This window comes from Parabacteroides sp. AF17-3 (genome assembly GCF_003635445.1).
In the GTDB taxonomy this organism is placed as follows: Bacteria; Bacteroidota; Bacteroidia; order Bacteroidales; family Tannerellaceae; genus Parabacteroides; species Parabacteroides goldsteinii.
This window is the reverse complement of sequence record NZ_QTMM01000023.1, coordinates 1-115,343: the sequence shown is the minus strand read 5'-3', so window position 1 is coordinate 115,343 and position 115,343 is coordinate 1. Positions and strand designations below refer to the sequence as shown.

The following is a 115,343-nucleotide window of genomic DNA, read 5'->3' as shown; positions in this document are numbered from 1 at the left end:
TGTCGGTGCACGGTTCAGCAACACAGGGTGACCTTTCATTACATATTCCAGGATATCCCAAACAACCGGTTCCTTACGGTCCACAATCTTCTTGGCAGACTTAACCGTTTTAACGATACCGCGTTCGATCAATTTACGGATAACGAAAGGTTTATAAAGTTCGGCAGCCATATTCTTCGGCAGACCGCACTCATGCATTTTTAATTCAGGACCTACAACGATAACCGAACGGGCAGAGTAGTCAACACGTTTACCCAACAAGTTCTGACGGAAACGACCTTGTTTACCTTTCAAACTGTCGGACAATGACTTCAACGGACGGTTAGCATCTGTCTTAACGGCACTCGATTTACGAGAGTTGTCGAACAGAGAGTCCACAGCTTCCTGAAGCATACGTTTTTCATTACGTAAGATTACTTCCGGAGCCTTAATATCGATTAATCGTTTCAGACGGTTATTACGGATAATAACACGACGATACAAATCATTCAAGTCGGATGTAGCGAAACGTCCGCCATCCAACGGAACCAACGGACGCAATTCCGGCGGAATAACAGGAACGACCTTTACGATCATCCATTCCGGTTTGTTACGGCCTCTGGATGCACGGAAAGATTCAACAACCTGCAAACGTTTCAACGCTTCGTTCTTACGTTGCTGTGAACCGTCCGTACTTGCACGGTGACGCAGTTCGTAAGATAGAGAATCCAAATCCAGACGAGCCAGCAAATCATAAACGGCTTCAGCACCGATCTTTGCAATGAACTTGTTAGGATCCGTATCTTCCAGCATTTGGTTTTCCTTTGGCAGGTTATCCAGAATCTGCAAGTATTCTTCTTCCGAAAGCAGGTCTAATTCAGCAACAGTGTCTACACAACCCGGCTGAATAACCACATAACGTTCATAATAAATGATAGAATCCAGTTTCTTGGTAGGCAAGCCTAACAGATACCCGATTTTGTTGGGTAGAGAACGGAAATACCAGATATGAGCGACAGGAACAACCAGATGGATATGTCCCATACGTTCGCGACGCACTTTCTTCTCTGTAACTTCTACCCCGCAACGATCGCAGACAATACCTTTATAACGGATACGCTTGTATTTTCCGCAATGACACTCATAGTCCTTGATCGGACCGAAGATACGTTCGCAGAAAAGACCGTCGCGCTCAGGTTTGTACGTACGATAGTTAATCGTTTCCGGTTTCAGAACTTCACCACTAGAGTTTTCAAGAATCTCTTCAGGAGAAGCCAGACCGATGGTTATTTTTGAAAAGTTACTCTTTATCTTGTTTTCTTTTCTAAAGGCCATATTGTTTATTTATAAAGAGTTATCAATAGATAAAGTAGATGAGCCGAAACCCACCTACTTATATTGTTGTTGAATTAATCCAGAGTAAAGCTTAAACCTAAACCTCTCAGCTCATGGAGCAATACATTCAGAGATTCCGGAATACCCGGTTGTGGCATCGGATCACCCTTCACAATTGCTTCGTAAGCTTTAGAACGTCCTACAACGTCGTCAGACTTAATTGTAAGAATTTCCTGAAGAACATGTGCGGCACCGAAGGCTTCCAGTGCCCAAACTTCCATTTCTCCGAAACGCTGACCACCAAACTGAGCTTTACCACCCAGAGGCTGTTGAGTAATCAAAGAGTACGGACCGATTGAACGGGCGTGCATCTTATCATCAACCATGTGACCCAGTTTCAGGAAGTACGTAACACCTACGGTTGCCGGCTGGTCGAAACGCTCACCGGTTCCACCATCGTACAGGTAAGATTTACCATACCGAGGAATACCAGCTTTGTCAGTCATCTCGTTCAGGTCATCCAGTGATGCACCGTCGAAAATCGGAGTAGCAAACTTCACTCCCATCGTTCTACCGGCCCAACCTAATACTGCTTCAAAAATCTGTCCCAGGTTCATACGGGAAGGCACACCCAGCGGGTTCAAGCAGATATCAACCGAAGTTCCGTCTTCCAGGAACGGCATATCTTCCTGACGAACGATCTTGGAAACAATACCTTTGTTACCGTGGCGACCGGCCATCTTATCACCTACCTGAATCTTACGTTTCTTAGCAATGTAAACCTTTGCCATCTGAACGATACCTGTCGGCAGTTCATCACCGATAGTAAGGTCGAATTTCTTACGTCTCAGTTCGGCATCCAGTTCTTTATATTTCTTCAGATAGTTCAGGATCACCTGCTTGATAAGTTCGTTCTTATCAGCATCGGCAGTCCATTTACTAACCTGAACAGCATTGTAATCCAGATCTTCCAAAGCCTTGCGACCAAACTTAGCGCCCTTCGCAATCACTTCAGTATTCATGTAGTCTTTAACACCCTGAGAAACTTTATTGTTAGTAAGCGTCAATAACTTTTCTACCAGTAAGTTCTTCAGGTCGGCCATCTTCATTTCGTATTCTTCATCCAACTTCGGAAGAATAGCCTTATCTGTCAATCTAGACTTACGTTTCTTAACAGCTTTAGAGAATAAAGCCGTATCGATAACAACACCACGAAGAGACGGAGTCGCTTTCAAAGAAGCATCTTTCACATCACCAGCCTTATCACCGAAGATTGCACGCAGCAATTTTTCTTCAGGAGAAGGATCCGATTCGCCCTTCGGAGTAATCTTACCGATCAGAATGTCACCCGGTTCGATACGGGCACCCACACGAACAATACCTCTTTCATCCAAATCTTTGGTAGCCTCTTCACTAACATTAGGGATATCGGATGTAAGCTCTTCCATACCACGTTTAGTTTCGCGCACTTCTAGGATATATTCATCCACGTGAACAGAAGTAAAGAAGTCCTCACGAACCATACGTTCGTTCAGTACGATAGCATCCTCATAGTTGTAACCTTTCCAAGGCATGTAAGCCACTTTCACGTTACGTCCCAAAGCAAGTTCACCCAGTTGAGTCGAATAACCCTCAGTCAGGATATCACCAGCCTCTACACGTTGGCCACGGTGACAAATCGGACGAAGGTCTACAGTCGTACTCTGGTTAGTCTTACGCCACTTCGGAATAACATAGGTCTTAACCGCATCTTCGAAGCTTACGAAATCTTCGTCTTCAGTACGGTCATATTTAATCTTGATACAAGTTGCATCAACAAAAACAACTTCACCGGCACGTTCTGCCATAATCTGAGTACGGGAGTCGCGAGCAACCTGTGCTTCGATACCTGTACCAACGATCGGAGCATCCGTACGCAACAAAGGAACTGCCTGGCGCATCATGTTAGATCCCATCAATGCACGGTTAGCATCATCATGTTCCAGGAACGGAATCAAAGAAGCTGCGATAGAAGCAATCTGCTGCGGAGCAACGTCCATCAAATCTACTTCTGAAGGCGGCACAACAGGGAAGTCTGCTTCAAAACGAGCTTTAACCCTTTCTAGAATAAACTTACCGTTTTCATCCAACGGAGCATTACCCTGTGCAATGGTCATTTCTTCTTCCTCTTCCGCTGTATAATATTGCAAAGAATCTTCTGAAAAATCTACCTTACCATCCACAACTTTACGATATGGGGTAGATATAAATCCCAGGTCATTGATTTTTGCATACACACAAAGAGAAGAGATCAAACCAATGTTCGGTCCTTCCGGTGTTTCAATCGGACAAAGACGGCCATAGTGTGTATAGTGAACGTCACGAACCTCGAATCCGGCACGCTCTCTTGACAAACCACCCGGTCCAAGGGCAGACAGACGACGTTTGTGAGTAATTTCAGCCAACGGGTTTGTCTGGTCCATAAACTGCGACAAAGCATTCGTTCCGAAGAAGGAGTTAACCACAGAAGAGATAGTCTTCGCGTTAATCAAATCGATCGGAGTAAATACTTCATTGTCGCGAACGTTCATACGCTCACGTACAGTACGTGACATACGAGCCAGACCGATACCGAACTGGTTGTATAACTGTTCACCTACAGTACGAACACGACGGTTACTTAAATGGTCGATATCATCCACGATCGCTTTTGAGTTAATCAATTCGATCAGATACTTGATGATCTCGATTATATCTTCTTTTGTCAAAACCTTAACATCATCACTGGTAGTAAGGTTCAACTTTTTATTAATCCTATAACGGCCTACTTCACCTAAATCATAACGTTTTTCAGAGAAGAACAGGTTCTGTATAACTTCACGGGCACTTGCTTCGTCTGCAGGTTCTGCATTACGCAACTGACGGTAAATATATAATACAGCCTCTTTTTCAGAGTTACTGGGGTCTTTCTGAAGCGTATTATAGATGATTGCATAATCTGAAAGATTCTGGTCTTCACGATGTAACAATACATTTTGTGTACCAGATTCCAGAATTGCTTCAATACTGTCGCTATCCAACACCGATTCACGGTCGATGATAACGTCATTACGTTCAATAGAAACAACTTCGCCAGTATCTTCATCTACGAAATCTTCCACCCAGGTTTTCAATACACGGGCAGCCAGCTTACGACCGATCAGTTTCTTCAGGTTTGCTTTTGAAACTTTTACTTCTTCAGCCAGGTTAAAGATTTCAAGAATATCTTTATCGCTTTCAAAACCAATAGCTCTTAAAAGGGTAGTTACAGGTAATTTCTTTTTACGGTCGATATATGCATACATCACATTGTTAATGTCTGTTGCAAATTCGATCCATGAGCCTTTAAACGGAATGATACGTGCTGAATACAATTTCGTTCCGTTGGCATGTGTACTCTGACCAAAGAATACGCCCGGAGAACGATGTAACTGTGAAACAACAACACGCTCAGCACCATTTATCACAAAAGTACCGCGATCAGTCATATAAGGGATCGGGCCCAGATATACATCCTGGATAACCGTATCGAAATCCTCATGATCCGGGTCTGTACAATACAGTTTTAACTTTGCTTTTAAAGGCACACTATAGGTTAATCCGCGGGCAATACATTCATCTATGCAGTAACGGGGCGGATCGATATAGTAATCTAAGAACTCCAACACAAAGTTGTTTCTGGTATCTGCAATAGGGAAATTCTCTGCAAACACCTTATACAAACCCTCCTTCTTTCTCTTCTCAGGAGGTGTGTCAAGTTGAAGAAAGTCTTGGAATGACTTCAATTGAACTTCGAGAAAGTCCGGATACGGAAACTGATTCTTAATCGAAGCAAAATTAACTCTTTGGTTTTCAGCTGTTGAAGACATCTAGTAAGGAATTTATTGAACTTATTGAAATTATAGACACAAAAAGGTTAAGAATCTCCTTTGAGGGAGACTCTTAACCAAATCACCTGGAAACCAGGTTATAAATACTATTTAAGCTCAACTTCAGCTCCAGCTTCTTCCAACTGTTTCTTTAATCCTTCAGCGTCAGCTTTAGCGATTCCTTCTTTGATTGCGCTAGGTGCACCGTCAACTAAATCTTTAGCTTCTTTCAAACCAAGACCAGTTAATTCTTTTACTGCCTTAACAACAGCCAATTTATTAGCACCAGCTGCTTTCAAAATTACATCGAAAGAAGTCTTTTCTTCTTCTGCAGCAGCAGCGCCACCAGCTGCAGGACCAGCAACAGCAACAGCTGCAGCAGCAGGTTCAATACCATATTCTTCTTTAAGGATTGTAGCCAGTTCGCTAACTTCTTTTACGGTCAGGTTTACTAATTGTTCTGCAAAAGCTTTCAAATCTGCCATTTTTGTATGATTTAAATGATTGTTTACTGTAAAATATTAAATAATTATCTTTCTTCCAAAGTCTTCAACAGACCATGGATAGTTTGTCCTGATGACTGAAGAGCAGAGATAACGTTCTTCGCCGGAGATTGCAACAATGCAATAACGTCGCCGATAAGTTCGTTTTTGCTCTTGATATTTACAAGGGCTTCCAGGTTTTCAGCACCGACATAGAAACTTTCCTGTACATAGGCAGCTTTCAATTCCGGTTTAGCCACTTCGCCTTTCTTGGCACCTTTAGTAAATTCTTTTATCAGACGAGCAGGAGCGTTAGCTGTCTGTGAAAACATAACAGCTGTATTGCCTTTCAAAGCAACCTGCAGCGGTGAGAAATCACCACCTACATTTTCCAGTGCTTTTTTAAGCAAGTTGTTCTTAACAACAACCAACTTGATTTCCTGTTTGAAACATTCTCTTCTCAATTTGCTTGTTTTCTCAGCATCCAATGCTTCGATATCAGTCAAATAGAAATTAGGATATTCCTTTACAGTTTCTGTAAGCTGGCTTATAACTATGCCTTTATCTTCCTTTTTCATTGTCCAACAATTTTAAATTAGTTTTCTTCAACTGATTTCGGGTCAATCTTAATACCCGCGCTCATTGTACTAGAAAGATAAATGCTCTTTATATATGTACCTTTAGCTGCAGACGGTTTCAACTTCAAAAGAGTTGAAATAAATTCCTTAGCGTTATCACGAATCTGATCGGCATTGAAAGATACCTTTCCGATTGATGTATGAACGATACCAGATTTGTCTACTTTAAAGTCGATCTTACCTTGCTTAACTTCCTTCACTGCGTTGCCGATTTCATTGGTAACCGTACCGCTCTTAGGGTTAGGCATCAAACCACGAGGGCCTAATACACGACCTAAAGCACCGATCTTACCCATGATAGAAGGCATAGTGATGATAACGTCAATATCAGTCCAACCACCTTTAATTTTGTCTATATACTCATCCAAGCCAACATAGTCAGCTCCAGCAGCAGTTGCTTCAGCTTCCTTGTCTGGTGTACATAATGCGAGAACCCTAACTTGTTTTCCTGTTCCGTGAGGCAATGAAACCACGCCTCTAACCATTTGATTGGCCTTACGGGGGTCAACTCCTAAACGAACATCCACATCTACAGATGCATCAAACTTAGAAGTAGTAATTTCTTTTACTAATGCTGATGCTTCTTTTAATGTATATGCTTTCCCAGCTTCAATCTTGCCCAAAGCCAACTTTTGATTTTTTGTCAGTTTACTCATTTCAATTGAAGTTTATTAATTATTACCCGGGAATGTCCCTTTAACAGTTATACCCATACTTCTAGCTGTTCCGGCAACCATTTTCATGGCAGCTTCAACAGTAAAACAGTTCAAGTCGACCAGTTTGTCTTCTGCAATAGTTTTTACCTGATCCCAAGAGATTTCTGCAATCTTCTTACGGTTCGGCTCAGCAGAACCACTCTTCTGTTTAGATGCTTCCAATAACTGGATAGCAACAGGAGGGGTTTTAACGACAAAGTCGAAAGACTTATCAGCATAGTAAGTAATTACCACAGGTAATATCTTACCAGCCTTGTCTTGGGTTCTGGCATTAAATTGCTTGCAAAACTCCATAATATTAATACCCTTAGAACCTAAGGCAGGTCCTACTGGGGGAGAAGGGTTTGCTGCTCCTCCTTTAATCTGCAATTTGATTTGTCCAGCAACTTCTTTAGCCATTTTTCTAAAATTTAGATATATAACATCAATAACAGAAAGAAAATACTTCTCGTAACAAAAGTATTACTCCTTCTCAACTTGCATATAACCCAACTCAAGCGGGGTTTTACGTCCGAAGACCTTCACCATCACTTTAAGTTTCTTTTTCTCGGCGTTGACTTCTTCGATTACACCAGTAAAACCGCTGAACGGTCCGAAGGTGATCTTAACACTCTCGCCAACATAAAATTGGACATCCAGTTCTTCCTGTTGATCCTGCAATTCGTCAACCGTACCTAAAATACGATTCACTTCAGAAGGACGCAACGGAACCGGGTTATCAGACCCGCCCAAAAATCCGATTACATTAGGAATGCTTCTTAATCGATGAGCGACTTCTCCGACTAATGCAGCTTCTACCAATACATAACCCGGCAAGTAAGCTCTTTCTTTCATCACTTTCTTACCATTACGCACCGTAAAAGTCTTCTCCGTAGGTATCAGAACCTGGTTGACATATTCACCCAGATCTGTGTTCTTCAACTCAGCCTCGAGATACTCTCTGACTTTATTCTCCTTACCACTGATGGCACGCAGAACATAAAATTTCTTTTGGATATCAGACATATCTAAAACTGATTAAAAGATTTTCTCGTAGAAGAAACGCATTACGCTTTCGAAGCCTAAGTCCACAACAAAGATTACTGCTGCAATTATAAGGGAAGCAAACATAACAACCACAGCACTATTGGAAAGCTCTGTTCTAGTAGGCCAAGAAACTTTATAAACAAGTTCGTTATAAGATTCCTTAATATAAGTAATTATCTTTTTCATCGAATCTATAGATTTTTAGCACGGAAGGAGAGGCTCGAACTCCCGACACCTGGTTTTGGAGACCAGTGCTCTACCAACTGAGCTACTTCCGTAAAATAGCCAGTCCTGTTACAGACTGGCTACATGATTTATGTATGAATTAGTTTTCTAATTCTGTAATCTGACCAGCACCTACTGTACGTCCACCTTCGCGGATTGCGAAACGAAGACCTACGTTACAAGCTACCGGGTAGATCAGTTCAACGTCGATTGTTACGTTATCACCAGGCATAACCATTTCAGTTCCTTCCGGAAGAGTAATTTCACCTGTTACGTCCAATGTACGGATATAGAACTGAGGACGATATTTGTTGTGGAACGGAGTGTGACGACCACCTTCTTCTTTTTTCAGGATATAAACCTCAGCTTTGAAGCGAGAGTGTTCTTTAACCTTACCCGGATGGCAGATAACCATACCACGTTTGATTTCGTTCTTGTCGATACCACGAAGCAACAAACCTACGTTGTCACCAGCTTCACCCTGATCCAACAGCTTACGGAACATTTCAACACCAGTTACAACTGATTTCTTTCCGTCAGCACCCAGACCGATGATCTGAATTTCTTCACCAACTTTTACGATACCTGCTTCAATACGACCTGTTGCTACAGTACCACGACCAGTGATAGAGAACACGTCTTCAACCGGCATCAAGAAAGGTTTATCAACATCGCGCGGAGGCAGAGGAATCCATGTATCAACAGCTTCCATCAACTCCATAACTTTGTCTTCCCATTTCGGGTCGCCATTCAATGCACCCAGAGCAGAACCACGGATGATCGGAGTGTTGTCACCATCGAAATCATAGAAAGAAAGAAGTTCTCTCATTTCCATTTCAACCAATTCCAACATTTCTTCGTCGTCAACCATGTCACATTTGTTCATGAAAACAACCAGCTTCGGTACGTTTACCTGACGAGCCAACAGGATGTGTTCACGAGTCTGAGGCATAGGACCATCAGTTGCAGCAACTACGATGATAGCACCGTCCATCTGAGCAGCACCAGTTACCATGTTCTTTACGTAGTCGGCGTGACCCGGACAGTCTACGTGAGCATAGTGACGGTTTGCAGTCGAATACTCTACGTGAGAAGTGTTAATTGTAATACCTCTTTCTTTTTCTTCAGGAGCGTTGTCGATAGAATCGAATGAACGCAGTTCTGAAAGACCTTTCTTTGCCAATACTGTTGTGATAGCAGCTGTCAAAGTTGTTTTACCGTGGTCAACGTGACCAATCGTACCAATGTTCACATGTGGTTTCGATCTGTCAAATTTCTCTTTTGCCATAACTTAATTGTTCTTTATTTGATTAATGATCATGTTCTAAATATCATCTTGAGCCGGTGCCGAGACTTGAACTCGGGACCTCTTCCTTACCAAGGAAGTGCTCTACCGCTGAGCTACACAGGCGAAATAAAAAGAGCGGAAGACGGGGCTCAAACCCGCGACCCTCAGCTTGGAAGGCTAATGCTCTATCAACTGAGCTACTTCCGCAATTTTAAATCTTTCACGAACCAATTCTCGCTTAGAATTGTTCCTTAGTAGTGGGCAGTGATGGATTCGAACCACCGAAGTCGAAAGACAGCTGAGTTACAGTCAGCCCCATTTGGCCACTCTGGTAACTGCCCATTTCAAATTTCAATTCTTTTGAGCCTCTTGTCGGATTCGAACCAACGACCCCGAGATTACAAATCACGTGCTCTGGCCAACTGAGCTAAAGAGGCAAACCTTCTTTCTAAAAGAAGCCGTTTCGTCGGGTAGGCGAAACGGCTGCAAATTTAGATATTATTTCTTACATACCAAATTTATCTACCGTTTTTTTTATTTGGCTCTGATTTTTTCCTTGAATTTAACTAATTGCTTTTCCAAAGCTTCAACACATTCGTCAATTGACTCTTCAAAAGTGTCGTTTACCTTCTCCGCAAAGCAATCGCCATTCTTTATTTTTAAACGTACAGCAGCCTCTTTATTCTTAGCAGCTTCAGGCTTCACGACCTTTAATGTTACTTCTGCCAATATTATGCCGTCGAAGTATTGCTCCAACTTACTAACTTTCTTCTGAATAAACGCTTCTAACTGCGCTGTAGCGTCAAAATGGATTGCTTGAATTCTAATGTCCATAATTAACCTCCTTCTTTTTTAGCTCTTGGATGAGCATGATACACTTTTTTTAATTCCTCAAAGGTTGTATGTGTGTAAACGCTGGTTGAAGCCAAACTACTGTGTCCGAGCAACTCTTTCACAGCGTTCAACTCTGCTCCATTATTCAACATACTTGTTGCAAACGAATGTCTCAATACATGAGGGCTACGTTTCGCCAATGTTGGGATCTCCGACAGTTTCTTCTTTACTATAGTATATACGATACCTGCCGACAACTGCTCCCCGTTTTTTCTTACAAAAAACCATCCGCTCTCCGAACCAACTTCACGATTTCGAACTTCAGTGTATGCTTGTATCAAGTTCTTTAACCCTTCTGCAAATGGAATCAACCGCTGCTTGTTACGCTTACCTGTCACACGTATCTGCATCGCTCCGAAATCCACATCGGAATCTTGTATTCCGATCAATTCCGAACGGCGGATACCTGTATCATACAGCATTTCAAGTATCAGACGATCCCTTACACCTTCAAAATCCTCATCAAATCCATCTCCATCCAACAACAACTCCATTTCCTTATCTCTTACAAAATAAGGTAACGGCTTTTTTGTCTTCGGTCCGGTTATTAACCTTAATGGATTCACAGAGATGCTTCCCTGCTTCATAAGGAATTTAAAAAAAGACTTCAAAGAACTTAATTTCCGATTGACCGACACCGGAGAAATCTTCTCGTCCATTAAAGAAACGATCCAACTTCTGACTAAATCCGCATCGACATCTCCCGGAACAAATACGCTTTCCTTATTCAATTTCACATATTCTTCGAACTGACGCAAATCTTTCGAATAAGCCTCTATCGTATAATTGGAGTAATTCCTTTCATACCGAAGATAATCTAAAAATGAATCTATCAACATATCTGCGTTGCATCAACTATTATGCAACGAAAATAGGAATAAGAATTCAATAAAACAAGCCTGACAGGATATTTTATTCTTCTACCTGCTGCAATTGCTGAACGTAAACCGCACGCATGTTTTGTTTTCTCTTTTCAACAGAGGGTTTTATAAAAGCCTGACGACTTCTCAGTTCTTTTACCACACCTGTCTTTTCGAACTTTCTTTTAAATTTCTTAAGCGCTTTTTCAATGTTTTCGCCTTCTTTCAATGGAACTACGATCATAATTTAATTTATTATATTGTTTTTAATTACATCCTCAAAATGGGCAGCAAAATTACTGATTCTTTCGTTATTAGCAAAACTTTCCGGAATTTATTTTACGAAGCCTCCACAAAATAAGCTAAAACCCGATCCGTTATAAAACTCTTTGTAGCAGCAAGACACATCATCTCTCCATAACCGCCTCCAGATCCTTTTCGCTTGTGCAGACCGGCCCCTTCATAAATTCGGGTACATTATAAGACTTATATTGAAAAAAATAAGAATCACTCCTTTTTTGTGGTAATAAAAAAGGCTTTCCTGCATGTCCGGAAGAATCTATATGAGCCAGATACAAGCAAGTAAAAAGCCCTGTCATCCGACGGCTACTAAAAACGATCCAATGACCTTCCGACGACCAGGAATGATAACTTTCCGTTTCTTCCGAATTTAAGATCGATGTATCTACTTCTCTTTGGTTATGCAAATCAAACATACATAAGTCCGCATCCCGATGCCAGATAGAAAAATTACCATAAGCATGTCGCGTGTATAGCATAAAACGCCCGGAGGGTGATATTTTAGGGAAAGAGATACTGGCATTTAGTGTATCGACTCGTATCACCGTATCAATTTTACTTCCCAAAGTCCCTTTCTCCAAATCCACATCCAGGCTACATAAATGATATCGTACGTAATTAAATGAATCCGGTAACGATATTGCAGGAGCAGAGCAAAAGTATAACTTTTTTCCATCGGAAGAGAAACAGGGAAAAGTCTCATAAGCATCAGCCGACGATAATAGAGAACTGGTTAAAAGTATATTCTTTTGTACATCCAGGATCACAATATCCGAGTGCAGATCCATCACCTCAATGCGATTCCTGTGCTGTGAATGTACTGCCTGTACCGTCTTGTTTACAGAAAAAGCTATATATTTACCTGATGAATGCCAAGATGGATAAACTAAAGTTTTTATTTTTTCGGAATAATCCGTATTCAATTTACTAACAACTCCATCTTTAACTAAAATAGTTCCTGCCGGTTTAGGGCGCTGATGGAATATATACTCTTCCGGGTTTCCTTGATTGGTCGCATGACAATTCACACAAATTTCTTTTACTCTTGAATTTTCAAAAATGGCATCCTCTTCATAATTAGCCAAACAACGTTGATAAATCCCCATATTCCCCCACACCTCATATCCTGGCTCAATCAGGCGATATGAAAGATAAGGATCTATCGGATCCGAGGATATATATATCTTAAAAGAATCAACGCAGTTCCACAAATGGTCAGTCTTTTTCTGAATATAAACATTCATTACACTATCAGATGTCACTAACTCTCTCCATTCGAGTGAAGAAAAACGCACCTCTTTACCCCGGCGATTTAACTGTTTGGTTCGTGTACATAATAATACCTGAACATTCTCATTCACTTCCGGCAGATTTACATAAAAAGATAACGGTGCAATATCAACCGGAATTGTAACATTTCTGTAATCAGGAAATATAAGTTCTCTCGTTGCATAACTAGGTCTCTCTTCTTCACAACAAGACAAAAACAAAATTACATACCAGCAAAACAATAAATATTTAATCATAAACGAACAGGATTAAAATCGTAATAATACCAATAACTACTTGTATAACAACGAATATCCCTATTCTCCATATTCATAGATATATCCAAGTGATTCGTCTTACAAAAGGATTGATAAGCCAGAAAACGCTCTTTCAACGAATCCGGTATAAAGAAATAATCAAGTATTTGAGGGTTGCTTTGTGCTCCCAGAAAAATTGCCTCCTGATAAATAACCGGGACATTTTTCTCATTTTTATAGAAATAGTAAAATGCTTTCAAAAACTCATTCAGGTTCTTATCCAACAAATATGAGCATAGAACAAAATCTGCCAACTTCTTATTATGCACATTATCATAAGCCAACAGGTCTATGTCTTGGAGATATACAAAATTATCGGCCTGAGATTCGACTCGTCTCAAACAAAGAGTGTCCACCTCCCAATTCCGATAAACCCATGTTTTGTGTAAATAGGAAAGATATTTATCTACAACTGCATACTCTCCCATCTCCCAATTACATGTTGCCAGCATTTTTAGAGTCTGTGGATATCCGACTGATCGTGCACAAACATTACATTCAAAAGCATACTTCCGAGCCGATGCTATATCTCCATAGTAATAACATATCTTTTGTAGTGTCATAGAAACAAATGGCGTCATATTCCAATCGACAAACAGCCCTTTACTCCCCTGCTGTGTATACATAAGCAAAGAGTCTGCCAAAACGCCCTGTTCTGCCAAAGCCAAGTTTTGATAATTAAGACATAATAAATCCGTAGGTTTCTGTTTCTTACAATTATGTAATATCTTTTCCCATTTTTTGTGATCTGCATAATACGCATATTTTTTTACCGGCAAAGACTTTCTATCATCATATCCTGACAATAAAAAAGCACCACAGAGTAAAAATATAACGACCTGAGTACCCATCCTCCAATATCTATTCTTTATCGCAACAAAGACAAAGCCAAATAATGGACTCAACAATGGACTGAAAGCCAATAAAAACCACGGAGCATAAATCACCCATCCGGCTCCCCCTTTCAATACATATATCCCATCAGCAAAACATATGATCTCCGAATAATACAGATATCCGGCATAATTCAAATAAAACACCAGTAATATTGTGAATAGCGCAGGAATAAGAAGCAGACCGATTTTTAGCCTGTACACCTTTATTTCCTGGATCAATAAAGAAACAGCAAAGGCGACAAAAACCGATCCGGCTATCAGATATAGCAAGCAGATCATCAAACATCCGGTCAGGATACGTACGGACTCTTTTTGAATACGCTTATAAACCAACAGAAAAACCACACAAAACAAATAAGCAACGACTCCTGCATAAAGAAAATTAAAATCAAGAATATCAATCAGTAGAAATAATAAAATGAAACCCTCCAATAAAAAACAGTTTTTATTGAAAGAGACGTATTGCTTTATTAACCCGGCTATACATACTAATAATAATGCTGAAACAAACTCACCTACCAGCGGATAATAAAAAAACTGTACCAGAAACTCACCCAAATACACTGATAAGCCTCCAGGATGAGAAACCGTTTCAAACAGATAGTCCTCCGAAAACATAAACAACTGAAACTGCTCGATATAGAAAAAATGATAACTATATCCAATCTGCAACAATAAAAATAATAGAATGAACAGGCTTATATAAAACAATTTACTCATCATTCTGCATTTTTCAATAAATTACCCGAATACCGATACAACTGTCCGCTCTCATCCACGCCCTCAATTACCACATGATATGAAGCCGGGAGATCCGAAGCATAAAATTCCACACTTCCTTCTCCCTGAGAGTCTATTTCCAAAGTAGGATTCCAATAAAGAGTACTGCGTATATCCATTTTTTCCGATTTTTTTTCATCAGGTGTCTCATATACCGGATGATAGAATTGATCCGGTTTCACATACCCTTGCGAATGGAATAAAGCTACCCCCTTCCTCTTGCGATTCATTGCTTCCGGTTTCAATGTAATCACTACAGCAGGAGTCGACTTACTTATAGAACCGTATTTACATCGTTTCTGATCCCTAAACACATCAAAGCTCCTCATATCATCCGGATAAATTGTTTCCAATATATAATTATCATCCCAACAGCACATCCCATCAATCACTACAAGCGGATCACTTACATCTGCGCCTCCCATAGCTTGTCTGAATAAATCTTTTGCAGTCCTGGACACCGACTTTCCAAGCATATCTTCTGTCATGGAATAATCAGCCCACACACGTTCAGCCTTTTCTTTGGCTGTCTGAGTCCGTTTTCCTTCAATCACGACATCTTCCAGATTGATTACACGCATACCACCGGCGTCCATTGCAGAGGATAGATAATGTGGATTAAAAACAAACAATGAATCAGGGAATAAATTTTTGTCTTCTACAACAGGAACGGTTTCTTCGTCCATCTTTATATCGACAACTGCCAGACCTTTTTTACTTCGGGCTTGTACGACAAAAGTCGTTGAGTCACAATAATCAATCCCATCCAACAAAAAACAACCTTTTTCATCCGACTCCAACGTCCTGACTAGATTATTTGCAGGATCGACTGCGACTATTGCCGCATCTTTTGCCTCTTTACCGAAAAAATTCAAAATCCTTCCACTTATATATTGCCCCTTCTCCACAAAATAATCAGGCATTAACGATTGCTCTGCAAAAGGAGTAATATCAAACCGACTCCAGCCATGTGTCAACATCAATAAATCCAACCCTCTTATAGTTGTTCTGGACTTCTCTTTAAAATACCATCCGGGATTCTCCACAAATCCCTTCAAATCCGACACAAGTAACAGATCAGAGTAAATATTGCTTGACAGTGAATCCACAGAAACCGAATTATTATCCGTAATGCTTAATGAAAAAGAGCCTTTTGCCGGCAATCCCGATTCATTATCCAACCTGATATTTATTTTTATTTTTTCCCGACGCTCATATGTATCTTTATCAGTTTGTAAAGTCCAATAGCTTTCCTTCTTTGGATAATTAAATATCAGTCGTTCACTCAATTTATTACCAGCCTGATCCATCAACAGAAAATGAGAAATACCATCCGGAAAATAAGAAGAACTAATAACACCCGTATGATTCTCTTTACTTATCGGCAATAAAAAACGAAGTAATCCTCGCGTATGACCAATCAAATATAGGGAATCCGATTGTTGACTATCCGGCAGTGATGAAAATATCTGATAACGTATTTTTCCGGCCGATTGATTTAATGATAATGTAATGCCTGAATCTTCAGCTTTTGGTAATTGTATCTTTTTCTCTTCACATCCGGGAGAACGGACTAATGCGTAATATGAATTATCCTTCGCCGGAAGAAAAGAAAAAGTTCCCATTCCATCATGCTCGCTCTTCACTTGTGTTAGCGTATCCCCTGACTGATTGACTATATATCCTTCCAACATTCCACTATAACCATTTGAACGCTGACATTTAAAAGCCATTTGCTGACGATATCCCGTTAATAAATGTCCTCCCTCCGGAAAAAAAGAAACACTAAAATCATTTTTCCTTATATTTTTCTTCTTTAGTTCCAAAGTATCCGTTCTATCCAAGGTATTGGCTATCGGAATATTTTTTTGAAAGAAAAAGTTTACATTAGCATTACGCATCCAATTTGTATATCCCCTCAATGTATATTCTCCTACAATCATATCCGTTGGTAATAGTAAATTACCCCAAAAGCCACCTTCATTTTTCTTTACTTTTTGCCTACAAACAATTTTATTATTCTGATTTACCAATTCCACATAAATAAAATTATCCGGCATATCCGGAGCATGGGTAGACGAGTTCACCAGATATCCTTTAAACCAAATTTGCTCTCCTGCAGCATAATAAGGTTTATCCAAATGCAAATACAACTTTTCCTGTTGAACTGTTTGAAGATTTAAAAAAAAGGAGATTATCTGTTCACTTGTTGTTTTTTCCCGAAACAAACGAAATGACATTCCATTCAATAGGACACAGACGATAGTTATAAATAGGAATTTCATAAATCAACTGATATTTTTCATCATTCTCTCACTGTGTTTTATAGTAGGTCCAAAAAACAAAACCATCGTTCCCGCCTTTTGGACCTACCGATAATCAGTATGATACTACTTCGCTAACTGTTTCATATTTTCAGTAACAACAACCCAATCACTCCATTCTGCCTCCAATCCTTCCGAAGCAGGAGTAACTAAAGTCCGATATCGATAAGAAATATGGAATCTCATTATTCCCAGTTCTTCTCCGTACCGATTCGATTCAGCCACTGTCAGGACTTCTTTATCTTCCTCACTTCCAAGCATCTCAACTTGTATATTTTCCTTATTATAAGGATAGACTGTCAATGGATAATAAGAAACACCTTTATAATTCAGCGTTTTTTCTTCGCCAATCTTTACAATAATGCTATATTTATTGATTAACTCCAGATCTGCCTTATTTCCACTGTTTTCCATACCTGCGTTAATCCTTACTTCCTGCTTACTTAAAGGATACATACGCTTATTGGCTGCAATTTTAGAAACAGGCCCATCACCGACCTGGCGAGTACCTCTCATCGACATTAATGTATTGTCCTTTTCCGATGCAAAATCATTCTCCAGAACAACCTGATAAAGCACACGGTTCTTCTTTGGATTAATTTCATAAGCTGAAACGCCTGTCAACTTCAATGGTATCATATATAAAGAGTCCGGAGAAAGTCCTTCCGGACGTATCTTGATCGGCAATAAAGCATAAGGCATTTCTCCCCCCTGCTTCATTGTTACCGAATATGACTCGATCGTGTATTTAGACGGATCCAATCTTTTTGCATATTTATCCGTATCCAAATCATAGTTCAGCAGATTATATTCACCCAACAACTCTTCATCAGGCTCCAACGTAAACGTTATATCCTGATCTATGTCCAATGTCCCTCCTGCATATAAAGTTAAATAACCAGTACTTTCTGTTTCATTTAGCGAATGAACAACCTGAAAAGCCATATTATCATCACTTAACACATAAAGCACCTTTTTATATTGTTCTTCCTTAAACATATCACTTTGGTTACAAGCGAGAAGTCCGGAAAAAAACAAACATGCGGTTATTCTATATATTACCTTGTTTATCATATCCATATATTTTAATATTATTAATTATCCCATCCCGGATTTTGATCCATTTTCGGTACTTTTCTGATCTCCTGGCGACTAATAGGCAACCAGATCATTTTTCTTTCGACTTTACGATTTCTGGCTATCGGATGATTGACCACCGTACGCTCATAATAACCGTCTTTACGTGATTCGGTGTCCATTCCGACAATAGGCTCTTTGTCAACTTCTTCATAAATACCCCAGCGACGTACGTCATAGAAACGACGATTCTCATGTAAAAACTCGATCATTCTTTCGCGTACTATTAAATCAAACATTTGATCAGGGGATGATAATTCAGCAGATGTCAAGCCCGGAAGCCCGGCACGGTAACGGATCATATTAAAATATTTAGCCATCTCATTCACATCTCTGGTAAATGTCTGACTGTTACCTTCAGCATCTGTAATGGTATGCCCTCCCGTCAGGTTGTTGAGTGCTTCCACATAAGAAAGAAGAATTTCTGCATATCGGATTATAGGGAAAGGTTTTTCCAGTGTCTCCGCATCATTTCCGGCCCAGGCATCGTCTTTGTGGATAAACTTCTTGATTACGTAACCTGTGATCGGGTAATTTCGAATATCTGAATTTGTACGGTCTTTCCCGGAGTTCCCTCCCTTAAAATAGGTGATCGTCTGATTTCTGCGTCCACTCTCGCTTGTAGAAAGACAAGGCCAGAAACATTCACTGAAACCGATAGAGGCATAAAAACGCATTTCTCTGTTCATATACATATTATATACGCCATTATTCAACTGATAACCGGAGAAGGATTGCTTCTCACTGGAAAATCCGATTTCCGAATAAGGATATTCTTCACTCGAGTTGTTGATATCACGACCGTCTACCATATAATACGCATCTACAATCTTTTGAGGAATAGCCATACCATTCCAGCCACCTAAATTATCAATAGGAAACGCATGCCGGGTATAGTTTCTTACATTACTGGAAATACGCCCCCACACAAATTCCGTATTTTTTTGAGACAACGCTTCTCCTGTAAACATATCGCTATACGACTTGAAAGGGTCGATATTTCCCGCCCCATTGGGAAAATCTCCCGAAGGAACATTTTTGGGTAACGGCATAGTTGTCGAATCTCGTTTTACCGTATATAACTCATAAACTCCCATATCAATCACCCGTTTTGCTGCCGCAGCGGCAACCGCCCATTTCTTTTCGTCATATTGCTGTGAAACATAATCAACTCCATCGACCGTACGTTTCCACGATGCAAAATGGGTTTTAGCAGCTGCACCACCGTTAAACAAGGGACTTGCCTGCTGCAAACGCAGACGCGCAATCAGCCCGTAAGCCGCTCCACGGGTAGGACGTCCGAATTGCCCCATAGAAACAGTAAGAGGTATATATTTCGCAGCCAACTCCAACTCATCACAAATATAATCTACCGACTCGTCATAGGTCGCTCTTTCCCGGTTGTAATACTCCGGTTTCTCATTCGTCTCCAGGGTTTCATCACCTATCAAAACAACCGGACCAAAATTCATCAATATATGATAATAGGCATAAGCACGCATAAAATGAGCATATCCTAATATCTCACGCTCTTCTAAGGTCGTAAGGTCTTTACACTCATCTATTCGTTGAAAAATAAGATTGGTTTTCCGTATGATCTTATACATTTGCGGCCAGACATTCATACTCATCAGGTTGTCAGGATTTATATTTCCCAACACAAATTGCGTACCCGGATACTCATCATGGTCCCACATAGTAAAAGCTTCATCCGAACCGACAACTCCCGGTGTATACGTACTACCCCAAATAGCTCCTTCATCATAAAAAAAGGCTGCCGTACCCCATAAATATTGTTGTAAATTCAACTTATTCTGAAAGATAGAATCATATCCCAACGTATCCATAAAATAATCATCAACATTCAGATAATTACACGAACTCATAGAACAATACAAAGCAATAAAAGCAACAATGATTAAATGCTTCAAATATCTTAAATATCTCATATTCCGTTATTTTTAGAAATTAACATACATCTGTATCGCATACCGGGCCGGTATCGGATATACATTCCCGTTTTTACCGGCTTGCTCCGGATCTACCGTCTTTACCTTATCCCATACACAAAGATTATAGCCGACCAATTGAAGGTCTACAGAGGAAATTCCTACATTGTTCAACCAACCTAAAGACTTCAGGTTATAGGTCAAGCTGATTTCCTGTAAACGCAAATATTTGGAATTACCTTTCCAGAAAGTCGAGACTTGTGTATTGTTCTCATTCTTTCCATAAGTCAAACGAGGAAACATGGCATCAGGATTTTCTGTAGACGGATCTCCTGAATACCAGGCCGGAGTCCATCGGTTTGCCTGGATGCCAGCCTGTACCGGAACATTACCTACTACCGCTTTATGGAACGGTATATACCCCATTTCATACACATCATAATTACCATAACCATCCGGTAAACCGGCTTTGTAATAGTCAGTGTTACCGGTACCTTTAAACAATACCGACAAGGTTAGATTTTTATATCTGAACTCACCACCAAAACCATACATCAACCGTGGATAATCAGAAAAAGATAAAGGAACCTTGTCGTCAGTCGTTATTTTTCCATCTCCATTGACATCTTTATATTTGATATCCCCTGGGCGAACCGTACCGAACTGGGCTGGACTACTTGCCACATCCTGGTCATCCTTAAACAACCCTAAAGCTATATATCCTCTCTGTATATTCAACGGATTACCGGCAATACGTTGATACTCATATTTAGGATATGCCTGTTCCCAGTCTTGAACATCATTTGTCGAATAGGTAAAGTTTCCACGAACCGTAAAAGCAAAATCTTTACCAAATGTTTGTGTATACGAAATATTACCATCAGATCCATAACTTCTCATACGTCCGACATTACCAAAAGGCATCGTTATAATACCTGCAAAATCAGGAACCTGGGTACGCTGTTGGAAAATGCCTTCCCGTTGATCATTAAAAAAGTCCACAACAAAATTCACTCGTTCATCAAACAAACGACCTTCAATACCTAAGTCCGCTTTTGTTGATTTTTCCCAGGCCAGATTATCCGCGCCGACGATAGACTCATTTACCCCCCAGGAATAACGACTTCCCCAACCGGTATTCGCAGTCGAATTGATAATAGTCAAATAAGGGAATCGTTTATCCGAAATACGGTCGTTACCTACTTGCCCGTAAGAGAATCTGAATTTCAAGAAGTTCAACCAAGGTAACGCTTTTTTCATAAAATCATAGTTTGTCGGAACCCAACCGACTGCACCGGAAGGGAAAAAACCGAATTGTTGTCCAGGACGGAAATTTTCAGAACCGGTATAACCAAAGTTAGCATCAATGAAATAAGTATCCTTAAAACCATATGTCACACGTCCGGATAACCCTTGATACCTCTTTGGTATCGCATCCATACTTGTTTTTACATTATATGTGTCTTTCTCATCACTCATATAGTAGTATAGTAGTCCGGTAAAACGATGATCGTCACCGATCATATTTTCATAATTCACATTTGCTTCAAAATGGTATTTACGCCATTGCCGCTGATAATTCATAAACTGAGCCGCTTCCGCATTAATTTTCTTTACCAACTTCAACTCCCCGTCAGTCGAACGTCCCACCGCATAATACATATCAGGTAAAACATAGCGCGTTTCATCATAGTAACTCTTATTATTTAAAGCACCCTGTATCTTTACCTTTAACCCCTTCAGAATCGGAGAAAAATCCTGAGTTAAAGCAAGCGTCACCATATTGGAATAGGTCTCGGACGTTTTCATCCCCGTATGGTTCAACATCACATAAGGAGAATACTGGCTACCCGTTCCATAAGCCGGTAACATACCGTTTGAATATTTAGTAGGAATCGTAAGGGGAGTCAGAGCGGCTTGTGCATACCACAAATAGTCGGTATTTGCCATACCCGGTTCTTTTTTAGATGTCAGAGTTCCATCGAGTCCCAAATAGACCTGAGTCGTCTTCGTCACATTAACATCCAAGTTCGTTCTATAATTATATGTATTATATCCGGAACCGGCCTTATATTTACTATTCTTATCCTGTTTATAGGCGGCGCCTTCATCAGACATACCCAAACTGATGAAATAACGGGCAATACTACCTCCCCCCTGCGCATTGATATAATAAGTTTGCTGCAAAGACGTCTTATTCAAAACCTCATTCTGCCAGTTTACGTCCGGATATAAATCCGGGTCAAGCTGGTATTTGATCAAATCCATTTCCATGGGAGAATATAAAGGCGTTGATCCTGATACTACCCGAGCTTCATTGGCCAGTTTGGCATAATCGTAAGCTCCCACGTATTCCGGCAAACGCTTCAATGTAGATACTGTCAAATTTGCGCGCGCTGTAATTCTCAAACGATCCACCGTTCCACGTTTGGTTGTCACCAATACAACCCCATTAGCACCTCTCACCCCATATACTGCGGTTGCAGAGGCATCCTTCAGTACAGAAAAACTTTCAATATCAGCCGGTTCTATATGACTCAAATCCCCTTCCAAGCCGTCAATAAGTACCAAAGCACTACTATTTGCACCGAAAGTACTCATACCGCGAACCCAGAATTCCGATATATTTTTACCGGGCTCTCCACTCGTTTGTAAAGAAATTACTCCGGCAACTCTACCTCCCAGCATATTATTGATCGACGTAGACGGTACTTGCAAATCTTTTGTATCAACAGTTGAAACAGCACTAAGCACACTGATTTTCCGTTGTTTATTACCCATAGCAGTAACAACAGCTTCCTCCAACTGAACCGAAGAAGTTACCATTTTTACAACCAAATTCTTTTCTTCCTTTGCGACTTGGTATTCAAAATTATCATATCCCAAATAAGTAAAGACAATCATATCGCCTTTACTGGCCTTTATTAAAAATTTACCGTCTATATCCGAAGCCGTACCGACACCCGGACGATCCTTCAGGTATACATTCACTCCTGATAACGGTTCATTATTAAATGACGGATCAATAATTGTTCCTTGTATCGTAAATGTTTGCTTCTGTGCGACCACAACCAGAGCACACCATAGCAACATTTGTATGATGAAGAGTCTTTTCATACCATCAATTTTAAAATTGTTTAATTTATTAGATTATTCTATAGCCAACTTACGAACACAATTATTTCTTGCATCGCCGACATAAATGGTGCCTTCTTTGTCGATAGCCACTCCTGTAGGATATTGAAACAAGGCATCTTCCGGCGAACCATCCACATACCCCTTTACACCGGCAATACCAATAACAGTACTAACCACACCATCACGTGTTATTTTTCGTATAACATGATTTCCGGCATCAGCGACATACATCACTCCGTCTTGATCAAAACAGATTTGTTTCGGATCATTAAATAAAGCATCTTCACGTTCTCCATCCTGCCATCCGGTTTCATTCTGAACACCGGCGTAGAGTTCATGCTTTTTGGTTTTGATGTTATAGCTATATATACAATGTTTAGCAGAATAACAGATATACAACATATCAGGCTCAAGAGTATCAAAACTAACAAAGCTATCAGAGCTACTTAATAATCCTTCATCCAGTTGTTCCGCAGATTTTGTTCTCGGATCAAAGCGAACAAGTTGACCATTATAGGCACGTGTATAGATTAATCCGTCGTTTACATTTGGTGCAACCGAATGCATCCAGTCAAGTGTAAAGGCAGGGGTTCCTTCTTTGGGCCTAGGTTTAATTCTTTTAGGCGCCCACTGAGTTTCAGGATCAAACTCGATCAATCCCTGAGACCCCTGATCTAAGGCTACAAAAACGGTTTTACCTTCTGCATCCGTTGCAGAAGCGTTGGGATACGGACAATTACCTGAACCTTTGACCAACGTACTGACAACATTCTTTTCCTCATTAATTTGGCGAACTGCATGTCCAAGACGTTCACTAACAAAAATATTTTTCTCTGCATCCACACATAAGAACCAGGGTTGATCAAAAGAAGCCTCTGCCAATGTTCCATCAATCATCTCACCATGTCCATCGTCACCTCCCACCGGTTTTCCGGCTATAGTAGAAACCGTAGTCTGCGTTGTATAGGAAAATGTGTTTTCAAAAGTAAGGGAGTCTTTTCCTATTGCAACAGATATTTGACACTCTGCACCGGGCTGTCTCGGAGTAATTACATAAAGCATATCACCGGCAGCACGCACAACAGCCGCTTTTTTGGTGTTATAATATACTTTTATAGCTTCCGGATCTGTTCCGAAATTAGTACCTTTAATGATCACCTTAGTTGCCATCCCTCCCGAATCGGGATAAAATGTTTCCAACTTGACCGGAGTATTCGGATCATAGGGTTGCCCGCTTCCATTTGCATTCGTCTTATCATCAGAACAAGAAAAAATGGAGATAAGCAAACAACTTAACATAAGAGATGGTACATTCTTAGTAACAAATCTCTTGGGTTTAAAATAAATTGTCATAATTGATTACTTTAGATGTTTAGGTATAACTTTCTGTTTCAGTATCATTGTACTGCAAAAACCGGGGTTCAACTTTATCCGCTCATAGACATTTTTTTAATAGGTTAACAATATATTCACATTGAAGAAACTCTATCCGGCTATTCTGTTTTTCAATTTTTTACATGGTGAATCGAGTTCTGCCAGAACTATGGTAATTATTCCTTATACATGCTGAATATCACCCAAAGCAAATAATAAGAGCTATTATATTAGAGTGTTTTTTAATAAATGCGGGTTGGTTTAATCTGAATTTCCCAAAATTGGATACAAAATATCTTTAGCAATACGCAAACATACACGCGCAACAAAATTTAACACGTACAATAACAGACAAAACGAAAACTTTTATATTTATTGATTTGTTTTTCATAAATTTAGTCCGTACATTTGCATTCGAAGGACATAGTTCTGGCAGAACTATAAACAAGAAGAATTTCAAGGCTTAATTATCAACAATACCCTCATCCGGACCACACAGAGCGGATTAAAATGCTACCATTTAAATAGGTTACTTTTATTAAATTCAATTGCAGGCTTACATGTCTTCTAATTCTAGATAAACAATCTTTTTCCTTGGATACAAGAAAAAATCAATATCTTTTTCTACTCTATTTCTATCACTTAACAAAACACCACAAAACATTGAATACAAAGCAAGTAGATAACTGCATAACGACTTTTGGAGCCCCTGAAAATGCAGCTATCCCACTTAGTGTCATACCGATTTATCCACTATGACTCAAATCCTCCATTCGCCGGATTGAAAATTCCTTTTTCCGTAATAATTGCAGTAATTAATTCGTTAGGTGTTACATCAAAAGCCGGGTTAAATATTTTTACATCTTTCGGAGCCATACGATGCATATACCACATTTCTGTTACTTCAGCAGGATCCCGCTCTTCAATAACAATGGATTTACCATCGGGACATTGCATATCAATCGTAGAAGTAGGTCCCAAAACATAAAAAGGAATGCCATAATGCCGGGCAAGTATAGCAACGCCCGAAGTCCCGATCTTATTAGCGATATCGCCATTGGCAGCGATCCTGTCACAACCGACAATGACCGCCTGTACCCAACCCTTCTGCATAACAGACGAAGCCATATTATCGCAAATAAGCGTGACATCCACCCCGGCTCTGTTCAACTCGTATGCCGTCAGGCGAGCTCCCTGGAGCAGCGGGCGGGTTTCATCGGCAAAAACTTTAAAACCATATCCTCTCTCTTCTCCCAGGTAAACCGGAGCCAATGCCGTCCCATATTCAGATACAGCCAGATGACCTGCATTGCAATGGGTCAAAATCCCCATCCCCGGACGCAACAATGACAGGCAATGTTCCCCGATACGCCGGCAGGCAACCGCATCTTCCTCACGGATAGCCAGTGATTCCTTATGTAATAGTTCAACCAAAGCCGGTACTGTTTCCGAAGCATTTTCCAATACGACCTTTTCCATCCGGTTCAAAGCTGCGACCAGATTGACAGCCGTAGGCCGCGATCCCGCCAGATATTCTTTAACCTGACGAAACGCCGTATAGAATTCATCGAATGAGCCGACCTCGATCTGCCTGCTACAAACATATATACCATAGGCCGCAGCAACACCGATCGCAGGTGCCCCGCGTACTTTCAATTTATAAATTGCATCCCAGATATCCTCAGCCGAAGTAAGTTCCAAATAACATTCTTCAGCCGGTAACCGGGTCTGGTCCAGAATCACGACTGCATTCTGGTCGTCGCTGAGACGGACGGTTTTCAGATCTGTAATATTCTTCATTGTCATTTAAAAATGAGGCATATCAAGCGAAGGAGTTTTCGTTGCCAGTAATATAACAGTAGTAAGCCCGGCAACACCAAGAGCAACAGATCCCCAGATCAATCCGGTACGTCTGCTCCGATAATCGCAGTTATAAAAAAAGTTTCCTTCTTCATTTCTCCAGGCCTGAAAGCTGGAAGGGACCACATTTCCGGCTTTTATCAACTCCGACAAATAAAAAGACGTTTCATAATAAGAATAATGACGTTCCACTCCGTTTTCTCCCCCGGTAAAAAGCGCCAGATAACTTCTGAAACGTAAAGGACTGTTTCTCTCACTGAAAGTCTTCATCTTCAAGTTTGTCCGGCCACCGTTTGCCTTTTCAAACGGCTGATCGGTCAAATCTTCACGTGATACTATATCAAATACTAATTTATCTAATGTAAGATTGGAGGATTCTATCTGAGCACAAGGAGGTATAAACTCCACTCCTTTCGGAAGCTGTATCTCTCCGGAGAAACTGCCACGCGAACGGCTACTCACCGAACCATATTGCCGGTCCCAGTTATACGAACTTCCGTACGAAGAAGACTCCGTGACCCCTTCGACAGGAATGGCATCTTTATAATAGCTGGTTGCCTTACCGTTAACAATCAAAGCCGAACGCTGCCAGTCCACAAACAGAGGTTCATCCATTTTGTTTTGAACCGTCACCAATACCGGACCATCCTCTCCATGAAAGTTATAGATGATACACACACTATCGTTATCGATCACAAAATCTTTATTGACATCATAACGACCCGACCGGTCATTAGAAGCAAGCGTCGAATAGTAATAAGAAGAACAACTACTCAGACTCAACAACATCCCGGACAAACAAACCAAAAACATCCACTTCTTCATAACCTTCCATTTTTATATTATCCTCATTTCCTACCGCTATCAATAGTGATCAGGTGTCAGCGTCGACTCTATTACAATACCGGCAGCACCAATGGCTACGGCACCTACGATAATTCCGGCATCAGCGCCTTTTACCTTATGCACATAGAAAAAGTCTCCGGCCTGCTTTTTCCCGGCATCAAAAGAAGCTGGCGGCACATTCCCCGTCTTGATCAGCTGTGCAACATAGAAACTACTTTCATAAGAAGAATAGTTTTTCCCTCCGTTCTCCGGATTAGCCGTATATAAACTCAGATAACTCCTGAAAGACAAAGGACTATCATCCTCCGTAAACTTCTTCACTTTCACATTTACCACATCTGAATTGGACTTGGCAAATTTCTGTGTCGTATATGCCCCTTTGGGTATACGGTCGAACGGAAAATTCGTAAGCCTCAAAGGAGTAGATTCCACCTTTGACCTGGGAGGAATAAAACTGACACCTTTAGGCAAAGCTATCTGACCGGCAAATGAGCCGCTAGAATAAGCGTCTGTCGAACTATATCTTCTGCTCCAACTGAAACTGTCACCATATGAAGAAGATTCGGTTTGTCCCTGTATCGGGGCATTCTCCTGGTAATAGCTGGTTGCAACGTCGTCAATGATCAATGCAGAACGTTGCCAGTCAACAAACAGAGGCTCATCCATCTTATTATATACCGTGATAGATATAGGCGCATCTTCACCATAAAAACAGTAAGATATGCACACACTGTCATTTTCTATGACAAAATCTTTATCGTCATTTTTCTCTCCGACTGCATCATTCGACTCCAATACTGAATAATAGTAAGAAGAACATGAACTCATGCAAAGCAGAGCCACTACACTCAAAACAAACAACATTCTTTTCATGATCATCCGATTAAGTAAAGTCCAACAAATATATTCTTTTTTATTTAAAATCTTCAACGTTTCCAGCTTTAAACGAATGCGACCCGCACTTTTCCGTATTAGCTTACCGAAGTTGCCTGTTTTAATGACATCCTGGTATATTTAAGACATTCCATCAATAAAAAACCCCTACTTCATATGTCTAAATTATACTTACCACAGACACAATCCTTCTTATCGTTTCAATTTTTTTCCGTTACATTTTTGTTTGTTGATAACTATCGGCAAGCTTGCGCATAATTATCGATAAGATTACCTACAATTGTCGACAAGTTTGCCCATAATTATCGGCAAACAATTTCATCGGCAAAAATTCAGACAGACATAACGATGATATTTAAACAGGATCACAATGTTCCGGTATTTTCCAGGTGAAGAAAATGGTTTTCCCGATATTTTCTTAACTTTGCGAATAGTAACGTTGACTAAACAATAATGCGATGAAAACAAACATTCCGGAACGTATTGCCGCGCTTAGAGAGGCAATGAAAGAAAAGAATATAGATGCTTACATCATCCCCAGTTCAGACCCGCATCTGAGCGAATACCCTGCCAACCGTTGGAAATCACGCGAATGGATATCCGGTTTTGACGGTTCTGCCGGAACAGTGGTCGTAACAGCCGATAAAGCCGGGTTATGGACAGACTCTCGGTATTTCCTGCAGGCCGGTATCCAACTGGAAGGTTCAGGTATCGAACTATATAAAATGGCTTTGCCGGAAACTCCGACAATCCAGGAGTTTCTGCTTCATGAACTGGAAAGCGGACAAACCGTCGGAACCGACGGACAGACATACAGCGTAGCTGAAACGGCAATACTTGAAAAGGCCCTGCGCCGGAAAGAGATCAAACTGGAAACATCCTGCGATCTGATCGATCTGGTCTGGAAAGACCGACCTGCCATCCCAGGTAATCCGCTGTTTGAAATGCCTGTCGAGTTAAGTGGAAAATCCGTCCGCGAAAAACTGGATGAATTAAATAACAGGCTTCGCAAGGAAGGAGCCGACAGCTTGATCCTCGCTGCTCTTGACGAAGTGGCCTGGACATTTAACATACGCGGAACAGACGTCGCTTACAATCCGGTGGTAATCAGTTATGCGTTTGTCTCGGAAGATGAAAGTGTGCTTTTTATCGATCCTAAAAAGATAACGGCAGAGTCTGCTGAAAACCTGAAAAAAGAGGGGGTTATACTGGCCGACTACACGATGATACAGAAATACCTGTCCCGGCTTCCGGAAAACAGCCGCGTATTCATCGACCCGGCAAAAACAAATATATCATTGTACAACGCCCTTCCCAAAGGTTGCACGATCATCGAAGGCATCACTCCCGCCAACCACCTGAAAAGTATCAAGAACGAAACAGAAATAAAAGGATTCCGCAATGCTGTGATAAAAGACGGTATTGCCCTGACCCGTTTCTACATCTGGCTGGAAAAGAAATTAGCTGCAGGAGAAAAAGTAACAGAACTCAGCGCATCAGCCATGCTGACGGCTTTACGTGCAGAACAGCCGCAATACATCATGGATAGTTTTGAGACCATCTGCGGATACGCCGCCCACGGAGCCATCGTGCATTATGCCGCCACGCCCGAGACCGATGTGGAAATAAAAGCAGACAGTATGCTTCTGATGGACTCCGGTGCCCAGTATCTGGACGGAACGACCGACATCACCCGTACAATAGCCCTGGGTGAACCGACCGAACAGATGAAAAAAGATTTTACCCGTGTGCTGAAAGGCACGATCGGGATTGCCAAATGCAAATTCCCGGCCGGAGCAAAAGGTGTTCAGTTGGATATCCTGGCCCGCAAAGCATTATGGGACGCAGGTATTAATTACCTGCACGGAACGGGACACGGAATCGGTCATTGCCTGAATGTACACGAAGGCCCGCAGAGTATCCGTATGGAAGCAAACCCCGTCCCACTGAAACCCGGCATGGTAATCAGTGATGAACCTGCCATGTACCGGACAGGCGAATATGGTATTCGGACAGAGAATATGGTTCTGGTCCGCGAAGACAGTGAAACGGAATATGGCAAATTTTACGGATTCGACACACTGACTTTATGCTACATCGACACCAAACTGATTGTTGTCCCCATGTTGTCAGTGAGAGAACACGCATGGATCAACAAATACCACCAAATGGTATACGACTTGTTAAGCCCTCATCTGAATGAAGATGAAAAAGCCTGGTTAAAAGAGAAAACAGCAGAAATCTGAAGAATTACAATTATATAAACATGGCAATAATAAAATCAGTAAGAGGTTTTACCCCGAAGATCGGTAAAGACACATTTTTAGCAGACAACGCCGCAATTATCGGCGATGTCGAAATTGGAGACGGTTGCAGCATCTGGTTCGGGACTGTCCTCCGCGGTGACGTAAACTCGATCCGCATCGGAAACGGTGTCAACATACAGGATGGTTCCGTACTGCATACATTATATGAAAAGTCAACCATAGAGATTGGCGATGACGTTTCGGTGGGACACAACGTTACCATACACGGAGCTAAGATATGCAACGGCGCCCTGATCGGAATGGGATCGGTTGTCCTCGATCATGCCGTGATCGGTGAAGGAGCGATCGTAGCTGCCGGTTCAGTCGTACTGAGCAAGACGATTGTCGAACCGGGCAGTATCTATGCCGGCGTACCGGCTAAGTTCGTAAAGAAAGTAGACCCGGAACAGGCGAAAGAGATAAATCAGAAGATTGCTAAAAACTACCACATGTATTCAAGCTGGTATAAAGAAGATTCGGAATAAATGAAAAAAACAGGTTGGGCAATACTGCTGGCTCTATGTTGTATCGGAGGCTATCTGGTATTGCCCTCCAATTATTATCTGCGTCGTGCGCTGATTCATCTGCTCCCGAAGATCGACCAGTATCCGATCTTTGAAAACCGGACCATAGAAGCAGGAGCTCCACAAGCATGGATACAGTCTGAGGACTACAACAAACTCTCCATCCCCGAAAAATACCTGCCGGTATTTGATGAACTGGGAACGGTCGCTTTTGTCATTATCAAAGACAGTTCTTTACTTTTCGAACAATACTGGGAAGATTATTCCCCTAAATCGCACAGTAACTCGTTTTCCATGGCCAAAAGCATTGTTTCGCTAGCTATAGGATGTGCTATTGACGACGGATTCATCAAAAACGTAGATCAACCGGTCAGCGATTTCTATCCGGAATTTCAGGGATACAATGGAAAAGTGCTGACCCTCCGTCATCTGCTGACAATGAGTGCCGGTGTGGATTTCGACGAAGCCTACTCCTCCCCTTTCTCGCCTACCACGAAATTGTATTACGGGGATGACCTGGAAAAGATCGCTTTAGGCATGAAAGAAACGGAAGAGCCGGGCGTTAACTTTATCTACCAGAGCGGGGTGACACAACTACTTTCCCTCATTGTAGAAAAAGCGACCGGAGAAAACATCAGTTCGTACGTTTCAAGAAAATTATGGACTCCAATGAATGCGGAAGAAGATGCGCTCTGGAGCCTGGATAAAAAAGAGGGTATCGAAAAAGCATATTGCTGTTTCAACAGTAATGCCCGCGACTTCGCCCGTTTCGGACAACTAATCTTAAACAAAGGCAGCTGGAACGGCAGGCAACTGGTTTCCGAATCCTATATAACGGAAGCGACAACACCCGACACCAGCCTGACCTTCAAAGAGTATAATGAGACAAACCACTGTTACGGTTTCCAGTTCTGGCATCTTACCTATAAAGGCATGGAAATTCCTTATATGCGGGGAATTCTCGGCCAATATGTTTTTGCCATTCCGGAACTGAATGCCGTCGTCGTACGCCTGGGGCATAAACGCAGTGATACACGTTCCGCCCAACATTATCCGGATGATATCGATACATGGTTGGGAGCAGCGGTGGAAATGATACAGGAATCAACTGAAAATCAGAATAAATCAGAATAAACATACTAAATTAAACAACAAATGAAGAAAACAGTTTTAACTGCGCCAATCGCAGCATTGTTACTCCTTTCTTGTGCAGAAGCGCCACAGGAGAAAGGGAAAGAGATCACTTACACGCCGCAGGCTGCTTACAATCCTCCGACGTATGTATGTTACAAGGCTCCGGCTCCGATCAAGATAGACGGCAAACTCTCTCCCGAAGAATGGGATGCGATTCCCTGGACTACCGACTTTGTCGATATCGAAGGAGACAAACGTCCTAAACCACTTCTGCAAACACGGGCAAAAATGACTTATGATGATAACGGTATGTACTTCGCCGTTCTGATGGAAGAACCGCATGTATGGGGCACCATCACGGAACACGATGCCGTAATCTACCAGGATAACGATTTTGAAATATTCCTCAATCCGACAAACGATACGCATAACTATCTGGAATATGAAGTAAACTCACTGGGTACGGAATGGGATCTGTATCTGAGCAAACCTTACCGGGATAATCCGCAAGTCCTGAACAACTGGGAGTTTGCCGGTATGAAATCGGCCGTTCATGTAGACGGGACTTTGAACAACCCGAAAGATACAGACAAATCATGGAGCGTGGAAGTTTTCATCCCTTGGTCTTCCATCTATCAGGTGGCAAGAGGAAAAGAAAAACCTGTACCCGGCGAACATATCCGTACGAACTTCTCACGTGTGGAATGGACAACGGATATACAGGACGGAAAATACGTAAAAGTCCCTATCAAAGGCGAAGATAAGATTCGTGAATACAACTGGGTATGGGCTCCGACAGGGGTAATCAATATTCATATGCCGGAATACTGGGGATTCGTACAGATATCCGATAAAGTGGCCGGAACCGGCGAAACACCATTCGTAACAGACCCGAATGATGAAGTTAAATGGCTTCTGCGTAACCTGTATTACCGTCAGAACGAATATGCTGCTACCTTCGGCGAATATGCACCATCTGTAGCCGCCCTCAAACCGGAAGAATTATGCCCGGCAGAACAGGCCAAACAGATCAAACTGTTCAATACGCCTTCCATGTATGAAATCACATTGCCCGGAACAGACGGTAATGTATGGCATATCCGGCAGGACGGATTGGTTTGGGCTTCCAAGAAATAATTGAACCTACTTTTCCCTTGATGGAAAAGTAGCCAAAAGATCAAGGCTTAACCGGCTTCACTGCTACGGTGAAAGACTACGCTGTCGCCTCTGAACTCGCTACGCTCAAACAGCAGATGCTCCGAACGCTTCGTCTTTCCCCTTCGCGGACGTTCACCCGCTTAGGCCTTGACAAGAACGCAAAGCGTTCTTTTAGGATTGCCAATACTGTCTGTTAATAGGTATCAGTCTGTTATAGAAGGTCGGAATCGGCAACCCTAAAAGGAAGCTCCGCTTCCTCTGAAAGGCCTCATCTGGTGAGCGTAAAGCGAAGCATCCGGAGTGAGCGCCCGGAGGCTGTGCTGTTTGAGCGAAGCGAGTTCACAGACGACAGCGAACGCAGGAGGCTGAGTCGCGAGGCAGATGTAGCCTTGATCTTTTGGTTACTTTTCTATCAAGAGAAAAGTAACATTCAAATATGATAACAAATGAAACAATACAAATACCTCCTTTTTGACCTCGACGGTACAATTACCGATTCGGAAAGCGGGATTACCCGTTGCGTTGAATATGCACTGAACCATTTTGGCATTCAGGTAAACGATTTACGCGAATTATCACCGTTCATCGGTCCTCCTTTGATGGATTCATTCAAAGACTTTTACAATTTTACCGATGAACAGGCAACCATCGCCGTTGCCAAATACAGAGAAAGGTATGCTGTCAAGGGTATTCTGGAAAATGAGTTATATCCGGGAATTAAAGAATTACTGGCACAAGTCCGACAAAACGGCAAAACCGTCATACTGGCCACATCCAAACCGGAAATATTCGCCAGACGCATTCTGGATTATTTTGAATTAAGCAGTTATTTTTCTTTCGTCGCAGGAAGTGGCCTGGATGGTTCGCTTCATACCAAAACGGATGTAATCAACTATATATTAGAGGAAAACAATATAACGAACCGAGATTCAGTCGTCATGATCGGCGACAGGAAACACGATATCATCGGTGCCAAAAACACAGGTATAGATTCTATCGGCGTTTTATACGGATTCGGAGATTACAAAGAACTATCGGAAGCCGGAGCGGATTACATAGCAGAAGATATTCCGGCACTCCGCAGATTACTTCTGTAGTTTTGCATTATTCTTCCGATTTTATTCACGTTTTCGGTGTTTTCCTCTTACTTTTGCATATGAAGGAAAGCAATTTAGGATTTGCCTTATGATGAATGTTATAGAAAAGATAAACTCTTCGTACCCCATTTCTGATGATACGATACGAATATTGAAAGAAAATGTGACTTTATGCCATTTCCCTAAAAAATATCAGTTGATAAAGGCAGATATGTTTTGCAAATCAGCCTATTTCATAGAGAAAGGAATGACCCGCTCTTTCTGGCTGGTAAACGGGGAAGAAATAACGACCTCCTTTTCTGACGAGGGGGGAATTGTATTCAGCATGGACGAATTATACTATAACAAACCCAGTGAAGAATTTGTGGAAACACTTGAAGACGTTGTTGCCTATAGAATATCACTGACCGAATTATTACGGCTGTTTGAGACAAATATTGAATTAGCCAATTGGGGAAGAGTCATTCATCAAAACGAATACAGACGATTGCACCGTTCACATAAAGAACACCTTACATTATCAGCCAAAGATAGATACGAAGAATTTAAACAGCAGTTTCCTCTGGTTTGCCAGCGGGCACAACTGGGATATATCGCTTCATATCTGGGAATAACGCTGTCGACGCTCAGCCGTCTCAGAGCTCAGAAATAATCTTTCCCCGGCAAAATTTGACGTAGGACAAATGTTAGGAAACAGAAGTTCTCTAATTTTGGGGCGTCATAGGCAACAGCTTACAATAATAATCTAAATTATAAATTTTATCATGCAAAACATTTCTTCCGCTGCATTTACAGACACTAAACCTCATTACGACCTTCTTGACGGATTAAGAGGGGTTGCGGCCCTTTTAGTCGTATGGTATCATGTGTACGAAGGCTACGCTTTTGCCGGAGGCAGCGATACCATCGGAGGTATCAACCATGGCTATCTGGCTGTGGATTTCTTTTTTATCCTATCCGGTTTCGTTATCGGCTATGCTTACGACGACCGTTGGGCAAAGAGTTTAACCCTGAAAGATTTCTTTAAACGCCGTTTAATCCGTCTGCATCCGATGGTTATCATGGGAGCGGTTCTGGGTCTTATCACTTTCCTTATTCAAGGCAGTGTAAAATGGGACGGAACACATGTGGCTATCTCCACAGTTATGTTATCTTTACTTTGCTCCCTGTTTTTCATACCCGCCATACCGGGAGCCAGTTACGATGTCAGAGGGAATGGCGAAATGTTTCCGTTGAACGGTCCCAGCTGGTCATTATTCTTCGAGTATATCGGTAATATTCTTTATGCCTTGTTTATTCGCCGATTATCCACCAAAGCATTGACTGTAGTCGTCTTTTTGATGGGTGTGGCACTGGCTGCGTTCGCTTCCCTCAATGTTTCCGGATACGGTAATATCGGAGTGGGTTGGACACTGGATGGCGTGAACTTTATCGGCGGATTGTTACGAATGCTTTTCCCTTTCTCCATGGGTATGCTCTTATCCCGTAACTTCAAACCCATAAAGATTAGAGGCGCTTTTTGGATTTGTTCAATTATATTACTGGGATTGTTCTCAGTTCCTTATCTGGAAGGAACCGACCCGATTTGCATAAACGGACTTTACGAATCGTTTTGTATCATCATCGTTTTCCCTATCCTTATTTGGTTGGGAGCATCGGGAACGACTACGGATATAAAGTCTACGAAGATTTGTAAATTTTTAGGGGATATCTCTTTCCCGCTTTATATCATACACTATCCGTTCATGTACCTGTTCTATGCCTGGTTGATCGACAAGCAGCTTTTCACTCTCGGAGAAACCTGGCAAATGGTTCTGGGTGTTCTTACCTTAAATATAGTTGTGGCTTATCTGTGCCTGAAACTATATGACGAACCGGTAAGAAAATGGTTAAGCAAAAAGTTCCTGGCTAAGAAATAAGTATTCTATACATTAATTATAATACAGACGCGGATTTACGGATAACTCTTTATACAAGAACCGTAAAGTCCGTGTCTGCAATATATTAATAACATAAACCAATCAGATACCGGCAAAGAATATCTCCGCCAAACACAGCCACACAATAAAGAATACCTAACGGATATCCTTTCAGATTACAGGACACTTTCAAAGCCTTGAACATCCATACCAATGCCCACACCAAAAATATCATACCGATCAACGACAGCCATATCCCGACCAGGAAACCGGGTTGAGCCATTAGCTCCATCGGCGGCACATTCATATCGATCTTCGCCAGGTTTTGCATCGGAGGCAGCATATTGAATAAATTCATAAAGATAAAAGGTAACTGGGCAAAAGCAACAGTCCCCAAGACATCGATCACCCTTATCCGTGAACGTGACAGAATCAATCCACCCAGATAAAACAACACAGCCGGGACTATCCAGACAACCAAATGTTCCACCGCATAACACCACCAGGCCGGATTAGGTGCCGGACCAAAATGTAACAATCCGTGATAATGCCAGCCGGAAAGATAACATATAACTGTAGAAACTACCATTCCTAATAATCCCCACCCTAACGCTTGTCCTCCGGCAATCCATTCAAACGGATTAACAAGAAAATTTAACCACTGTTTTTTCATAACTACTCTATCTTATTTAATTTATCAATCAGATCATCCAGTACATTCCTGACGGTAGGATAACTCACCCCCATACTCTTCGCCATGTCTTTCAGGCTTCCGCTTGACTTAATAAAATCAACGATAAACTGTTGTTCTTTCTCGGTCAACCGTGCCAAAAGAGGCAGTTCAAAGTTTCCGCAAACCTCCGTGTCGCATTGCCCGCAAAACAACCTCCCCACTCTCAGAGGGGAATCACAGGCAGGACACTGCAACGGCAAACGTTTTCTGACTTCTCCCATAATCACTTTTTCTCTTTAATAAACGAACTCAGCGACGAAATCAAAGTGGCATTAACCGGTAAAGAAGGATTTGCATACACCCCCATCTGTTTTTGAGGATCAGTCGTATCACAATCTTTCAGTACATGATTCATCTTTTCTATCAAAAGAAGTGTTGCAGAAGGAGCCGCTTTCTTCAACAACTCCGCATCTTCCACCAGAACCTGTATATCATTTTTCCCTTGTACGATCAACACTGGAATTTTCAACTCCTTTATTACCTGTTGGGGATTATATTTATACCATGATATCATATAGGGTTGGACCGATTGCCTGAACAAAGCCTCCATACCGAACGGTACATTCGGGACTAATTTACCCTGCTTCAACGAATCATTGATAGAAGCGACCATATTCCTGACAGATTCAGGTTGGGACGAAAGCTGTTTTTCTATTATCTCATAAGCCGGTCTTCCCGCCCCAGCCAAAGAAACAAAAGCCTTTACTTTCGGATTATTACGGCATGCCAGCATCCCGATCAACGAACCTTCACTATGGCCGATCACCGTAATACCGGTAAAACGTGAATCCTTTCCCAGATAATCGATCCAGCCTTTCACATCGTTGACATAATCCTCAAAACGTAGGTCAGACTCTTTCTTTCCTGCCGGTGCACTGGATGCTATTCCCCGTTTATCGAAACGTAAAGAAGCTATGCCCTGCTCTGCCAGATCTTCGGCCAGATACTTTAAAGAATTATTCGTCATCTGTCCGATCGCAGAATTACCATCCATATCGGTCGGTCCTGATCCGGCAATCAACAAGACTACAGGAGAAGATTTCATTCCCGGGGGAAGAAGTATTTTTCCATGAATGGCTCCGTTTTGAGTATTCAGGGTTACCGCCTCATCGGCCAGCGGCATCAACTGCCCGAAACAAACAACGGTAATAAAAGAGAAGATAATGCTGAATAATAATTTTACCTGTTTCATATTATTGCTCTTTAAATAACTTATTTGAGCAAATATACAAATAATATTGAACATTATTAAGCAACAGGTGAATTTTATTCAACAACACATGAAAATAATTCACACCAAACAGTATCCACCTACATATAGTCTATCCATTTATCGATTGTAGAACTAATAAGGTTAGAACCATTAGTTCAAAATAACAAAACCTCTTCATTATTGTATTTTTTTTAATAATCGCCCAATTCTAAAACTAAATCCTAGAAAAGCTTCTCTATCTACTGAAAACAGAATATAATTTATTGTACCTTCCAAATTAGACTCCGATACAAAACCATTATAACGACTATCTAAAGAATTCTTTCGATTGTCACCTAAAACAAAATAATAATTTTCTTTATATTGATAACAACTGACCTTTTCGCCATTACAATAGAAACAATTACCATCAAAAAAAATTAGATTTCCTTCTCTTTCTGCAACCCATTTTACCCATGAATAATTGTCCTTATCCAAATTTATTTTTACTCCTGCTGAAGGTATCACTATAGGTCCATAATTATGATTAGTCCATAATGTATTGTGAGGAAAACTAACAGGTTCATCATATTTAGTTCTTTTTACTTTGGGAGGTTGTTTCAAAAATTGTCCATTTACTTGGAGATTACCATTTACAATAGCAACCGTGTCTCCAGGAAGTCCAACTATTCGTTTTACAATTAATAACCTGGGATTACTATCCGAGTTAAAAACAGCAATATCGTATATAGAAGGTCTTTTTAATCCTACCATTCGATGATATCCCCAATCATTTTTTTCATCTACTTCTCTCAAAAAATTATTCCATGTAAAAATATTCAGTAAAGGAATATCTGCAAAACATTTAGGGAGTATTGCGCCATACGATAATTTAGACATCCATACATAATCTCCTTCGTAAATAGTATTTTCCATACTGGAAGAAGGAATAAAGCAAGGCTGACCAACAAAAACACGTATTAATATGGAAAACAGTAAAATTCCCGTCAGCATATAAAGCCTTGATTTGTATTTACTTCTCGCATTCATTTAGATTAACTTAAATTTTTATTCCAGAGACCTATTTCAGTGGAGGATAAAGTATTGGACTGTTTTCTTCTATTTTCCAAAAATTCCCGAACATCTTTTTTCAATGTATCAGAGTCATACCAAACTCTTGTTCGGGAATTTGCATAAACACCCAAACAAACTATATATACACTAAACACAAAACAGATTATAAACTTATTTTTCAATTTATAATATATTTCAACTAAATAAAATGCCATAATAAAAGACAGACCTACAGATGAAAGATAAATATATCTATCTGCAACAATAGCAAAACGTGGCATTGGTATAATATGCAAAGTCATAAAAATATTAATTACAAAAAATAGCAATCCAAAGATTAGTGACCAATGGCTTACCAATAACTTACGAAATGAAACAATAATAACAATAAAAAATATAGGATAGATATAAAGCCACATAGGCATTGTTTCACCGGGCAAAAAAGGAAATGGGTATAAATATAATAACTTTACAGGAAAAAGCCACTTGAACAAATACTCAAAAAAACTATAACAACAAAAAACAATACGCTCCCACATTGAATAATCCTTACTACCTAAAGAGAATCCACCATATGAAACATACAGTGTTATCACCCCCAATAAAATAGCCACTAAAATAAAAGGAGATTTTTCAATCCAAAGATCCGATTCCTTAAAATTTCTATTTAGTAACCAGTCTATTAAGAATAAAGATATAGGAAAAACAACTGCTTGTTCTTTCCCACCAAAGGACAATAGAAAAAATAATAAAGTAAAACAATAAAATATCAGTTTTTTCTTTTCGATATATATTGTATAGCTGTACAAACCAAGTAAATAGAACACAACATAAATCAAAATCTTAGACGCGCTAATCCAAGCAACAGATTCTACATTTAAGGGATGAACAGCGAACAACAAAGCAGTTATAAATGCAATAATATTCATCCTTTCTTTTCGTATCCGGCCACTCAAACGAAAAAAGCGAATAAACAACATATAAACAAGTAATACATTAATTATATGTACAAATAAAGAAAAAAGATGAAATACCAAAGGATTATAATTATCTGTGATTGAAAAAATCAACATATAAAAGAATTGATTCACCGGAAAATATTGGCTATGAAAAGGATTCATAAATATCGCTTTCATATTATTCCAATTAAATCCGTCTTCTGTTGTAGCACAGAACACTTGCCATTGATCGTCCCATAAAAAAATAAAATCATTATAAACAATTGGATAATAAACCAATACAGTGAGAATAATCAAAAGACAATATTGAAAAGGCGAAGTTAATAGTATATTTTTACCCGTATTAATCATTAGATTTCATTTTTGCAAATTCATTTATCACATTCAAATAATTTAATGTGCTCTGATGCATTTCTTTCCGAGGTATAAACACATGAGAAACTTTATGGTCTTTATTTAAAAGAAAAAGATAAGGAGTATTTATCTCATCAAGAGGCAAAATAGAGTCTTTTACACAATATACATTAAAAGACAAATTATTTACTTTTTTATATACATAAGCATCTCTTGCATATTGAAAATTCCCAAAGATATTAACATCAACAGCATTAAGCAAATGAGTGTTATTTTTCATAACATCCAAAATATACTTAATGCAATCTGTACAATTTGACATAGAATAGCGAAGTATCAATGTATGTGTAGATATATTCAAATCGCCTATTGGAATTTCTTGAATATTTTCTCCTGAAATAAATCCATTATCATTGATACATAGGGTTTCATTCTTATAGGATAAAATCTGATCATCCATGACCTGATCCAATAAACCATCATAATCGTCAAAACGTGATGTGTTATCTCTAAATATTGATCTTTGAATAAAATAACCTAATAAAAAAGCTATTACAATATTCAAAACACTGATACATATATAAATATTTTTTTTCATTTCAATTGATATAAAAACAGCATTGGATTATCTTCCTCTTTTACACTCAACACGAATTTCCGTTGCTCTTCATTCAACTTAGACTTGCCATTAAGTATCCATTCTTTTTGTGTATCAAACATATATGAAGAGTAAACACACGCGAAAATTCCATTAGTATTATCAAGGGGAAAATTATGTTTTGTATCTGTAGGAAGAAGTGGGTTTTTAATATAATCTATTTTCTGTATCTCACTCATTTCCTTATCAATAAGATAAATTCCAATATTTGTATTTATAAGCATATATTTTTCACCATCTGATATATCAAATAAACAATAGATATATCTCTTCTCCTGTGCTAATTCATGTAATTGATCGGGGGTTTCAATCTCATCAAATATATTTTCTGGAAGATTGTGTTGCTTAAAATCTATATTATATTTCTGACGGACAATCCCATTTTTAATTTCATATATCGAATTATCAAAACGTCGAACATAGTGAATATATGAATTTTTTGTAAAGCAATTTCCTGGTGCCATCAAATTTATACCCGGATCCGGCAATAATGGTAACTGATAAGAAACAACATTTCCTTTCTTATTTAAAACTATTACTTGTGAGTTTTCTAATTCCGGATGAAATGGATTATCTACATATATATACTCGCTATCTGAAGCTATATTCCTATATAATATGTTAAAATATTTTTCCTTCACAAATTTACCTTCATAATTAAAGAACATTATTTTTTCAGGTCGATTACAAAGCAATACGATTTGTTTTTCTTTCGTATCGACATAAAAATCGGATAGTTGGGCATATTCTCCCGGACCTTGGCCTATTTTACTTATTTGGTTTACATAGTTTCCTTCTTTATCAAAAATGACAATTTTAGATAAAGACCCGTCAAAAATGAAGTACATGTCCTCATCAACACAGATACGATCTATATACCTAAGTAAGGAATTATCATTTGTTTCCAATCTAATAGTGTCAATAAAAGTCGCATACCTTTCATCCAAATCAATCTTTTCTTTATCATTGAAAGTTATATATACTGAGTCAGAATCATTCTGCTTTATTTCAGCTTTACAGCAACTAATAATAAACAAAGAAAAGATGAGAATTGAATAATTAAAAAAAGAAGATTTAATCATTTCCTATAAAAGTATAATAAGAGGCTGTGCCTTGTTAAAAAGTACCCCCAAAAGTCAGTTTGGTCATAGTGAAAATCCACCAACTCACACTAATAATTGTACATTAAAGCGATATATGCCCCCAAGGCAAGTGAAGGATAACAAGCAAGTGACTTTTGATACAGCCTCTTTTATTATTATTTATGTATACAAGGTCGTTTTTCATGGACATTTGCCGTTGATGTAGAAGGAGTGCATGAAGTCTGTCCCCTACCTTCACACGTCACAGTTGTGACTCTAAAGATTTTAACATCATCATATACTCCATCCAGGCAATCTCGACCTTCTTCGGTATCTCGCGTTTTTTTGATTTTCGACTCAGCCTTATCCTGGTCAGAAGATGAGCCACCTCCACTAGAAGAAGAGCTACCTCCTCCTGAAGAAGATCCACCTCCACCAGAAGATGAACTACCACCTCCACTCGAACTTTGCGCCCAAATTAACTGATGCAAAGAATTTAGACCATCCAGACCATAATTATTAGCAATGTGATTAAAATTGAGGGTCATTGTTGCTAACAATGTAATTCCTCCTACCAAATAACTTGCTTTCATAGTATTACATTTAAGTATTAATATTTTGTTTTTCAAGACATCCATCAAATATAAATACTAATTTTGATAAAAACACTTATTTCTTTAATATATATTTTAAAATTAACACTCGTTGCAAAAACTATCACAATAAACAGGGATCGAACTATACAAACCGACTACTTAAGTAAACGATTATAGCAGATATTAGTGTATCAAATTCCGACACTACCAAAATATGACATTCTACAGCATTGGTAATATTATTTTCAAACAAACATTCAAAAACAACAAAATTTATCAAAGTTATCAGAAAAAGCAGATGTTATTTTTCTTTTCCCATATTTTAGCCATTCCAATTTGTATCCCTTATCTTTGCAACAGATTAAATACATAACATAAACGAACTATATCATGAAACGAAACAACCTATGGATAACCACCCTGGCCTTGGGTATCGCGTTATCCGCCTACGGACAGCAAGCCGACGGAGGTATTTCCGCGGAGATGCTGCAACAGATCAAACAATCTTACAAAGGAACACCGACTGATAAAGCAATTCATAATGCGATCAGTAATAACGACATCAACAAACTGGCTGTAAACGCTGAAAGCAAAAACAATTTCGACACTTACTTTTCTCATAAAGTAAACGGTAAAGGCATCACCAACCAGAAATCTTCCGGACGTTGCTGGTTGTTTACCGGACTGAATGTATTCCGTGCACAGGCAATCGCTAAATATGATATGGGAGATTTCCAGTTCTCACAAAACTATTCTTTCTTCTGGGACCAACTTGAAAAAGCAAACCTTTTCCTGCAAGGCATCATCGATACCCGGGAAAAACCGATGGATGACAAGATGGTGGAATGGTTATTTAAAAATCCGCTCAGCGACGGAGGACAGTTTACCGGAATATCCGATATCCTGGGAAAATACGGCGTTGTTCCCTCCGACGTAATGGTAGAAACCAACAGTAGCGAGAGTACCGGAAGAATGGCAAACCTGATCGGTCTCAAACTGAAAGAATTTGGCCTGCAACTACGCGACCAGTCAGCCAAAGGGGCTAAAGTAGCCGCACTGGAAAAGAATAAAACCGAAATGCTGGGAACTATTTACCGGATGCTGGTCCTCAACCTGGGTGAACCGCCTACGAAATTTACCTGGACACGCAAAGACGCCAAAGGCAATCCGGTTGAAACGAAAGAATACACGCCCCAGTCATTCTTCGATGAATATATCGGCAAAGACCTGACAAACAATTATGTCATGTTGATGAACGATCCAAGCCGCGAATACTATAAGTTATATGAAATCGACTTCGACCGCCACCGTTATGACGGCAAGAACTGGACATACGTTAACCTGCCGATAGAGGACATCAAGGAAATGGCTATCGCCTCTATCAAAGACAGCACCATGATGTACTTCTCTTGCGACGTGGGTAAATTCTTCGATCGTGAACGTGGTCTGCTGGACGTGAACTATTACGATTACGGCTCACTGATGGGCACCACTTTCGGTATGGATAAGAAACAACGCATCCAGACATTTGCCAGCGGTTCGTCGCATGCCATGACCTTAATGGCAGTGGACCTGGACAGCAACGGCCAACCGAAAAAATGGATGGTTGAAAACAGTTGGGGACCGGGTGCAAACAACGGACATTTGATCATGACCGACGAATGGTTCAACGAATATATGTTCCGTCTGGTAGTCGATAAGAAATATATCACCGACAAAGTAAAAGACGTCCTCAAACAAACACCGACCCGTCTTCCGGCCTGGGACCCGATGTTTGCTGACGAAAATTAATCGTCATATTGAAGAATGCAGATAAAACAAAAGCGGCAGACTGTGTCTACCGCTTTTGTTTTATCTACGCTTTATACCCATCGAATGGTGAAACGATGGATCATCTATTTCCCCCAATCCGAAGGCTTTGCTCCCATCTGCAATACCAAAGTTCCTCCCTTCATCAGGTCGGCATGCATCAGATAACATTTATCGTAAGGCTTTCCATTTAGAGTTGCCTGCTGGATATATATATTTTCAGGGCTATTATTGTGAGCTTCAATCACGAAAGTCTTTCCCTCAGCATAGTCCGGGTCCAGATTGAAGACAACCTTCTCAAACACCGGACTCGTCAGTTCATACCGCTGATCGCCCGGACAAACAGGATGTAATCCACTAGCCGCCAACACATACCAGGCAGACATCTGGCCGACATCTTCATTACCGACCAATCCCAGCACCGAATTTTTATAAGCATTCCGGCAAATATCCCGCGTCCATTTCTGTGTAAGCTCCGGAGCACCCAGGCGGTTGAACAGGAATGGCACGTGATGTACCGGCTCGTTGGCATGATTATAATATTGATTCCATAAATAGTTGGCTGGTGTTTGTTCAAACATATCCGTCAGATCGGCCAGCACCTTTTCCCGTCCGCCCATCAGTTTGATCATACCTTCCACATCATGAGGTACAAACCAGCCTTGCTGGTAGGCATTACTTTCCACACAGCCATATCCTTCGGCCAGTCTTCCCTGTTCCGGCAACGGCAAATATTCCCCTTTTTCATTACGGGGACGAAACCATCCGTAATCCGGATCGTACAGGGTCGTATAAGTTCCTGCCCTACGATCAAAAACATCCTTATCCGCCTCTTTCCCTAGCCATTCGGCCAAACGGGCCATACACCAGTCGTTGTAAGCATATTCTAATGTATGGGAAATGGAACCCGGTGTATATCCGTTCTCATTATTTCCAAACATCCGGGATGTATTCAAAGCATACTGATAAGCCTTGTCTATATCATACGAACGGATTCCTTTAGAATAAGCGTCACACAACACGGAGATAGCCGGATTTCCCAGCATACAGCCGGAATAGGCATTCAGCAACTCCCAACGTTCCAGATAGTTATTTCCGCTCTGGTCCGCAATCTCAACCAACGAATTAATCTGGTCATTGATCAGGGTCGGATTAATAATCGTCTGCAAAGGCATTTGGCTCCGGAAAACATCCCAGCCGCTAAAGATCGTCCGTTTAGAAAACTGGTCTGTTACATGTACCTGTTTATCCGCTCCCATATACTCTCCGTTTACATCACTGCAAACACGAGGATCGACCATCGTGTGATAAAGGGCTGTATAAAAGATATGCTTTTCATCCTCTGTCCCGCCAGACACGGATATTTTGGAAAGTGCGTCATTCCATAACTGCCGGCAGGATGCCAGTGTTGCATCAAAATCCCACGCATTCATTTCCGAATGCAGGTTCTCTTCCGCATTCCTCATACTGGTAAAAGAGATACCGCTTTTCATCAGAATCTGATCTCCGGTTTCCGTCTCAAAGTCAGCATAGAATCCAAGATGTTTGCCTACATAAGAAGTCACGTCCGGAATGATCCGGGCATTCCTCACTACTTCCTGATAGCGTTCGCTCTCTATATCTCCACGTTTGCGCGTCCAGTCATCCGGTATATCGGCCGACCATACGCCATGTGACCGGAACGGTCTCGAGAACTCGGCATAGAAATAGACAGTATAATCTGCTTTACCGTCGCCATTCCCCCAACCGCCGCCTTCAGGAGGACATTTCATCTCTCCGCGGATCGTATGGTCATTGATCACTTCGACGGCTTGCCAGGTGGAAGTTCCCCCCACCCTTCTCGCCAGGTCTATCTGGATACGCGATTCTTTACTTTCAGGAAATGTAAAACGCAACATTCCACTATGGGGAAGTGCCGTTGCCTCCGCTTTTATCTGATAATCCGTCAGCATCACAGCGTAATAACCGGCAGATGCTTCTTCCGAAGACTTGTCGTACCGGGACCGGTATCCCTTATCCGGATCGTCCGATGCACCCGAAAACGTATGCAGTTTTCCTACCGTGGGCATAACCAGCAGGTTTCCCAGATCGCCATACCAGCCAATCCCGCTCATTTGTGTAAAAGCAAAACCTTCGATAGAAGTATGTTCGTCACTATACCCGGAACCATTATCCCCTCCGGTAATCGTATTCGGACTGACCTGTACCATACCGAACGGTGCCGTTGCCCCGGGAAAAGTCTTCCCCAGACCATGATAAGAACCTCCGGCATCCATACTGGTGGATGCCCCGATAAAAGGGTTTACATAAGAAGAAAGGGCCTGTTGCTCCTCCGACCGGTCTTTCACTGAGCCACAGGAAATATAAATTGCACCAAGAACCAATAAACACAAACTAATCTTTTTTTTCATAATGCTATCGATTGATAAGAATAAAATTAAGAATATTAGGACTACACCTCGAACTTTTCCATTCTGCAAACCTACATATGAGACATAAACTAAGAGAGCGGAAACGACTCAAAAACTTTATTTTGAATTTGAGTCATATCAATCAGTCTCCTTTCAATGAGTTTCCAATCATATTTACCATTCAACATAACAATATCTTCTTCGAAATCTATGTCTTCAAAATAAGTAATAGCTTTGAAAGGTCTAATGAGATTTGATCCGGGAAATTTACGCTCATACAATCTCAGCATTAAATTAAAAGGAAAGCGAGTGGAAAGGAAAGCTATATCAATGAAATCTTTTAGCCGCGAACCATTATCGGCAATAGCAGAAAGTTTCATGGCTACGATATCCTCCATGCTATACAATCTTATATCAGACTCGGTGTATGGCTTTTCAAGATAGCTATAGGGATGGGTGATGCAGTCTATCTTAACACCGTCTATGGTTCCCTTCAAGGTATTTTTTTCCATGAAGTCAGTACGGAAACCATATTTATCACGAAGGAATATTTCTAGTTTCCCTGCATCAAATGATTTCGGTGTAAAAAGAACCAGATCAACACTGATTCTATGGCCTAAATATAAGGCTAAAGAAGTACCTCCAGCCAAATTAAAATCAGACATTACACTTTCACTTTCCAACATTTTTAAGAGTTCAAGAGTTGATCTCGCAACAGTTTCCGTGTGTAACATTTTAGTTCTTCTTTTTTAAGATTAAAGGCAATGCAGACAAAATTCATATCTCGGGATGACAAATTAGGAACTTCTTTTATTATTTCTCTGAATCCTTCTATACCGCCATATAATTTAAATGCAGCATAGAAATCCTTCAACCATCCCCTCTCTATGACACGTTGAACCACTACTTTTCTTGATTTCCACCAATCAAAATGAGACAAGTCATATTCCCAAAGCAAGGAAGAGGAGATTGATGCATCACCTGTGTATGTCTTATATTCATCAAATATAGTCATTTCCTGTTCTTTTTGTACCTATACAAATTTACTACATTTCGGATGAAGATACAATTATTCAAGCGTTTTTATTATTTATCCTCCTCACAACAATTATCTTTTTATTGGAATGCCCCATCGACTCCATCCCCTATTTCCCATATTCTAAGTGTTTATTACATCATCAAAGGATATAATCACAAACTAACCGGCGAAAGCAAGGATACTAATTTATTCCTCTTCACTATTAATCTGAAAAATCGTTTTTGGTATTGTCTGATAAATCGAAAAAGCATTATTTAATGTTAATCCTTTAAGATTCATTGTCTGTCATCTTATAAACTCAAAATCATTTTTCGTATCTTTAGAATCGAAAGTTCTAAATAGATTTTAAATTTATTACTATGGACAAAATGAAAAAACAATCTGAAAAAACACCATTCATATCAGTCGTGATGCCGGCTTATAATGTCGAAAAATATGTAGAAGAAGCTGTTTGCAGTATACTGGATCAAACATATTGCGACTTCGAGTTTATTATTGTAGATGACGGATCTACGGATCGTACTCGGGAAATATTACATTCATTCTCCGATCCCCGCATTTCCTTACTGTTCAATGATAAAAATGAAGGAAACTACCCAGCGAGAAATCGAGGATGTCGTTTGGCAAAAGGAAAATATATTGCCGTGATGGATGCGGATGATGTTGCGTTGCCGGAAAGATTGGAAAGGCAAGTAGAATATATGGAGAAGTATTCGGATGTGTTGGCTTGTGGGACAGCTTATCGATTAATAGGAAAAAATAAAGTGATCATACAGCCTATAGAATGGCATGAAATTCGATATATTTTACTCATGACTTATTGTATGCTACATCCAACAATGATGATACGTTCTGAATCTATGAGTAAGATTAATTTTTACAAAGAAGATTCAATTTGCGCAGAAGACTATGATTTAACTTTGCGTTTAGCTATAAATGGAAAAATAGTAAATCTACCGGATATTTTATTAAATCGAAGATTGCGAGATGATCAGCTATCTTCTCTTTATATGGAAGAACAAAATATATACGGAAGTTATATTCAAATGCGTTATCAACATGAAATGGGTATATTTTATCCTCCAAAAGATAACAATGTTTTTTTAATTCATTTAGCAGCTTACATCCGCTCCATTGTTTCATATGTTGATGGTAGTGGTTTATTCCATGGAAAAATGGGATTAATATTGTTTTTTTATTGTTATTCCAAATATTCTAAAAATCATGAATATCTAAAATTGGCAGATCAGATGTTAAGTGATATGATCAAAAAATTGAAAACAGATATACCCGTTGGTATCAGCTCTGGGTTATGTGGTTTAGGTTTATTTCTTGGTTTTTTAATTTCTGAAAAGTTTGTAGAAGGTGAATTAGACGAAATATTAGAAAATATTGATCGAATGGTTGTCTCTAAAACAAAGTTTGACACAGAAGATTGGTCTTTTGAATCAGGAATAATTGGCATTGCATATTATGTATCTTATCGGTTAAGTAGTGGTAAAAAAGATATAAAAAAGATTTTTGAAGTCTCATACAGAGAGCAATTATTAGATAAAATAACAACTTTGGAAAATCATGTCAAATGGAGTAATCCATACTCGTCGTTGTTAAACCAATGTTGTATAAATTTACAAAATACAGTTACTCAATCTATAGACTGGAATGAATTTTTTAAAATGATCATACTGCCATTACCTACTACACTTTCTTTTGGTGGATGGAACTTTGGTCTAAATAAAGGGGCTGCGGGAGTAGGTATGAGCCTAATACTCAAACTAAATATATAGAAAGTTATATATATCGGTGAAGCAGATCGACCGGGATTGTGACGCATAATTTAAAATCAAATTTATGAAGTTAGCTAGAGTGAAATTTTTGGATGCTTCAGAAAGTCAAAAATTGACGAAAGATGAACAAAAAATGATTCTGGGAGGCTATAGTGGTAATGAATGTTGTTGGTGGGAATCTGGTACAGATCGTGGTTGTTCTAATGCTGCAGGAGCTTATCATATGGGTGGACATTATCATTGGGAATGCAACACTTCTTATGCAAAAAAGAAATGTAATTGTTAAAAGAATCAGAAAGAATGTCACATTTTGTTCTACATAATATAATATGACATTCTTTTTTATAATACAAACAGACAATCATGAAATATATAACGATAACAATAATATTACTATTTACATCTTGTTCCTTTCACGAAGATAGGACTGAAAAAAAAATTATACCAATATCGAAAGCTGTTGGTTCTGGTGAAATATTGAATTTAAGCGATTATGCAAAGTCTGTGAAATATATTCCGTTGGAAACAACGGATAGCATATTAATCGGAAGACTTACAAATGCAATACCGATAGGGAATAAATATTTGATTGGCGATGCACCATTGGGGTATACGTCAAAATATTACTTATTTGATGAAGAAGGTAATTATGTTATTCCAATAGGAAGTATAGGCCATGGTCCCGGACAATATAATAGTATACGCTCTGTTGACACTGATAACAAGAATAAAACTATATTACTGGAAACAATACCCAAATGTTTTGAATACAATTGGGACGGTGTTTTAATTGATGAGAAAATAAAAATGGATTCTGCCGGATATTATCCTTTTCAGACAATGTATGCAGGTAAGAATTTATATTTGTCAACTATCTCATCTCCGGAAACTCGCGAATATAAGGCGTTTTTATATGAAAAAGAGGAAACGGGATTAAAAATAATTCGAACCTATTTGAATTATTTCCAGCGTGAAAAAACAGGGATAAGCAAAGGGAGCTGGGGAACTACAGATGGTAAGATATTCAGGGGGAAAGATCAGATTCGTTATTGGCGCGCCTGGGATGATACCATATTCACGTTCAATGCGAAGCAGGATTTAGAAGTTGCCTATGTATTTGATTATGGAAAATACAAGGCTCCAACAGAATGGATGTTCTCTTACCGAACAGATCAAGCAATGGTCTATCATATATTTCCGGAAATAATTATGGAGTCTAAAAATTATCTGTTTTTCAAATTCAGCTTTGGTAATAATGCACCGGAAAAATTTGAATACGAACAAAGATCTCTTAATCAAGGTAGCTGGCAGACAAGAAAACGTATGAATGTTACAGTATGTTCTATATTTGACAAAAATACAGGTAAACTTATATTATTGAACCAACCTGTCAAACACAAATATTTAGGTTTCCGAAACGATTTGGACGGTGGTCCCTGTTTTTGGCCGAAATATATATCGGCAGAAGACGAAATGGTTACTTGGTGGACTGCAGATGAATTTTTAGACATATATGGACAGCTATCAAATCCTTCTGCAGAATTGAAGTCCATTGCTGAGAAATTAAATTCAGACGATAATCCGGTATTGATGGTGGTGAAACTTAAATAGGGAATCATGGATAATTCATTTTTTAATGTTTGTGATAAGTTTTTACAACTTCACCGGATTTGTGTTGATCCGGCGGATTTGAGAAAACTGTTGTATTCCTCAGATTCTTATCCGTCCTTAAAATCGTTTACGGATATTTTGTCCATTTGGGGTATCAGACACCAAGCTTTAAGAATTGGATGGAATCAATTGATAGAATATGGAACACCGGTAATGCTACACTATCAGGGTGAAATCCCTCGTTTTGTCATAGCAACAGATGTAACCTCAGACGAGATCACTTATTATAAAAGAGTGATAGGAGATCTTTAAGTCCGATCCGGCTAACTAACTATTGGATGCAAAGTTTCAGGAGAGTTTCCTCAAAATTAATCGATTGTCAAAATGATATTTTATGTGCATACTGGATGAATTGTACGGGTATTGGGGAACGCTGATCTATTTTATAAGACTCTCGCGGACTTGCTTCCGCTTATTATGATCTAATTGTTATCATATTTATAACACAAAAGCATATATCATCTATTACTGCTACCAATATAACGCACTGTTTTTTATATCGCCGACATATTGATAATCACGACATGCATTAAAAAAAGGCTGTTCTGGAAATAAAAGCTGTTAAAAAACATATGATTTTCACTTTGAGAAGCACTAAACAGATGTGTTTTTCTTCGCTAAATTAAGAAATTCTTCATTACAGCAAAAATTTATCTTGTTTAAAACGAAGTTGAAGTTCGTTTTAAACAAAAGTTTTATCGTTTTAAGCGAAATAAAAAGTCGATATTTGACACCCACAGCGTTAACAAATGCAAATATAAGTCTTCTAGAATGAAGAAATAAAAAACAAACCTGTTTCTTTTAAAGCCTATTTACGATCATAATATCTTAATATATACTATTTTTATGTTATTTTGATTTTACCATTTACTTGATTGCTAGAAGCGGAGGATAACAATAGTTTAAAAAGAATGCATGATAAAAACATCCTTTATACACAAAGCTTTCAGCATTTTATTTGAATAAAAAAACAATCTTCAAAAGTCTTTTATTCTACACAAAAACAATCCTGGAAGATTGTTTCATGACTTGATCATTCCCAAACGATTTATCTTCAATGCTTTCCCTTTTCCTGTAAAACGTACATTCATTCAAAGAACAGAGAAACAATTCAAAACTTTTTTTGTTTTCTATTTGCTTTATTCAACACTTCTCCATACATTTGTTGCCGTACACACTGGTAAAGCGTTATTGGTCGGTACATTTTATTGATTACGGAAGCGTTTTAAAGATATTATCTTAGTTGGAAACTTCGACACTTTTCAATGTAGCTAGATAATAGACAACAAGAACGCTCACGTACCTTTCCTTGTTATATCTGTTCATAGGCATTGTTATATGCATATGTCTCTATGGATATACTAGATAAAAGGGCGTGAGTTGTTGTTTATATTAGCTACAGGGCAGTCGAAGGCCTCCAACTAGATATAATCAACAATCCTCACGCCTCTTTTATTTGTATAACCATCCACTTGGGGATTGATGGATATCTAGTATTAGTATTTGTATGAAAAATCATGTTCTCAGTTTTTTTCATCGGTTCGCCTTGATACTATTCTTATCAGGGATGTTTATCTGTCAGGCCTATGCGCAAAGAACTACCGTTAAAGGTATTGTAAAAGATCATTCAGGAGAAGCACTTATCGGTGTGAATGTTATGGAAAAAGGAAAGACCAATGGGACCATAACCGGTAGTGACGGAATGTTCAGTCTGAATGTATCTGGGAAAAAACCGATATTAGTATGCTCTTATATCGGTTATGTAACAGAGGAAATTCCTGTCGTCAGCCAGGAAATGCTCACAATCACGCTAAAAGAAGACACCGAAGAACTGGACGAAGTGCTGGTTATCGGTTACGGCACGGCTAAGAAAAAAGACCTGACTGGTGCTATTTCCCGTGTAAAAGCAGAAAAAATGGAAGCAGAAGCTCCACGGTCTGTCCAGGACCTGCTACGTGCCAGTGCAGCCGGTTTATCCATCAGTATGTCTACCGATGCAGCCGGTACAGCCGACCTGCAGATACGAGGGAAAAACACATTAAGCGCAGGTTCGGCTCCCCTGATCGTACTGGATGGTGTCATTTACGACGGTTCCATGCAGGATATCAATGCCATGGATGTCGAAAGCATCGATGTTCTGAAAGATGCCAGTTCAGTCGCTGTCTATGGGGCCAAAGCGGCGAATGGCGTTATTGCTATTACGACAAAAAAGGGGAATACGGGCAAGCCGGTTATCACTTTTAATGCCAATGTCGGCCTGGTACATAATTCGCGACTACCTAAGACTGTCGACGGAGCAGGCTTTCTGGCTTTCCGTCAGGAATATGCAGAAGGCTTGTTATCACAAGACGAGTTAACCGCACAACCCGGCAAATATGCCGACCCGCGAACCTTGTCATCGATGGGAATCGATCCTTTGACATGGTATAATTACGATCAGAAAAATCCGGGTTCAGCCCTGCCTGATGACAAGACACTGGTCACGACCTGGCTAACCCGTCTGAATCTACAGAACATCGAGATTGAAAATTATCTGAACGGCGTGGAAACCAATTGGGATGACATTGTTTATCAGACCGGCCTGCAACAGGATTATACCACCAGTATTTCCAACCGTACGGATAATTTCTCTTATTACTGGTCGTTAGGATATGCCGACCGTGAAGGAGTAAAAACCGGCGACCGCTACCGGAACTTCCGCTCACGACTGAATCTGGAATCAAAGGTTACTTCTTTTCTTACTGTCGGACTGAATTCCCAGTTCGCAACCCGTATCGGCGGTTATCTGGCAGCCGATGTCGACCAGCGTGAACATAATTCGCCTTACACGACTAATGAAATTGACAACCTGGATAGTCCGTACCGGATGTATCCCTCCGGCGACAACAATACAAAAAATCCGTTCTTCGACAACCTGTACCGTGACAGACGCGATATAAACCATGATTTCAATGCCAATTTGTATGCCATCCTGAAACTACCCTTCGGCCTGGAGTATCAAATGAATTTTACTCCCCGTTACCATTGGTACGAATACATGAACCATGAATCGTCCCAGCATCCCGAATGGGCCGGAGAAGGCGGCAAATCGGAACGTAAAAACGAGAAAACGTTCAACTGGCTGCTTGACCATATTGTACGCTGGAAACAGGAGTTCGGAAAGGATCACCGTGTAGAAGCGACATTCCTGTTCAATGCGGAAAAAGGACAATGGTGGCAAACGGTAGCCAAGAACCAGCAATTTACCCCGAGCGACGTACTGGGATATCATAACATCGGAGCAGGAGCCATTCCATCCGTTTCCAGTAACGATACTTATAAAACGGGGGATGCGCTGATGGGACGTATATTCTACTCTTTCAAGGATAAGTATCTGATCACAGCCTCGGTACGCCGTGACGGTTATTCCGCTTTCGGGCAAATGAATCCGCGTGCCACATTCCCTGCCGTAGCTTTAGGATGGGTCTTTACTTCCGAAAAATTTATGGAGGCATCGGGCAGCTGGCTGAATTACGGAAAACTTCGTTTCTCCTGGGGACAAAACGGGAACAGGGATATCGGTCAATATGATGCATTGGCTTCCCTCAACTCCGGACTGCATCCCTATATCGACCAGAACGGAAATGTGTATGTTACCTCCCAGATATACATCAACCGTATGCCGAACAATACATTGAAATGGGAACGTACTGCCTCTTATAATATAGGTATCGACTTCTCTGTGTGCGGTGACAGACTGAGCGGCAGCATGGAAACCTACATGGCCGAAACCAACGATCTGCTGGTTAACCGCTCCCTGCCCTCTATTTTAGGATATGACAATGTGAAGGCCAACCTGGGTACACTGACCAACCGCGGTTTTGAACTGACCTTGAATGCCAATGTGATAGAGAACAGAAACTTCTCCTGGAATTCGAGCGGAACCTTCTCTTTCAACCGGCGGAAGATCAAACATCTGTACGGAGACAAAGAAGAAATAAAGGATGCCGACGGGAATGTGATCGGTTATAAAGAAGCAGACGACCTGGCAAACAAATGGTTTATCGGGCATGATACGGATCAGATCTGGGACTATGAACGCGACGGTGTCTGGCAACTCGGAGAAGAAGAAGAGGCTGCCAAATATGGGAATAAGCCGGGTGATTTCAAATATATCGACCAGAATAACGACGGGGTAATGGATAATGATGACAAAATATTCCAGGGTTACACCACTCCACGCTTCCGCTGGTCCTGGAGAAATGAGTTCACATTCTATAAGAACTTCAATTTATCCTTTATGGTGTATTCGCACATCGGGCAATACGGAACCTTCAACCGGGCAGCCAATACGGGAGGAATGTTTGACCGCTACACCGTTGTAGATATCCCGCGCTGGACAAAAGATAATCCGACGAACGATTACGGACGCCTGGGTTCCAAGAACATCGGCAGTAATTATGTAAAGAAAACATTCGTGCGTATGGAAAACATCACACTGTCATATAATGTGCCGCAGAATTTCCTGAAAAGATTCTCCGTACAGAACATGCGTTTCTCCGTTGCCGTCCGTAATCCGTTCGTCATCACGGGATGGACTTTCGGCGATCCGGAAGGCGGTGACACGACGCTGAGAACCGTCAATTTCGGTGTAAACTTTACTTTATAAACATTGATTAACCCATAAGAATTAAGATTATGAATCAGAATAATAAAAAATACCTGGTACTGGCTTTAGCTGCCTTACCTTTACTGAATTCCTGCAATGACAGTTGGCTCGACCCGAAGCCGCTATCTTTTTATACTCCCGAAAACACCTATGTAGATGCTGCCGGTTTGTATTCGGCACTGGTTGCCTGTGAACGTAATATGCGCCACGAATTCTTTACGGACGGTGCCCCGATCCTGACGGAAATGTATACCGCAGATATTGCCGTACATGGGAAAACCGACGAAAGCGGTTCGTTGGTGGACTTCGATAACGAGATGCTTCCTGCCCGAACCAAGAATGATATGAAAGGCAAGAACGGCTGGTATTGGGCAGAGGGATTTAAAGGAATCAAATATGCCAATATCGTGATCAGCCGTCTGGATGCCGCCACTTTTAAGGATGAGGCGGAGCGGAATGCCGTACTGGGCGGGGCCTATTTCCACCGCTCCTATCGTTACTATAAACTCACCCACCAGTTCGGAGACGTTCCCTGGTTAAGTGAAGAAATTACCCGGCCGAAACTCGACTTTTACTCCTATGACCGTTGGAGTATTCTTGAGCAATGTAAAAAAGATATGGAATTCGCTTACCAATGGGTACCCGAACAAATGGACCGGGGCCGAGCCAACAAAGATGCCTGCGGTATGTTACTGATGAAAATATGCATGTCATTGGGGGACTTTGACCGAGCCATCGAAGTTGGAAAGGAAGTCGTCGCCCGGCACCCGCTGATGACACAGCGCTTCACGACCAACCAGAACAAGCCCAATACGAATTTAATGCATGACCTGCATAGTGTAGAAGCCAAAATAGACATGAGCAACACGGAGGGCATCATGTATGTGGTAGCCTACCCCGACATCGTCGAAGCCGGAAACAAACGTATTTACACGATGCGTAACGGACTCCCTTACTGGGCAAAAGGGGCAGCGATCAAGACACCTGACGGAAAATCAGGAACAGCCATCGTCCCTGCTTCCGAAGACAAAAACACGGAAATTGACAATGATGCCAACTACGGCCGTGGCATCGGAACCTGTCGTCCTACGAATTATTTCCAGTATGAGATCTGGACCGACAAGGAAAAGAATGACCTGCGCAGCCCGAACAATCATGACAGCTGGAAACGTATGGAAGACCTTCGGTATAATGAGCCGAGCCTGAAGAAGAACAACAGCCCGTGGTATGGTCAGCAGCTGGTCCGTCCGAACGACATTTCCGTGGCAGACTCCATCCGTTGCTGGTACATGTGGCCGCATTATAAACTGTTTGTCCCAGACCCAACGAAAACTCAGGATCTTCAGGGTGGCGAAACACCCTGGTATATCTATCGTTCAGCAGAAACCTATCTGATGATGGCCGAATGTTATTACTGGAAAGGCGACAATGCCAACGCCGCCTCCATGCTGAATATCGTCCGTGCACGTGCCGGAGCAGAGCCTTTGACCGGCACGATCGGTATAGCAGAAGTACTGGCTGAACGTGCCCGTGAGTTGTATTATGAAGAGAACCGCCATGTAGAACTGGTCCGTATATCCTATCTGTATGCCAAAACAGGCAAAGCATGTGAGGCTTTCGGAGGACGTATCTATACCCTGAATAATTTCTCAGGACCAGGTGGAACCGGAACAAACAACAAAGATGCAGGCGTGAATTTCTATTTTGACTGGGTGAGCAAGCACAATAACTTCTATAATAAAGGTATCGTTATCCCTTATGGCGAATATCGCCTGAGTGTACATCATGTACTGTGGCCCGTTCCGGAAAATGCGATCAAGACAAATACCGGAGGAGTTATCAATCAGAATATCGGATATCCGGGAGCAGAAAACAACATCACTCCCCTGAAAGTAGGTGAAGTAATTCCTGAAACAGAATAGACCAATGATAAGAAGCGCAATTCATTAGAAACATCAACAATGCGCTATGCCCCGGACGATCGGAAGAAAGTGGAATACACCGGATTCGGAGACTCCGGGGCTAAAAAACAAAATACCGATTGACTGGTGTCCAATTCCTTATCGGCATAAACCTAAAATCAAACACCAGATCAATCGGTATATTTTTTACAACTTTATTATTCGTAATATCTTATCTGTCGCCCCGGCATTGCCATTTACAAACTGTCCGGCACTTTCGCCCGCAGCTTCCAGCACTTCATGATAGGTCAGCAATTCATCCATCTTCTCGCAGAAGGATTGTTTATCTGATACGGAGAAACCGCCTCCCACCTTGATCAGGTCTTTTGCTTCCTTGAACTTCTGATATTTCGGACCGAATAAAACAGGGATGCCATACACTGCCGCTTCAAGCGTGTTATGAATACCCGCTCCGAAACCGCCACCAATATAAGCGATCGTTCCGTACCGGTAAATAGAAGACAATAAACCGAAACTGTCAATGATCAGGCAATCTTTACCTTCTAACGAAAACGGATCCTGCTTCACATCCGATAAACGGACAGAGGGACGTTTCAACAGTGACTCGATATACATAAGATGTTCCCGATGGATCTCATGCGGCGCAATGATTAATTTAATCTCTGGATGCTCATTGAAATAAGGGATCAGTATCTCCTCATCCTGAGGCCAGGAACTTCCGGCAATAAGAGTAAAGTGTTTCTCTTCTCCTCCTTCACAAACAAAACGTTCCACATTGGGCAATTCACGGGCCTGGTTGCGAACGTCCAATACCCGGTCGAAGCGGGTATCACCGGTAACCGTCACATTCCTGATACCAAATTCATTCAATAATTCTTTCGAGCGATCGTCCTGTACGAACAAATGTGTGAAGCAATAAAGCATCTTCCGATATGAATAACCAAACCATTGGAAAAACAGCTGGTCACGACGGAATATGGCAGAAATGATATAAACAGGGATGCCTCTGCGCTTTAGCTCATGCAGATAATTTCCCCAAAACTCATATTTTATAAATACGGCAATAGCCGGGTTTGCCAGATTCAGGAACTTTTTAACCCGAAAAGGCGTATCGAAGGGCAGATAGCAAATGACATCTGCCCCGTTATAATTCTTACGGACTTCATATCCCGAAGGGGAAAAGAAAGTAAGTAGTATTTTATACTCCGGATGTTCCGCCTTGATCTTCTCCATCATCGGACGTCCCTGTTCGAACTCGCCCAGGGAAGAAGCATGAAACCAGATATATTTTGCATTCCGGTCTATCTTCTCACGAAGAATGGAATTCGTTTTCCACTGCCCCAGACGCATGATCCGGGCCTTCTTATGGAATGGAGAAATCAACGCAATGATAAATGCGTAAAAGTGGATTGCCAGACTATACATAACTTATTTAAGCACTTCAATCGCTCTTTCGATACGGCGAATAGATTCTTCTTTTCCTAATGCTTCTGTAATATCAAATATATGAGGACCTTTTCCTTCACCGACTAATGCCAAACGGGTAGCATTCATTATATTACCCAAATGGTAGCCTTTGCTTTCGATCCAGGCTTTCACCTCTTCTTCCGTTCCTTCGATATCGAACGGTTCACGAACGCGCAGTACTTCGATCAGTTCTGCCAACTGGGCAGCAGAATCGGCCTTCCAACGTTTTTTCGTTGTCTTCTCATCGTATTCGGTCGGAGCAACAAAGAAGAATGCACAAACATCCCATAATTCCTTAATAAAAGAAACACGGTCTTTCATCATGCCGACAACCTTCTCCACATATGCCGGATCGGCTTTTATACCGTGGCTTTCAAGGATAGGCATGAACAATGCTGCGACTTCTTTATTGTCTTTTTTCTGGATATACTGGTGGTTGAACCATTTTCCCTTTTCATAGTCGAACTTGGCACCGGCCTTGCTGCAACGGGTAAGATCGAAATAGTTGATCAGTTCGTCCATACTCATGATTTCCTGATCGTTACCTGGATTCCATCCTAACAGGGCCAGGAAGTTAACAACCGCTTCCGGCAGGTAACCGCTTTCACGGTATCCTGAAGAGATATCACCGGTTTTAGGGTCATGCCATTCCAACGGGAATACAGGGAATCCCAGACGGTCACCGTCACGCTTGCTCAGTTTACCGTTTCCTTCCGGTTTCAATAACAAAGCCAGGTGGGCAAACTGCGGCATCGTATCTGCCCAACCCAGATAACGGTACAGCAATACATGAAGGGGAGCGCTCGGCAACCACTCTTCGCCACGGATCACATGAGTGACTTCCATCAAGTGGTCATCGACAATGTTTGCCAGGTGGTATGTAGGCAACTGGTCAGCCGATTTATATAATACCTTATCATCCAGGATAGAAGAGTTGATTACCACTTCACCACGGATAATATCATTCACATGAATATCTTCGTTCGGCTCGATCTTGATACGGACAACATACTGGTTTCCGGCATCGATCAACGCCTTTGTCTCTTCAGCAGAAAGTGTCAGGGAGTTACGCATCTGCAAACGGGTGGAAGCATCATACTGGAAATTGGCAATTTCCTGACGTTTGGCATCCAGTTCAGCCGGTGTATCAAATGCAATATAAGCCAGACCGTCATTCAGCAACTGGTCGACATATTGCCTGTAAATAGCTTTTCGCTCGCTCTGACGGTACGGACCGTATTCGCCACCAAAGTTCACACCTTCGTCGAATTTGATACCCAACCAGGTAAGCGCTTCAATAATATAAGCCTCCGCTCCCGGAACAAACCGTTGAGAGTCGGTATCTTCAATACGTAAGATCAAATCTCCGCCATTCTGTTTGGCAAATAAATAGTTGTATAAAGCTGTACGAACACCTCCGATATGCAGCGCCCCTGTCGGGCTGGGTGCAAAACGGACTCTAACTTTCCTTTGAGTCATAATTATTTCATTCTATAATAATGCGGCAAAAGTAGTCCTTTTTTTTCTCTTACTAAACTTTTTTATGTACATTTCGCCCTCAAATGAGAATCTTATGAAACTAAAAAACTATAGCATACACCCAGCCGTATATTTCATCGTGGCATCTTTGCTGATCGCCTACTTTTTTCCTCGCGAGGGAAAGTTCCGTTACCAGTTCTATGAAGGTAAACCCTGGAGGTACGGATTACTGACGGCTCCAAGCGATTTTCCTATCTACAAGACTGATGCAGAAGTCGATGCCGAGAAAGACAGCGTTTTGAAAAACTTCGAACCGTATTTCCGTATGGATGCGACTGTCGAGAACACGGAAGTCGACAAATTACGGGCCGCCTATACCGATGGCCTGAACCGGAAAGCGACACCTGCCTATATGCATTATATCGAAAATAGTTTGATCAGCCTATATAAAAACGGGATTATCTCATCACAGGAACAGGAAAAACTGAAAAAGGATAACTATGAGCGTGTCAATCTGTTGGAGAACAACATCGCCCACTCCCGGTATGCCAGTGACTTTTTCACCATAAAAACAGCTTATGAGTTTATCATAAACAATTGTCCGCCGCGGCTAGACAAATCGGTCCTGCAATCCTGCGATATAAATAACTATCTGAAGGAAAATATATCGTATGATGAAGCGATGTCAGAGAAAGTAAAAGACGATATGCTCCGGAGCGTATCCCTGGCGAACGGTATGGTACAGGCCGGAGAACGTATTGTAGACAGGGGGGAGATTATTGATAACCATACATATAATGTACTGCGTTCGTTGAAGATTGTGCACGAGACCAAGTCGGGCGGTGCACAACGCCAAAGCATTATTCTCGGAGGGCAGTTTGTATTGGTCTGCGGCATCATCTTCTGTTTCTGGTTATACCTGTGGTCTTTCCGGTTAAAGATATTGCACAACAGGCGGAATGCGCTTTTCCTTATTCTATGCATATTTGTCAGTTGCATATTAACGGAGTTATGCGTCACTTATGCGCTGTTCAATGTTTATATCCTGCCTTATGCGATCGTGCCTATTGTTGTCCGGACCTTCTTCGATTCGCGTACAGCCCTATTTACGCATCTGGTCATCGTGCTGATCTGTTCGCTGATGGTACCTTTCCCGCATGAGTTCCTGCTGTTACAGATCATTGCCGGAATGGTGGTTACATTCAGTCTGAGAGACCTGTCGGAACGTTCGCAACTGATTCGCTGCGCATTCCTGATCTTTATGTCCTATACGTTATGTTATATAAGCCTTGCCCTGTATCAGGAGGCGGACTTCAACAAGATCAACTGGTTGATGCTTCTATACTTCGGTATCAATTTCATCCTGCTGATGTTTACTTACATCCTGGTTTATATGCTGGAAAAAACATTCGGATATGTATCGAGCATCACGCTGGTGGAACTATCCAATATCAATACGCCTATTCTTAAAAAGTTGTCGGAAACATCTCCCGGAACATTCCAGCATTCCTTGCAGGTCTCTATCCTGGCATCGGAAGCCGCTGCAAAAATCGGAGCAAATGCCCAACTGGTCCGTACAGGAGCCATGTATCATGATATAGGAAAGATGGCCAACCCGGCTTTCTTCACCGAAAACCAAAGTAGCGTGAATCCGCACAGCCAACTAAGTTTCGACCAGAGTGCCAAAGTGATCATAAATCATGTCACCGATGGAGTCAGGATTGCAGAAAAGGCATTGTTACCCAAGGCTGTAGTCGATTTCATCCGTACACATCACGGATTAGGAAAGGCTAAATATTTCTATAATTCATTCAAAAACCAATATCCGGATAAAGAGATCGACGAAAAGGCGTTTACTTATCCGGGACCGAACCCGTTCTCGAAAGAGACTGCCGTGCTGATGATGGCAGACTCCGTTGAAGCCGCCTCCCGCAGCCTGAAAGAGCATACGGAAGAAAGCATCAGACAGTTGGTGGATAAAATTATTGACGGACAGATAGCAGACGGATTACTGAAAAGTGCCCCGCTGACGTTCCGGGATGTAGAGACGATCAAAAGCGTATTTGTCGACAAGCTGAAAACAATGTTCCACACCCGTATCAGTTATCCCGACCTGAAGAAATAGTTTCGAGCAATCCTCCACAGGCGTCTTCCAACAAATCGAGTACCAACTCAAAACCGGAGGCGCCCCCGTAATACGGGTCAGGGACATGATCATACAACTTATTACGGGAATATTCCGTCATCTGATGTATTTTGGCTACTGATTCCAGATCGGGAGCTTTCCGTTTCAGGTCATCTATATTCCGGTCGTCCATTCCGATGATCAAATCAAAATCATAAAAGTCAGTCGTACGAACCGGACGGGAAATAGAATCCAGCACATATCCCCGGCGGGAGGCATGCGCCCTCATCCGCTGGTCGGCACGTTCTCCCTCATGGTATCCCATGATACCTGCCGAATCGACTTCTATATAATTGTCAAGGCCGGCATCTTTTACCAGCTTCTTCATCACAGCCTCCGCCGACGGAGAACGGCAAATATTCCCCAGACAAACAAACAATATCTTATACTCTTTCTTCTCTCCCATAATTTTCAATTCTCAATTCTCAATTTTCAATATTCAATTATCAAGCCGGGTCCACATCATAATGCACCAGCAATTGCCTGAATGGCAAATAGCGTTGCATCTCTGAATGAACAGCCTCCAGTATTTCCCTGACAGGGGCGATGGCGGCGGCTATCTCTATTTTCAACACAATCTTCTTGATATGCAAAGTCTGCACACGTGTTACCGGAGGGGTGACAGGTCCCAGTACCCGTTCTCCGAGACGGGCATGCAGTTTCTCGGCATAGATCACCGACAGTTCCTGCAAAACCGACTCATTGCGGCTCCGGAGCACCAACACGATCAACCGGTAATAAGGAGGATACCGGAACATGCTACGCTCGCTCAACTGCAAACGAACCATTTCCTTATAAGCAAAATGCTGCACCATCCGTATCAGAGGATGTTCCGGCTGGGAAGTTTGCAAAACAACCGTACCACGTTTATCCCTTCTCCCTGCTCGTCCGCTTACCTGCACCATCAGTTGGAAAGCACGTTCGTGAGCCCGGAAATCGGGATAGTTCATCAGGTTATCGGCATTCAGGATTCCAACAACACTGACATTTCCGAAATCCAACCCTTTCGACAGCATCTGCGTTCCGATAAGGATTTGCGTCTTTCCTTTCTCGAAGTCGGAAATGATGCGTTCGTAAGCCGTACGGGTACGTGCCGTATCGAAATCCAACCGCTCGACCTTCGCCGAAGGGAACAGGGAAGCTATTTCCTCCTCCACCTTCTCTGTCCCAAAACCCATCATCTTCAACTCCGTACTCTGGCATTCCGGACAATGAGGCGGTAACTGGATGGTATATCCGCAATAATGGCAAACCAATTGGTTATGATATTTATGATAGGTCAGGCTGACATCACAGTTCACACAATGAGGCACCCAGCCACAACTCTTACATTCGATCAGCGGAGCAAACCCACGCCTGTTCTGGAACAAGATAGCCTGTTCACCGCGTGCCAGGGACGCATTTACTTTCTCGACCAATAACGGGGAGAAAAGTGTATCCTTCATGATCTTTTTCCGCTTCAGTTCCTTTATATCGGCAGTTATAATCTCCGGCATCAGGCAGTCACCGTAACGGGTAACCAACTCTACCAGTCCATACTTACCAGTCGTTGCATTGAAATAAGAATCGATCGAAGGGGTAGCAGATCCCAGCAGCGTCTTTGCCCCATGCATTCCCGCCAGCACGATTGCAGCATTGCGGGCATGGTAACGAGGGGCCGGATCTTGCTGCTTATACGTATTTTCATGTTCCTCATCCACAATGATCAGTCCCAGGTCCTTGAATGGCAGGAAGAGAGAAGAACGTACACCCAGCACTACCATCGGTTCGTTCCCATGCAGGAGTTTGTTCCATACTTCCACACGCTCGTTATCCGAGAATTTCGAATGATATACCAAGAGCTTATTACCGAACAGTTTAGCCAGCCGTTCGGTGATCTGCGTCGTAATAGCTATTTCAGGAAGCATATATAGAACCTGGCGTCCCAGCTTCAGAACCTCGTCTATCAGCCGTACATAAATTTCCGTCTTACCGCTGGAAGTAACTCCGTGAAGCAGGCAAACATCTTTAGAAGTAAAGGTATCATGTATCTCGCTATACGCTTTCTCCTGTGCCGGACTAAGCGAACTGAGAGGTTGCAAACGGCATACCGGAACCTGCAAACGCCCCACTTCTTTTTCATAGCTTTCAAGGACTCCCCGTTTCAGCAACCCGTCCAATATCGTTGATGAACAACCACTGCGTTCCAGTAATTCTTTTTTGGATACTTCCACGGTTAATGCCGGATTTAATGCGTGGCTCAGATCAAGGAAGCAAACCAGCAAAAGTTCCTGCTTCTTGGCCCGCTTAAAATCAGCAAAGGCTTCCTGCAAGCGTTCTTCGGTTGCATATTCCTGAGACAGACGGATAAATGTCTGCATCTTCGGAACAAACCCGCGTTTCATCTCTTCGCTGACCTCCACTGCCCCACGGGCCATCAGGGAAGCAACTACGGGAACGACATTGCGCAGGCCTGTTTTCTTTTCCAACTCCGAAACTGTTAACTTGAGCACTCCTTTAAAAGCATCCAGCACAGCCTGCTCATTAGGACGCAAAGGACCGTCCGCCTCAAAATCGGCATTATAGGTGACAGCCGTCTCGCTTTCCAGTTTCAGCCCGGAAGGTAAAGCCGCTTTATAGACATCTCCCAGTTTACACATATAATAAGAGGCGATCCATTTCCAAAAACGAAGTTGCGGCCTCCGCAACACAGGGCTGGCATCCAGCAGGGCGTAAATCTCTTTTGTCTCAAAGTCCGTATTCGGCCTGCGTTCATGTACTTCCATCACAATGGCAGTATAGTAACGTTTCTTGCCGAAATGAACAATGACCCGGCAACCGGGAGTTACGGCTGCCTCCAGATCCGTCGGAATACTATATGTATAGCTATTCTCCAACGGCAGGGGTAGTATGACATCTGCATATTTCATTTCCGAGGCCAAAAGTAACAAAAAAGGCCGGACTGTTAAAGCCCGGCCCCTCATATCTTCTGTCTGTTATCAGAACAAGATAGCGGCTGTCACCGACCATCCGCGGTTCTTGGCATTCAGATCATATTTTTCCGCACTGTAATTATCAGTCAGTCCCAGGCCATAGTTTATACCGACCTGCAAATGGCTGATCAGTTCCACACCTGCACCAAAATTAAGACCGGCACTAAAGTTTTTCGCTTTCACCTGTCCTACTACACTTCCGGGAATCTCCCAGAATTTATCGCCACCTACACGGAAACCGATATACGGACCGGCAGCCAGATATCCTTTAATGATAGGCAATCCGAATTTCCATTTCAAATTCACCGGGACATCGATATAATCTGTTTTCACATTCGTGGAAGTTCCTGTCTCCGATTTCACATCCATCCCTTTCTGTGAATAGAGGATAGCCGCATCCAACCCTACTCCAATCAGAGGAATCGTTGTCTCGATCATCGGACCGATCTGGAAACCAGTCACATTATCCGCTTTCAGAATATCTGAATTCAAATGAACGGACGATATATTCAAACCGCCTTTTACCCCAAACTTCAACTGGGATTTAGCGGGAACAGCAATAAATGCCATCAAAATAATCAAAACTAAACCTGTAACCTTTTTCATATTGCCTGTTTTTTATAAATACTATCTGCAAATAAACGCACTTTTCCAATAATAAACAAGAATAAACATGAAAGGGTTTACTTACATAATAAATAAAGAAAGCATAAACTCAATGTAATTTTCATTCACATCAGAGCTTATGCTTCCCTAAAAAATGATCTAATTTATTTTATCATTCACTTTCATTCCAGCCTGGATTCTGTATCAATGCAGGGTTCAAAGCGATCTCATCCGTGGGGACACAATATAAATAGTACTTATCTAACCAACCGTAACCGGAAGATACAGGATCCGGATAACGATAAATAAATCCGGCACCGGTGCGTGGCGCCGTTTCATTTTCACCGACAGTCTGATATTTAACGATATAATCTGCATTCCCGGATAAATCTGTACATGTTTCATCTATCCACATACCTTTCTGTTGACGGTTCACATACCATTTCGCACATTTCCAACGACGAACATCGTAGAAACCAAAGCCTTCACCCATCAATTCCACCATACGTTCACGACGGATTTCCCATAGTACCGGTTCTATTGATTTTCCGGAATCGTCGGTACCTCGCTTCGGATCGAAACTATCATTAATATCAGCTACTCTCATAACAGCCACTCCAACACGTTCGCGCAGCTTGTTAATCGTACGATCTGCAATTTGCTGATCAAATTCACCCAATTCATACTTACATTCTGCATAGTTCAACAAAATTTCCTCTATTTTAAAAATAGGCAAGTCTGTACTATTCAAATTTGCCGATTGGTTTCTATCCCAGTTATTATAACATTTCCAGAAATAATAACCACTGTTACAAGTCTGAAAAGCCCCATTCGTTCGGGTCGCATTGCTCAGGTGAGGAGCTTCATTCATAGGAGCATCTCCCCAGTTCTGTGTTGGCAAACGTTTCATACCACGATTCAGATCACCTCCGAAAGGCAATGTCGCAGTTGAAACAGATTGTCCGTGATTAGCACCAAAAATATCGATAAATTCACGATCTTCCGGATTATTCGTAAAGAACCAGTTTTTATCGGCAGGAATACCTTCCTCCTGATAACCTCCCAATTCCGGATGGGCCGTTGCCTCAGTTTTTGACAAGACTCTGAAAGGCGGCATTACAACGTGCCATAAACGCGGATCACGATTACGGAACACTGCATGGATATTTCTATTTTCCGGTCCGAACTGATATTGCGCAGAATTGGAAATAGTTTTCCCATCCTGACACAAATACATATCCACCGTATGCTGCGGCATCTCATAATTATGTGCAGCAATATGCTCATAATCACTAAAACGATGAGGATTGACTTCGCCAACAATACGCTTAAAGAAAATAACACCCGGTACACCTGCCAAATCGCGAGTTGTCCACAATTCTCCATAGCCCGCTCCAGGAACAGGTTCACCTTTGTCATTTTTAGCAACACCCTGATAAAGGGTCGGATAATCAGCCATCAACAATTCGGAATATTTGATACAAGCCTGTAAATACTTCTCAGCATCTCCCAAACCATGATATTTTCTCCATGTCCCTTCACGTAAACCAAAGCGGGAGAGCAGCACGCGGATACAATCACGAGTCACTGGATTATCCCCGTCTTTATCCGAACTGCCTATATTTTCCTCCGCCCATATCAATCGTTCCAGGATATTTGAAGCAACCTCATCCCTCGGAGTACGTGCCATAAAACGTTCTTCCGAACTATCTGTAATAATTTCATCGACCCAAGGCACATCTCCAAAACGACTTATCAGTTCCATATACCAATATGAATGAAAGAATAAACCTACTGATTTCCAATGACTGACTTCTTCTGTAGAAAGTACACCGTCTTCCAGATGTGAAAGCATAATATTGATACGGCGAATAAATTGAAAGTCCCAACCGTTACCGGATGCAGAAGGAGAAACACCCTGAAACGCATAACTATTATATCCGCCCTTCTGCCCCAGATAACCGGCCCAAAAATCTCCGCGATAAATAGAATTCGCTCCATATCCATTCACTGCAGTCTGGATATTTGTATTATTAAACATCTCATAACAAGGATACATAAAGTACCGATAGTTATCATAAGATAGAAATGAGTTTTCCTCTGTCAGATCCGTCTGTGGATATTTTTCCAGGAAATCATCGTTGCACGCTGTAAAGACAATCCCAATTATTGTCAATAATCCTATAATCAGTTTTTTCATTGTATTCGTAGTTTTATTAATTAGAAAGTAACATTTAAACCAAACGATATTGTACGGTAAGCCGGATAACTCCAACTCAACGTTTCAGGATCGAAACCTTTAGGCAAAGAAGAAAATGTCAATAAATTCTCCACATTCGCGAATAACTTCAACTGCTGTACCAGAATCGGAGTAAGCCATTGTTTTGGGAACATATAGGATAAAGAAATATTCTTCACACGTAAATAAGCTCCACTCTGCATATATTTATCAGAGATACGTGAGTTAGATCCTACGGAATTGGCTACTGTATAATCATAAATACGCGGCAGTTTAGCATCCGGATTTACAGGATTATAATTTCCGTTAGCGGCATCAACCGGCGACCAATAATCAGTCTGATTATAATAAACAGGTTGATAAATAGCATCTGTAGGACCTTGTGCTCCAAATGGGAAGATGGCAGAACCACCTAACCAAACATCACGTTTACCAACACCTTGCAGCATAATATTCAAGTCAAATCCGGCATAATTTACACCGATATTCGCACCTAACTGATAACGTGCACTACTATTTCCCAGAATCTTACGGTCACCCGGATCTTCTATAGTTCCGGCACCGGCAGTAATCATATTCTCCGTACCGTCTGCATCACTCAGGTTTTTATACTTGATATCCCCCGGGCGCAAACGACTAGTATATCCGTCGATACCCGTCACGCCTTCTTTCAATTTCCAGCTAACAGCATCCTGAAAATCGTCAATTGTATAAAATCCATCGGACTCATATCCCCATATCTCGCCGATATACATGCCTTCACGATAACGTTTCCCATCTTGAGCATCGTTTCTGTCATAGAACAATCCGGACGTATTCTTATATTTTGTCACTTTTGTACGGGCATCAGCAATATTAAACCCAACAGAGTAACCAACTTTACCGATCCGATCTCTCCAGGAAATAGCTAATTCCCAACCATTTGTGCGAATATCAGCTGTGTTCTGATAAGGAGCACTCGCCCCTACTATTGCCGGTAACTGTTCACCCGGAGCCAACATTCCGGTTGTATTACGCTGGTACCAATCAAACGATCCCCGCAGACGGCTGCTCAAAAATGCCCAGTCAAGACCAATATCTGTTGTCGCTACGTCCTCCCACGTAAAATTAGTACGTACCAGAGACGGAACGCCAATTATATTCACAGCGACATCGTTATCCAGCCATATATTCTTAGTTTCCAATGTCATTGACGGGGTATACAGATAAGGCTTAATATTTTGATTGCCTATTACTCCCCATGATGCACGGACCTTTAGTTCATCTAGCCAATTCTGTGTAGCTTCCATAAAAGATTCACGCCCTAACTGCCATCCTAAAGAAACCGAAGGGAAGAAACCGAAGCGGGATTCTTTCGGAAATTTGGAAGAGCCATCGTAACGCCCGTTCACTTCCACCAGATATTTATTATCATAATTGTAATTCAGACGAAAGAATGCACCCCGAATCGTATATTCCGAATATTTATCAATCAATTTTGTCAATGTTTTATCAGTCGTCCCCCCTAATGAAGGGACTTCCGGTACAGCCTGATTATAAACAATGGCTTGTACTTCTTCATAATAACTTGACTCCTGATTAAAACCTGCCATGATTTTAAAATCATGCTTTTTAAATGATTTCGAATAATTTGCATATATATTAAAGGCGTTGTAGTCAGTGAAGTAATGCCGTTTTTCGTTACTATCCTGATTGACATTCCAGCGTGGTGTTTCCTGAAGATCAATAAACATCTTTTTTGCATCATAGAAATCATACAATACATCGTTTTTATCAAAAGTATATTCAAAAACGGCTTCCAGATCTGCAATCGGCTTGAAAATAGATTTCAGGAAAATACGTGGATTAGCAGTAACTGTATTCTTGTTATTATTATATAATATACTATTCAAAGGTGTATTAAAAGGCAGGTTCTCTTTATCCGGAACTCCATAAATATCACCCGATGTTCCATTCGGGCTATAAGAAATTAAACGGGTTGTATATAAGTTACCACCTGAAGGCATAGATTTCGTTCCTTTTGAATACTTAATATCGACAACTTGTGTAAACCAGTTTGTCACATCAGCCGACATAAAAGCTCCCACGTTCAAACGTTCGTATTTATCGGCAGAAGTAACGAGCGGCCCATCCTGCGACGTATATCCTCCTGAGAAACGATAACGGACCTTATCCGTACCGCCGGAAGCCGATAAGTTATGATTCATAACAAAACTTGATTCCATAAAAGCCTTATACGGATCGTTTTCGTTCAGATAATACACATTTCCGTCATCACCTTTATACAGACCATCGTTCACGATATTGAAAACACCCGGATTAGCTTTATATTCCTGAAGATATTGTTTCCATTTGGCTACATTCTGTTTTCCAGCCCAATAAGAGTCACTGAAACCTGCTTCCAAATACATCTTAAAATAATCATCTAGAGAAGCCTGTTGCGGCAAGTTTATCGCTGTTTCAAAACCTATATTATTATTATAATTCAAACTAAACTTCTCACCTTTCTTGGGTTGCTTAGTTGTAATAATAATAACACCACCTGCGGCACGCGCTCCGTAAATAGCAGTTGAAGCAGCATCTTTCAATACAGAGATAGCGTCGATATCATTCGGATTAATCATATTTAGATCACCTTCTACGTTATCAATCAGTACCAAAGGACGAATCACTTCACCGGATCCTAAAGAAAAAGCGTCTCGGATCTGCATTTTCTTGTCCGTTCCACCAGGTTCGTGATTTCCTGAAATAAAAAGTCCCGGGACTGCTCCTTGTAAAGCCTGTGTAGTATTAGCAAGTGGACGGTCACCCAGCACTTCATTCATTTTTACCTGTGAAATAGCTCCTGTCAGATTTTCTTTTTTCTGCACACCAAAACCAACTACCACAACTTCATCCAAAGCTTGTGCATCCTCTTTCAGTTCGATATTGACAGAAGATGATGCGACCTTAATCGTTTGCTTTTCATATCCTACATAGGATACTTCAATCACTCTGGACGTTCCTTGAAATTCGAGTGTCAGTTTACCATCCATATCGGTAATACCTCCATTTGTTGTCCCTTTTTCAACAACACTGGCGCCAACAACCGGCCCGAAAGCATCGGAAACCGTTACCGTTACCCGCTTATCCTGATGTTGTTGGGATACGCCGGATATTCCAGATTTCATAGTATTTGCTTTGTAAATGATAATTCGCTTATCATTTACAACAAAATCAGCATGCTGATTTTTCAAAGCTGTTTTCAAAATAGTTTCTACTGAGTTTTTCTCTAGATCGACAACGACACGTTCATTCAAATTCAGATTTTTATCACGAATCAAAAAAGAATAATCAAACTTCTTTTCGATCAGATCAAACAAATCCTGTAATGTCGTACTTTGTTTCTGCACGGATAAATAACAGGATTCTAACTCCGTAGCAGAAATTGATCCTGTGACTATCGGTAAGCCCGTAAACATACAAACAGCCACAAAATACTTTCCACTTCTTTTCAAATTGGTTAATTTCATGAATTTCAGATTTAATAAATTACTATTCAGTCTAACAAATTATATTCTTCAGTGTATCAATCATTTATCACAGATCACAAACACATTTCCAGTCTGCTCCCATTTATATTGCTTTTCCACATCTATTTCACGCAAAACATCATATATCGTATGCTCGGAAGTAAAGCTTCCTGTAAAGGCTTCCTCACGCAAAGACTTACTTTCTATTACAATCTTTACATTATATCTTCTCTCCAAATCTTTCGCCAATATACCAAACGGTACTTTTGTAAATTTCATTTTCCCATTTACCCATTCACAAACATCATCTGCATTTACAGGTATCTTCTCCAGTTCTTCATTAACCCTATTATAGCTTAATTTCTCATTCGGTTGTAACTCAATAACTTTCTGATTCGAACCATTTAACGAAACGTCTACTCTACCTGTTCGTAATACAACATTTACCAGATTTTCATCCTCGTATGTTCTAACATTAAATGTAGTCCCCAATACTTTTACATTGAGACTCTCCGATTTTACAACAAACGGTTTCAAAGAATCCGGCGTTACTTCAAAATAAGCTTCTCCTTTCAAATAAACTTCGCGGAACTTATCTGAAAAATCTTTATTATAGGAAAGAGATGATCCGGCATTCAACCATACTACAGATCCATCGGACAGGGACACTTTAGATCGTGCCCCCAACGGAGCAGATGTTTCAAAACAAATATTCTCCTGATTTTGCTCATGTATTGATATACCCGCATAATAAGATAAGCCACCTATGGCTAACATCACAATAACAATAGCAACTATTTGTAACCAGGAATGAGCAAAAGAAATTCTTTTTGAAGAAATACGAGGTTCTTTATCCATTAATTCTCCAAAACGTTTTTGAAAGTTAGCCTCAACCCGGGAAGAGAAATAGGGTACATAAGAAATGGCCCACCAGTCTGACATTTCCGAAAAAAGCCGCCGGTTCTTTTTATCAGTCTGCAACCAATGATAAAGTTCTTTTTCTTCAAAATCTGTCAGATCACCCAAAAAATGACCCAATATAATTTTTTCTATATGTTCTGTATTCATCATATTTTCTAAATAAATTCATATCTACATAAATATATACGCAGTTTTTTATAAACCGTTTATGTAAAAGTGAATTATTTTTGAAAAATATCGAACAATAAACAAACAACTGGGTATAAATCGCCTAATAGCACTCTTAATTTTGATAATCCTTGTTTAATCTGTACACGGACTGTACTGGAAGAAATATTTTTCATTCGGGCTATTTCCTCATATGTTTTATTATAATACAGATGCTGGATAAAAATCTCCCGGCATTTCTCAGGGAGCTGATCAATAGCCTTACTGATTTGATTCGCTAACTCTTTATTTTCCAAACATGCCAAAGGAGAAGAATCCAAATAGACTAATTGTTCATAAATCTCAACTGTATAATCTTTTATATCAGAAACAGCAATTTCGTCCAAACGCTTCTTTCTGTAATAACTTAAACACTGATTTTGAACGGCACGTACCAAATAAGCTTTGATCGGATAAAATAATGACGAACGGTTATTCCATACATTCAAAAATACGTCATTTACAATTTCTTCTGCCATTTCCGGTTTATATACATATTTAACGGCTACAGCACATAAATAGACATAATAAGTTGAATACAATAATTCAAAAGCTTTTGTATCCCCATTATTTACACGTTGTATGACCTCTTTTTCTATATTCACGGACCTCTTCTTAATCGAATCAGACAACAAACATAAATATTTTATCTCTATATTTTATTTTTTGATTAACTTTTTATCCGGACAAAAGAAAGCATGGACCACCGACGGAGCTCATCCCGTCAACCGAACCATGCTTCTTTTCCTAATTATTATGGCAAAATAATTAAAAACAGACCTTAAAAGGACAGCAAACAGGAAATGGAATAAGAATAGAAAGACATCGGATGTCTTGTTTTTCTCTTCCGGCCTTTCCTCGAAGCCGTCGAAATAATATGCCTTGCAGGTCTTCTGACTTACTTCCGGAGTGAACGCCTTCCCAACTTTTCAATTAAAAAGTCAGTGGCAAAGTTTGCTCACCCGTTATGAAGCTCACAGCAGCGGGACTGTCCGGGATTCACACCCGGTTCCCTTTTAATCCTTACCCGCGGATACAGGCTCGGAACAATGCATAGCGCAAATATAGAGATATTTTTACATCTTATGGTAGCAGATCCTATAAATTTTATTTATTATGTTTACGATATTCATCTATTGCGTCTTTCGCCGGAGCTTTAATCAATTTTTGTTCACGAACTGCACGGGATTGATTGAAATAATCATCCAATAACTGAATATCAAATTCATCTATCATCCGGTCTGCTGAAATCGAATCATGTTCACTGGTGATCATCACTGCCCCTATACGTCCGGGATCAGAGATAGAAACAAGATCACCGTACTTTCTTTTCAAAGCGGTCAATTTCTCCCAGTTATTATCGAGATGTACCAATTTACGGTCAAGGTTGACTGTAGCCACAGCATAATTATAATAGTTCGTACTTGAGGCGACCATCTCTCCCAATGGGTTACGTATCTCCGACGGAGCATTCAGAAAACCATAGGCACAAACAAAATAAGCCTGACAGGAATAAGCCCATTTGCTTTGTTCCAAACCTCCGTGATACATTGATGGAAACAAAATTATGTCCGGTTTTTGCTGAGCATACCGTTCCCTCAACTCATCAAAATTAAGATCGAAACAAACAGCACAAGCAACAGTCCCGAAATCACATAGCAGGAGTTCTGCTTCATCAGAAGGCATGATCTCATTCATTTCCTGGATAGTAGGAAAATTCTTATTATATATACCGGCTACTTTTCCACGTCGGTCAAGCAGTATACATGAATTCCACCAGCTTCCGTTTTCTTCCCTTTTGGTTCCAAAAGCAATATAACAGTGATTATCTTTTGCTACCGAAGCCAGGTAATCCTTTACCTGATCTTTCCTTACTTTATAATATTCAAACTGCTCTGCCGTAGTTAATCCGGAAGGACGATCGCATGCTTCCGTTAATAATATCAGATCCGGCTTATGTAATAACACTTTTGACAACTGCCTTTGCCAGTAATCGATCATCTGATCGACCATTTGCTGATAACTCATCTGATTATTTACGGAAACCGCAACCCCTCCACCTCCGATAGTGACTATTTTCACCGGATTCTTTGCCCGGGCTGCCAACACGACTGTAAAAACAGTTATAAAAATCAGGTAAACAGAATGTTTCATCTTCTTTCAGGTTATTTATGTTCCTCAATCACTGCAGGTGTACCGTCTAAGGAAAACAGAATTTTCCAACCGGCAACGGACGCTCCCAGTCTGCCATTTTCTTTAATCAATAGTGCCTCATCGGGTGTTATTTCCGGAGAACCGGCATCATCGACAAACAACACATGCAGGAAATAATCTTTCATCTGCTTGACAGCCGGTGAAACTTCCAACCGCCAGGCACCAGTTTGTATCTGGGGTTTCGGCCAGCAATTCTTATTTAAAGGGTAATTGATGCCATTCACCCAGGCCTCTTTACCTTCTCCACCTATCAGTTCCAACCGGGCATTTTCAGGATAAAGGGTAAAACATGTCAATCGCCCTCCTCCGTTCTCTGCTACCATTCGATTCTCAACTACTTCCGGTTCATGAACCGTATGAAGCAAGAAACGTTTTTCAAAATCCTTCCTGGTACTTTCTACGCGATCGAAAACGACTATTACAGGACGGGATGTTGTATTTCTCCGCAGGTAAATAATCTCCCGCTGTGCAAGGCTGACCCTTTCCCGGTCATAGGCTTTAGTTGCATCTCCAACAGCATAAGTATATTCATCTGTCTCCCGACACAACGTGATTCCATCCAAATGAGCATGGCCGCCGGGCAGGATATCAGTCAGCTTTGTCGGTTCCTCTTCCCGGTAAGGTTGTCCCCCGTCATTGGATACCGAACGGCCATATACCTTATATTCCTGTTCCGGATCAAATACAATAATCCCGTTATGGGCAATTGTACGGGTAAAATAATTACACCAATGCGTACTTCCGTATCCGCCGTTTTCACAACCTTCATCATACATTCCGGAATCAATTGCCAGGGGTGACTTATAGTGGATCGTGAACGTATTTTCATCCCGGTGATGATGATTCGCCGAATAGAAAGGGACAGAACGGAACTGAAGCAAAGTTGTCTCTTCATCCCAACGATCCCGTGCTATAACAACTCCGGCATTTCCAAAATCCCGACTCAAAGGTAACGGTATTGTTTTATCATCCGGTGCAACCGGCCTAACGCTCTTATCAGCATACAAGATTCGGGCGAACGGATCTTTTGTCGGTTTGGCCAGCCAAGCTGCATAGGGATTTTTATAGATTCCGGCAGAAATATACAATAGCTCCTGTTCATCCTGCAAGTCGGTGTCAACCGAGTAAGCGTCCCCCGTATTCGCGAACAAACCATCTCCCTGCTGTCCGTATATCCAGAAAAGAGGTATTTCTGCCTGCCAGGGGAAATACATACATTCATTCGTAGCACTTGACATGACACTGTGCGTTCGTCCCGATAAATAAGGAGCACTGTAATTCCATCCCATATGATAGCCACCTTTCTCAGTGATCCATCCTTGTACAGGAAAATACCCCTGAACCCAGTGTTCACGTATCTCCAGTAATTTTTCTCTCAGCTCCGGTTTATCCGTAACCAAAGCCAGCAATCCGGTCAGCAAAGAAAAATTACCCCAGCGTGAATGTCCGCCAACATAATCCGCATAAGCCGAGAAATGCCAGTTCGTGTCCAAATGATCCAGTATTGCCTTTTCAATAGCCAGTTTCTCCCGGACAGTCAGAAAATGGTACAACCAATCATAGGCTACAGCCAGCGACATTAATCGTCCGCGGTATTCATCGTCATTTCCGACAGGACCGTCGTCCACCATCACCTGTACCCATTCTTTTACCCATCGGATATAGTTTTCATCTTCCGTCACCACAGCTACAAACGCCATATTACGCCCGATATCCCAATGTTTGAGATACCTTCCCCTACCCAACACCTCCGGAGAGAATTGTAAGGTCTGTTCTTTAAGATAAGACAATAATTCACTCCACTCCTGCCTGAACTCACCACGAACACGTTCACGGATAACCGGTAAATCCGTATCACGAAAATATAACCTGGGATGTCCCGGGTAAACTTTCACCCGGGAGGTATCCGAATGGATTATTACCGACGGTATTTCTTTTTGTCCGATCGTATACCCCCATTGTCCATACGCATCCGTAAAAGGGAAAACGGAAAATATTCCTATCATCCCCTTTATTCCGGTCCTTATATATCGATGTACCTTGCTCTTCATTCTTGTTTGAATTTAGAATTATTACAACCTCCTTGCCTCCTGTTTGAATCTGAACCGCCGGACAAAATAATCAAGTCCTGTGATATGGCTGGAAGGGAACCAGCAAAGCAGAAACAAAGCAGCCATTTCGATCAGATTCTTATTTACGACCCAATAACTTCCCTCTACATGAACATTTACTCCCAAGCTTGCAAACGGGGGATAAGCCAGATAATAGAATAACAGTAGTACGATCCCGAATATCTTACAATATCTGGAACATATTCCCAGAAACAATCCCAACCCCAGCAGAATCAGCCCCCATTCATTCATCAAATCCACACAACGCAGTACGGTTTCCGACTCAGTCATGCTTTTAAACAAGGGAGCAAACGGACCTGTCGTATTTTGTAAATAGGCTTTGGCAGTCCAGCCCGGAGTATAAAATTTGATCAATCCTTCATACAAAAAATGCCAGCCGATCAATACACGTAACAACGTAAGAGCCCATAACTGGCCTGTTGAATATTTTATTTCTTTTTCCATGATATATCGATTGATAATAAGTTTATTCGATTATGACTTTCTCATTCACTTTATCCCAATGAACAGGTCGCCGGTGTTCATAAGCCAGATTTGCCAGATTAAAAGTGACCGCCTCTTCGAACCCGACATCGATCCCACAACTGGTAGTTCCGAATCCTCGAATAGCATCGATCCATTCTTTCAGATGCAGGAAAGTGGCGTCAATGACTTTCCCATCGATATAGGTCGGACCATAACCACTTTTCAGGTAAGTCTTGGCCGTGGCCGAAGATATTGCGTCCACATCAGCACACGGTTCGTAATAATACATGGGATCGTCTGAGCTTATCGCATGTTCTTTGTATCGCTCCGAGTAAGTATCCTTATACATCATAATCGCATTATCTATATCCATTGTCACCTCCGAGCCCAAAATATGGGACTGACGATAAATTCCACTTTTCAGCGTACTGTCATATGTCATGGTGAGTCCCCTTTCCGGATAGGTAAAGATTGCACTGAACAAATCCGGCATATCTCCGTGTCCTTTATAATAATATTGTCCGCCTAAAGCTACGACAGTATCCGGTATCCCCAGTTCCAACACCTGATTAACACAATCATATTTATGGGTAAAATCATTTCCGGTAACTCCGGTCCCGTAATCACTATATCGCTGCCAGTTAAAATATCGCTTCGGGTCAAACTCAACCCAGGGAGCTTTACCCAGAAATTCTTCCCAATTAATTGTATCCGGATTACCCAAATGGTCAAATTCCCTTGTCCGTATCCAGGCACCATTCAGATCATTCTTGTTGGTATATGTCTGCACCAATGAAACGACTCCTAATGCACCTTTTCTATACAGTTCATTAGCTATCTTGAAACTCATTTGCTGACGATTTTCGTGTCCTAACTGGAAAATAACACCTGTCGATTTAATCACTTCCCTTAACTCCAAAGCCTCCTCAATGGTGTGTGTCATCGGTTTTTCCAGATAGACATGCTTTCCCGCTTTTGCAGCATCTATAGCAATCCGGGCATGCGTATGGTCAGGAGTAGCAATAATTACAGCATCTATTTCATCACTGGCTATCATCTCCCGGTAAGTAGGAAATACTTTAGCCGGCCTATGTTCTCTTTTATCACCTCCCCGCCGTACTTTATTCAATGATATCTCATATCCTCTTTTCGCATGAGCATCGAAAGTATCACAAACTCCGGCAAAATCGACGTACAAGTCCTCCTCATCCAACAGATCCTGAAGCCTTTTGGTATACTTACCATTAATCGTATTATCTTCCACATACTTCGAAGAGACAAAACCCAGAGAATTCAACAGCTGATCACCACGCCAACCATTACCGATCACACCAAACCGAACAACATTACTGTTATTTCCCGTAGGAGGTCTTAACTTATCTTCCGGAGCAGACAGATGGTCTATTTTCAAGGTAGAGAGATAATCGTTCTGTATCCTTTCCAGTTCTGTTGTAATATTACCTTTTGCTCCAACTGCAAAATAACCCAAAAAGGGAACCGCAGCCATACCTTTCAAAAAATCTCTTCGATTAGTTTTCATGGTCTCATTCTATTTTCTAAATTAGATAATCTTTATTATTTTCCGGCCATAGTGATTCCGGATAAACTATGTTCCGGTCCCCTCACAACGGGACCGGCGACATAGCTTCCCCAATATATCAGCGTATCACCCTAATAGATTTATTATAAGCCTCAGTTAGTCTGCCAGCCCGGATTCTGCTTCAAATTCGGATTTAATACGATCTGAGATTCCGGGATCGGATTCAGATAATCTCTCTTCAGATCAAACCTGTATCCGTCAGGAAGCGACCCTTTGAACGGATCGAGATATCCCTTTTCATCAACCGGATAAAAATCCGTGAACTGATTAGCCTTAGCACCTTTTGGTCTTTTACCAACAATCAGCTCCTCCGCGGCAGCCCAACGGGCTATATCATCCCACCGGAAACCTTCGGAAGCCAGTTCCACACGCCGTTCTCTCCTGATTTCATTGATAACAGGAGAAAGGGAAGGAAAGTCCCATTCCGGGTCAGATACAATTTCCGATATAATTAAATTAGGCATCCCTACCCGGTCACGGAGTTTTTTAACGGATATATCAATGTCATTCTGTGTAAGTTCACCAAGTTCTGCTTTGGCTTCCGCATAGTTCAGTAACACTTCCGCATAACGATATACGACAGAAGGAGTTTCTTCATAATTCAAACTATGATATTCCATTCTCGGATCATATCCTTTACGCAATACATAACCGGAAGGTGCATTAAACTTCGTATTCGTATTGACCTGGTCATATACGTCTTTCCAGTAAGTCGTACTTGTCTCGTCAATCATCCAGGGAGCCTCCAGCGTAAATATAGTCTGTTTAAACCGGGGGTCACGATCCAGCATTTCATCCATCAATGTATTATCTCCTTGATACAAAGGACTTACTTTGATCGGTTTCCCATCTTTACACAGATAAGCATCCGCCAGATCTTTCGTTATCGATTTATCATTAGGATATTCCAACTGATAGTTCTTATTGTTATTGATATTTAAAGCCGTCGAGAACTTTTTCCACAACAGAACCTCCGGATTGGACGAATAATCCCGTTGAGCGAACAAATCATTATAATCCTTCTCCGGGTTCCCTGTCGAATAGATTTCAAATAATCCTGAATTCATAACCAGGGTAGCTGCTTCAACCGCTTTTCTCAGATATTTCTCCGGATTGGATTCCTGTGCCTTGAAGTCGTCATTCGCATGATATTTCTCCCAGGTTCCTTCATACAGGGCTACTCTGGATTGAACTGCCAACGCCATCCATTTATTGATGCGTGACACACCATCGGTTTTCAGGTCAGACATCAGGAAAGCCGCAGAATCAAGATCCTGAATAATACGGTCGGCAACCTGATTGCGAGGTGTACGGGGTTCATACAATTCCGGGGAATCCGTATTCAACGTCTTTGTTATTACCGGCACATCCCCGAATGTCTGTAACAACTGGAAATAAATCAACGCACGGAAGAAATAAGCCTCTCCCACATACTGTTTGTAGCTATTGAAATCGCTTTCACATTTATGGTAATTATCAAAAAAGTAATTTACAGATCTTACTTCCGAAAAATCCCAACGGACACGCCCTTCATAACCGACCGTACGACTTCCCATCAAACGGGGATCTATCAGGCTACCGATGATCATATTATCACTATTGAAATCATCACCTCCACCCCGATATTTGGTTCCCAGTACCGGTCCATAATACACAGGCAATAATGCATTCGTATAAAACTGGTTCACATAAATCTCCATATCAGACGGTTGCTTGAAAAAATCGGCAGAAGAGACCTCGTCCAAAGGATGTTTCTCCAACAAATCATCATTACATGCCATAAAAGCCAAAGCAACCAGCAAAGAGAAAAATATAATTGTCAATTTATTCTGTTTCATAACTCTGTAGATTTAAAAGGTTAGATTAATTCCGAATGAATAGTTTCTCGATATCGGATAGATGGCACCTGCATTTTCTTTATTTCCTCCTCCCAAAGTCGGATCGGATGCAACCGTTGTCTCCGGCTCCAGAGAATCGGGTAACTTTGTTATTGTCAGCAGATTTTCTCCGGATACATAGATACGTATTCGCTGCAAGAACAATTTTCTGGAAATATGTTTCGGAACCGTATAACCTAATTGAAGATTCTTCAGACGTAAATAACTGGCATTAAGCACATATCTTGACTGAGGCAAACGGTTTTTCTCCAACTCATATGTAAAATAAGGCTTCGGAAAATAAGCATCGGTATTAGGTCCCAATGCACTTTGCTCATCAGCCGGACGCCAATAGTCCAAAGCCGGACTGTTACTGAACAATGCAGATTCTGATCCGGGCGTTCCGCCTATCACAACTCCGTAAAACCGGTTCAAGCTTACATTTGCCAGATAATCCCGTTTACCGATGCCTTGCCAAAACATATTGAAATCAAAATCTTTCCATGTCAAACCGGCCGTAATACCATAATTGAAACGGGGGGTATGGTTACCGATCACTTTCAGGTCGCCATGATCATTCAATGTCCTTGCACCGTCATCCAGAATATTATTACCGTCCAGGTCTTTATATTTCATATCACCAGGCCCCCAGGTATTGTAATATTTGGACTGGTCGGGCATCGGTTCACCTTCCGATTGTATGATACCGTCTGTTACAAATCCCCATATCTCTCCTACTTTTTTACCTTCATACCAGTCATCGATACGTCCGCTGTCATTTTTGTATTTAAGGATCGTAGAACGGCTGTCTCCCAAGCTGAAAGCGACATTATAAGACAAGTCCGAAGTGATATGGTCACGCCAACTTACTGTCAGTTCAAAACCTTTGGTAGACAACTTGGCATTATTACTGTAAGGAATACTTGTTCCCAATACGGCAGGAACACTTTCAGCCGGTCCGAACATATCGCTGGTCACCCTGTTATACCAATCAAAAACAACTCCAAGACGATTATTGAGGAAACCCATATCTGCACCAATGTTCAATGTAGTCACAGTCTCCCAGGTCAAGTCATTTGGAACAATACCGGGAACTGTTGCATATATAGGCAACGAGTTTCCGATTATATGCGGTAAATCCCTATTAACAGGAACTGTGGAAAGATACAGATAGTTAGCGACATTCTGGTTGCCCAATGAACCGTATGAAGCACGTAACTTCAAAGAATTCATATAAGGTTCCACCGGATTCCAGAAATCTTCTTTCGAAATATTATATCCGACTGAAACGGAAGGGAAAAAGCCCCATCTCGAATTCTTTGCAAAACGGGAAGAGCCATTATAACGTGCACTGAATTCAAACAGATATTTCTCTTTATAATTATAATTAACACGTCCGAAATAACCTTCTGTCGCCCAATGCGTGATTTCATCCGACAAGGTCACATTACCTAATGCCGTATTGATCGAAGGTACTTCTTCCGTGATCAATTGCATCTTTGAACCGTACAAACCACGGAAATAACTCGTTTCCCTTTCGTATCCGAATAATACTTTGAAATAATGGTCTTTCCATGTCTTCTCATACGAAGTGATCCCGTTGGCAAGCGTATAATAGGAATAAGCCAGTTGTTCCACAGAACCACTTTCCGGAGCACCGATATTTCCGATCGAACCATTCGGGTTCTGAACCTGAACCGGCTTGGGGTTCTGTATATTGGAACTGCCACCATAATTATAGTTATATGAAATACTGGTCTTCCATCCTGCTATCGGTTCGATCTCACCACGAAGCGTCAATCCCAAATCATGATTTTCCTTACGTTCACGTCCGTTACTCTGCAAAGCACGGACCAACGGGTTACTGATCGTACCATCTTCATTATACATAGGCATTAGTGGTCCGAAAGACAGGAAAGAACGTAAAATATACCCCTGAGACTGTCCTACAATACCTAACGGACGATCTATCTCTGAACGGGAATATTTGGAACTGAAATCAAAACGCAGCCATTTCTTGATTTCCGAAGATATATTGGCCATCACATTATAACGCTGGTATTTATCATCCCCCCATTTATATAGACCACCCTGATCCAGATATCCGGCAGAAACATAATATTGCGTTTTCTCCCCTCCGCCTTCTATATTGATATTGTGCTTTTGCGAAAAAGCCGATTTCTTATAATACATCGAAGGCCAGTCATAATTCGCATTACCTTCCCATCTACCTCTCCAGATACTTGCAGGCGGACTCTCCAGATTATATTCCGGCTTATACGTCCCGGCCATATAATCTTTCACACGCTGCACCTGCGCATCCGGATAGATCGGAGCCAATCCGGAGTTTGCCTGTATCTGGTTATATGCCGTAACCCAAGTCAAAGCATCCACAAAATGCGGAATATTCAACGGAGAAGCAAAAGACAGGTTATTATTATACTGTATATGCATTTCCTGATTCTTTTTCCCTCTCTTAGTCGTTACCAATATAACCCCGAAAGGCGCACGCGAACCATATATCGCTGAAGCCGAAGCATCTTTCAGAACAGATATACTTTCAATAGACTCCGGATCCACAGTGTCAATATTAGTTTCCACTCCATCGACCAGAACCAACGGAGACTGGTTACCAGCCAATGAACCGGTACCACGGATATTCCATGTCCGTGCAGCACCTGGTTCACCACCCAGACTATTCATACTGATATTCAGGTTAGGAGAAGCTCCCTGGATCAACTGGGACATGGTTGGAGCCGAACGGTTTGCCAATACCTCTTCCGTGATTACATCGACAGAGCCGGTTAAATTCACTTTTTTCTGCGTGCCATATCCGACAACCACGACTTCATCCAGACTTTTAGAATCTTCCTGTAGCGTAATATTAAGCTGGCGGTTGCCTTTTACCGGGATTTCCTGCGTAATATAACCGATATAAGAGACCAGCAAAACAGCATTGTCCTGTACTGCCAAAGTAAATTTTCCATCCAGATCGGTAACAGTCCCATTTGTCGTACCTTTTTCCACCACATTAGCACCGATAACCGGCAATTTATGTTCATCCAATACAAGTCCTGTTATCTGCTTTTTTTCCACAACAGCCTGAGGCAGCCGGACTTCAGGATCCTGTTTCTTCTTATAAAAAATGACTTGACGATCTACAATTTTATAATCAGCCCCGGATCCTTCCAGCAGGTTATCCAGAATCTCATTTATAGAACCGTGAGACTTTTCCACATGGACTTTTTTAGACAAGTCAATCGCATTGTCATTATAAAAGAAAATAAATTCGGTTTTTCCTTCAATTTCGCTGAATACTTCTTGCAGGGTTTTATTTCCTGAAGACAGATGGATTTCCGTAACCTGGGCATACGTTGCTTCGTTCGCCCAACCATATGTTACAAACAGCAAGAGTAACAAAGTAATTCTCATAATATGAAGTACTTTCCGAAATTCTTTACAAGAATTCCGGGGATTTGTGATTAATTTCATACCTTTGTATATGTTTTTAGATTAAAAAATGTTTTTAGTAAAGCTTTTTTAATTTGAACTTAACCGGAAAGTAGGACCAGTACTTTCCGGTTTTCTTTTTTATGTCTTTTCTATCCCATGGTATTCCGTTTTTTATTGTTTAACACTAATCTTTATTACATCACCTTCTTTATCATATTCTATCGGCGCCGTGATAGATATAATCCGGAAAGTTTCCCTGATATCCGACTTTAAATCCAGTTTTCCGCTTACCGTCACTTTACTGATTTCCGCAGGATCAAAAGTCAGGACTACATTATAATATCTTTCTATTTTCTTCAGGACATCAGCCAACGATTCATTATGAAAAATAAGGAAACCGTCTTTCCAACAGATATATTCATATATATCCGCATCCTCTATCCGAGTCGCAAAAGTACTCTTCTCCAAAGTATAGAGTTGATTAGGCTTAATGGTTGTCGTATTCTTTTTATTAGCCACTTTAACCGCAACAGAACCTGTCGCCAAAGCGACGAACTGTTGTTTGTCATTTTTATAGGCAGATACATTAAATGATGTTCCCAGAACATTCACTTCCATCATATCCGTTTTTACCACAAACGGATGCTTTTCATTACGTGCTACCTCCAGATAAATTTCACCTTCCACATATATCTCCCGTCTGTCGGACGCAAATACTGCCGGATAAACCAGTTTCGTTCCGGAATTTGCCCAAATAGCGGAACCATCGCTCAATGTCACACGGGTTGTTTTTCCATGCGGAACGATCAGTTGGTTGTATTCACGCCTCGATGGTTCCGGCAAATCTATCTGCTTCTGATTCACACGCATATTCCCATCCTCATCATGGGATACTTGTACATCTTTGTCTTCAAACTCTATTTTATCTTTATCGCCTAAAATCACCATCACATTATTCGAGGCATCATCCGGTAATTGAGTATTGGAAAGAATGCTGTTATAATCGATCTCTTCCCGGGGAGATAAACCGGTATATATATAATAGGTAGCAATACACAATATTGCTACAACAGCAACATAACGCAGGAACATAGAGAAAGAGACAGACATACGTTTCGGACGACGGATAGCAGATTCTATTTTTGTCCACAATTCAGCTTTAGCTTCTGAAGAAAGTCCTTCATCAACCACTCTGATCTTCCGTTTCAATAACCGAAGATCTTCTTCCGAACTTTTTTTATTTTCTTCCGAGTTGTTCATCCTATTATAGTCTGTTATGTATTCATTAGGGAAACGAAAATGAGGCGCGTTTTGTACTCACTCAAAAGAGAAAAAATCAGAAATAAATTAAGCAATCAATTTAACGAGCTCAAAAACAAGATGATAAGAGTATCCATATTCAGACAACTTCTAATTTTTTCCATTGCACGGTGAACAATGTTACGGGCTGACTGATTATTAATTCCCAGCAACTGGGATATTTCATCATACGACATTTCCGCCTGAAAACGCAAATAAATCGCTTCTTTCTGACGATCAGACAAAAGACTGAGGACTTCTTCAAACCGGGCTTTTATACTTTCATCCGGTTCTTCATCCTCCTCCTGTCCAAATGCAAATTGTACATGGAAAGGTAATTCTTCCGGCGAAATATAGACCATCCGCTGGTTATGACGGATCATGTCTATCAATAAATTTTTCAATGAACTGAACAAGTAAAACAGAGGATTGGATAAAGCCGGAAGTTGTTGTCGGTTCTCATACAGTTTAATGAATAACTCCTGAATGCAGTCCTTCACTGACTCTTCATCGCTGACAAACTTTGTCCCATATCTGTATAATTTATCCGATGTCAATTCAAAGAGCGCAGAAAAGGCACTCTCCTCTCCATTACGGAAAAGTTCCCAAAGTGTAGTTTCATTTTTGAGGTCTTGCGAGTTTCGGACCATATGATATTTCTATTAATACGAACTATAAACACATAATAATGAAAGAAAAAATACAGTCAAACCTTCCATCTTTATCTCATATCTCTAAGACAAAGATAAGAAAAGTATCGATAAATCCATTTTCTCTTGCTTTTGTTTCGCACCCTCATACTATCATATCACAATTTCCCTGCACGATAAGCATCTATCGCTTCCTTTACGGATCCATGCATAAGCAGCAGATGGTAAGACTCAATGTAGCCAAGGTTTAGTTCGTTCATCAACATCCGTGTCCCACGGTCGATCAGTTTCTGGTTGGTAAGTTGCATATTTACCATCCGGTTGCCTTTTACACGTCCCAGTTGGATCATTACCGAAGTAGAGATCATGTTCAGGATCATCTTTTGCCCTGTTCCGGATTTCATTCGCGAACTACCGGTAACAAACTCCGGACCTACGATCATTTCAATGGCTACATCTGCCTCCGCTGCCATCGGAGAATCCGGATTACTGGAAATGGAAGCTGTCAGGATTCCTTGCTCACGTGCCTTGCGCAAAGCTCCTATTACATAGGGAGTCGTTCCGGATGCGGCAATACCGATTACTGTATCTTTTGTTGTGATATGGTGCTCCTGCAATTCCTCCCAACCGCGATTCAGATCATCTTCCGCATTTTCTACCGGATTACGAAGCGCTTTGTCTCCACCCGCAATCAGTCCGATCACCAGGGTTGGCGGCATTCCGAAAGTAGGGGGGATCTCCGAAGCATCGAGTACGCCCAGACGTCCACTTGTGCCGGCACCCAGATAAAAGATACGTCCCCCTTGTTTCATCCGGGGGACGATCTGTAATACAAGTTCTTCAACCTTAGGTATCGTTTTCCGGACTGCTGACGCAACTTTCTGGTCTTCCGTATTTATATCGTCCAGTAATTCGCGGACCGACTTGCTTTCCAGATTATTATATAATGAGTCTTGCTCTGTTATCTTAGTAAACGACATATTAATATGTATTATGTATGTTGCTAAACAGATACAAAACTAACAAAATTTATGTCTGCGAACCTCTTCTTACTTATACATTTCTTTCAACCATTGGAACCGTGCCATATTTTGTTCCGGATAAGTCCAGTGACCGGTTTCCAGATAAAGATGCAGTTCTTTTGCTCCCGGAATGACATTATAAGCGGAATACATGGAAGTTGGAGGACAAGTCACATCATTATATCCCCAGCTATACCACCCCGGTGCATTTACACGACGGGCAAAATTAACCACATCAAAATAAGCTAATGTCTCCACCTCATTCGGACCAGGTTTTGCATTCCGGTAATAATGAGGCCAGCCACCGGCACGCTGGTGTAAATAACCGGCATAATCACATAAGGCCGGATAGAATGCTGCCAGAAACTTAATACGCGGATCCAATCCTGCCGTAACGATAGAAAGCGCTCCTCCCTGACTACCACCGGTTACACCGACAGTCGAACCGTCAAATTCAGGTAAAGAGAAAATAAAATCCACCGCTCTCACACAACCGAGATACACCCGTTTGTAATAATGGGTGTCACGATCATTCTTATTGATCCCGGGATAGCCGTTCAAAGCACCGGATGCCAGGTTATTATATACTTCCTGGGGCATATTTACCGGAATTCCATGAATACCGATCTCTAATGTGATAACATCATCCCCTAAATTCATGCCGTTATACGGACGGATACCGGCACCCGGAACCTGGAGGATAGCCGGATATACCCCTTCCTTCTTAGGTACGATCAGAATACCATATATCCGGGAACCCGGACGCTCATTCTGAAAACTGACATGATAAACGTTTTGCGTAGACGTACATCTTTCCGGCATCAACACCATTTTAGGGTCCAGAGACGTTTTACGGGCATCTTCAATCGCCTGCTTCCAGAAACTGTCGAAATCTTTCGGATCAGCGGTTGTCGGCCGGATTCTTTCTTCGTCTACGGCAACCGTGGCCATTCCTTCATAATTGCGACCATCTACTTTTGCTATGACCTTACAACGCAAAAAACCAGGTTCATTCATGGAGCCTTTTAATGTTGTTTTACCATTTTTCAAAAGTACATCCGCTTCCTTCTTTACGGGGAAATACTCCGGTCCCACTTCATAATCAACCACCACGTCTTTCAGGAGATTTTCATTCCTAAAGACCTGAACGGTAAAAGTAACTTCCTCTTTTTGTTTATATTTCCAGTCTGTCCGATCCGGAGATACCACCACATTGACCAATTTCTGAGCCGGCTGAGCCTCCAGCCTTAACGAACTTCCTACCAGCAATACCAGAAGGAAGCAGAATGAGAATAACACTTTTTTCATCTTGAGAATTTATTAAATATAAGATTACAAACACAACAAAGATAAATACGATCTATCAGATATCAAAACGTTGATTGACCATGATATGCAATCAGTCCTTCCATCGGACTTCGGGCGATCGTCCCCAAACGGATTCCCAAATCAAACGCGATCTCCTTCAATATATCCTGATAATACCAGGCTACCGAACCTACCAGGTGGACAGGCAGTTCAAAATAATCGTACTGTTTCACATTCCGGGTAAAAAAAGCCAGAAAACTACGGGTAACCAACTCCCAGATAGCCGGTTCATCCAGATGCTCCCGTATAAAAGGAGAAAATCCTGCCAGAAAACGGTTAGGGAAAGGCTGCCGGTAAACCTTGTCCATAATCAGGGCTGGGGTCAACTCATATTGTGTCAGAAACTGATCTTTCAGGGCCGGAGGCAACTGGTCTTTCAAGACATCACCAATCAATAATTTCCCCAATACCGCACCACTCCCCTCATCGCCCAGGATAAATCCCAGAGGAGAGACATTCTTTACAATCTCCCTGCCATCATAATAACAAGAGTTGGAACCGGTTCCCATAATGCAGGCAATCCCCGGCTGATCTCCGCACAGGGCACGGGCAGCCGCAAGCAAGTCGCTCCCTACCTCAACCGGAACAGACAGATACCGGTTGACGGCCCGCCTGATCATATTATTCTTCTCCGGGAAAGCACATCCTGCTCCGTAAAAATAAATAGCTGAAGGTTCGAAATCTTTTAGAGAAGGTAACAGGCCGGCTTCTATCTCCTTCCCGATTTCCTCTTCTGTCTGAAAAAAAGGATTCATGCCCCGTGTTTTGAAACGGAGGATAGATTCACCATTCTCCACTACACACCAATCAGTCTTCGTGGACCCACTATCAGCTATCAATATCATATTTCACTTTATTATAAAATCAATCAATACGTCTGTCTTTTTTGCCAAATGCAGGATCTATCTTCAGGAAAGCCGTCACTGCCAAAGTAATCAGGCAGCATCCCATCACCCACCAGAAAAAGTGCTCATATCCCAACTGCTCCTGCAACCATCCGGCAATCATTCCCGGCAGCATCATACCTAAAGCCATAAATGCCGTACAGATGGCATAATGAGCCGTCTTATGTTCACCCTCTGAGAAATAAATAAGGAACAGCATATAAGCCGTAAAGCCGAATCCATACCCAAACTGCTCAATAAAGACACATACATTTATGATAAGCAGATTCTCCGGCAGGGCACTGCTCAGGTAAATAAAGACCAGATCCGGCAAAGTAATTGCCAGCGCCATCGGCCAAAGCCATTTCTTCAGTCCGCCTTGTGCCGCAACAATTCCACCGATGATCCCGCCTAAGGTCAGTCCGATAATCCCGATCGTACCATAAACAAAACCGATCTCTGCCGTTGATAATCCGAGTCCTCCAACATCACGCGGATCAATCAGGAAAGGAGTGACCAGTTTTACCAGCTGTGCTTCCGGGAAACGGTATAACAGCATAAACAGGATCGCAATCAAGGCCTGTTTCTTCTTAAAAAACGAAACAAATGTAGCAAAGAATTCTTTAAACAGGGTAGAAGCCGTCACAGCGACAGCCGGTCTGTCCGATTCGGGTGTCGGCAATATATATTTATGATACAGGCATAACCCGATAAACAAACCTGCCAGGATCAAAAATGTAACCGACCAGGCCAGCGGTATCTTTCCGGTACTTTCTTCCAAAGCACCAGCCAGCATCACCAACAGACCTTGTCCGGCAATAGTTGCGATACGGTAAAATGTACTTCGTATCCCGACATAAAAAGCCTGGTCATGCGAATCCAGCGCTAACATATAGAAACCGTCAGCCGCAATATCATGCGTTGCAGAACTAAACGCCACCAACCAGAATATAGCCAAAGTCAGCTGAAAAGAATAATCCATCGGAATAGTAAAAGCAATACCCGCCAGTCCTGCACCTATCAGGAACTGCATGGTAACCACCCACCAGCGCTTCGTCTTCAGTAAATCGACGAAAGGACTCCAGAAGGGTTTGATCACCCAGGGGAGATAAAGCCAACTGGTATAGAGGGCTATATCTGTATTACTGATCCCCAAACGTTTATACATGATGACAGAGATCGTCATCACTGCCACATAAGGGAGGGCCTCTGCAAAATAAAGCGTAGGTATCCAGCTCCATGGAGACGCTATTGTGGATTTTCCGGTTAATAGTTTCATTTTCGCGAGCTAGATTGTATCATTTTACGTACTATTTCATTCTTCTCTTCTTCCGAAATGCTTACTTCCCGCAAAATAGTTTCAAGATCTTCAGACGTCACCTTATCAAAATCCTTCTCTAAAGGAGTGATAAAAAGACCGGCCATCTCAACCGTTGCCGGACTGATCAGGATATTGGCATCCCCTTCTGCATAAAAACAGGACGGACGCAATTCCTTACGAGGGAATATACAGGATATCCAGTTATCCTCATCCTTCCAAGTAACCACATTCATCATCGGTTCAGAATCTCCTTCTTTTATTTCCAGTTGTGCGTATAATTGTTTAAAAGCATAGTCGGCTTCGCGCAAATCACTGGAGATCAGCAGAAATGCAGACGCCATAAAATCGTAAAGTACATAAAGAACCGTATTACGCCCCTCCCAGACTATACCCTTGGAAGCCTTTTTATAGTTCATTTCAATCGGCAAATTCCCCAGTTCCATTGCCTGGAAATGCATGTGATCCGGTGCAGAGGCTCCACATTTCGGACCATTGTAAAAGACGGCATAATCCTGAAGATCGTGTGCCAACCACAGCATATCCTCATAATAAGGAAGAATTTGCTGATCTTCATGCCACTTCAATGGTATCGTCAGATGTCCGCTGGAGATTGGATAAGGATTAACCAGTATATCGAAAGCATCATTGTAATCAATACCATATTGTTCTTCCGGCCGGTGACAGAAAAAACACGGTCGTGCTTGCAAAGAAGCAGTGTCTGTTTTAGCAGCAGAGGAACGGATACGCTCCGGATTGAACTGTAATATAACAGGGAAATCTCTTATGTAAAGATACCGGGTCTTAAGGCTTGCCAAAGCATAGGTATTCGTGCGAACCAACTCCCAATTTCTTATCTGGTTATCGAGAAGATCTTCTACGCGTTCTCTCAACTCATTCATTTCAGACTTATCAATCATATCATTTTTGATTTAACGTTCTTCGGATACCTAATTCAATGGCTCGGATACTGTCTTTATAGGCATTATGTTCGTTGGTTTTCCGGATATCCAATGCGGCATCGGTATTGTCCTCCCAACGGCGGCAGAGATAAAGGACATCGTAAATACGCCCGATCCGGTAAATACGCGATATAGCCAATCCTATGGCATAATCTTCGCCATAACTCACATTCGGCATTTTCAACTCGCGAAGAATCGGGGTATAGAAAGCACGGGGTGCTCCCAGTCCATTGATACGCAAAGCATTATTACGTCCATTCTCTTCCGTCCATTCCCGGTGGTCGATAATGCCGGGCGCTATTTCATTCAGGTCGAAATCAGTCATTTTATAGGTTCCGATCACCATTGCACAACTTTCCGCATAAAAAGCATCCACAATCTTTTGCAAAGTATCGGGACCGCTATACACATCATCACTGTCAAGCTGTACACAAAACTTACCGCACGAAGGATGCCCAGCCGCCTCATTCCAGCAACCGCCGATTCCGAGATCGTCACGTTCGGGGATCAGGTGTATCAGACGTTTATCTTCTGCATACTGCTGAATAACCTCTGTTGTCCCGTCGGTCGAATGATTGTCGACAATGATCAGGTTGAAGTCAAAATTGGTCTGCTGCCTAAAAACAGAACGGATCGCATCCTCGATCGTACGGACGCGGTTGCGGACAGGGATGATCACAGATGCTTCGCAAGGGAAACCTTCCTTCTTAAACTTTACCTTCAAAGGCTTCTTCTTCAGAAAAGCACCCAAATATTTCAGATAGACAGTACAGGCCGATTCCATTTCCTCCTGCACCTCACGGTTCTTTGGATCCACATAATCAAACTGTTTCTCGCCACTTTTCCGATTATCTTCTTCTGTAAAAGAATAAAGATACTCCCGGATATGAACAATAGTCTCCGGCATAAATGAGGCATTGAGCTGGTAAAGATAGAAACCTGCATAGACATACTCCGGAAACATTTTTTTACGAGATTCGAAATAATAGTTCAATTCATCGTAATTAAGCAGCAATAACGGACCGAAATCAAAATCATCCCGTATGCTTCCCTCCTGATAATCGTTCAACGGGTGTTCCTGCCGAATACCGTTACATATTTTATAATGATCGGCATAAACGATTTTACAACATCTGTTTTCAGCGACAAAAAGCATCCGCTCCAGTCCGTTTTGTCCGAACCTCAAAGGAGTTGTACCAGTATAAAATAAGACATTCCGTTCGTCAGCATGTTCCCAAATAGTACGCAAAGTATTTGTACCGGTCAGCGTATCGACCTGCAGGATTTCGCAACCGTCACAAGCTTCTGCCTGCAATGAATCAGAAGCTAAAAGATATATTTTATTAACCAGCCCGGTACTCCTGAGTTCGTCTACAGTCAGTTTCACCATGGCTGGAGAAACATAAGGCAAAAAACAATTTACTGTTTGCATAATAGCACTTTTAAGATTGTCGGGTAAAGATAACAAAAAGATTAATCCTCCTCCCAGTAAAAGTCATCATAAAGCTCTTCTTCTCTTTGTTTTTTCCGGTATTTTTTCAGAAAAGCTCGCATTCCCGTAAGTGTAGAAACGCTTTGCATATACTCTTCCACTGTTTTCAGCAGGTTTTTCTGCTGGGATAAAAGAATATCCAGGTGAATATCTATCTCTTTCAAAGGAACAGTTCTCAATTGCGTATAAGCATTTTCCACACCAGATAAAGGAGCCTGACAAATCAGATAAAATTCTTCTTCCAAGCGATTCAACTGTGCACGCAAAATCTTATTATAACGTTTCAAAACCTCATCCGTTTGCGATTGAGGTGTCTTTGCCGATTCTTCCTGCAACCAGTTAATCTGCATCATCAACAAGGAAGCCAAGTCTTTTTGTTTATATGCTTCCGTCAGTTGTTTCATCCGTTCTTCCTTCTGTGCACGCAATGTTTCATCAGTTTCCCGGTCCGGATGAAGTTCCTTCACCAGTTCCAGATATATTTCACGCATTGACTTTAAAGTTTGTTCCTCCTGCAATTTCTGATTCAATTCGGCTTTGGTCATTTTCCTTTCTCTGGACTGCGACGATTTCTGTTCCTCTCTGGCTGCACGCCTCTGTTGTTCTTTTTCTTCCGCCGCCTCCATTTTCTCCATCTCATTCTTCATTAAATCATTAAAAGCGTTGAGCAGTTCCTCTTCCGTCTTTGCGTTTTTCATTTTCTTATTGAGTTTAAAACCCATCATTTGGATAGCGAACAACGTATCCTGTACTGCTTCCATTTCCAGTTCTTCATGAGTCATTCCGGATAAGAGTTCCTCATATTTATGAACGAGGGGAACAATAACGGAGCGTTGCTCTTCATTCATATAGTCAGTCACTCCTTCGCTTTCAGCAGCAATAAGATCTATCAGCGTTTTCCGATCCGTTTTACTCAGTTTTCCTTCTTCATATATTCCATCCAGATAAATCAGATAATCATATTTCATTGCAGTCTCTTTCTCAAATAGAGATTTAGCATGCTCCTGATAGAAAGTTCTGATTTTTCGTTCCTTCTCAGGAATAAACGTGATTTCTGCCTTTAGTTCATTTATCTTCCTGTTCAGGCGATTGAACTCAGACTGGGCAGCGGTAAGTTTCGTTCTTCCTTTCTTTTTAATAACAGGAGTCAGGGACAAATCATCATTTGCCACATCCTGATCTTGAAATAGTTTTGCTTGTTTGTTCATATCAATACTTATATGGTAATAAAAAAACTGCGTAACTCTCCACCGAAAGCTACGCAGTCTCCTATTTATAATAAAAACTTTACAGCTATTATTCTTCTCCTAACAGGATTTCCAGGATTTGAACGGCAGCCTTAGCGACTGATGTACCCGGACCGAAGATAGCGGCAACACCTGCCTTGTACAGGAAGTCGTAGTCCTGTGCAGGAATAACACCACCGGCGATAACGATAATGTCTTCGCGGCCTAACTTCTTCAGTTCATCGATAACTTGCGGAACCAATGTCTTGTGTCCGGCAGCCAAAGAAGAAACACCCATTACGTGAACGTCGTTTTCAACAGCCTGGCGGGCAGCTTCAGCCGGAGTCTGGAACAACGGTCCCATATCCACGTCGAAACCACAGTCGGCATAACCGGTAGCTACAACCTTAGCACCACGGTCGTGTCCGTCCTGACCCATCTTAGCGATCATGATACGCGGCTGGCGACCTTCTTTCTTTGCAAACTTTTCTGTCAGCTCGCAAGCCTTCAGGAAGTCGGCATCTTTCTTTGTTTCTGATGAATACACGCCTGATATAGTTCTGATGATTGCTTTATAACGTCCTACAACAACTTCGCAGGCATCAGAGATTTCTCCCAGTGATGCACGCAAGCCGGCAGCCTTAACAGCCAGTTCCAGCAAGTTGCCTTTCTTAGTTTTCACACATTCGGTGATGTCAGCCAATGCTTTCTGAACAGCTTCTTCGTCGCGGTTTTCACGCAACACCTTCAAATTGGCAATCTGTTCGTTACGTACGGCAGTGTTGTCAATCTCAAGGATATCGATCGGATCTTCTTTCGGCAGGCGGTATTTGTTAACACCAACGATAGTCTGAACGCCTGAGTCGATACGAGCCTGAGTACGAGCAGCCGCTTCTTCGATACGCATCTTCGGAAGACCTGTTTCGATCGCTTTTGCCATACCGCCCATGCTTTCGATTTCCTGGATCAAAGCCCAACCTTTGTGTACCAGTTCGTTTGTCAAAGATTCTACATAGTAAGAACCGGCCCACGGGTCGATTTCCTTACAGATCTTTGTTTCTTCCTGGATATAAATCTGTGTATTACGAGCGATACGTGCAGAGAAGTCTGTCGGCAAGGCGATAGCTTCGTCCAACGCATTGGTGTGCAAAGACTGCGTGTGTCCCAGTGCAGCTGCCATCGCTTCGATACAAGTACGACCTACGTTGTTGAACGGATCCTGTTCAGTCAACGACCATCCTGAAGTCTGGCAGTGAGTACGCAGCGCTAAAGATTTCGGGTTCTTGGCTCCGAAACTCTTCACAATCTTCGCCCACAACATACGTGCAGCACGCATCTTGGCGATTTCCATGAAGTGGTTCACACCGATTGCCCAGAAGAATGACAGACGCGGAGCAAATGCATCCACATCGATACCTGCGTTAACACCGGCACGAAGATATTCCATACCGTCACATAGGGTATAAGCCATTTCAATATCTGCTGTCGCACCGGCTTCCTGCATGTGATAACCGGAAATAGAGATAGAGTTGAACTTAGGCATCTTCTGTGATGTATATTCGAAGATATCAGCGATAATCTTCATAGAGAATTCAGGCGGATAGATATACGTATTACGCACCATGAATTCTTTCAGGATATCGTTCTGGATAGTACCGGCCATTTCTTCCAACTTAGCGCCTTGTTCCAGACCTGCGTTGATGTAGAATGCCAATACCGGAAGAACACCACCGTTCATGGTCATGGAAACAGACATCTTGTTCAAAGGAATACCAGCGAACAATACTTTCATGTTTTCCAAAGAACAGATGGATACACCGGCTTTACCAACGTCACCTACAACACGTTCGTTGTCAGCATCGTATCCGCGGTGAGTCGGAAGGTCGAATGCAACAGACAGACCTTTCTGACCGGAAGCCAGGTTACGGCGGTAGAATGCATTTGATTCTTCTGCGGTAGAGAAACCGGCATACTGACGGATCGTCCAGGGACGCATCGCGTACATACCGCTATACGGGCCACGCAGATAAGGAGGCAGACCAGAAGCATAGTGCAGATGCTCCATACCTTCCAGGTCTTCTTTTGTATATACTGGTTTCACCTCGATATGCTCGGGTGTTTTCCAATTGGCTTCGATACCATTGGCTTTTGCCCATTCAGCAGCATTGGTAGCTGCAAAACCGGCATTCTTTATATCTATATTCTTAAAATTTGGTCTCATAATTGTTTCTACTTAAGCGATTCCTAATTTTGCGTTGAAAGCCTTCAATGTTTCAAGTACGTTGCTCTTCACATTGATAAACTGATCGATCCCCTGAGCTTTCAGGTCTTCCATGCATTCAGGAGCACCTGCTACAACGAATTCAGCACGTCCGGCCAACGCCTTATAAGCGGCAGGAGCATATTCTGCATATTCGTCATCACTAGAACAAAGAACAACGATTTGAGCACCGGCTTTCATCGCTGCCTCAACACCAGCTTCAACAGTTTCAAAACCTAAGTTATCAATTACCTTATATCCGGCGCAAGCAAAGAAGTTGCTTGAGAACTGTGAACGGGCAATACGCATAGACAAGTTACCGATAGTCAGCATAAAGACATTCGGTGTCTTGCCGCTGTTTTCAGTTGCCAGACGCAATGCTTCGAATTCAGATGCACCACGAGAGAAATCAAGAGGAGTAACCGTTGCTTCACCACAAGAATGACCACCACCGCAACAGCAGGAAGCTGTTTCTTTAATCTTACCGGCAGCTACTTCTGTGAAGTTCGGGAACTGGTTAGAACCCAGCAGGATTTCGCGACGGGTAGCAACAGCTTTCTTACGAGCTACGTTAGAAGCATTTACTGCATTCTGTATGTTACCGTTAGCCACTTCAGCACCGAAACCGCCTTTGTCTTCTACTTCCATGAACAGTTTCCAGGCAACGTCAGCCAACGAGTTAGTCAGTACTTCTACATAATAAGAACCGGCAGAAGGATCGACCACCTTATCCAGGTGACATTCTTCTTTCAGTAACAATTGCTGGTTGCGTGCGATACGTTCTGAGAAATCATCCGGAGTTTGATAAGTCTTATCGAACGGACGAACAGTGATAGAATCGACACCTGCCAAAGCAGCAGACATCGCTTCAGTCTGAGAACGCAACAAGTTTACATGAGCGTCGTAAACAGTCATATTCCATTCGGAAGTCTGAGCATGTGCGTTCATCTTGCATGCACATTTGCATTCAGGATTGTAAGCAGCAACAATTTCAGCCCACAACCAACGTGCTGCACGAAACTTAGCAATTTCCATGAAGTAGTTAGAGCTGATACCCAGATTAAATTTAATCTTTTTGGCAACTTCGTCTGCGCTGAATCCAGCTTCAGTCAGTTTAGCCATCAGTTCGTTACCCCAAGCCAGTGCATAACCCAGTTCCTGAGTAATATAAGCACCTGCATTATTGAAGTAGAAAGCGTTTACAGCTAAAACTTTATAACCCGGCAGTGCCTGACCTGCTTTGAGCACAGCAGATGCAGCTTCTACCCAGTTTTCATTTTCTTTCCCTTTTACCAACGGTTTCTTGAACGGGTCGAAGTTAACAGAACCGAAACATTTGTTCAGGTCTACGTCTTTTCCCTTCAGGATATATTCCAGAATACCGATCAGTTTTTCAGCCTTGCAGTTGCAAGTGTTGAAGTTCAGTTCAGTAGCTTCCGGACAGATACCGTTTAATAATGTTGCAATATTTTCGGCATTCACTTCATCACCTTTGATGATGAAACCGAGAGAAGTAACACCTTTAGTCAGCAAATCAAGAGCCTTTTCGTTGGCTTCCTTGAAACAGGTTACTTCAATGTTCTGGCGTACCTTCCAGTCGTTATCCTTCTTTGTTCCGCGAACATAAGGGAATTCACCGGGAAGAGACTCGGTAGTCTTCAAACCTTCGATGTCTTCTGCACGATAGAAAGGATTTACATTAAATCCTTCGCCTGTCTTCCAGACAAGCTTTTTCTCAAACGGAGCACCTTTCAGGTCAGCCGTAATCTTCGCCATCCACTCTTCAGTAGTGACCGGAGCGAATTCTGAGAAAAGTTTTTCTTTTAGTTCTGCCATAATATTAGTTATTTTAATACTGGTATTAGTAATTGTTCAATAGTATATTGTTCAATAACAGGTGGCAAAGGTAGAATAAATAAACAGGAAGAACAATGAAAAATAAACGAAATTGCGCTCAGTTTTAACGCCTTTTAGTTGTATGGAGACAATTATAGTAGCATAATGACAGGAAGATACAAAATTCTTTACATTTTTTCCCGTTCCGGAGAACACCGAAACGAAATAATAACTATTTTTGTCCCGTCAAACAATGAAAACTATGATATGAAACGGTGCATTCGTCTAGTGGCCTAGGACGCCGCCCTCTCACGGCGGAAACTCGGGTTCGATCCCCGGACGCACTACAAAAGCCTGCTGAATGATTTCGGCAGGCTTTTTTATAGAGATCAACATACAGTTTGCAAATTTCTCATATATTATGATACTGCATTCTCACATATTATGCGACTCTAATATCATAATATATGAGAATGCAGTATCATAATATATAAAATCTGCGTCCATAAGAAACAAAAAAGCGACCTGTTGCCAGATCGCTTTTCCATTTGCTATAATGCGAATTAATATCTTCTTCCGCCGCCGTTACCGTAGCCACCGCCACCGCGATTGCCACCACCGTAGCCACCGCCACGATTACCGCCGCCGTAACCACCACCACGATTACCACCGAAACCACCGCCACGGTTTCCACCACGGTCTTCTCTCGGACGAGCCTCTGTTACGTTGATTACTTTTTCATCATAAGTAGCCTGGTTTAATTCTTCGATAGCCTTCTTGGCTAAATCGTCATCCTTCAATTCTACAAAACCAAAGCCTCTTGAACGGCCTGTTTCTCTGTCTGTGATAACTCTAGCTGAGAGGATTTCCCCATAGTCAGCAAACAACTCGTTTAAGTCAGCGTCTGTGACGTTATAACTTAAATTTGAAATGTAAAGATTCATTTATAAAAACTTATTTAGTTAATTGTTTATTGAGGGATGAATAGAATAATAGTTGAATGAATATACTTTACAAATCTAAGTTGCGAGCAAAACTTCAAATACAAGTTTAAATCAATCTCAATAGGCTACAAATGTAAGGTTTAATTCGACACCACCATACTTTATGACAATCTTTTTCAAACATTTTTTCTCAAAAAACGCTTATAAACAAACAATGATTTATTTTAAGTTCGTGAATCTCCATCCGCCTGTTTTACAAAAAAAATCTTTTGACGGAATCTCCTTTTTATAAAACACACTAAAAAAAACGTCGGAATATATCATTTCCGCTTTAATTTCTGTTTTAACTCAACATACCATAAACATAAAAGAGAATTTGTCATGACGAAAGGAACAATTGGATTAAATGCAGGTACCATCAGGAATCTGTTACTGGATGGTGGATGTTGGAGTTTGGAGGAGTTGAAAAAGGCAACCTCCTTATGTGAAGCTGATTTATGGTCTGCAATCGGATGGCTAGCCCGCGAAAACATGATTCAGATCACTAGTGCCAAAAGTCAGATAGCTTTTTGTCCGGGGATGAATTTCAATTATTAAATGAAAGATACCCTTTGATATTAAAAAAGCGACCTTCAACAGATCGCTTTTTTTATTTTTACCGGAATAAAGTATTTACAACCACACTATCACCATCATTCGGAGCGGGCTCCAAATTCAACAACCGGGATATGATCAGATAAAGGTTCACATTTGCCATGACAGGCAATTCGACATTCTCTTTAAATGAAGGACCTGCCGCATAAAATATAGCTTCCATCTCCGGTGAAAAATTATCATAACCATGAGTTGCACCCGGATAAGGATAGGATTTATCACGGAAATGCAGGTAAGTTCCGATATTGGGAAGCACAACCAAATCACCTATACGGGGATTATTCCCATAAACATATTCAGCAGGAATTTCCTCTTTCTTCCAAACCGTCACATTCGGAACCTTTTTCAGGATATTGTATGCGGTCTCGGTATAACCATTCTTCGGATAAAGCAAAGTCGGGACACCGTCAAAAATATAATCAAAACTGTCACGTGGCAAATAGTCGTTCAGATTGACATATTTCTCAGGCGTATAAGTAGCCATTCCGTGATCGGACAGAACTATAAAATCTATTTTATCGAAAATATCCAGCTTGCGGGCCTCGTTAAAGAAATGGTTCAATACACGATCCAGCTCCTCTACTTTCTCTAAAGTTGCCGAAGAGTCAGGCGTACAGATATGACCGATCGCATCCGGCTCTTCGATATACCACATAACCAGATGAGGACGTATATCCTCCGGTAGCTGCAACCAGGCTACTACAGAATCGGCGCGGTCCGAATAAGGGACCTTTTTATCAAAAGGTTTCCAGATGGAAGGCTGGCGGCCCTGGATCGGATACTCACTGCCCACCCAGAAGAAAGAGGCTGCATGCACTCCCTGTTTCTCTGCCGTATTCCAGATCGGTTCCCCTCCATAAAAGCCGGGAGTGGGGTCCGCCATACGGTAAATACTATCCAAGTCGGAGGCATAAAAGAAATTATTAACCAGGCCGTGATGATCCGGGTGCAAACCGGTTGCCATACTGTAATGGTTCGGAAATGTTACGCTGGGAAAAGAAGGACGGAAAGCGGCACGAATCCCGACTTTCGCCAAAGAATCCAATGTCGGGGTATAAGCACGATCGGGGTAATCGGAACGGAATCCATCCATGGAAAGAACGACCACATAACGGTCATGGCGTTTCGATGACGAACAGCCGGAAAAAAGTATACCGGCCAGAACGATACATCCTATAAATAAACTTACATATCTTTTCATATACAATCACCTCAAAAAGAAAGAGGTCCACAAAGATAGTGAACCTCTCCCGATTATTTTATTCAAATTGTTAAATACACGGCTAGAAAATATATTTCAATCCAACCTGGGCATGCCAGCGGGAAGTGATATTTGTATTAGTATACATTTCTCCCGGATCATAGAACTGGTAAGTTGCTCCATTTGTCCCAATCTTAGTTGTAAGAGGAGTCAAATCATAACCTGAATTAGTTTGATAATACATACCCCACTTTTTATTCAATAAATTGCCTACATTGATAATATCGAAATTAAGCTGGATTGTATTTCTTTGTCCTGCGATATCAACAAAAAAGTCCTGAGCAAAATGGAAATCAAAATGATGCTCAAATGGCAAAGTCATTTGATTACGTTTAATATGTGTTCCTTTGGATTTGCGAAGTTCACCATTTCCTTCAATCCATTTTATTAAAGCATCCTTTTGTTCTGCAGCAGTAACAGTATTATTGTTAGAATGAATATCAGTAAATACCATCTTCTCTAGTTCTGCATCTGTAGGCACATACATCAAATCATTACGATATCCATCTTTATTCAGATCCGTATAATCCAAAAGGGAATATCTGCCACCTGTCTGCCCATTATAAAACAAGCTGACTGTTGTTGCAAAATGTTTTGCATATTCCTTACGGTAAGATACAGAACCGATCACACGGTTACGGACATCAAACATCGACCATGTCAATTCTGGATTCATATCACCGTAATATGTTGCATTATATTTCCAACCGGAATAGGCTTGTGAAGAATTTCCGTCATTCAATGATTTTGCTTGCCCATATGTATAAGCGATCATTGCATTCAAACCGAAGTCAAATGATTTTTCCAGTTTTGTCGTAATATTAAAAGTATAACCTTTGCTTGTGTTTTTCAACAGCATGACCTGAGTGAAATGATTGTCCTGCTTTTCATAAACAGGACGGTCATCTCCTCCGTTGTTCAAAGTCTCGCCTTTCCACTGATAATTAATATTTTCGTATAAAATATTATTCAGAGTCTTGGAGTAAAGTCCCTCCAATGTTCCTCTGATACCAAATGGAAGCATTTGTTCCACAGCTAAATTTGCACGGAAAACAGAAGGGAAACGGAAGTTTTTAGCCATTACATCGACTTCCGATGTAGGCACTTTTGCATTAGGATCTTTATATTGCTTGTTCGGATCAATATTAAACTTAAAATCTGAAGGATAGTTACCCAAACTAGAAGAATAAGCGGTGCGAACCATCTCAACTCCTGCATTTCCAAAACTATTTGAAATCCAAACAAATGGAACACGGCCTGTAAATATACCAGCCCCACCACGCAATAAAGTTGTCCGGTCTTCATTTAAGCTCCAACGGAAACCAACACGGGGAGACCACAGTACTTTGGTTGTAGGCATTTGGTCTGTTGCCAACCCCATACTCGTCGCTACTGTCGAGCTATTAAACACCTCATTCGCTCTAGGCTTATCAAATAATAAAGGAATATCCAGACGTAACCCGTAAGTCATACTAAAACGATTCGTAACTTTCCATTCATCCTGAGCATAAAAACCAAGCTGGGCAGCGCCAAACACTGGTGCCCAACGATCTGTTCCTGTTATTTTTTCATTAGAGTAGGAGTATTCATATGAATTCGGTAATACCTCATTTGCTGTTCCTACAGTCAAAAAATCATCTAACGAATTATAAACATAAGAACCATAAATATTAGTGATATACAGATTTTTCATATGGAAGAACTCATTATGGGTTCCCAATGTTATCGTATGATTTCCTTTATTCCATATCAGGTTGTCCTCCAGTGTAAAAATGTCCTGGTCCAAAGCATTGGCGGCTGAATTTCGTTCTGTACCTAATTCCAAGCTTGATTTCTTGGTAGGATCACCATTATTTATCAAATTATTAATCGTTATATTTGGAAGAGGTTGTCCGATTGGATCACGATAATCCCTAACATAAGTCCAACCAAACCTGAACTCATTCGACCAGGAAGGGGTAAACTGTGTATTCAATTCGGATACCAGCGAATGCGTTTTATTATTCATAAAATAACCGTTATCATTCAGTTTTGCAGAAGAGACAGAATTTGAAAATACCATTTTTCGCCCGTCCAGAAAGCTATAACGAACAGTAAATTTATTCTGTTCATTGATGTTCCAATCCAAACGGGTAAGAATTTTATTTGAGTACGTATCAATATCCTGTGGTCCATAACCACCAGCATTATAACCTCCCGTCAACTGGGATATTTTATTAACGATTTGGTCTACTTCCTTCACATCCAGATTAGACTCAGTCGAACCGATATTATTAGAAGACGGGTATGTTTCCTTTACCCGTTCATAGTTTGCAAAGAAGAACAATTTATCCTTTACAATCGGCCCACCTAACGTAAAACCATACGTTGCGCTGCTCTGATCACCTAACTTCTTACGTTCTTTTGCATCCTTTCCCGGAGTCTTCCCATAAAAATTCTCATTATTATAATACCAATAAGCAGAACCATGGAATGTATTCGTACCGGATTTTGTAATTGCATTTATACCTCCTCCGGTAAAACCTCCCTGACGGACATCATACGGCGCTATTACTACTTGAATTTCTTCAATCGCTTCAAGAGAAATCGGGTTGGCACCAGCTTGTCCGCCATTCGTTCCACTAGACGAAAGACCAAACACATCATTGTTTGTAATACCATCAATTTGAAATGAATTATATTTGTTACTCGAACCTGCAAAAGACATGCCACTAGCGGTATTCACTCCTAATGGATTCATCTTTGTCACATCAAAAATACTACGGCTGACAGAAGGAGTCGCCTGAATTTGCGATTGATTGAAGTTTTGTGCCGCCCCGGTCTTCTGAGAATTAAACAAGGCTGCCTTCGATGCCGTGACAACCACTTCATCCAACGATAATGATTCTGTCAACTTTACATCCAACAAATAAGTTTCACCTAATTGAAGTGTAATACTTTTATATACCGCTTTCTGAAAGCCGACATAAGACACCTCAACGGTATAAGGACCGCCGGTACGCATCCCCTGCAGACTGTAACGTCCATCCGCATTAGTAACAGTTCCATACGTAGTACCGGAAGGCTCATGAACAGCCTGTACTGTTGCGCCGATCAGAAGTTCGCCTTCCGCCGTCACTTTTCCACTGATCCCGGAAGTGGTAACCTGGGCATTCAACGTGAATGTCAGACAAAAAAGAAAAAGAACAAACACAGATAAGTTCTTCATACTAGATAATATTAAAATTAAAACAATCGAAACACTTTTTATACAACGCCACAAAGATATATAATCTATGTTACCAACGCATTACGAATATGCTTGATTTTTATGGACTTTCTTAAATATTTCGATTTTCCCGCAAACTATCGGCTATATCCTGATGTTGTTGAGCGAGTTCCTCTTCACCGACAAAACGATAAGCTTCAGCCAGATACTCGTGTGCTGATGCGTGTTTGGGCTTAATGGAAACGGCTTTTTGGAGATCAGCGACCGCCTCCTCATAATATTTCATGCGTAGATAACATTTTCCACGATTATAACGGGCCTTAAATGAAAGGGGACTCAGTTTGACAGCTTCATTCAATGCCACCTGGGCATCGTATGTTTCGCCAATATCCAGTAGCGTGACACCTTTGCGCACCCATGCATCTACATATTCAGGATACAGTTTCAACGCTTTATCGAATGAGCGGAGAGCAGCATTCGGATCATTGGCTTTGGTTACACATTCATTTCCCATCAAATAATATTCATGGGCATATTCTTTCAGGATTTCACGTTGCGCGTAAAGTTCTTCTTTTAGTTTTTTGATTTCCTGGCGTTGCGTATTCATACGCTGAAGTTTGGAACGGAGCAGGCGCTGCACCAGCGGTTTATCCATTTCGTTTCGTTTCCCTATTGCAAGAGCAAAAGACTCCACGGCATCCTTCATATTCCCACGGTTAAAATCATGGGCAGCACGGGCATATAAAAGTTCCGCTTCACTTTCCCGAAGGCTCTTTTCAATCAGTTCCTTACTATTGAAGATCTGGCTGAACTGAACAATTTCTTTACGTACAAAAATATCGTGAGGAGTCACTTTACTCTTCAGAACCAGTCCTTCGAGGGATGTGCAACGGCTTAGTGCCACGTATGTCTGACCGCCGGCAAAGACACCTCCGGTCAAATCCACGACAACCCGGTTAAACGTAAGTCCCTGGCTTTTATGCACGGTAATTGCCCAGGCAAGACGGATCGGCAATTGTTCGAAAGTACCGACAATCTCCTCCTCTATCCGTTTTTCCTTTTCGTTATACTTATATTTATAATTACGCCACGAAGTAGGTTCCACCAGATGTTCGATCCCGTTTTCCAACAGGACATATACATTCCCGTTCTCATCGATACCCGAAATCATACCGATAGTTCCGTTCACCCACCGACGTTCATAATCATTATCAATAAAAATCACCTGTGCCTGTTCCTTGATTGCCAGATTCAATTGTGTTGGCAAAGATGATTCGGGAAAATCACCATCTATACGCCCTGCGGAAATAAACTCTTCACCAGGCAATTCCGACAACTTCTTTTCATTGATGAAGTCTACCTGATCGCGCCGGGTAGCAAGTGTAATGTACATATCTTCGTTATTCGGCTCAAATTCAGGAAAATAACGGGTATTCAAAATTTCCAGTTCCTGTCTTCTTGCCGCATTACTCCGTATCCGGTCCAATATATTAATAAATACGGGATCGGCCTGGCGATAAACTTTCTGCAACTCAATAGGCACCAGGTTGATTGACTTGAAAACCCTGGCTGAAAAAAAGAACGGACTGGCATAGAAAAGACTGAGTATCTCTTTCTGGTCAGACGGCACAACCGGCTCCAACTGAAACACGTCTCCGACAAACAATAACTGTTTTCCTCCAAACGGCAAACGCATATTTCCTGAAAAAACACGTAAAATACGATCTACACAGTCGATAATATCCGCCCGCACCATCGAAATTTCATCAATAATGATCAGCTCGACCTCCGATATTATTTTCCGGTGCTCTTTCCGGTATTTGAAAAATTCAAAGATCCGCCCGTCTTTCAGGCTTAAATCTGGATCATCCGGTAACATCGGACGGAACGGCAGTTTGAAGAAAGAATGCAAAGTCACCCCTTCAGCATTAATAGCCGCGATACCAGTCGGAGCCAATACGACATATTTCTTTTTGGTATGCGAACAAATATATTTGAGAAAAGTGGATTTGCCCGTCCCCGCTTTCCCTGTCAGGAAAACAGACTGGCGGGTATGGGTAATCAGTTGCAGGGCATCCTGAAATTCCTTGTTGTCCGTATCTAGTTGAAATTCCAATCGTGTAAATTTTGAGTAGACAAAGCTAAATAATATTTTAAATATCCCCTTATAAAAAGAGTATATTTTATTTGGTCATGTGCAGGAAATTGTTTTCATTTGTGATATCAAAATAATATCAAATACAAATTATTATGAAAGCAGAAGAACACAATTTTAAAGGACTAATAATCAATGGATTCATTGGTCTATTTATCAATCTCATTCTAATACCATTATTCATTGTATTAGTTCTCTATTTTTATGGAGAGACAAACTATATCTGTGCTCCACTGACAATAGTGTTGTTCATAGCATTCATCCTAATGCTTCCCGGATATATTTCCCAGGAGCCGAACGAAACCCGGGTCATGGTATTTTTTGGAAAATACGAAGGCACATTCACGCAAACAGGGTTTTATTGGGTAAATCCATTCATGAACAAAAAGAAACTTTCTTTGCGTGCCCGCAATCTGGATGTTGAGCCAATCAAAGTAAACGACAAAATCGGCAATCCGATCCTGATAGGACTTGTGCTGGTTTGGAAACTGAAAGATACTTACAAAGCGATGTTTGAAATCGATGCACAAACGATGGCTAATAATAAAAAGAATGGTCAGGCAGGTGTAACAGTAGCCGAACGGATGAATGCTTTCGAAGATTTTGTCCGTGTACAAAGCGATGCCGCTCTCCGGCAAGTAGCCGGGCAATATGCTTACGACAACAACGAACAGGAAACCAACAAGCTGACCCTTCGAAGCGGAGGTGAAGAAATAAACGAACAGCTGGAACATCAACTGAATGAACGTTTGGCGATGGCTGGCATGGAGATAGTGGAAGCTCGTATTAATTATTTGGCTTATGCCCCGGAAATTGCTGCTGTCATGCTACGGCGCCAACAAGCTGATGCCATTATCTCTGCCCGCGAAAAGATCGTTGAAGGAGCCGTCTCGATGGTAAAAATGGCATTAGACAAATTATCGGAAGAAGAAATCGTCGAACTCGATGACGAAAAAAGGGCGGCAATGGTAAGCAACTTATTAGTCGTACTATGCGCAGACGAGCCGGCCCAGCCGATTATCAACACAGGTACATTATATCAATGATTCTAAATTTTTAATATTAATATAAGTGATGGCCAAAAAAGAGAATGCAACCAAAAATTTTGTTCTGCGGATCGATGCAGAGATGATGGATGCTATCGAAACCTGGGCTGCGGATGAATTCCGCAGCACCAATGGCCAGATACAGTACATTCTGGATCAGGCACTACGAAAGGCAGGCCGGTTAAAAAAGAAAAAACAATACAAGAAGGAAGAGGAATAAAAAGAATTCGTATAAAAAAATCAATACAAGAAGGGGACTAATTATCGACTGATAAACAACCAGGCATCTTTATATTTCTCATTCGTACGCAAAGTTGCCATATAGCTTTCAGCCTGCTCACGATTATCAAATCTATCGGCATAGATACGGTACTTACCATCACGAACAACTTTACTCACATGCTTGCAATCTTTACGATCTACCCCGGCAATATATTTATCTGCTTGTTCTTCCGTAGGAAAACTGGCTATCACGATATGATACATTTTCTGATTCGGCTTGCTGACCGCCGGTTGGGGAGCGACCTCCTGCTTTTTCACTTTCGGGGTTGGTGCAACAGCTATCGCATCGTTTTTCACCTCCGGCGCCTTGGTTTCAGGAGCCACAGTCTCAACCGGTGCGCTCATTTCCTCCGTTTTCATTTCAGGCGCATTTCTGGCAACCATTTCCGTCGGAACAAAACTGGCAGTATAAGCAGCCTGGTTCACATCTTCCACCGGAGTTGAAACCAATAAGAATAAAGTGACAGCAGCAGCCGAAGCAGCTACTACGCGGAGAAACTTCCGGCTAACCGGTATATATAATGTATCTTTTTTCTTCTTTCCGGTAAGCAATGCTACCTCTTCACGCGCAGCCAAAACAGGTTTAAGCTGTGGAAAATTAAAAGCCGCCAATCCATATGAACAGACACTGAATGCATCCGATTCTCCCGGATGGAAAATCATCTGGCCTTCCTGTCCCAGACTGAAAGAACCTAACAGACCAAAGGATAATCTCTTTTCTTCCTGCAAAGCTGCTTTCATATCGTCGACATCTTCCTCCAGCATCAATTGTGCCTTCCGGTAATTAACACCATACATTTGCATGTATGACTCTGAAAGTAACCCGTCGTTATGTTGCAGTGTGATATTAAAAACGATTTCTTTGCGTTGCGGACTGAACAAATGTTCCTCTCCGTTGCATACGGCAGAAACTGTTTGCAGTACAAAACCTCCAAATTTCGGTACAATCACACAGTCATGTACCAGTAATAATCGTTCTATATGTGTTATTATCCTAAGCATAAGACAAAGGTAGATATTTATTAGTGAATTTACAAAACAAAAAACGGTACAATTTTCTACCTTTGTCTCTCAAACAAATAATATGTACTGGTTAACTCAATCGATATATTCATTCAAGGTAATCCCCTTTCTGGGCGGATGGCTGGCAGACCGCCTGTTAGGTGATCCGGAAGGCTGGCCTCACCCCATCGTCTGGTTCGGCAAACTCATTTCTTTCGGAGAGAAAAAACTGAATCAGGGTGAGAACCGTTTCTATAAAGGAGGTCTGTTGACACTAATCCTTGTAGCAGGCATTTACTTTATAACCCGGCTAATCCTTTTCTGGGGAGCATTTATAAATACTTATTTATACGCAATTCTTGTCGGAGTAGGTGTATTCTATTGCCTTGCCGGAAAAACATTGATTACGGAAGTAAAAGCCGTTTTTGAAGCAGTAGACCGTAGTGTGGAAGAAGGACGGACACAAGTCGGACGCATCGTCGGACGTGACACCTCCGATCTATCCCCACAGGAAATCAGGGCCGCCGCCCTTGAAACTTTGGCGGAAAACCTGAGTGACGGAGTGATCGCCCCGATGTTCTGGTTTGGCTTTTTAGGATTGTCCGGAATGATGGCTTATAAAATGATTAATACACTCGACTCGATGATCGGCTATAAAAACGAGCGATACAAAGAATTCGGAGAAGCTGCCGCCCGGTTGGACGACGTTGCCAACTACATACCTGCCCGGCTGACAGCTTGCCTGATGTTACTGGTTTCCGGAAACTGGCACAAAAGAGATTTTCTGACACGTTTCGGTAGGGCACATCTCAGTCCCAATTCAGGTTATCCGGAAGCAGCATTGGCAGCCATCCTCGATTGTCGTTTCGGGGGTACACACGATTACTTCGGTCAAGCAGTGGAAAAGCCTTATATCGGAGTCAACGACAGGCCTTTTACAACAGAAGATATGTTAATAGCAACTAAAATAAACAGCAATACAGAACTAGCCATGGGATTGCTTGTTTGTCTTCTATCAATATTATTACAATAAAGAAAATTATACAGACATGGAAATAAGACTAAACAAATTGCTCAGTGACGCAGGACTTTGCTCGCGCCGGGAAGCAGACAAGTTCATCGAAATGGGGCGGGTTACCGTCAACGGAAAACAGCCGGAAGTCGGCCAGAAAGTTAGCAAAGCTGATATCGTCATGCTTGATGATATTAAAGTTAATTTCAGCCAGGCTCAGGAGCATGCACGCACCGGTTCCGGTAAAACTCAAAATCTGATCTTCGGCGACCCTGTTGCCAAAGTGGAGAAAAAAGAAAAGAAAGTGGAAGACAGTGCGCCTGTTGAAAAAAAGAAACCTTCCGGTTCCGGCAGTAAGCTGAGACCTGGTAAATATGTCAAATACAACAAATATGCTGCTGCCAGAAAAGCGGCTAAAAGCGGAGAAAAACCGAAAGACAAACTGACTCCGGAAGAAAAGGCACTCAAAGATGCCATGCGTCCGAAGTTCGGTAAATCTTTGGGAAAAGCAGCCGTTGCGCAACGCCTTGCCGCTTCTCCCAAATCTGCCAGTTTACGAAAAACGAGTAAAAACAATCCGATAAACAAAGGAAAACGAGTTGCTACCCGCAACAAGCCTAAAGGAGAATAATACGATGCCGCACAAACATATCGTACTTATTACAGGAGGTCAACGTTCCGGCAAAAGCGGATATGCACAAAAGTTAGCCTTATCATTGAGCACTAACCCGGTTTACCTGGCGACTTCGCGTGTATGGGATGAAGAATTCCGTCAACGGGTTCTCCGTCACCAGGCAGACCGTGGTCCGGAATGGACAAATATAGAAGAAGAAAAATACCTGAGCCATCATAATCTGAATGGCCGGGTAGTCGTTATAGATTGTGTCACGTTATGGGGCACAAACTTTTTTTTCGACAATGACAGTAATGTCGAAAAATCATTGACAGAACTGAAAGAAGAATTCAACCGGCTGACTCAACAGGAGGCTTATCTTATATTCGTGACCAATGAAATTGGGTTAGGCGGAGTCTCGCCAGATCCGGTTCAACGCAAATTCACGGACCTGCAAGGGTGGCTGAACCAACATATAGCCTCCCGAGCCGACGAAGTCGTACTGATGGTAAGCGGAATACCCATGAAAATAAAAGGATAACAAAATAACAATACAATGATTACTTTTAATATTGAAAAACCAGATGCTGCTATCGCAGAAACATTACAGGAAAAAATAAACAATCTGACAAAACCTAAAGGTTCATTAGGTAGATTAGAAGAATTAGCTCTTCAGATCGGTTTGATCCAGCAGACACTTACCCCTTCCCTACATCATCCGGTCAATGTCATTTATGCCTCCGACCACGGTATTGCAGATGAAGGAGTAAGTAAATCACCCAAAGAAGTCACCCGCCAGGTAATTCACAATTTCTTGAACGGCGGAGCCGGTGTTTGTTTTCTTGCCCGCCAGCATGGCATCGAACTGAAGATTGTTGATGGTGGCGTAGATTTCGACTTTCCTTCCATTCCACAACTAATCGACCGGAAAATCAGGAAAGGGACCCGTAATTTCCTCCATGAAGCAGCAATGACACAGGAAGAAATGGAATTGGCACTACAATACGGAGCTGAAATTGTGAGTGATTGCCATAAGGAAGGATGCAACGTCATCAGCTTTGGCGAAATGGGAATAGGTAACACGGCAGCTTCCAGCATGTGGATGACCTGCCTGACAGGTATTCCATTGATAGAATGTGTCGGTGCCGGAAGCGGGTTGGACAGTCTTGGCGTACAACATAAATATAATGTGTTGAAAGCATCGCTCGAAAACTATAAAGGAGATAATAGCCCATTAGATGTGATCCGTTATTTCGGAGGATACGAAATGGTCATGGCTGTCGGTGGAATGCTCCGGGCAGCAGAACTCAAAATGATCATACTTGTCGACGGGTTTATCATGACCAACTGTGTTCTGGCAGCTTCCCGGTTATATCCTGAAATGTTACCTTATTGCATATTCGGTCATTGCGGAGACGAAGCCGGACACCGGAAAGTACTGGATGTATTACAGGTAAACCCGATTCTAAACCTGGGACTGCGTCTGGGAGAAGGTTCCGGCTCCGTATGTGCTTATCCGATCGTAGACTCGGCCGTACGCATGATCAACGAGATGCATACTTTCCAACAGGCGGCCGTGACAAAATATTTTTAACCGGATGGTATCCATTCCTAACATTTAAATATATGTTGCGTATACTGGCTGCATTCATATTCTTTACGCGTCTGCCTTTTTGGAAACTGGCTGAAGTACCTGCCGAATATTTCAAAAATATAGTGAGCCGATGGGCTTTAGTCGGTTGGGTTACTGCTGGGCTGATGGTGATTGTACTATATGCAGGCTCACTTGTTCTGCCTTCCGGAGTTGCTTTAGCCCTGGCTATGATCACCCGTTTATTAATCACAGGCTGTCTCCACGAAGACGGCCTGGCTGATTTTTTTGACGGATTCGGAGGAGGCACAAACCGGGAACGGATATTGGCTATTATGAAAGACTCGCATATAGGAAGTTATGGAGTCATTGGTTTGATCTGCTATTTTGGCCTGTATTATTTGTTGCTCAGCAATCTCCCGGTCGAACTGGCAGGTTGTGCCATCCTTGCAGGTGATCCTTATAGCAAAGGCATTGCAGGTATGATCATCAATCGCCTCCCATATGCCCGAAAAGAGGAAGAAGCAAAAAGTAAAACTGTTTATAGTCGGATGACAACCGGAGAATACCTGTTCAGTCTTATTTGTCTGTTACTGCCTCTGTGCTGGTTGCCTGAACCCGTATATTTTCTGGCAGGTCTCCTACCCGTTGCTACCTGGTACCTATTGACTACTTTTATGAAAAAGAAAATACAAGGATATACCGGTGACTGCTGCGGAGCTACATTTCTACTATGCGAATTAAGCTTTTATCTGGGTATAGCTGTTATATATACAACAACACTTTAGTTATTTACATATGAATATCTATTTAATCAGACATACGTCTGTCGACGTTCCCGCAGGTTATGCTTACGGACAAACCGACGTACTACTGCGCCCATCTTTTGAGGAAGAAGCCGAAAAAGTAAAAGAATCATTATCCGGACTTACTTTTGACAAAGTCTGGTGTAGTCCGTTAACCCGCTGTGTAAGGTTAGCCTCCTATTGTGGTTATCCGGATGCCATTCGGGAAGATCGCGTAAAAGAATTGAATTTTGGGGAATGGGAAATGAAATCCTGGGAAGACTTATCCTCCGACCCACGTTCCGAAGCCTGGTTTGCAGACTGGATCAATATCAGAACACCAAACGGAGAATCGTTAAAAGACCAATACGACCGCGTCAGTTCATTTCTTGATGAGATCAGAAAAAGCGGAATGCAAGATGTCTGTATATTTGCCCATGGAGGTGTTTTAACTTGTGCGCGTGTTTATGCCGGAGAATATGGAATAGAGGAAGCCTTTAAAAACGTGCCATCCTACGGAGAAATAATAAAGCTGAGTTTCGACTGAGCTTTATTATCTTATTTGACATTTACTATTTCTATTTGAACCGTCATTTACATAAAACAAAAAGGAGTCCACTCTATCGAATGAACTCCTTTTATCTAAAACGGCGGCTA

At 41.5% G+C, this 115,343-nt stretch carries 88 protein-coding genes, 6 tRNA genes and 1 riboswitch (1 of these 95 running past the window's edge); of the genes, 25 read left to right on the top strand and 69 right to left on the bottom strand.

The features are described from left to right. The 27 genes from rpoC to DWW91_RS24745 form a co-directional block, all read right to left on the bottom strand. A protein-coding gene (rpoC, locus tag DWW91_RS24875; protein WP_007654173.1) for a DNA-directed RNA polymerase subunit beta' crosses the window boundary here: on the bottom strand, positions 1-1,314 show its 5' end (the start). It extends 2,979 nt beyond the left edge of the window; the window shows 1,314 of its 4,293 coding nt (coding positions 1-1,314); the start codon lies at positions 1,312-1,314; its stop codon lies beyond the left edge, outside the window. A gap of 74 nt (positions 1,315-1,388) precedes the next feature. Next, positions 1,389-5,201 carry a DNA-directed RNA polymerase subunit beta gene (rpoB, locus tag DWW91_RS24870; RefSeq protein WP_122329234.1) on the bottom strand — a complete coding sequence of 1,271 codons (3,813 nt, stop codon included), beginning with the start codon at positions 5,199-5,201 and terminating at the stop codon, positions 1,389-1,391. Between the two features lie 107 nt (positions 5,202-5,308). Then, on the bottom strand, positions 5,309-5,686 hold the full coding sequence (gene rplL / locus DWW91_RS24865) for a 50S ribosomal protein L7/L12 (RefSeq protein WP_007654177.1): 378 nt from the start codon (positions 5,684-5,686) through the stop codon (positions 5,309-5,311). A 44-nt stretch (positions 5,687-5,730) separates the two neighbouring features. Further along, positions 5,731-6,261, bottom strand: coding sequence for a 50S ribosomal protein L10 (rplJ, locus tag DWW91_RS24860; RefSeq protein ID WP_007654179.1), 531 nt, complete (start codon positions 6,259-6,261; stop codon positions 5,731-5,733). Between the two features lie 17 nt (positions 6,262-6,278). Beyond that, entirely contained in the window at positions 6,279-6,977 is a 699-nt protein-coding gene (gene rplA, locus DWW91_RS24855) for a 50S ribosomal protein L1 (RefSeq protein WP_007654180.1), read from the bottom strand. Positions 6,978-6,992: 15 nt separating this feature from the next. Next, on the bottom strand, positions 6,993-7,436 hold the full coding sequence (gene rplK / locus DWW91_RS24850) for a 50S ribosomal protein L11 (protein WP_007654181.1): 444 nt from the start codon (positions 7,434-7,436) through the stop codon (positions 6,993-6,995). A gap of 63 nt (positions 7,437-7,499) precedes the next feature. Then, positions 7,500-8,042, bottom strand: coding sequence for a transcription termination/antitermination protein NusG (nusG, locus tag DWW91_RS24845; protein WP_007654182.1), 543 nt, complete (start codon positions 8,040-8,042; stop codon positions 7,500-7,502). 12 nt (positions 8,043-8,054) lie between these two features. Then, positions 8,055-8,249, bottom strand: coding sequence for a preprotein translocase subunit SecE (gene secE, locus DWW91_RS24840; protein ID WP_007654183.1), 195 nt, complete (start codon positions 8,247-8,249; stop codon positions 8,055-8,057). 19 nt (positions 8,250-8,268) lie between these two features. Beyond that, positions 8,269-8,341: transfer RNA gene (locus DWW91_RS24835), tRNA-Trp, on the bottom strand. Between the two features lie 47 nt (positions 8,342-8,388). Next, positions 8,389-9,576 (bottom strand): elongation factor Tu, encoded by a 1,188-nt coding sequence (gene tuf, locus DWW91_RS24830; protein WP_007654184.1) that lies wholly within the window; start codon positions 9,574-9,576, stop codon positions 8,389-8,391. Between the two features lie 51 nt (positions 9,577-9,627). After that, positions 9,628-9,699: transfer RNA gene (locus tag DWW91_RS24825), tRNA-Thr, on the bottom strand. An 11-nt stretch (positions 9,700-9,710) separates the two neighbouring features. After that, positions 9,711-9,783, bottom strand: a tRNA-Gly gene (locus DWW91_RS24820). 51 nt (positions 9,784-9,834) lie between these two features. Further along, positions 9,835-9,917 (bottom strand) — tRNA-Tyr (locus DWW91_RS24815). 22 nt (positions 9,918-9,939) lie between these two features. Continuing rightward, positions 9,940-10,013, bottom strand: a tRNA-Thr gene (locus DWW91_RS24810). Between the two features lie 97 nt (positions 10,014-10,110). Beyond that, the gene (hpf, locus tag DWW91_RS24805) at positions 10,111-10,410 is read right to left on the bottom strand and encodes a ribosome hibernation-promoting factor, HPF/YfiA family (RefSeq protein ID WP_007654185.1); all 300 of its coding nucleotides are present in this window, start codon (positions 10,408-10,410) and stop codon (positions 10,111-10,113) included. Positions 10,411-10,412: 2 nt separating this feature from the next. Beyond that, positions 10,413-11,309 carry a tyrosine recombinase XerC gene (gene xerC, locus DWW91_RS24800; RefSeq protein WP_007654190.1) on the bottom strand — a complete coding sequence of 299 codons (897 nt, stop codon included), beginning with the start codon at positions 11,307-11,309 and terminating at the stop codon, positions 10,413-10,415. Positions 11,310-11,382: 73 nt separating this feature from the next. Then, on the bottom strand, positions 11,383-11,574 hold the full coding sequence (gene rpsU, locus DWW91_RS24795; protein WP_007654191.1) for a 30S ribosomal protein S21: 192 nt from the start codon (positions 11,572-11,574) through the stop codon (positions 11,383-11,385). Between the two features lie 163 nt (positions 11,575-11,737). Next, positions 11,738-13,156 carry a PD40 domain-containing protein gene (locus tag DWW91_RS24790; protein WP_122329233.1) on the bottom strand — a complete coding sequence of 473 codons (1,419 nt, stop codon included), beginning with the start codon at positions 13,154-13,156 and terminating at the stop codon, positions 11,738-11,740. After that, positions 13,153-14,835 (bottom strand): DUF6057 family protein, encoded by a 1,683-nt coding sequence (locus DWW91_RS24785; protein WP_122329232.1) that lies wholly within the window; start codon positions 14,833-14,835, stop codon positions 13,153-13,155. Before DWW91_RS24785 ends, DWW91_RS24790 begins: the two co-directional genes overlap by 4 nt. Beyond that, positions 14,832-17,033 (bottom strand): hypothetical protein, encoded by a 2,202-nt coding sequence (locus DWW91_RS24780; RefSeq protein ID WP_233584572.1) that lies wholly within the window; start codon positions 17,031-17,033, stop codon positions 14,832-14,834. The genes DWW91_RS24785 and DWW91_RS24780 overlap by 4 nt, the downstream gene beginning before the upstream one ends. A gap of 249 nt (positions 17,034-17,282) precedes the next feature. Then, positions 17,283-18,215: a DUF1735 domain-containing protein gene (locus DWW91_RS24775; protein ID WP_233584571.1), complete on the bottom strand. Its 933-nt coding sequence runs from the start codon at positions 18,213-18,215 to the stop codon at positions 17,283-17,285. Positions 18,216-18,310: 95 nt separating this feature from the next. After that, the gene (locus DWW91_RS24770; protein ID WP_007654202.1) at positions 18,311-20,302 is read right to left on the bottom strand and encodes a RagB/SusD family nutrient uptake outer membrane protein; all 1,992 of its coding nucleotides are present in this window, start codon (positions 20,300-20,302) and stop codon (positions 18,311-18,313) included. A gap of 12 nt (positions 20,303-20,314) precedes the next feature. Next, positions 20,315-23,419, bottom strand: coding sequence for a TonB-dependent receptor (locus DWW91_RS24765; protein ID WP_046147923.1), 3,105 nt, complete (start codon positions 23,417-23,419; stop codon positions 20,315-20,317). 33 nt (positions 23,420-23,452) lie between these two features. Further along, a complete protein-coding gene (locus DWW91_RS24760; RefSeq protein WP_010800491.1) occupies positions 23,453-24,793 on the bottom strand; it encodes an IPT/TIG domain-containing protein in 1,341 nt (446 codons plus the stop codon). Between the two features lie 774 nt (positions 24,794-25,567). Next, complete coding sequence (gene mtnA, locus DWW91_RS24755) at positions 25,568-26,614, bottom strand: S-methyl-5-thioribose-1-phosphate isomerase (protein ID WP_122329238.1); 1,047 nt, start codon at positions 26,612-26,614, stop codon at positions 25,568-25,570. Between the two features lie 6 nt (positions 26,615-26,620). Then, the gene (locus DWW91_RS24750; RefSeq protein WP_122329229.1) at positions 26,621-27,499 is read right to left on the bottom strand and encodes a hypothetical protein; all 879 of its coding nucleotides are present in this window, start codon (positions 27,497-27,499) and stop codon (positions 26,621-26,623) included. A gap of 39 nt (positions 27,500-27,538) precedes the next feature. Beyond that, on the bottom strand, positions 27,539-28,393 hold the full coding sequence (locus tag DWW91_RS24745) for a hypothetical protein (RefSeq protein ID WP_044215225.1): 855 nt from the start codon (positions 28,391-28,393) through the stop codon (positions 27,539-27,541). Positions 28,394-28,872: 479 nt separating this feature from the next. On the opposite strand from DWW91_RS24745, the gene DWW91_RS24740 reads away from it, so the two are divergent. From DWW91_RS24740 to DWW91_RS24710, 7 genes are all read left to right on the top strand, one after another. Beyond that, complete coding sequence (locus tag DWW91_RS24740; protein ID WP_122329228.1) at positions 28,873-30,660, top strand: aminopeptidase P family protein; 1,788 nt, start codon at positions 28,873-28,875, stop codon at positions 30,658-30,660. Between the two features lie 20 nt (positions 30,661-30,680). Further along, positions 30,681-31,205 (top strand): gamma carbonic anhydrase family protein, encoded by a 525-nt coding sequence (locus DWW91_RS24735; protein ID WP_007654214.1) that lies wholly within the window; start codon positions 30,681-30,683, stop codon positions 31,203-31,205. Then, entirely contained in the window at positions 31,206-32,378 is a 1,173-nt protein-coding gene (locus DWW91_RS24730) for a serine hydrolase (protein WP_122329227.1), read from the top strand. 21 nt (positions 32,379-32,399) lie between these two features. Beyond that, positions 32,400-33,515, top strand: a complete 1,116-nt coding sequence (locus DWW91_RS24725; RefSeq protein ID WP_122329226.1) for a carbohydrate-binding family 9-like protein — start codon at positions 32,400-32,402, stop codon at positions 33,513-33,515. A gap of 467 nt (positions 33,516-33,982) precedes the next feature. Continuing rightward, a complete protein-coding gene (locus tag DWW91_RS24720; RefSeq protein ID WP_046147919.1) occupies positions 33,983-34,633 on the top strand; it encodes an HAD family hydrolase in 651 nt (216 codons plus the stop codon). A gap of 88 nt (positions 34,634-34,721) precedes the next feature. Further along, positions 34,722-35,285, top strand: coding sequence for a Crp/Fnr family transcriptional regulator (locus tag DWW91_RS24715; RefSeq protein WP_122329225.1), 564 nt, complete (start codon positions 34,722-34,724; stop codon positions 35,283-35,285). Between the two features lie 112 nt (positions 35,286-35,397). Beyond that, positions 35,398-36,552, top strand: a complete 1,155-nt coding sequence (locus DWW91_RS24710; RefSeq protein WP_010800500.1) for an acyltransferase — start codon at positions 35,398-35,400, stop codon at positions 36,550-36,552. An 85-nt stretch (positions 36,553-36,637) separates the two neighbouring features. On the opposite strand, the gene DWW91_RS24705 is transcribed toward DWW91_RS24710, so the two are convergent. The 8 genes from DWW91_RS24705 to DWW91_RS24670 all read right to left on the bottom strand — a co-directional run bounded on the left by DWW91_RS24705 (position 36,638) and on the right by DWW91_RS24670 (position 43,197). Next, on the bottom strand, positions 36,638-37,225 hold the full coding sequence (locus tag DWW91_RS24705; RefSeq protein WP_122329224.1) for a YIP1 family protein: 588 nt from the start codon (positions 37,223-37,225) through the stop codon (positions 36,638-36,640). A 2-nt stretch (positions 37,226-37,227) separates the two neighbouring features. Continuing rightward, positions 37,228-37,506, bottom strand: a complete 279-nt coding sequence (locus tag DWW91_RS24700; protein ID WP_007654224.1) for a DUF2089 family protein — start codon at positions 37,504-37,506, stop codon at positions 37,228-37,230. Between the two features lie 2 nt (positions 37,507-37,508). After that, entirely contained in the window at positions 37,509-38,477 is a 969-nt protein-coding gene (locus DWW91_RS24695) for an alpha/beta hydrolase (protein WP_122329223.1), read from the bottom strand. Between the two features lie 198 nt (positions 38,478-38,675). Next, the gene (lepB, locus tag DWW91_RS24690) at positions 38,676-39,527 is read right to left on the bottom strand and encodes a signal peptidase I (RefSeq protein ID WP_122329222.1); all 852 of its coding nucleotides are present in this window, start codon (positions 39,525-39,527) and stop codon (positions 38,676-38,678) included. Between the two features lie 5 nt (positions 39,528-39,532). Beyond that, positions 39,533-40,861 carry a hypothetical protein gene (locus DWW91_RS24685; RefSeq protein ID WP_122329221.1) on the bottom strand — a complete coding sequence of 443 codons (1,329 nt, stop codon included), beginning with the start codon at positions 40,859-40,861 and terminating at the stop codon, positions 39,533-39,535. After that, positions 40,854-41,462, bottom strand: coding sequence for a hypothetical protein (locus DWW91_RS24680; RefSeq protein WP_122329220.1), 609 nt, complete (start codon positions 41,460-41,462; stop codon positions 40,854-40,856). The genes DWW91_RS24685 and DWW91_RS24680 overlap by 8 nt, the downstream gene beginning before the upstream one ends. Beyond that, entirely contained in the window at positions 41,459-42,604 is a 1,146-nt protein-coding gene (locus tag DWW91_RS24675) for a 6-bladed beta-propeller (protein WP_122329219.1), read from the bottom strand. The genes DWW91_RS24680 and DWW91_RS24675 overlap by 4 nt, the downstream gene beginning before the upstream one ends. A gap of 176 nt (positions 42,605-42,780) precedes the next feature. After that, complete coding sequence (locus tag DWW91_RS24670; RefSeq protein ID WP_147426568.1) at positions 42,781-43,197, bottom strand: hypothetical protein; 417 nt, start codon at positions 43,195-43,197, stop codon at positions 42,781-42,783. Between the two features lie 393 nt (positions 43,198-43,590). Here DWW91_RS24670 and DWW91_RS24665 point away from each other — a divergent pair, with 393 nt between their 5' ends. Further along, entirely contained in the window at positions 43,591-44,991 is a 1,401-nt protein-coding gene (locus DWW91_RS24665; RefSeq protein WP_122329217.1) for a C1 family peptidase, read from the top strand. A gap of 104 nt (positions 44,992-45,095) precedes the next feature. Here DWW91_RS24665 and DWW91_RS24660 read toward each other — a convergent pair whose 3' ends face one another. From DWW91_RS24660 to DWW91_RS24650, 3 genes are all read right to left on the bottom strand, one after another. After that, entirely contained in the window at positions 45,096-47,420 is a 2,325-nt protein-coding gene (locus tag DWW91_RS24660) for a GH92 family glycosyl hydrolase (RefSeq protein ID WP_122329216.1), read from the bottom strand. 89 nt (positions 47,421-47,509) lie between these two features. Further along, entirely contained in the window at positions 47,510-48,154 is a 645-nt protein-coding gene (locus tag DWW91_RS24655; RefSeq protein ID WP_122329215.1) for a nucleotidyl transferase AbiEii/AbiGii toxin family protein, read from the bottom strand. Beyond that, positions 48,109-48,435: a hypothetical protein gene (locus DWW91_RS24650; protein WP_046147913.1), complete on the bottom strand. Its 327-nt coding sequence runs from the start codon at positions 48,433-48,435 to the stop codon at positions 48,109-48,111. Before DWW91_RS24650 ends, DWW91_RS24655 begins: the two co-directional genes overlap by 46 nt. Before the next feature lie 383 nt (positions 48,436-48,818). Here DWW91_RS24650 and DWW91_RS24645 point away from each other — a divergent pair, with 383 nt between their 5' ends. From DWW91_RS24645 to DWW91_RS24620, 6 genes are all read left to right on the top strand, one after another. Continuing rightward, the gene (locus tag DWW91_RS24645; protein WP_122329214.1) at positions 48,819-50,246 is read left to right on the top strand and encodes a glycosyltransferase family 2 protein; all 1,428 of its coding nucleotides are present in this window, start codon (positions 48,819-48,821) and stop codon (positions 50,244-50,246) included. A gap of 64 nt (positions 50,247-50,310) precedes the next feature. Continuing rightward, positions 50,311-50,532, top strand: a complete 222-nt coding sequence (locus tag DWW91_RS27575; protein WP_147426567.1) for a hypothetical protein — start codon at positions 50,311-50,313, stop codon at positions 50,530-50,532. Between the two features lie 77 nt (positions 50,533-50,609). Continuing rightward, the gene (locus tag DWW91_RS24640) at positions 50,610-51,857 is read left to right on the top strand and encodes a 6-bladed beta-propeller (RefSeq protein WP_122329213.1); all 1,248 of its coding nucleotides are present in this window, start codon (positions 50,610-50,612) and stop codon (positions 51,855-51,857) included. Between the two features lie 6 nt (positions 51,858-51,863). Continuing rightward, positions 51,864-52,169, top strand: coding sequence for a hypothetical protein (locus DWW91_RS24635; protein WP_122329212.1), 306 nt, complete (start codon positions 51,864-51,866; stop codon positions 52,167-52,169). A gap of 1,255 nt (positions 52,170-53,424) precedes the next feature. After that, complete coding sequence (locus DWW91_RS24625) at positions 53,425-56,565, top strand: TonB-dependent receptor (protein WP_122329210.1); 3,141 nt, start codon at positions 53,425-53,427, stop codon at positions 56,563-56,565. A gap of 29 nt (positions 56,566-56,594) precedes the next feature. Beyond that, positions 56,595-58,487 (top strand): RagB/SusD family nutrient uptake outer membrane protein, encoded by a 1,893-nt coding sequence (locus DWW91_RS24620; RefSeq protein WP_122329209.1) that lies wholly within the window; start codon positions 56,595-56,597, stop codon positions 58,485-58,487. 186 nt (positions 58,488-58,673) lie between these two features. On the opposite strand, the gene DWW91_RS24615 is transcribed toward DWW91_RS24620, so the two are convergent. Continuing rightward, the gene (locus DWW91_RS24615) at positions 58,674-59,912 is read right to left on the bottom strand and encodes a 3-deoxy-D-manno-octulosonic acid transferase (protein WP_122329208.1); all 1,239 of its coding nucleotides are present in this window, start codon (positions 59,910-59,912) and stop codon (positions 58,674-58,676) included. Between the two features lie 3 nt (positions 59,913-59,915). Next, positions 59,916-61,433 carry a glutamate--tRNA ligase gene (gene gltX / locus DWW91_RS24610; RefSeq protein WP_007654238.1) on the bottom strand — a complete coding sequence of 506 codons (1,518 nt, stop codon included), beginning with the start codon at positions 61,431-61,433 and terminating at the stop codon, positions 59,916-59,918. A gap of 94 nt (positions 61,434-61,527) precedes the next feature. Here gltX and DWW91_RS24605 point away from each other — a divergent pair, with 94 nt between their 5' ends. After that, positions 61,528-63,558: an HD family phosphohydrolase gene (locus DWW91_RS24605; protein ID WP_122329207.1), complete on the top strand. Its 2,031-nt coding sequence runs from the start codon at positions 61,528-61,530 to the stop codon at positions 63,556-63,558. Here the strand turns inward: DWW91_RS24605 and DWW91_RS24600 are convergent. The 24 genes from DWW91_RS24600 to mutA form a co-directional block, all read right to left on the bottom strand. Beyond that, on the bottom strand, positions 63,533-64,024 hold the full coding sequence (locus tag DWW91_RS24600; RefSeq protein WP_122329206.1) for a low molecular weight protein-tyrosine-phosphatase: 492 nt from the start codon (positions 64,022-64,024) through the stop codon (positions 63,533-63,535). The genes DWW91_RS24605 and DWW91_RS24600 overlap by 26 nt on opposite strands. 40 nt (positions 64,025-64,064) lie before the next feature. Beyond that, a complete protein-coding gene (gene priA / locus DWW91_RS24595; protein WP_122329237.1) occupies positions 64,065-66,527 on the bottom strand; it encodes a primosomal protein N' in 2,463 nt (820 codons plus the stop codon). A gap of 69 nt (positions 66,528-66,596) precedes the next feature. Further along, positions 66,597-67,196 (bottom strand): porin family protein, encoded by a 600-nt coding sequence (locus DWW91_RS24590; protein WP_007654242.1) that lies wholly within the window; start codon positions 67,194-67,196, stop codon positions 66,597-66,599. A gap of 172 nt (positions 67,197-67,368) precedes the next feature. Beyond that, the gene (locus DWW91_RS24585) at positions 67,369-69,396 is read right to left on the bottom strand and encodes a RagB/SusD family nutrient uptake outer membrane protein (protein WP_046147908.1); all 2,028 of its coding nucleotides are present in this window, start codon (positions 69,394-69,396) and stop codon (positions 67,369-67,371) included. A 20-nt stretch (positions 69,397-69,416) separates the two neighbouring features. After that, positions 69,417-72,605: a SusC/RagA family TonB-linked outer membrane protein gene (locus tag DWW91_RS24580; protein ID WP_370449614.1), complete on the bottom strand. Its 3,189-nt coding sequence runs from the start codon at positions 72,603-72,605 to the stop codon at positions 69,417-69,419. 402 nt (positions 72,606-73,007) lie between these two features. Further along, positions 73,008-74,018, bottom strand: a complete 1,011-nt coding sequence (locus DWW91_RS24575; protein WP_122329205.1) for a FecR family protein — start codon at positions 74,016-74,018, stop codon at positions 73,008-73,010. A 71-nt stretch (positions 74,019-74,089) separates the two neighbouring features. Next, positions 74,090-74,680, bottom strand: a complete 591-nt coding sequence (locus tag DWW91_RS24570) for an RNA polymerase sigma-70 factor (protein WP_046147971.1) — start codon at positions 74,678-74,680, stop codon at positions 74,090-74,092. 260 nt (positions 74,681-74,940) lie between these two features. After that, positions 74,941-75,142, bottom strand: a riboswitch (cobalamin riboswitch). A gap of 40 nt (positions 75,143-75,182) precedes the next feature. After that, positions 75,183-76,229 (bottom strand): carbon-nitrogen hydrolase family protein, encoded by a 1,047-nt coding sequence (locus tag DWW91_RS24565; protein WP_046147906.1) that lies wholly within the window; start codon positions 76,227-76,229, stop codon positions 75,183-75,185. Between the two features lie 11 nt (positions 76,230-76,240). Then, entirely contained in the window at positions 76,241-78,295 is a 2,055-nt protein-coding gene (locus DWW91_RS24560) for a heparinase II/III family protein (protein ID WP_158599479.1), read from the bottom strand. A gap of 66 nt (positions 78,296-78,361) precedes the next feature. After that, positions 78,362-78,865 carry a DoxX family membrane protein gene (locus tag DWW91_RS24555; protein WP_046147904.1) on the bottom strand — a complete coding sequence of 168 codons (504 nt, stop codon included), beginning with the start codon at positions 78,863-78,865 and terminating at the stop codon, positions 78,362-78,364. A 22-nt stretch (positions 78,866-78,887) separates the two neighbouring features. After that, the gene (locus DWW91_RS24550; protein ID WP_007654247.1) at positions 78,888-80,426 is read right to left on the bottom strand and encodes a Gfo/Idh/MocA family protein; all 1,539 of its coding nucleotides are present in this window, start codon (positions 80,424-80,426) and stop codon (positions 78,888-78,890) included. Positions 80,427-80,578: 152 nt separating this feature from the next. Next, positions 80,579-82,324 carry a RagB/SusD family nutrient uptake outer membrane protein gene (locus tag DWW91_RS24545; RefSeq protein WP_122329203.1) on the bottom strand — a complete coding sequence of 582 codons (1,746 nt, stop codon included), beginning with the start codon at positions 82,322-82,324 and terminating at the stop codon, positions 80,579-80,581. Positions 82,325-82,336: 12 nt separating this feature from the next. After that, on the bottom strand, positions 82,337-85,795 hold the full coding sequence (locus DWW91_RS24540) for a TonB-dependent receptor (RefSeq protein ID WP_232312453.1): 3,459 nt from the start codon (positions 85,793-85,795) through the stop codon (positions 82,337-82,339). A 192-nt stretch (positions 85,796-85,987) separates the two neighbouring features. Then, complete coding sequence (locus tag DWW91_RS24535; protein WP_007654261.1) at positions 85,988-87,076, bottom strand: FecR family protein; 1,089 nt, start codon at positions 87,074-87,076, stop codon at positions 85,988-85,990. A 95-nt stretch (positions 87,077-87,171) separates the two neighbouring features. Next, positions 87,172-87,765, bottom strand: a complete 594-nt coding sequence (locus DWW91_RS24530) for an RNA polymerase sigma factor (RefSeq protein ID WP_007654267.1) — start codon at positions 87,763-87,765, stop codon at positions 87,172-87,174. Between the two features lie 158 nt (positions 87,766-87,923). Further along, entirely contained in the window at positions 87,924-88,745 is an 822-nt protein-coding gene (murQ, locus tag DWW91_RS24525; protein WP_010800518.1) for an N-acetylmuramic acid 6-phosphate etherase, read from the bottom strand. Between the two features lie 69 nt (positions 88,746-88,814). Next, complete coding sequence (locus DWW91_RS24520; RefSeq protein ID WP_122329202.1) at positions 88,815-90,095, bottom strand: acetylxylan esterase; 1,281 nt, start codon at positions 90,093-90,095, stop codon at positions 88,815-88,817. 62 nt (positions 90,096-90,157) lie between these two features. Continuing rightward, complete coding sequence (locus tag DWW91_RS24515) at positions 90,158-91,000, bottom strand: ATPase (RefSeq protein WP_122329201.1); 843 nt, start codon at positions 90,998-91,000, stop codon at positions 90,158-90,160. Between the two features lie 19 nt (positions 91,001-91,019). After that, positions 91,020-92,318 carry an MFS transporter gene (locus tag DWW91_RS24510; protein WP_007654276.1) on the bottom strand — a complete coding sequence of 433 codons (1,299 nt, stop codon included), beginning with the start codon at positions 92,316-92,318 and terminating at the stop codon, positions 91,020-91,022. Continuing rightward, positions 92,315-93,277 (bottom strand): DUF4922 domain-containing protein, encoded by a 963-nt coding sequence (locus tag DWW91_RS24505; protein WP_199722630.1) that lies wholly within the window; start codon positions 93,275-93,277, stop codon positions 92,315-92,317. Before DWW91_RS24505 ends, DWW91_RS24510 begins: the two co-directional genes overlap by 4 nt. Before the next feature lies 1 nt (position 93,278). Then, complete coding sequence (locus DWW91_RS24500; RefSeq protein WP_122329200.1) at positions 93,279-94,751, bottom strand: glycosyltransferase family A protein; 1,473 nt, start codon at positions 94,749-94,751, stop codon at positions 93,279-93,281. Positions 94,752-94,792: 41 nt separating this feature from the next. Beyond that, positions 94,793-96,019: a J domain-containing protein gene (locus DWW91_RS24495; RefSeq protein ID WP_007654281.1), complete on the bottom strand. Its 1,227-nt coding sequence runs from the start codon at positions 96,017-96,019 to the stop codon at positions 94,793-94,795. Between the two features lie 88 nt (positions 96,020-96,107). Next, on the bottom strand, positions 96,108-98,258 hold the full coding sequence (scpA, locus tag DWW91_RS24490) for a methylmalonyl-CoA mutase (RefSeq protein WP_010800522.1): 2,151 nt from the start codon (positions 98,256-98,258) through the stop codon (positions 96,108-96,110). A 12-nt stretch (positions 98,259-98,270) separates the two neighbouring features. Next, positions 98,271-100,133, bottom strand: coding sequence for a methylmalonyl-CoA mutase small subunit (gene mutA / locus DWW91_RS24485; protein WP_122329199.1), 1,863 nt, complete (start codon positions 100,131-100,133; stop codon positions 98,271-98,273). A 274-nt stretch (positions 100,134-100,407) separates the two neighbouring features. Between mutA and DWW91_RS24480 the strand changes: the two genes are divergently transcribed. Then, positions 100,408-100,480 (top strand) — tRNA-Glu (locus tag DWW91_RS24480). A 216-nt stretch (positions 100,481-100,696) separates the two neighbouring features. Here the strand turns inward: DWW91_RS24480 and DWW91_RS24475 are convergent. After that, a complete protein-coding gene (locus tag DWW91_RS24475) occupies positions 100,697-101,077 on the bottom strand; it encodes an RNA-binding protein (protein ID WP_122329198.1) in 381 nt (126 codons plus the stop codon). Positions 101,078-101,458: 381 nt separating this feature from the next. On the opposite strand from DWW91_RS24475, the gene DWW91_RS24470 reads away from it, so the two are divergent. Next, entirely contained in the window at positions 101,459-101,674 is a 216-nt protein-coding gene (locus DWW91_RS24470; RefSeq protein ID WP_007654296.1) for a winged helix-turn-helix domain-containing protein, read from the top strand. Between the two features lie 58 nt (positions 101,675-101,732). Here DWW91_RS24470 and DWW91_RS24465 read toward each other — a convergent pair whose 3' ends face one another. From DWW91_RS24465 to DWW91_RS24455, 3 genes are all read right to left on the bottom strand, one after another. After that, positions 101,733-102,932, bottom strand: coding sequence for an ectonucleotide pyrophosphatase/phosphodiesterase (locus DWW91_RS24465; RefSeq protein WP_007654297.1), 1,200 nt, complete (start codon positions 102,930-102,932; stop codon positions 101,733-101,735). Positions 102,933-103,014: 82 nt separating this feature from the next. Continuing rightward, on the bottom strand, positions 103,015-106,200 hold the full coding sequence (locus DWW91_RS24460; RefSeq protein WP_122329197.1) for a carboxypeptidase regulatory-like domain-containing protein: 3,186 nt from the start codon (positions 106,198-106,200) through the stop codon (positions 103,015-103,017). A gap of 112 nt (positions 106,201-106,312) precedes the next feature. Then, positions 106,313-108,316, bottom strand: a complete 2,004-nt coding sequence (locus DWW91_RS24455) for a tetratricopeptide repeat protein (protein ID WP_122329196.1) — start codon at positions 108,314-108,316, stop codon at positions 106,313-106,315. A gap of 134 nt (positions 108,317-108,450) precedes the next feature. Here DWW91_RS24455 and DWW91_RS24450 point away from each other — a divergent pair, with 134 nt between their 5' ends. After that, positions 108,451-109,401: an SPFH domain-containing protein gene (locus DWW91_RS24450; RefSeq protein WP_007654301.1), complete on the top strand. Its 951-nt coding sequence runs from the start codon at positions 108,451-108,453 to the stop codon at positions 109,399-109,401. 28 nt (positions 109,402-109,429) lie between these two features. Next, complete coding sequence (locus tag DWW91_RS24445; RefSeq protein WP_122329195.1) at positions 109,430-109,621, top strand: Arc family DNA-binding protein; 192 nt, start codon at positions 109,430-109,432, stop codon at positions 109,619-109,621. Positions 109,622-109,662: 41 nt separating this feature from the next. Here DWW91_RS24445 and DWW91_RS24440 read toward each other — a convergent pair whose 3' ends face one another. Next, entirely contained in the window at positions 109,663-110,685 is a 1,023-nt protein-coding gene (locus tag DWW91_RS24440; protein ID WP_122329194.1) for an SPOR domain-containing protein, read from the bottom strand. Positions 110,686-110,767: 82 nt separating this feature from the next. Here DWW91_RS24440 and cbiB point away from each other — a divergent pair, with 82 nt between their 5' ends. Genes cbiB through cobC form a run of 6 tightly spaced genes read left to right on the top strand, consistent with a single transcriptional unit; the run spans position 110,768 to position 115,233 of the window. Further along, the gene (cbiB, locus tag DWW91_RS24435; protein WP_122329193.1) at positions 110,768-111,718 is read left to right on the top strand and encodes an adenosylcobinamide-phosphate synthase CbiB; all 951 of its coding nucleotides are present in this window, start codon (positions 110,768-110,770) and stop codon (positions 111,716-111,718) included. A gap of 16 nt (positions 111,719-111,734) precedes the next feature. Then, positions 111,735-112,328, top strand: coding sequence for a S4 domain-containing protein (locus DWW91_RS24430; protein WP_007654307.1), 594 nt, complete (start codon positions 111,735-111,737; stop codon positions 112,326-112,328). A 4-nt stretch (positions 112,329-112,332) separates the two neighbouring features. Next, positions 112,333-112,851 carry a bifunctional adenosylcobinamide kinase/adenosylcobinamide-phosphate guanylyltransferase gene (locus DWW91_RS24425; RefSeq protein ID WP_122329192.1) on the top strand — a complete coding sequence of 173 codons (519 nt, stop codon included), beginning with the start codon at positions 112,333-112,335 and terminating at the stop codon, positions 112,849-112,851. Between the two features lie 15 nt (positions 112,852-112,866). Continuing rightward, a complete protein-coding gene (cobT, locus tag DWW91_RS24420; RefSeq protein ID WP_046147894.1) occupies positions 112,867-113,904 on the top strand; it encodes a nicotinate-nucleotide--dimethylbenzimidazole phosphoribosyltransferase in 1,038 nt (345 codons plus the stop codon). 32 nt (positions 113,905-113,936) lie between these two features. After that, positions 113,937-114,689, top strand: a complete 753-nt coding sequence (locus DWW91_RS24415) for an adenosylcobinamide-GDP ribazoletransferase (RefSeq protein WP_122329191.1) — start codon at positions 113,937-113,939, stop codon at positions 114,687-114,689. Positions 114,690-114,699: 10 nt separating this feature from the next. Then, positions 114,700-115,233 carry an alpha-ribazole phosphatase gene (gene cobC, locus DWW91_RS24410; protein ID WP_046147893.1) on the top strand — a complete coding sequence of 178 codons (534 nt, stop codon included), beginning with the start codon at positions 114,700-114,702 and terminating at the stop codon, positions 115,231-115,233. The last annotated feature ends 110 nt before the right edge of the window (positions 115,234-115,343 follow it).

What these genes read in the sequence shown, in the direction of transcription:
- rpoB (WP_122329234.1), bottom strand. Translation starts at nt 5,201, where the DNA reads ATGTCTTCAACAGCTGAAAACCAAAGAGTTAATTTTGCTTCGATTAAG.
- rplL (WP_007654177.1), bottom strand. Translation starts at nt 5,686, where the DNA reads ATGGCAGATTTGAAAGCTTTTGCAGAACAATTAGTAAACCTGACCGTA.
- rplJ (WP_007654179.1), bottom strand. Translation starts at nt 6,261, where the DNA reads ATGAAAAAGGAAGATAAAGGCATAGTTATAAGCCAGCTTACAGAAACT.
- rplA (WP_007654180.1), bottom strand. Translation starts at nt 6,977, where the DNA reads ATGAGTAAACTGACAAAAAATCAAAAGTTGGCTTTGGGCAAGATTGAA.
- rplK (WP_007654181.1), bottom strand. Translation starts at nt 7,436, where the DNA reads ATGGCTAAAGAAGTTGCTGGACAAATCAAATTGCAGATTAAAGGAGGA.
- nusG (WP_007654182.1), bottom strand. Translation starts at nt 8,042, where the DNA reads ATGTCTGATATCCAAAAGAAATTTTATGTTCTGCGTGCCATCAGTGGT.
- secE (WP_007654183.1), bottom strand. Translation starts at nt 8,249, where the DNA reads ATGAAAAAGATAATTACTTATATTAAGGAATCTTATAACGAACTTGTT.
- tuf (WP_007654184.1), bottom strand. Translation starts at nt 9,576, where the DNA reads ATGGCAAAAGAGAAATTTGACAGATCGAAACCACATGTGAACATTGGT.
- hpf (WP_007654185.1), bottom strand. Translation starts at nt 10,410, where the DNA reads ATGGACATTAGAATTCAAGCAATCCATTTTGACGCTACAGCGCAGTTA.
- xerC (WP_007654190.1), bottom strand. Translation starts at nt 11,309, where the DNA reads ATGTTGATAGATTCATTTTTAGATTATCTTCGGTATGAAAGGAATTAC.
- rpsU (WP_007654191.1), bottom strand. Translation starts at nt 11,574, where the DNA reads ATGATCGTAGTTCCATTGAAAGAAGGCGAAAACATTGAAAAAGCGCTT.
- DWW91_RS24790 (WP_122329233.1), bottom strand. Translation starts at nt 13,156, where the DNA reads ATGATTAAATATTTATTGTTTTGCTGGTATGTAATTTTGTTTTTGTCT.
- DWW91_RS24785 (WP_122329232.1), bottom strand. Translation starts at nt 14,835, where the DNA reads ATGATGAGTAAATTGTTTTATATAAGCCTGTTCATTCTATTATTTTTA.
- DWW91_RS24775 (WP_233584571.1), bottom strand. Translation starts at nt 18,215, where the DNA reads ATGTTTAAGGAAGAACAATATAAAAAGGTGCTTTATGTGTTAAGTGAT.
- DWW91_RS24770 (WP_007654202.1), bottom strand. Translation starts at nt 20,302, where the DNA reads ATGAGATATTTAAGATATTTGAAGCATTTAATCATTGTTGCTTTTATT.
- DWW91_RS24765 (WP_046147923.1), bottom strand. Translation starts at nt 23,419, where the DNA reads ATGAAAAGACTCTTCATCATACAAATGTTGCTATGGTGTGCTCTGGTT.
- DWW91_RS24760 (WP_010800491.1), bottom strand. Translation starts at nt 24,793, where the DNA reads ATGACAATTTATTTTAAACCCAAGAGATTTGTTACTAAGAATGTACCA.
- mtnA (WP_122329238.1), bottom strand. Translation starts at nt 26,614, where the DNA reads ATGAAGAATATTACAGATCTGAAAACCGTCCGTCTCAGCGACGACCAG.
- DWW91_RS24750 (WP_122329229.1), bottom strand. Translation starts at nt 27,499, where the DNA reads ATGAAGAAGTGGATGTTTTTGGTTTGTTTGTCCGGGATGTTGTTGAGT.
- DWW91_RS24745 (WP_044215225.1), bottom strand. Translation starts at nt 28,393, where the DNA reads ATGAAAAGAATGTTGTTTGTTTTGAGTGTAGTGGCTCTGCTTTGCATG.
- DWW91_RS24740 (WP_122329228.1), top strand. Translation starts at nt 28,873, where the DNA reads ATGAAAACAAACATTCCGGAACGTATTGCCGCGCTTAGAGAGGCAATG.
- DWW91_RS24735 (WP_007654214.1), top strand. Translation starts at nt 30,681, where the DNA reads ATGGCAATAATAAAATCAGTAAGAGGTTTTACCCCGAAGATCGGTAAA.
- DWW91_RS24730 (WP_122329227.1), top strand. Translation starts at nt 31,206, where the DNA reads ATGAAAAAAACAGGTTGGGCAATACTGCTGGCTCTATGTTGTATCGGA.
- DWW91_RS24725 (WP_122329226.1), top strand. Translation starts at nt 32,400, where the DNA reads ATGAAGAAAACAGTTTTAACTGCGCCAATCGCAGCATTGTTACTCCTT.
- DWW91_RS24720 (WP_046147919.1), top strand. Translation starts at nt 33,983, where the DNA reads ATGAAACAATACAAATACCTCCTTTTTGACCTCGACGGTACAATTACC.
- DWW91_RS24715 (WP_122329225.1), top strand. Translation starts at nt 34,722, where the DNA reads ATGATGAATGTTATAGAAAAGATAAACTCTTCGTACCCCATTTCTGAT.
- DWW91_RS24710 (WP_010800500.1), top strand. Translation starts at nt 35,398, where the DNA reads ATGCAAAACATTTCTTCCGCTGCATTTACAGACACTAAACCTCATTAC.
- DWW91_RS24705 (WP_122329224.1), bottom strand. Translation starts at nt 37,225, where the DNA reads ATGAAAAAACAGTGGTTAAATTTTCTTGTTAATCCGTTTGAATGGATT.
- DWW91_RS24700 (WP_007654224.1), bottom strand. Translation starts at nt 37,506, where the DNA reads ATGGGAGAAGTCAGAAAACGTTTGCCGTTGCAGTGTCCTGCCTGTGAT.
- DWW91_RS24695 (WP_122329223.1), bottom strand. Translation starts at nt 38,477, where the DNA reads ATGAAACAGGTAAAATTATTATTCAGCATTATCTTCTCTTTTATTACC.
- lepB (WP_122329222.1), bottom strand. Translation starts at nt 39,527, where the DNA reads ATGAATGCGAGAAGTAAATACAAATCAAGGCTTTATATGCTGACGGGA.
- DWW91_RS24685 (WP_122329221.1), bottom strand. Translation starts at nt 40,861, where the DNA reads ATGATTAATACGGGTAAAAATATACTATTAACTTCGCCTTTTCAATAT.
- DWW91_RS24680 (WP_122329220.1), bottom strand. Translation starts at nt 41,462, where the DNA reads ATGAAAAAAAATATTTATATATGTATCAGTGTTTTGAATATTGTAATA.
- DWW91_RS24675 (WP_122329219.1), bottom strand. Translation starts at nt 42,604, where the DNA reads ATGATTAAATCTTCTTTTTTTAATTATTCAATTCTCATCTTTTCTTTG.
- DWW91_RS24670 (WP_147426568.1), bottom strand. Translation starts at nt 43,197, where the DNA reads ATGAAAGCAAGTTATTTGGTAGGAGGAATTACATTGTTAGCAACAATG.
- DWW91_RS24665 (WP_122329217.1), top strand. Translation starts at nt 43,591, where the DNA reads ATGAAACGAAACAACCTATGGATAACCACCCTGGCCTTGGGTATCGCG.
- DWW91_RS24660 (WP_122329216.1), bottom strand. Translation starts at nt 47,420, where the DNA reads ATGAAAAAAAAGATTAGTTTGTGTTTATTGGTTCTTGGTGCAATTTAT.
- DWW91_RS24655 (WP_122329215.1), bottom strand. Translation starts at nt 48,154, where the DNA reads ATGTTACACACGGAAACTGTTGCGAGATCAACTCTTGAACTCTTAAAA.
- DWW91_RS24650 (WP_046147913.1), bottom strand. Translation starts at nt 48,435, where the DNA reads ATGACTATATTTGATGAATATAAGACATACACAGGTGATGCATCAATC.
- DWW91_RS24645 (WP_122329214.1), top strand. Translation starts at nt 48,819, where the DNA reads ATGGACAAAATGAAAAAACAATCTGAAAAAACACCATTCATATCAGTC.
- DWW91_RS27575 (WP_147426567.1), top strand. Translation starts at nt 50,311, where the DNA reads ATGAAGTTAGCTAGAGTGAAATTTTTGGATGCTTCAGAAAGTCAAAAA.
- DWW91_RS24640 (WP_122329213.1), top strand. Translation starts at nt 50,610, where the DNA reads ATGAAATATATAACGATAACAATAATATTACTATTTACATCTTGTTCC.
- DWW91_RS24635 (WP_122329212.1), top strand. Translation starts at nt 51,864, where the DNA reads ATGGATAATTCATTTTTTAATGTTTGTGATAAGTTTTTACAACTTCAC.
- DWW91_RS24625 (WP_122329210.1), top strand. Translation starts at nt 53,425, where the DNA reads ATGAAAAATCATGTTCTCAGTTTTTTTCATCGGTTCGCCTTGATACTA.
- DWW91_RS24620 (WP_122329209.1), top strand. Translation starts at nt 56,595, where the DNA reads ATGAATCAGAATAATAAAAAATACCTGGTACTGGCTTTAGCTGCCTTA.
- DWW91_RS24615 (WP_122329208.1), bottom strand. Translation starts at nt 59,912, where the DNA reads ATGTATAGTCTGGCAATCCACTTTTACGCATTTATCATTGCGTTGATT.
- gltX (WP_007654238.1), bottom strand. Translation starts at nt 61,433, where the DNA reads ATGACTCAAAGGAAAGTTAGAGTCCGTTTTGCACCCAGCCCGACAGGG.
- DWW91_RS24605 (WP_122329207.1), top strand. Translation starts at nt 61,528, where the DNA reads ATGAAACTAAAAAACTATAGCATACACCCAGCCGTATATTTCATCGTG.
- DWW91_RS24600 (WP_122329206.1), bottom strand. Translation starts at nt 64,024, where the DNA reads ATGGGAGAGAAGAAAGAGTATAAGATATTGTTTGTTTGTCTGGGGAAT.
- priA (WP_122329237.1), bottom strand. Translation starts at nt 66,527, where the DNA reads ATGAAATATGCAGATGTCATACTACCCCTGCCGTTGGAGAATAGCTAT.
- DWW91_RS24590 (WP_007654242.1), bottom strand. Translation starts at nt 67,196, where the DNA reads ATGAAAAAGGTTACAGGTTTAGTTTTGATTATTTTGATGGCATTTATT.
- DWW91_RS24585 (WP_046147908.1), bottom strand. Translation starts at nt 69,396, where the DNA reads ATGAAAAAACTGATTATAGGATTATTGACAATAATTGGGATTGTCTTT.
- DWW91_RS24580 (WP_370449614.1), bottom strand. Translation starts at nt 72,605, where the DNA reads ATGAAATCTGGAATATCCGGCGTATCCCAACAACATCAGGATAAGCGG.
- DWW91_RS24575 (WP_122329205.1), bottom strand. Translation starts at nt 74,018, where the DNA reads ATGATGAATACAGAACATATAGAAAAAATTATATTGGGTCATTTTTTG.
- DWW91_RS24565 (WP_046147906.1), bottom strand. Translation starts at nt 76,229, where the DNA reads ATGAAACATTCTGTTTACCTGATTTTTATAACTGTTTTTACAGTCGTG.
- DWW91_RS24560 (WP_158599479.1), bottom strand. Translation starts at nt 78,295, where the DNA reads ATGATAGGAATATTTTCCGTTTTCCCTTTTACGGATGCGTATGGACAA.
- DWW91_RS24555 (WP_046147904.1), bottom strand. Translation starts at nt 78,865, where the DNA reads ATGGAAAAAGAAATAAAATATTCAACAGGCCAGTTATGGGCTCTTACG.
- DWW91_RS24550 (WP_007654247.1), bottom strand. Translation starts at nt 80,426, where the DNA reads ATGAAAACTAATCGAAGAGATTTTTTGAAAGGTATGGCTGCGGTTCCC.
- DWW91_RS24545 (WP_122329203.1), bottom strand. Translation starts at nt 82,324, where the DNA reads ATGAAACAGAATAAATTGACAATTATATTTTTCTCTTTGCTGGTTGCT.
- DWW91_RS24540 (WP_232312453.1), bottom strand. Translation starts at nt 85,795, where the DNA reads ATGAGAATTACTTTGTTACTCTTGCTGTTTGTAACATATGGTTGGGCG.
- DWW91_RS24535 (WP_007654261.1), bottom strand. Translation starts at nt 87,076, where the DNA reads ATGAACAACTCGGAAGAAAATAAAAAAAGTTCGGAAGAAGATCTTCGG.
- DWW91_RS24530 (WP_007654267.1), bottom strand. Translation starts at nt 87,765, where the DNA reads ATGGTCCGAAACTCGCAAGACCTCAAAAATGAAACTACACTTTGGGAA.
- murQ (WP_010800518.1), bottom strand. Translation starts at nt 88,745, where the DNA reads ATGTCGTTTACTAAGATAACAGAGCAAGACTCATTATATAATAATCTG.
- DWW91_RS24520 (WP_122329202.1), bottom strand. Translation starts at nt 90,095, where the DNA reads ATGAAAAAAGTGTTATTCTCATTCTGCTTCCTTCTGGTATTGCTGGTA.
- DWW91_RS24515 (WP_122329201.1), bottom strand. Translation starts at nt 91,000, where the DNA reads ATGATATTGATAGCTGATAGTGGGTCCACGAAGACTGATTGGTGTGTA.
- DWW91_RS24510 (WP_007654276.1), bottom strand. Translation starts at nt 92,318, where the DNA reads ATGAAACTATTAACCGGAAAATCCACAATAGCGTCTCCATGGAGCTGG.
- DWW91_RS24505 (WP_199722630.1), bottom strand. Translation starts at nt 93,277, where the DNA reads ATGATTGATAAGTCTGAAATGAATGAGTTGAGAGAACGCGTAGAAGAT.
- DWW91_RS24500 (WP_122329200.1), bottom strand. Translation starts at nt 94,751, where the DNA reads ATGCAAACAGTAAATTGTTTTTTGCCTTATGTTTCTCCAGCCATGGTG.
- DWW91_RS24495 (WP_007654281.1), bottom strand. Translation starts at nt 96,019, where the DNA reads ATGAACAAACAAGCAAAACTATTTCAAGATCAGGATGTGGCAAATGAT.
- scpA (WP_010800522.1), bottom strand. Translation starts at nt 98,258, where the DNA reads ATGAGACCAAATTTTAAGAATATAGATATAAAGAATGCCGGTTTTGCA.
- mutA (WP_122329199.1), bottom strand. Translation starts at nt 100,133, where the DNA reads ATGGCAGAACTAAAAGAAAAACTTTTCTCAGAATTCGCTCCGGTCACT.
- DWW91_RS24475 (WP_122329198.1), bottom strand. Translation starts at nt 101,077, where the DNA reads ATGAATCTTTACATTTCAAATTTAAGTTATAACGTCACAGACGCTGAC.
- DWW91_RS24470 (WP_007654296.1), top strand. Translation starts at nt 101,459, where the DNA reads ATGACGAAAGGAACAATTGGATTAAATGCAGGTACCATCAGGAATCTG.
- DWW91_RS24465 (WP_007654297.1), bottom strand. Translation starts at nt 102,932, where the DNA reads ATGAAAAGATATGTAAGTTTATTTATAGGATGTATCGTTCTGGCCGGT.
- DWW91_RS24460 (WP_122329197.1), bottom strand. Translation starts at nt 106,200, where the DNA reads ATGAAGAACTTATCTGTGTTTGTTCTTTTTCTTTTTTGTCTGACATTC.
- DWW91_RS24450 (WP_007654301.1), top strand. Translation starts at nt 108,451, where the DNA reads ATGAAAGCAGAAGAACACAATTTTAAAGGACTAATAATCAATGGATTC.
- DWW91_RS24445 (WP_122329195.1), top strand. Translation starts at nt 109,430, where the DNA reads ATGGCCAAAAAAGAGAATGCAACCAAAAATTTTGTTCTGCGGATCGAT.
- DWW91_RS24440 (WP_122329194.1), bottom strand. Translation starts at nt 110,685, where the DNA reads ATGCTTAGGATAATAACACATATAGAACGATTATTACTGGTACATGAC.
- cbiB (WP_122329193.1), top strand. Translation starts at nt 110,768, where the DNA reads ATGTACTGGTTAACTCAATCGATATATTCATTCAAGGTAATCCCCTTT.
- DWW91_RS24430 (WP_007654307.1), top strand. Translation starts at nt 111,735, where the DNA reads ATGGAAATAAGACTAAACAAATTGCTCAGTGACGCAGGACTTTGCTCG.
- DWW91_RS24425 (WP_122329192.1), top strand. Translation starts at nt 112,333, where the DNA reads ATGCCGCACAAACATATCGTACTTATTACAGGAGGTCAACGTTCCGGC.
- cobT (WP_046147894.1), top strand. Translation starts at nt 112,867, where the DNA reads ATGATTACTTTTAATATTGAAAAACCAGATGCTGCTATCGCAGAAACA.
- DWW91_RS24415 (WP_122329191.1), top strand. Translation starts at nt 113,937, where the DNA reads ATGTTGCGTATACTGGCTGCATTCATATTCTTTACGCGTCTGCCTTTT.
- cobC (WP_046147893.1), top strand. Translation starts at nt 114,700, where the DNA reads ATGAATATCTATTTAATCAGACATACGTCTGTCGACGTTCCCGCAGGT.